This window comes from Nocardia sichangensis (assembly GCF_047200615.1).
Lineage (GTDB): Bacteria > Actinomycetota > Actinomycetes > Mycobacteriales > Mycobacteriaceae > Nocardia > Nocardia sichangensis.
This window is the reverse complement of sequence record NZ_JBJZOK010000025.1, coordinates 1-113015: the sequence shown is the minus strand read 5'-3', so window position 1 is coordinate 113015 and position 113015 is coordinate 1. Positions and strand designations below refer to the sequence as shown.

The following is a 113015-nucleotide window of genomic DNA, read 5'->3' as shown; positions in this document are numbered from 1 at the left end:
CCCCTCCTTACGCATCCGGCAGAAGTAGTAGGCGTAGGTGCCGCCATGCCCCTTAGCTTCGGTGTAGATGAGCCGAGTAATGCGCTCGTTGCGGGCGCAGCGGTCGCAGAACAGACCGCCTTTGAGGTAGTGGTAGTAGACGCGGTCTCGCTGTCCGCTGCCGCTGCGCGAGGCCATGACTTCTTGGACGCGGGTGAACAGTTCTGGCTCGATCAGCGGCTCATGCCGACCACGGTAGATCTCGCCCTTGTACGTGACACACCCGATGTAGTACGGGTCTTTGAGCATGCGGTGCAGCCATTTGAACGTGACGGGGCGTTCCGGCCACCGTCTGTTGGCTCTGGCGGTCAGGCCGAGGTCGGCCATGACGGCCTCCAGACGCTCCAGGGTGTACTCGCCGCTGGCGTACAGCTCGAACGCCTTGCGGACGAGCGGCGCGCGCTTCTCGTCGATGTCGACCGTGTTGATCTGCTTGCCTTCGTGCTCGACGCGGACATTGAGGTAGCCGAGCCGTGCCTGTCCGAGTGTGCCTCCGCTGATGGCCTTTTGGCGCATCTTGGTCGAGATGTCGAGGCCTTGCAGTGTGTTCTGTAGGCCGTTCATGATGTCGAGCATGCCCTCCATCGCTACGGCGTGCGGGCCCTCGCCGAAGTCCTCCTTGGCGGACACCAGACGAACGCCGATCTTCTGGAGCTGAATCTGCAGCACGGCGGCGTCGAAGTGGTTGCGGAAGGCACGCGAGCGCATGTAGACGATTAGATAGTCGATGTCCGGGTGATCCTGGAGGTACTCCATGATCTCCCGGATGACGGGACGCTTGTCGATGGTCTTGCCGGAATAGCCCGGCTCGATGAACTCCTCCACGATATCGGCGTCGAGGAGTTCGGCCTTGGCGATGTTGTGGTCGCGCTGGGTGGCGATGGACAGGCCGTCCTCGTCGATGTCGGTGGCGGTACCCATTTGGCGCGCAGTGGAGACACGCAGGAGCGAAATCGCCTTTCGGCGGCGGTTGGGGTCTGCGTCGTCGGTGTGCGGCGACAGGCCGCGCAGCAGGTCGGCAGTGGTGTGGTTGGTACTCATACGGCTACCTCCGTTTGGGTAAATGCTGATGATCGAAAGTCGCACGGTTGATGACTGCCTCGGCAGACGTAAGTGTGGTCTGAACCATTGTTGATTGGCAGACGCAAAATCCTTAGCCGGACTTTCATAGCGGCCAGGGAAACCCGAAATACAGCAGCCAGCACTTCAGGCTTCCGTAGGCCATCACCCCACAGTCGATATATGGATACTTTGCTCATCAGCAGACATCCGGCGAAGTGGTCACAGACTCGTTCGATTTCCCGCTGTGTCAGGTTTCGATAGGCCGATTGGTGTGGCCAGTCGAGTATGTGTTTGAGTTCGTGGCAGATGGTAAAGCGCTGGCGGGCTTCGGATTCGGAGGCGTCGAGCCAGATGATCCAGCGGCCGTTGTGGTAGCGACTGGCTCCAGAGTGGAGCGCTTCTCCACGTTTCGATCGGTTGCCGATATTCGCGCGAACTATGTCGAGGCGTGTCAGATTGAGGATGTCGCTTTCTTGGACAGGATGATTGTTCCAGGCCGCCGCCAAGCGATTGGCCTGTTGTTCGGCGACCGTGATCGCTTCGTCGTAGGTGATGTCACGCCGTGGCAGCAGACGCCTGAGCGATGCAAGGGTTGGTGGAACATGGGTACGGTTCATAATTACCTCCTTTCCGGTGGCGGCAGTGAGAAAATATGAGAATGTAAGAAAGAAGGTGTTCGGTGGGCTCGGGATAGCCTGCTACCGTGCGCTACTGGGATGTTCCACTGGTCCTGATCCGCTCCTCTTCGGTGCGTTGCACGAAGTCTTCGATCTTGGCAATGTCGCCATCGGTCAGGTATCGGTGTTTGGTGCGAAAGTACGTCGGTATACTCGGGAGTGGCTGGCCTGTTGTCTCCCAGTGGGCTTCGTAGAAATCTTCGACATCGACGTCGAGCGCATCCGCGAGTTTGTCCAGCGTAGCCGGTTTAACGTGCGCGAGGATGCCCGATTCGATCCGCCTGAGGTTGGAACGGTCGATGCCGGAGCGTTCTTGCAAAGCATAGTGGGTCAGCCCACGCTCTTCGCGTAGCATCTTGAGCAATTCTCCGAGCGGGGTCGATTCCGATCCCTGCTTGTCGTCTGAATTATTGCTCATCTGCTTCGTGCTCCTTTATTTCATTTTCTTACATCTGTCATTTCGAGGCAAGAGCTGCCCCGTGTGGAATAAACAACGATGAAATGTGCGTCACTCTCTTTCGCTGAAGAGCCAGACTCCGCCACCTTGTTCGGCCGATACCCGGTACACATAGATATCGCCACTGAGGTATAAGTCCCTGGCCATTGCCTGGGCGTCGACCTTGATGTAGTCGATGAGGTCGGCCAGGTCTGATCCGGTGAGCAGGCGGGTCAGTTTGGTGTCGGCTCCCCGCGCCTCCAGTCCTTGCTGCACGTAGGCGTCCAGCGACTCGTACCGTCCGATATAGGCTTTGGCAAAGTGGCCGAACAGTTCTGGGTTGCCCTCCTGCACATCTGCCCAGGCGGCGAATGCGTAACCGTGTTCGGCGATACCGCGCGCTATTTTGCTAACTAGTTCGATGCTGTCGTATTCGTGGATGCAGCAGTTGCCGAACTGCTCGAAATCGTGGATGGTGAACTCTTCAGGAGGGTTTTCGCCAGTAGCGTTCATCGGTGAGGCGGCCAGCATGGCATGAATGTCGTCGTAAATGTCGGCCGGGTCGCGGGCGGCATCGAGCCAGACGCCGTGCAGGTTTCCGTTGTTGTAGGCGGCAAGATCGGCCACGTAAATTTTCGGCTCGGGTTTGACGGGTTGCTCGTGGCCGATTTCTGTATCAGCTTCGGCTATGGCGTCCGATTGTTTCTCGGAATTGATTCTTTCGTTCATATTTCCTCCTTATCTTGTTTTCATTGGATTGGCGGATTAATTGTGCTAATTCTGTGCTACGGTTTTTTGCCCGAAAGGTCAGTTCGCCGTAATGGTGGGGTTGGTAGGGCCGGTCGGGTGCAGAGAGCGAATTTCGCTCGATCTGCACCCTTCCGGCTTTTAGTTGAGTGCAGTTGCGCTCAGCTTTCCGACGGTGCTTCCTTGCTCCGCTGGCGCGATCGAGTCGTACTGCTGTTCGTCTCGTCCGGCGTACCGCCAGGAGCGGCGAACAGAGTCGAGATGGCCTGCCGCCTGGCGGCAGCCTCGCGCTCGATCTCCGCCTGTACCTCTTCGGCGCGGGAGCGGAGTTCCGGGTCGTCCTTCGCGCGCTCGATGTGGGCGCGGATGGCGATCAGGATTTCGTCGGTGATCGTCCCCTCCCGAAGCTGAGCAATGAAACTCAATTGGGCATGGACGTCAGGTTCCAGCTTGACCCCCAGCGTTTTCACGCTGCGGCTCTGCTGATCCGGTGTGGACATAGTGGTCCTCCTCGGTGTTGGTGCGACTGGTGAACGGCGGGGTGCCGTTTCGATTCCCCAGCCGCACGGCACCGACGAGGCACCGAACCTTGTCTATGCGGCCGGGTCAGTGCCGCGCTCATCCCGGCGCTTGGCTCGCTCGTCGGCGATCCGGGCGTTGGCAAGTGCGGCGAACGACGGATTGAGTTCGATTCCCAGCCAGTCCCGAGACAAGTCCTCGGCGGCAACGGCGGTTGTACCGCTACCCATGAACGGGTCGACCACCAGGCCGGGCTCACTCGGCGCTCCGCATTCACAGATCGGCCCAAGAGCCGTGCGCGTTGCGAGGCCGCCAAGGGCTCGGATCACCTGTCGCCGCCACGGCTGCCGGCAGTGGGTGCAGCGTGCCTCTGGACATCCGGCTTGGACCGCCCGCGTCGCCAGGGACAGCGGGAACATGGCGTGGTGCTCGCCGCGGTGGTTGGCTGTGGCGAGCGGCCAGACGTCCCCAGGGTTCTTGCCGAGCGGATGTCCGGCCAGGCCCGCCGCCTTGAGGCTGTCGAGGCCAGTGCTGGTGTCGCTATTGGGGCCGCGCCAGCCCTCGTCCTTGGCCCGCCTCTTCGGTCGGGGTTTCGCGCGACGGGTCTTGTGCGTCTGTCGGATGGCGTCGAGGTCGAAGAAGTACGCGGGCTGTTTGGCCAGCACATAGACGACTTCGTAGGTGCAGCTCAGTCGATCGCGCACGCTGATCGGCATCGGGTTGGTCTTCGCCCAGACGATCTTGTTGCGTACGATCCAGCCGTCATGCTGTAACCGCAGCGCCAGGCGTTCCGGTGCCATGAGCAGGTTCTTGCGGGCGGCGCCGTCGGACGGATGCTGTGAGTAGGTGTCGCCCAGATTGAGCCAGTAAGTGCCGGTCGGGACAAGCGCGCGGTGGATTTCGGCGCTGACTGTAGCCAGCCGCTCCACCCATTGCTCGACGTGGCGTTCGAGTCCGATTTGGCCATCGGCGTTGTAGTTGCGCAATCGGAAGTACGGCGGGCTGGTCAGAATCTGGTCGATCGAGCCGTCTGGCAGACGGCGCAGCTGTTCCAGTGCGTCGCCGATCATGATCCGGTTGCGGGTCGTGTGGCCTCCGTGAATGAGGCGCAGGTGTGGTTTTGTCAAGCAGTCACTCCTTTCTGAATCAGTGGTAGTACGTGCTCTGGTGAGCAAATGCGGAATATGCCCTGGTCGAGCTGTCGGTCGCCCTCGATTGCCTCGTGCAGTGCGGTGCGTCGCCGTACGGCCTTGGCCGGGTCGGTGTGCGTCATGCTCCAGATGACCAGCGGGAACCCGCCGTCCTCCTGCTCGATCCCTTGGCGTCGGTAGCGCTCGTACTCGTGGCACTTCTTGAGCAGCGTCGGGATGCCCTCGTGGCCGAGGTCGATTTCGATGAACCAGGCGTCGACAAATTCGTTGCCAGGTGCTGACGCGGTTTCGAAGTAGGCGTCCGGTTTGACGGTGACCACCGCGCCGCCCATCCCCGCGTACCGTCGCCAGGCAGCCGGTTCGACTTCGCGCCGCACCAGTTCAAGGACTTGCCTGCGGTGTGCCTGTTCTAGCTCGATACGTAGGGCGGCAACTGCCATATGGTGCGCGGCGAACCGGGCAGACGGCTCGTGCCAGCGCTGCCGCACCCGATCACCAGACTCCAACCGAAGTAGCCGTTCACCGGCAGCGGCGACGTAGTGCACCAGTCCCTGGCTGCCCGCATGGGTTCCACCGACCCGCCGAGTGAGCGTGCCGAGAACCCCAACGCCGCGCAGTCTGCCGAGCACGCGCTGGGTTCGGCGGAGTCCGGATGACGGACTGAGATCGAAGAAATGCAACGCCGAAATCTGGCTGACCGTCAGGAAGCGGTGTTCGGCCACCGACCGGAGGATGGCCCAATCTCGCTCTCCAAGTTGTTCGGCCAGCCGCCACAGTTGCCGCTTGCCCACTCGGATAAACGGCGGCGGTGTGGTGGCCGAATGGCCACCATCATTAGCGGGCGTAGACGTGGAAGTTGGAGAGTTGACCTGCGGAAATAGTAAGATGGAGCGTGAGGGGAGACGGCTAGCGAGATGGCCGTCGTTGTCTGGCCGCACCCCCGGTAGCTCGCCAGTCATGCTCGCCGCGCTTTCCGGCCGACACTGCTTTGCGCTTGCTTGCCCGCCCCGTTCATCTCGTTCAGCAGTTCGGCGAATCCGGCCTCAATGTCGTTTAGCGGCTGGCCGTACTGTTCGCGGCTGAGGCGGCGGATCTCCTCGGGATCGCTGGTGACGGGTGGCGGCGGCAAGGTGACGCCGGATGTCCACGGTTCGGGAGTGTTGTCCCGGATCAGACGGGCATACACCGCGTGCGCGGGCAGTGCGCTGAAGTCTTCTGGGCTGAGCACGGATTGGCCGCTGGCCGCCGACTTGGCATCGTCGGCGGCGAGCTGGAAGCAGATCCGCGAGCGAGCATTGTTGCGGAAGGCTTCGAGCATGCGCTTCGGTAACTGGCCCTCGAACTGATGCGCCAAATGGAATCCCGCTCCGAGACTGCGGGCGGTTGCCAAAGCGTCGTCTAGATCCGTAGGCAGGCTAAGGAACTCTTGCACCTCATCGACGTAGACCATGAGAGGCTCCCGGCTGCTCTCCGGCATGCTGGCGCGCTCGCGGATGGCCTGCCACAGTTCCGCCAGCACCAGCGCCGCCAGTAGTTGCGCCGCTTCCGGGCCGAGAACGCCCTTTTGCAGCGGCACTAGCAGGATCTTGCGGTTGTGCAATACCTGTCGTACATCGAATCTCGGCCGCCGCTGCGCCAGGACGTTCCGCAGGTGGGGAGTCAGCAGCGGCCGGATTTTGTTACTGAGTGGTGCCACAACGTTGGCGGCGGCTTCCGGTGACAGACTGTCGAACCATCCCCAGAACGGGCCTGCGTCGAACGGGTCGTCCCGCATGGCGTGCTGGGTCAGCGACCGCCGGAAGCCGGGATTGCCCAGCAGCAGCGGCAGCATGACCAAGCTGGCGTCGTCACGCCGCGCGAGCACCGACAGACAGTGACGCAGGATGTCACTGGAACGGGGGCCGAGGCTGTCGCCATAGAGTGCGCGGAAAGTGCCGAACAGGCTGTCTGCCAATACATCCGGCGGGGTGTTGGACGATCGGCCTCGGTGCGACCGATTCAGCGGCGAGATGCCGACGGGCGCGCTGTCCAGGGGATCGAGGAGCACCACATCGGCGCGCCGCTTCTTCGGGATACGCGCCAGGATGTCCGTCACAAGGTCTTTGGGCTCGATGACGACGACCGGCCGACCCGCTTCCATGTCCTGAACGATCAGGTTGAGCAGCAGCGTCGACTTGCCCACTCCTGAAGGCCCCATAGTCCAGGTGTGTTTGAGGGCGTCAGTGACGTTGTAGCCGATCGTTCCCGACACTCCCGGCGCGTTGGCCGTGGCGATGACCCGCTCGCCCGACAGCAGCGCCGCCGCTGGGCGTACCGGCCTGGGATGCCGGGGTGGCTGGCCGGAGAACTCCTGCTCACGGTCGCTAACGGGCCAGCCGCTCAGTCGTGCCGTCTCGATGACCGTCAACTGTTGGGCGCGGGTGAAGAACGACCAGCCGCTCTTCGGCGAGTTCAGTCTGTCCGCCTGTTCCGGCCGTACCCGGATCTGTACACCTGGCGCGGCCACCGTGTTCATCGCTGCCACCAGGCCGAGCAGTAACGACCGCCGCCGTTCGGGCTTGCGGGCGTGGACACCGACGCGCAGCGTGGTCATGAACCCGTGTTGACCGAGCTTGTGGGCGATCGCTTGCCGCGCGTCGGATCGCTTCTCCTCCCGGATGCCATGCAGCACTCGGGAGGCGATGGACTGGTCGTACTGGGGCAGTTCAGCGGGCAGCGGGCGCGGATGCCAGCGCGGCCCGAGCACCTGCTGAAGCACGAGCCGTTCACCACGATGAACGGCCGTCAGCGCGTGGAGGATTGACCGCGTCGAAGCCACCGCGTCGGCAGGCTCGATCGGACGCACTGATGACAGCGCCAGCTTGCGCGCTACGGTCGTCGGCTCGCGGACTTCCAGGTAGCTCACGACGACGCTGCCCGTCACGAGCTGTTCGATCGCGCGTCGCACCTGTTGGGCATGCCGCAAGCGGCAGCCGATGAGGTAGGTCACGCCGCTGTCGTCGCCACGGGTTTCGAGGATCAGCTGTGGAGCGTGTACCTGTGCGCTCCAGTGTCGCAGGATGGCGAAGGCGGCAGCGTCGGGAAACGGCGACGGCCAGAACACCTCTTGCCACACCAGCGAATCCGCAGTCAGCGGCAGAGCGGGTTGGTCAGTCGTCATGACTGACCTCCGGACTGGCGGCTTCGTTCGACGCCGGCGACTGTTCGGCGACCGACAGTTCGGTCGCCTCCTCGTGGGCTCTCGCTTCGGCCATCGCCAGGGCGATAACCGCCCGGCTCAGCTTGCGCAGATCCGGCGGGGTGCGCTTGACGCTGCGCACGGTGATTTCACCGTGGCGGCGAGTCCTCCGCTGTTTGCCTTGGGCTTGGCGGCGGTAATTGGGTCGATTAGTCTTTGCCATACACGCTCCTCCTTCATGGGTGGTTTGCTATTTCCACCCCACCCCCGAGCCGTTTTTTTGGGCGCAGAAAACCACGCCCCGGTTCGGGCGGTGGGGGTTAGATTGGGACGAACCCGCTGGTCAGTGGGATGACTCAGCGTAGAGCGGGGTAATTGTTACCGCGTCGTCTGCATTTACTATGCGGGGCAACAATTGCCTCGTCAACGAACTTTTAGGCCGATCCGCTGTTTTTACAACAGCGAAGTGAACATCTCGCCTCGGGGTGGAGATGACGCATAATTACCAGCGGTCTCGCGTAGCGCGATATACAACAACGCCAAGCCATACCACCGCCACCAGGCAAACCGTGCCGACCACCCACGGCCAGATGGATTGCAGCACCGCCACCGCGATCGACAAAGCGATACTGCCGCCCATCAAGGCCAGACAGCAGGCCAAGAACTTGTCGGCCCATCCTTTAGGGTCGCTGCCGTTCGCTGCCACCCCTCTGCACCTCCTCTCGAATTAGCTTCTGCGCGTGTTGAAAAGCCGCCTGCATCCGCAACACGCTGTAGGCGGCCTCGCGGTCGATCCGCCCAAGCTCCTTGCGCATGGCCTTCTCAAGTTGAATGGCACGGCGGCGAGACTCTTTCCACCGCTTAAGCACATCCTGGACAAACAGCGCGGTGCGATAGATGACGTAAGCGAGCAGCGGCCATCCGCCGAAGACAAGCACCAAGAGGACTGCGTTGCCCGCAAACTCCACCACGCTCACCCGGCCCACGTCCTGAGCCACTTGAGCGTCAGATCGGCGGTTTGCTGCGTGTACTCCATGACCCGGTGTGCCGCGACGGGAGCCATGTCGTGGTGGATCTCCACCGTCTGACGGATGTCGCTGAGCGCGCCCGCGATGTACAGCACGACACCGTTGCCCAGGTGTTCTGCCACGATCGGATGATCGCCTGGCGGCGTGACTTTCAGCAGTTCGGCCAGTTCACGAGCCTGCCGCTCGAAGCCGTCTTGCGATTCCCCCGAGGGGTTCGCGTTGGAACTCGGCATGAAACCTCCTTGATTGCGATGGGATTGGGCAATTCAGCCGGTAGCCCCGACCTCGTGGGTCGGGGCTACCGCACTGCTCAGTACTGGAAGCGAGCCACTTCGTTGCCGACGTAGGCGGCGTACTGGTCGACGATGTGGTTCAGTCGGGCGGCCGTCGCCGGATCACCGTCCGCCTGAAACAGCGCCTCTCGGCTGAGCATGGCTGTCGTCTGGAGCCCGACGGCCGCCACCATGCCCGCTGCCTGCACGCGGGTACTGCTCACCAAGCCGCGGGCGATCTCCTTGTTCTGAAATCGGGACAGCTCCTTGCCTTCCGAGCGGCTGAAGCCATCCGGAACCGCCGCGATGGATGCGGAACGGCCTGCGGGACGAGGTACGGGAGGGGGCATTGAGGCTCCTTCAGGAGTGTTCGGATGCGACACCTTGAGCCTGGAGCAAGAAACTGGGCGTGACTGGGTGTTTCCCATATCCGGCCCACGCTTGTGGAGTCAGGGGACGGCTAGGGCATGATCTAGCCGTGGCCGACCCGCAGACGCTGCCTACAACCGCTGAGATCGACACCGACCTGATCAAGATCAGGAAGAAGGGCGTGGTCGCACTCGGCCAGCTGAACCTGCCAGCACTTCAGCGGTGCGCCGTGTCTGCCGGAACGACAAAGAGTGCAAAGGCGACAATTCGGGAGATTGAGGCACTCCTCAGATCGAGCCTCGATGAGGTCGAACTTGAAACTGATCAAGAGGCCCTTAAATGTATTCTGGGCATGACATCCCAGCTGCGCTCGGCTACTTTAACGGCTCGTCGTCAAGAGGCTGCCAATCTGCTTTTCGTCTCGTATGAGACCCTGCGAAAGCATAAGGAAAGGCCTCTACTTCAGAAGCTTGCTCAGGCTATCGAGGACTTTTGCGAAGCAGCCCTTGATCACGATCGTAGAACGCAGCATGCGGAGACATCAGCAGAGGGGTTGAAGTATCAAGACAAAGCATGCGACGAGCCCTCGCGCCCAAGCCAGCGAAAAAAAATTACAAGGACTTTAGAAGATGCGTCCTATCGACTGAATACCTCACAGCTGTGGAAAGCTTTTGTTGCGATATGTACGGTGGTAGTGGCAATTGCTGCGCTCGTAGTAGCCATAGTTAAGCGTCAAGATTCTCCCGAAAAGAGTTCACCACCGGTATCATCTCAGCTGGCTCCCAGTGGCCAAGCGACGCCCAGAACGCCATCTAAGACTAATGAGATAGTTATTAGCGGAGGGCGTTTCGTGAATAAAGAGTATGAGGATCAGGGATCGGCTTACTGTGGCCGCTCACCCGCTTCTAATCGCATTGATGCATACTTCTGCGTACTCCCGCCTGATTCGCAACGCGGAAGGATAAAGCTCGACCCTTGCTTCGCCGTGGACACTCAATCTGTCGTATGCTATGACCTTCTGTGGCCAAACAATTTTCGTAGATTTCGTTTTCGTTCGAGCAAACCAGCTGTTTCCAGTGCAGTACCGCCGGGTGTTCAAGCGCGACCCTACCAACTCGCACTAGACAGTGGAATTATTTGTCGGACGGTTACTGGGGTTGCAATCGTCCAAGGCAACATCATTGAGCTGGGGCTCCCGGACGATCCTCCGAACCTGGACGATTCAATGTCCTACTATTGCGGAAATTTCTACGGTCCAACATTCGCGACCGAATGGGACGGCAATCCGGACACTCATGTGTTGCGCACCGTGAAATGGATAGAAGATCACGAGGTTGTGGACTCCAAGGAGCCTAAAATTCGCAACCTATCATACGAAGGTGACTCCTGGTATGGCATGTTTTCGCCAGGAGAAGGAACTCCGTACGAGCGGGTTCATATTGCGACGGTAGCGTTCTGACGCGCACCTACATGCGGCGGTATCCTTTCGCTATTGACAATCGCGCGGTAATTCATACATTGGATCTCATCGGGGAGTTTATATCGTTTAACCCGAGGAAAGGTTCGGTATGGATAAATATGTAAAGAAGCCATTCACGCCGCCCAAAACTAAATAGTCCTGGGTGATCAAATCGGAGCCGAGTTGGCGCTCGGCTTCGTGTGCCATAGTCCATCTATTACCGCCGAGCACCTAAATTTTGCGCTTAGGAATTTCACTGTGCAACATTGACTAAATACATAAAATGTGTTATATATAAATAGCCGCTAGTTGCATAAGTACTCTTATGTAACCGGCGGTCGCCGACATTCTGTCGCGACTCCACCGATCTATGGTTTATAGGTCACTGTGTCGGAGGTTTCGATTATGGCGGCGATTAGCCCTTCCACCGAATTGCTCAGCATGAAGACGCTCTTTTTTCGAGCGCATCTCTGCGCAGCGTTTTTCATATTCTTTCTGATGACAGTTTTCAGTAATCTGCTCGGAGCGCTCTCAAGCAATCACTCAACCCTCGACTTCGTTGGATTGGCGTGTGGCCTTCTGGGACTGGCGCTGACGACATTCGGCTCGTACGCCAACATCGTCGCCTTTCGCGAAAAAGCGACGACGCTTGCCGAGTACATCAGCGATATCGAGAAGGCCTGGGACCAGGCGACGGATGAACTGGAACAGTTCGAACAGTCCTCCCGTCAATGAGTGACAAGTTCGGACGAAGGGCAATGGCCGTGCTGTACAGCACGGCCTCTTCGTTATCTCTGCGCAGTAGTGATTTGCAAACTTCATCGGTCAGCTGCGTCACTGCCCTCCGCCTGAATTAGGTCCCCCTTGAGCCTTGGCAGCTCCTCCGTATCATCCTCATCACTCCACCAACGCACCGGCTGTGGTGGCAATGGACGAATGTCTGTATCCGTCACGAACTCCTCGTTCGATGGATTCTGACTCGGCATCATTCCCGTCCGGTGTCGACCTGGCTGAGTGCCTGGACCCCAATATGCCCCGATCCGGTAACACAGCACTGCTGTGAAGATCACCGATCCTGGCCAGAGAATCCAGATGAGGAGTCCCATCACTCAGCAGTCGTCCTCGATCAGCAATAAGTACGCTGCCTCCAAGTGAACGATGCACTCATCCGGGTGATGAGCCCGATGGATGTGCCGCAGCTCCTCCGCCCGTTCCGGGGTCAGCTCTATCAGATGCACCTGACACATGAACTCCGCCAATTTGCCGTCAGCCTGAACGAACGTCCTGTCTGGCATTGCCTGCGACATAGTGAGATAGTCCGTTCTTTGTCGAGGATTGAACTTAATTGCGGCAGTGGTGCTTTGGCAGTCAGTCCCAGAGTTCCGCGCAGGGCAGCGGCGGGAGATCGGGGTGAACCTCGTCATCGACCGTCACTCGAAGCTCCAGGTCCGAAAACCGTCGTCCCAGTTCGTCGGCGACGTTCTGCGCCTGTTCTGCACTTGCCTGGTAATCGAGGCTCAAGACACCCGATTCGATGTGGATGTGACGGAGGGGCGACATCGTGATCACCGGGGACTACTCGAAGGCACCACGCGGCCGGCTGTGACCAGAGTCTGAAGCGCCGCAGCCTTCCTCGGGCAGCGTGTGGCCTGGCACGCCACGTGGTACTGCATGACCTTGTGGGCTTCGGCCACCGTGAACGGCGAGGTCGGCGCTCGGTGAGTTTCCGGCTTGGTCATCGCGACGAGCCGATGCATGGCCAACGTCGTGAGTGGCATCGGAGGCGACCTTCCCGCTACGTGAACAAATGCCCTAACGGCACTCGGCACCAAGGGCTTTCGCCACCCGCGCCGACTCATCGGAACAGGTGCGCCGTCCGAGAGGAGCGGCGTCGCCTTGGTGCCGGGTGCCGTAATCACCGTCGCCGATTACCGAGGTGTGCCGTTATGTCGAAATCTGCGCGGCCGGTATGCGTTCGGGGTGTTTCTGTGATGTCCAATGGGCGTTCTGCCGCCCAGAACACCCATGTGACCAGCGGTTTCGCGATATACGTTCGGCGTATGGTGATGGGCGTCCGCCGGTGGTAATGTCCCGCCGACCAGGGCAAACCGTGCGTGACCGACCGGATCAGGGGCATTGATGGCGCGGGCATCCAAAACGCAGCGGTACTGCACACGCTGCGGCAATCGCCTGAACAGCTACAACGGGCAACCGTTCTGCGCGTCCTGCGAGGCTGCTTTCCGCCATGAGATGGCGCAGCCGCCACAAGTGCCGCTCGGATTCTGGCAGACGGATCAGATGCGCGACGCGCTCGCTACCTGGCACATGGGCCTGGTCGTGAGTGCGTATCGGGCGCATCCGTACCACGGCCGGACGCTGCCGCAAGAACTCGTGGCCAACTGGCTCGGCCTGACCCAAGCCCAGCTCAGTCGCATGGAGAAGGGCTCCGCCCCGGAGTTCCTGTCGAAGCTCATTCGCTGGGCCCAGGTCCTCGGCATTCCCGCAGACTTGTTGTGGTTCAAGCTGCCCGGCGCTTCCGCCGCTACCCTCGATGACGTGAAGCGCCAAGACTTTCTCCGGGCCGCGCTCGGGGTGACGGCGACCAGCGCTGCCGCGCCGCTGATGGACCTCCTCAACACCATCCAGCCCACCCCTGTGCCTTCGCTAGTGGGTGTGACTGAGATCGAGCAGATCCGCCAAACTGCCCGCGAGTTCAGCACTTGGGACCACGCCTACGGCGGCGGCCTGGTTCGTGAAGCCGTCGGCGCGCAACTTCGCTATGCCGTCGGCTTGCTCAATGCCCGGTGTCTCGAACGACACCGCGCCGACCTGCACAGTTCAGTGGGTTTCCTCGGCCACACTGCCGGGTTCATGGCGTTCGACGCCTACGCCCACGCTGATGCCCGAAACATGTTCCAGTTGGCCTTGACCTGTGCAGAGGAGGCGGGGGACTGGCACCTCCGCAGCAAGGTGCTCTCCTCGATGGCCCGCCAGGCGATCTGGTGCGGCAACCCCGATGATGGCCTGACCTACATCGAACTGGCAATGGTGCGTTCGGATCGGCTGACAGCCACCGAGCGCGCAATGCTTCAGTCGGCCAGGGCGCGGGCGCTGGCCAAACTCCAGCGCGTCGAAGACGCGATGCGGGCAATCGGCGAGGCTGACGAGTCATTTTCTGATGCGTCGCCCGAGAACGATCCGCCGTGGATGTCCTACTACGATGCGGCGCAGCATTCCGGCGACACTGGCCACGCTCTGTTCGATCTCGCCGTGCAGGGGCGGTTCGTCACCGAAGCCAAGCAACGGCTTCGCACTGCCGTCGCCGGACACACCGACACTTACGTTCGGTCCCGCGCGATTTCGGGCATCAAACTGGCGTCGCTCACGATGGCCAGTGGCGATCCGCTCGAAGCGGCTGGACTCGGAACGGCCGCCTTGGTCGATGTCGGCCATGTCCGGTCGCGGCGGGCTGCCGACGATCTGCGCGAACTGGCAGGCTTCGCGAAGCGGCACCCGAGCGCCCCGGAGGTCGACGAACTTCGTACCCAGATCGACGCTGTCGTGGCGGGGGTATGAGCGAGACGCCCGAGGATGAAACGCCTGCGGTTCTTCGAGAAGCCTGCCAGGCAGCCGGGGTTGATTCGGCTGATGCTGAACTGCTGCGTCGGGGTGAAAATGCCATCTACCGGCTACCTGGTGGCATGGTGGTTCGGATCAGTCGACCAGGGCAACAGGCCGCCGCTGCGCGGGAGGTGGCAGTTGCCCGGTGGTTGGAAGCCGCGAGCGTCGATGCTGTCCAGGCCGCGCCAGATGTTGAACAGGCCATCGAGATTGACGGGCGAGCCGTGACCTTTTGGCGGGAGCTGCCGCCCCATCATCACGGCACACCCGCACAGGTGGCTGAAGCGCTGAAAAGGCTTCACGGCTCGGTACCGCCCACCGCGTTCGAGCTGGGCGCGGTGGCGCCGTTCGTTCGGCTGGAAGAACGGATCGACGGCGCGAGCTTCCTGGCAGACGACGATCGGCGATGGATGCGGGATCACTTAGCGGAGCTACGCGACCGCTGGGCCAAACTTCCGCCGGGCCTGCCGTGGTGCGTCATTCACGGGGACGCCTGGGTGGGGAACGTCGTGGCCACCGACGACGGCCGCGTGATCCTGCTCGATCTGGAACGAACGTCGATCGGGCCGCCCGAGTGGGACTTGGTGCATACGTCCATCAAGTGGTCGTCCTTCGGCTGGATCAGCGCGAAACAGTACGGCGAGTTCTGCGATGTCTATGGGTATGACGTCACAACCTGGGAGGGCTTCGAACTACTACGGGACGTCCGGGAGTTCCGGATGACGACAATGGCCGTGCAGATGGTGGCGGCTGACGTGAAGTGGCGAGAGCAAGCGACTCATCGGTTGGCGTGCATACGTCGGCAACTAGGCAATAGGCCATGGAAGGATTGGCGTGTACTGACTTAACTGCCGTCCTCGTTAGTAAATTTTTCGCCAACGTTTGAATGCGCGCACATCCGCTGGATTCAAATTGAACCACTCGCCATTAAGGCGCTTTTCGTTGAATCGCCGGTGCCAGTAATTCTCAATTCCACTGGGGTCATCCGTCTTGATGGAATGTACCAAGTCAATCCGCTCCGGCAGCTGTATCCGCAACTCGTTTCCTCGGCGCACCATGTTGTTGGTCATTCCAATCTTGAAATACTTGCCCGACTTGAAAAGATAAACCTCTCCAATCGCCGCGCTAATATCCCTGTCATCACGTATGGCATCGACCTCTACTTTTCGGGGGGTCGCCTCTAGTATCTCAACTACATCATCGTACCCTTTCTTGCCATCGCAGTATTGAGAAATTTGGGCAATAAAGTTATCTCTAGTTCCGAATCTCCGCGTGTAAGCGCTGTCGTTTGGAAAGCTGGGGTCGGCTCGTCTCTTGATACGCATCTCGGCTCGTGTCGGAAACCGTTTCAATTCTCGAATAAGAGCAATCGCACTTTCCATCAAAAAAGTTCTGTCATGCCCTTCAAGTATGAATCTATTTGGCTCAAACCCGGCTTCGCGTTGAGCCTCGGATATTCTAGGCCAAAATTTTTGCCAGTCGTATTCTTTGATACCCGTAACTCTTTCGAGTTGTTCTCTGCCAAGCGGCTTGCCTCCGTTGGCTTCAGCGGTGCGCCTGATCTCGGCTAGTATTTCCTCTCGCGTCATATTATGGAAGCAATAATAACATAATTAGAGACTTCTCCCCAGTGAAAATCCGGCGGCTATGCGTCTCTCGCGTTCAGTGAGCATCCGCCTTGAAGCTATTCATAGAAATCGTGCAGTGAACTGCGTGACAGGAACTTGCGCATTGAAGGTGGGCAAGATTACAATACTTAAATAAGATAAGCTGGAAAACGATAAGTGAGTGAAATTCGATTTAGACTATGGCATTGCAATGTCCCCGACGCTGGCACTGATCTCGCAAACAATCTCAGTGTGTTGGTGGAGAACCGACAGTGTCTCCCTTGGCCGCAGTGCGCGTGCAAGCCGGACGGGCGGAAGGGCGCGCGGGCCTGTCGGTCGTGTCCGCTAGCCTTCTCTTGCGACGGCGACGACGGAGCCTTGGTCGATGCTGTCAGTTGATCTGTTGTCCGACAACGAGTCCTGGGAGACTGTGGTGAAGGGTCAGCGTGTACAGCTGTCCGAGAGTTGGCTTGTAGGCGATTCGATTGGGAAGGGCGGTTTCGGCCACGTCTATCACGTAACGGGTGGCGGGCGGGAGGCCGTGGCGAAGTTCGTACCCAAGGAGCCCGGCGCTGACCGTGAGTTGCTCTTCGCCAACCCCAAGGGTGTGCGCAACGTGGTGCCGATCATCGACTCCGGCGAGCACGGCAATAACTGGGTGCTTGTGATGCCTCGGGCGAAGCGCTCATTGCGGGATCAGCTCGTAGAGGAACCGATCCTTTCCCTTGCCGACGCAATTGAGATTATCGGGGATGTTTGCGATGCGTTGAGCGACCTCGATGGCAAAGTTGTCCATCGAGACCTGAAGCCGGATAACGTTCTATTGCTTGACGGCAAGTGGTGCCTGAGTGACTTTGGGATTTCGCGCTACGCTGAGGCGTCGACAGCTTCGGATACACGAAAATATTCCATGACTGCGCATTACGCTGCACCAGAACAGTGGCGGCATGAGCGCGCGACCATCGCAGCTGACATCTATGCGTTGGGTGTCATGGCTTTCGAGATGCTCGCCGGACATAGACCCTTCCCCGGTCCCACAAACGAAGATTTTCGGCAGCAGCACCTCCACGGTGATGTCCCCGAACTCTCAGCGGCTCCGGCTGGCCTAGCGGCCCTTGTCGACGAATGCATGTACAAGGCTGCTGCGGCGCGGCCGACGCCAGCCAACTTCAGAGTGCGACTTGACCGCGTCAGGGATAAAGCCAACAGTGGCGGTGGCCTGGCGCAACTGGAGGAGGCGAACCAAGCAGAGGTTCGACGTCGTTCCGAAGAGTCTCGGAAAAGATCTGAAGCTATGACCGAGCAGGAACGTCGCGCAGAATTACTGGCTACCGCGCAGCGGAGTTTTAACAGGATGTCTGCAACGTTCCGCGACGCCATCGTAAGTGCAGCTCCGTCTGCCGTGCTTTCGTCTCGGGATGGCGGTTGGGCAGTGCGACTTGGTGATGCAAACCTGACGTTTTCAGGAATAAATCAGCGTCCAGATACCAGTTGGGGTGGCAGGCGTCCTGCTATTGATGTAATAGCCACTGCGACAATCAACCTCCGTATCCCGCCGAAGTGGGATTACGAGGGCCGCTCTCACTCGCTCTGGTTCGGCGACATTCAGGAGGCTGGGCGCTACGGCTGGTTTGAGTGTGCATTCATGGTTGCGCCCTACATCCCCATGCGTGGCCGACAAAATCCTTTCAGCCTTGACCTGGGCGAAGAATCTGGTGGGGCGGTCGGCGTAGGCATGGCAAAGTATCAAGTTGCGTGGCCGTTCACACTGCTCGATACAGGGGATCTCGATGAACTGATCGGCCGATGGGCGAACTGGCTCGCCCAGGCATCTAACGGTGGGTTGCAGATGCCTGGGATGATGCCTGAACGTCCAGTTGACGGGAGCTGGCGAACAAGATGATGCTAGAAGCGATGCGGCTCCCGCCTCTTGGCTGATTACCGCTCCCGCCCATGTGTATCCCGCATCCGCACGTCCCGGCCGACCAAGACCCGGTGAACCGTAGTGGAGTCGACGCCGAACCGCTCGCCGATCCGGGCCAGCGACAGCCCTGACTCGTATAGCCGGGCGGCCTCACCGACTTGTTCGTCGCTCAGCCCTTGGTTGCGCATCGCGGCTCCACCCTCGCGGAGGATCTTTAGGACCGTCCCCTTGCCGATGCCGTACTCACGCACGAGCTTGGTCGAAGGTACGCCTGCTTCGTACTTGGCGACGATCTCCTCTCGCATCGCCTCAGTCAGTCGACCGGCCAACCTGTGAGGCTTCGACGCGACCGGCTCGGGTTCACGCGGTGGGGTGGAGGCAAGCCGATCCTTCAGACCGGCGAGCCGGTCTCTGAGGTAGTCCTTCCTCGAATAGCCTCCGATGAAGTCCACTGAATGGCGAAGCCGCAGGTCATTGGCCTGTGGCTTCGCTGTTGTTCGGCATTGTGCGAACGCCCTGCGGCGGTTCAGTCATCGGCCGTCCTCCACACGGATCAGTGGTGGATCACCGCACCGAGCCGCGGCAGGACGAGTCGTTTCCAACTGCGCTCCACGGAATTCAGGTCGCTGGCCTGGCGGCGGGTATCACTGCGGGCCATCGAGACGGTCGCTCAGTCGCTTCCGACGCGCGTGGGAGATTGCGAGATTCTCAGTACTCGTTCAACGGAGCAGAGGGGGGAAAGGTGACCGGTAGAGCCGCCAAGGACCGGTGGAAGGGGCCAGGCCGCCAGGTCGGTGCGTCGGCCGGTATGGCCAGCTGGATCTCGGGCAGCGCATCGAGAAGCTGATCGATGGCGTTTTGAGCGAGCAGGTAGGCCACCGACTGCGCGGGGCAGGCATGTGGGCCGATGCCCCACGCCAGATGCGAGCGATTGCCTGTGTGAGTCTCGGTCCGGATCTTGGGGTCGTTGTTGCAGCCGGCCATGCTGATGAGGATCGGCTGGTGCGCGGGCAGCCAGACGTCGTCGATGAGGATCGGCTGACGGGGGTAGGTGGTGAGGAGGTTCGCCAGCGGCGGGTTCTTGAACAAGACTTCGTCCAAGGCGTCTCGGGTGGACAGGTTCCCGCCGACGACACTTCCGCCGAAGCGTTCGTCGGTAAGGATCAGCAGCAGGGTGTTGCCGATCAGGTTCTGTTGCAGTTCGATCCCGGCGCCGTAGACGCTGTTCAGTTGGTGGATCATCTCCAGTTCATCGAGTTCGGCCGGATGCCGCAGTAGTAGCGAGGTGATGTCGTTGCCAGGATGGGTCCGTTTGAGGGCCAGCAGTTCCAGCAGCGCCTCGATGATCATCTTGTTGCCGTCCTCGGCATCGATCCCCTCGAACATCGCGGCCATGCCTGCGGCGACCCGCTGTCCGATTTCCGGCGGGCAGCCCAGCAGAGCATCGGTGACCGCGAATGCGAGCGGCAACGCGTACTGACTGATCAGATCGGCTGTACCGGCCTGGCAAAAGGTGTTGATCAGCGGGAGGGCGATCTTCTCCACCGTGGCATCGAGAGCGTACAGATCCACCGCGTTGATACTCGTGGTGATTGCCTGCCGGTAGCGCTGTAGGGCCGCTCCGTCGCTTCGACTCCCGGTGGGGCGCCACTCCATAAGCGGCAGGACGGGGCAGTCGGCCGGGATGTTCTGCTGCCAGGTGCGCGGATCGACAGGGAAGTGCTCGGGATCGTTGAGGATCCGCAGCGCGGTGTCATACCCGACCACCAACGTGGCCGGCACGCCCGGCGCCAGCTCAACCGGAGCCAAAGAGCCGTATTGTGCTCGCATTTCGTCGTAAACACGGTGCGGATCCGCGGCGAATTCCGACGAGTACAGCGACACCCTCGGACCTTCGGTAGCCATCGGCGAGCCGTGGACGACTGGACAGGCCGGGGTTTCCAGTCGGGACCGTGGCGTACTCAAGAATGGTGCTCCAGATGTTCGTGTGTGCTGTTTTGGGGACGCGGTCTTCGGCGCATCCCTGTTTTCGGTCGCCGAACCATTGCTGCAACTTCGAGAAGCGTACTTTCCAAGGGGATTTCGTGCCACTCGTTCCGCGCCGCATCGGCAGCAGCCGATGCGAGGTATCGTGCGTCGAATGCGGTTGGTGAAGGTCTGATGGGTCGATGGCGTGCTTTCTTGCCGCCTACGACCTGGCCCGCGGCGCGCCCCTGGCACACGACCGCTCACATTCGCCGAGTACCTACCGGTGTGATTCGAATAGCCGGCCCTGCGACCGTCAGCAGGTTCGGGTTGTGCAGCATTAGGCCCACCAAAGGCGAGTGCTCGGGTAGAGCACTCGCCTTTTTGTTTCTGTGTGGCGTCTGGCCGGGCTCGTGTCCACCACCGAGCGGCAGCGGTGTTGTGCCGATCCCGGCGATGCTGCGCGAACCAGCAGGACCTACGCGGCGATGGTGGTGACGCGGAGGTGCGCCGCGATATCGGTGGGGGAGCCGGTGTAGTGGAGGGTGCGTAGGCCGAGGCTTGCGGCGGCTTGGCAGTTGTCGGCGCGGTCGTCGACGAACAGGACGCGACTGGGGTCGTGAACTCCGGTCGCGGCGAGGGCGTTTCGGTAGGTGTCGGGGTGGGGTTTGTTCATGCCGAGGCGGGCCGAGTAGAGGGCGTCGGTCATCAGGGTGCGCCAGTCGGAGGCGTCGAGGGCATCGCCGACCGGGTGGGGTGCGTTGGAGAGCAGCACCATCGGGAGATCTGCCCGGCGGGCATGGTGGAGGAGGGCTACGACGCGGTCGTCGGTCCGGGTCCACAGCGCGGTGTCGACGGCGCGCAACTGGGTGAGCAGTTCCGGGTCCGGGCGATGGCCGAGCACGGTGGTCCAGAAGTCCGCGTCGTCGAAGTCGCCGGAATCGTAGGGTTCGCGGGCGCTCCAGAAGACATTTTGGAAGAGCTCGAGCTGGTCTGCGTGCCATCCGGCGAGTTCGGCGAGCTCGCTCCACATGGGAACAGTGGGCTGCAGGCCGATGACGCCGTTGTAGTCGAAGATGACCGCGTCGAGTTCCACGGACTGGTGCGGTAGGGCAGTAATCACCGGTGCTCCAAGGCTTGATGGGACGGACGGCCACGCCTGCGGGGCAGGGTGGCAGGCATGACGGGATGCCGTGGGGATGACGATTCCCGCCTCCTTCCATGACGGAAGAGGCGTGCGAACTGTGGATCGAAGGAAGGTTCCGCGAGTCAAAGGCTGGAGGTGGTGCGCGACGCTGCGCGAACAAGCCGAAACCTACCAAGGGGTACGTCGGGGTACCACTCGAGACGGGCCTTGGTGATCCGCTCCACAAAGTGCCGTCCGCAGGTCTCACCGGCGTCGGAGTCGAGATCACTCACCGAGGTCGGCCGACAGTCTGCGCACGAATAACGTTCGGCGCTTGTCGTTCTCGGAGATGCGCAGTGCGTCGGGAGCCGCCGTCGGGCCCATGGGCGGCAGGTCGAAACGCGATCGAACCGGGGCGGCTCGCTGACCGTCGGTCGAACGATGGATACCGGAACAACGTTGTGAGCTGCGACGATTCGTGCCGGAGTCGCCCCGGAGCGGGTGCCGTGTCGATTCGGGATGGAGGTGCTCGGGATGGCCGACGGGCAGGGGGCTGGGGACCTGGTTCCGGCAGGGCGGCGGGCGGCGGCTTGGGGGGTGGATTTCGGTCTCGTGCTGGGGTTGGCGGTGTTGTTGGGGACGGTGACGCACTATCGGATCGCCGATTACCTTTCGGGCTGGGCGGATCTCGCTGGGACCGGCGTGTGGGATGTGATTCAGTCGAATGGGAACTGGGGTGGGGCGGGCAAGACGTTCGGTATGGACGTCGTGCATACGGTGCTCGTCTTCATCATCGAAGCATTCGGCGCGTTGATCGCGGCGACGTTCGCCTATCAGTTCGCTGGATTGGCTTGGCAAGGAAGGACTTTGGGCAAAGTCCTGCTCGATCTCCGAGTGGGGTCGGTGCGCGGCGGCGAGGACGGACTGGGGCGAGGGCAGGCGGCGCGGCGCGCTTTCGTGGGCACGATGACCGACGTCGGGCTGTACTCGTGCGCGTGCATCGCGCTATTGGCGGGCCAGTTCCTTCTGTCCTTCGTGCTGTGGCTGATCGCGATCGTCGTCTTGGTGATCAACGCGGTGTGCGTCTTCGGTTCGAGTCGCCGCTCCCTGGTCGATCGCGTCGCGGGAACTGTTGTCGTGCAGGCCGGACTGTTGCGGAAGTCATTGGAAACAGCCAGGGACCACGTGGTTGTGCAGCGCGGAATTCAGGGCGCGCAGGAGGGGATCGAGCACATCCAAACGGCGACACGGCAGATAGCGCAGCTTGCCACCCCCGAGCAGATGCGTCAGCTGCGCGATTCCGAACGGGCCGCGCAACTGCGCGAACTCGGGCAAGACGTCGGTCGTCGGACCGCGGAGTCGGCTCGGCGGGCGATCGCATCGGAACGAGGTCAGCAGGCGCAGCGTGTGGCCAAGCGGGCTGGTGCGGGGCTGCGGGGAGCATACGAGCGGCGTCGTGGCACGGGGAACCGTGAGGGATGACGATGGATTACTTGTCCGAGGACGATTACTCCGCCACGATCGGCGCCGACCGCCTCACCGTTATGTTGCGCAAGGCGGAAGGGGCCGCGAAAAGCTTGCGGGCGAGCAACTGCGCGCCGGAGATCTGGAAGCTGCGCGAGTGGAATCCGGTCAACCCGTCGGCCGTGTTCACCGGATGGAAGCTGCGGACCTATCGTGGCAACGATTGGGAGGACGGTGGCGGGCGGTATCGCCACATCGTCAGCGAGTTGATCGTCAGTTTGCTCGACGAATCCGGTGCGGTCTACCGGGGTGTAGTGGAGCAGCGCAAATACACCGCGGATCTACCTGCCGCTTCCGCACGCAGCTGGGAATTCACGGTGTGGAACGAAGGCATGCTGACCTCGTGCAACAGAGTCGAGTCCGTCGATCAGGTGGTGGCGATGGAACGGGGTCATCGCGGGTATGACCCGGTCGCGCCCGGCGGCTTCTGCGACTCGATCAGCGCCGACTTGGACCAGTTGGTGACCCGCCGCCCGCCGCGCGAACGACCTTCCGCCGTGAGTCGGCCGAGGGAAGCGCCCAAGAAGGCGCGCTCATGGTCGAGGTGGTTCTGATACCGGGCAGCCCGCTCGCGTAGGCGAAGGCGCCGAGGAATCCCGCGCCTGCCTGCCCTCTCAGGCGGTGGCGGTTCGCAGTGCGAACCAACCTGTGCCGGGGTCGGCGTAACCGTGGTACATCAGGCGCACTCGCTGATCGACTTCGAAGAGGCGATAGACCGCGAGCATGGCGCGGGCGGTCGCTTCCTGCTGGAAGTCGTCGATGCGGCGGTACCCGATCGGGTGCTCGGGCAGCAGCTCCAAGCGGGTGAGTTCGGTGGGATCGGTGACTTCCAGGCCCATCGGTGCGGCGTCGGTGATGTGGTGGTCGTGCAGGATGTCGTGGATCCGGTGCGGGTCGGGGCGGCCGGAGCGGAATCGGTGGACTTCGGCGCGCAGCGCTGGACCGGCGGGCTCGCTCTCGACCACGTCGATCAGTTCGGGATCGACGCTCGGTGTTCCGGTGTCCTCGGCGATCGGGGTTTGTTCGAGCAGGTGCAGCATGTTGCCGCCGGGAATCAGTGGCTCCGGGGCGAGGAACAGGGTGACCGTCGGGCAGACGCAGCCCTGGCCGAGCAGACAGACACGCATGTGGAACGAATCGGGCATGCGGCCCTCCTCCATCGGGACGGGCCGTGAGTAGACGGCCCTTTGCTGGATCGGGACTTCGTGGTGTGCCGATCGCGGAATCGCCCTGGCGCTTCTACGGTCGACCGTGCCGCAGTTCCCCAGTCTAGGAGCCGGGCACCGCCCGCGCATCGGCATCTTCCGCCTCGGTTCACGGAACATGGAGGCAGGAAAAGCAGGCGCAGGGTGATGATCAGCCGGGCAGACGGCAGAGTCCGAGGGTCTTGCTGCGCAGGGCTCCGAGGCTGATCTTGTCGCGATATCGGACGCGGCGGTGAAGCGGGGGCGTGGCGGGCGCAACCGCCGCTCAGCTGATCCGTATCTCGACCGGCGGAGCCGCTACATGCGGATAGTCGGTGGTCACGTCGACCCGCACTCGACCCGGGCCGGTGGGCAGGGCGGCGAACACGGTCGCGGCCGGCTGGTTCCGAGCGGTCTTGTCGCTGACGGGCACGGCCACCGTGCCTGCCGCGCCGGTGTCGAGGTTGCGCCAATTGGCGAACGCCGTGAAGGTGCACGGCATGCCCATCGGCGTGTCGCTGACGAAGCTGATGCCGAAACGGGCCGCCCCGGGCATTCCGGCGGGCGAGGAGACGCCCGCTCGGCCTTCGCCGTAGCAGGTGTCGCCGAAGGTGCGGATGACTCCGATGTTCACGAATGCGGGTTCGTCCGCGGTCGCGGGACCCGCCGACGCCGCGAACCCGCCGACGCACAGCGCCGCGATCAGGGCGCTTCGTCCGACCAACTGCCTGTTTCGCACTGCCGATCACGCTCCTTCTTCGTCGAATCGAGCACTCTCGGACGGTCATTGTGCCCCGTTAGTCGGCGTTCGCGGTTCGATCGCGCGCCACGTCGTCGCGTGTCGACCCGGCACGCGAGCCGTGCACGCACGCATAGCATCGGAGTGTGGAGCGAGGATCGTTGCTGAAGGCTCGGGCCGGCGGGAAACTGCACGGCGGCAATCACGGGATCGCGCCGGAAGAGGTGGTGGCCGCGCAGCGGGCCCGCATGCTGGTGGCGATGATCGAAGCGGCTGCGGACAAGGGCTACGCGGCGGCGACGGTGGCGGACGTGCTGAAGCGGGCCGAGGTGTCCAGGATGACCTTCTACCAGCACTTCGCGAACAAGGAGGCGTGCTTCCTCGCCGCCTACGACATGGCCGTGGAGATCGTGATGACCAGGATCACGGGCGCGCTCGCCGCTGACGGCACGCCGCTCGAGCGGATCGATCGGGCACTCGACGCCTACTTCTCCACCCTCGCGCAAGAACCACAGGTGGCGAAGGTCTTCTTGGTGGAGGTGTACGCGGCGGGAAGGCCGGTGCTGGAGCGGCGGTTGGCGACCCAGGCGGCTTTGGTGGACGGTTTCGCCGAGGCGCTCGGCGCGACGCGCCCGCATCAGCAGCTGGCGGGCGAGGCGGTGATCGGCGCGGTCGTCTCGCTGGCGACCAACCGCGTCGTCGCAGGGGACTTCGCCGCGCTGGCCGGGTTGCGCGAGCCGCTGATGTCGTCGCTGATCAGGAATCTGGTGTGAGGCCGGACAGTCGTCCGGCGACCGCGGGCAGCCGATCCAGCATCGCCACGGTGAAATCGGCCAGCAGCGTGATCAGCCCGTCGCGGTCGACGTCGAGCCCCCCGTCCAGCCAGACGAGAACCAGTTCCGCCGCGCCGCCGGTGATCAGCTGGGAAGTCGCGGCGATCGCGGTGTCCTGCCCTTCGGGCAGCTCGAGCACCAGGCGGGTCTGCTCGATGATGACGTCGGCGACCTGGCGCATGCCCGCGAACCGGCTGCGCATGAGCGCCTCGTCGCCGTAGGTCTGGGCGAACGCCACTTTCGCGCGTCGCGGATCGTCGGTGAGTTCGACGATGAGGGCCGCCACTCCGGCGCGGATCCGGTCGGCGGGCGTGCCCGTGGTCTCGGCGACGGCGGCCTTCGCCCGGTCCAGCGCCGCCTGCTGGATCTCCACCAGCACCCCGGAGGCCAGCGCATCGCGGTCGGGGAACGCCTCGTAGAAGAAGCGCGGGCCGACCTTGGCCTGTTCGCACACCCCGCGCACGGTCAACGCCGACAGTCCCTGTGTGCCGATGATGTCGAGGGCGGCGTCGAGCAACCGCCTGCGCCGGTCCTCGCGGCGCTCGGCCGTGGAGGCTCCGCGGTAGGTGCCGCTGACGGTACGGGTCACCCCGCCAGCTTGGCACAGCCAAAATTGGGAAACAACCGTTTACGGAAACGATGGTTTCCTCTATCGTCGGACTATCGCAGTGTCGCGAAGGGAAGACGGTCATGAGTCTGCTTGTGCCCCAGTCGTTCGATGAGATCTCCGGCACGATCCGCCAGGCGCGGACCACCTGGGCGTGGCACGCGCAGCGCGCGGCCGCGCGCGCGGTCGCGCATTACCCGGCGCAGGTGCGGCCGCTGGCCGATCCGCCGCCGGGCAGCGGACTGAAACCGGTGCTCGGTGACTTCGGGCTCCCCGGCATCGGATACACCTTGCACGCGTTGGCCGACCCGATCCAATTCGCGCGGAAGCGTTTCGACCGCTTCGGCCCGGTGCAGTGGTTCGGCATGCTCGGTCGGCGCATGGTCACCTTCGGCAGTCCGGAGGGCTACGAGGCGGTGATGCTGGACCGCGACAAGGTGTTGTCGGCGCAGCGCGGCTGGGAGTGGCTGATCGGCCCGTTCTTCCGCGGAGGTCTGCTACTGCGCGATTTCGACGACCACCTCTTCCATCGGCGCGTGATGCAGCAGGCCTTCACGCGGCCGCGGTTGATCGGGTACCTCGACCTGACCACGCCTCGGATCACCCGCGGCATCGCGCAGTGGGAGCCCGCCGACGATTTCCCGGTCTACCGGTCGATCAAGAAACTGCTGCTCCAGCAGGCCACCGAAGTCTTCGCGGGCGCCGAACCCGGCGCGGGCTCGGCACGATTGGAGCGCGCCTTCGAGGACGCGGTGCGCGGCGGGGCCGCCTTGATCCGGGCGAACGTGCCGGGCGGTGTGTGGGCCCGCGGCGTGCGCGGCCGCCGGGTGCTCGAGGAGCACTTCCGCCGCGAGTTGCCCGCGAAGCGCGCGGGCGGCGGCAGCGATCTGTTCAGCGTGCTGTGCCGGGCCCGCACCGCCGACGGCGAGACCTTCACCGACGCCGAGGTGATCGAGCACATGATCTTCGTGATGATGGCGGCCCACGACACCAGCACCATCGCCGCGTCCATGCTGGTCTACGAACTCGGCAGGCACCCCGAATGGCAGGAGCGGCTGCGCGCCGAATCCGTCGCGCTGGGCAAGCCGGCGCTGGACTACGACGATCTCGACCGCCTGCCCTCGCTCGATCTCGCGTTCAAGGAAGCGCTGCGGGTCTACTCGCCGGTGGCCCAGCAGGTCCGCGAAACCATCGCCGACGCCGACATCCTCGGCTACTACCTGCCGAAGGGGACGTTCATCCTCTGTGGCACGTACGGGCTGATGCGCAACGAGGAGTACTGGCACGATCCCGATACCTTCGACCCGGAACGTTTCGCCGAGCACCGTCGTGAGGACAGATCGCACCGCTTCGCCTGGGCGCCTTTCGGTGGCGGGGCGCACAAGTGCATAGGCCTCTACTTCGGCGGCATGACCGTGAAAGCCGTAGTGCATCAAATGCTGTTGCGGTATCGCTGGAGCGTGCCGGACGGCTACCAGCTGCCCCTGGTCGCCGGAACCGGACCGGTGCCCGCCGATGGTTTGCCCATCCGGCTGGAGCGGATCGTCCGATGAGGATCATCGCCGACCGAATCGTCTGCGCGGGGCACGGCATGTGCGAAGCGCTGGCGCCGGATCTGTTCCGGGTGGGCGCGGACGGGATCGTCGTGCCGCCCGACACCGTCACGAGCGATCGGGAGCTGCTCGAGCTCGTCGTCGACAGCTGCCCGGTCGCGGCGCTGCGGCTGAGCTGAGGTCTCCCGGCTCGTTTCGCGTCCTCGGCGCTGGGTACCGCGAACTGCGATATTCGAGCCCATCGACGCGAGAGGACCGCATCTCATGGCCACCTGCGATACGTGCGGAAACGAGTACGACAAGACGTTCACCATCACCCGCGACGGCCAGTCCGCCACCTTCGACAGCTTCGAATGCGCGATCACCGCCATGGCCCCGACCTGCACGCACTGTTCCTGCCGGATCGTCGGGCACGGTGTGGAGGCGCGTGGAGACTACTTCTGCTGCGCGCATTGCGCCCACGAAGCGGGTCATCCGGCCCTGGTCGATCACGTCTGAACCCGCTGCCGAGCGGCGATGCGCGACCGATCATCCGCGCGGCGCGTGGCTTCGCCGCACCTCGAGCCCCGCGACCCGCGCCGCTTCGGCCAGCACCGCTTCGAGCATCGCCGGAGTGAGTCGTCCGGTGAAGGTGTTCTGCTGGCTGACGTGGTAGCAGCCGAACAAGTGCAGCGGACCGCGGCCCGCCTCGGTGCGTGCCGTGGCCGAATCTCGGTCGCGGGCGCGGCACGGCCCAGCCCGCTTCGGCCAGCACCGGAAGCAGTGCCTGCCAGCCGAACGCGCCGAGCACCACCACCGAGCGGACGGTGGGCGTCAGCAGTCGCAGTTCGGTCGCCAGCCAGTGTCCGCAGCGATCTCGCTCCTCCGGCGTCGGCTTGTTGTCCGGCGGTGCGCAGTGCACGGGAGCGGTGACCCGCACGCCGTGCAGCCGCAGGCCGTCGTCGACGCTGACCGCGGTCGGCTGGTTGGCCAGACCGACCGCGTGCAGCGCCGCGAAGAGCACGTCGCCGCTGCGGTCGCCGGTGAACATGCGGCCGGTCCGGTTGCCGCCGTGCGCCGCGGGCGCGAGTCCGACGAGCAGCATCCGCGCGTCCGCCGGACCGAAGCCGGGCACGGGACGGCCCCAATACGTCTGGTCGCGGAAGGCGGCGCGTTTCTGTCGCGCGACGAGCTCGCGCCAGGCGACCAGACGCGGGCAGGCGAAGCAGTCGGCGACCGCCGCGTCGAGTTCGGCGATGGTCCGGCACACGTCAGCACCGGCCGTACGAGGCGGTGGCGTAGACCGCCCATACCGTGCGGCGCCCGAGGGCGTGGCAGCGTCGGTCGGAGATCGGTGTCTCGTGCATCAGAACTCCCTTCGGTGGTCCCAGGGGAGGGACGAACCGGGCGATCGTGCCCACGGTGCGCCGACGCGACCGGCCGGTGCCGTCGATCGTTGATCGGTCCCGTCCGGACGGTACCGCTTCGGACATCTGTCCAGTTCAGCGGGGTGATCGAGCGGCCGCCGGGCGCGATATGTGATCGGTACCACCCGGTCGGGGTTGGTAGCATGGCGGTTCCGACCGACCGGATGCGGTGGTTCACCTCCGGCTTCTTTCGAAAGAGTCTTTCCATGCAGTTTGAGATCGTCGAGCGGGACGAGACGTGGGTTGCCGGGCTGCCGGTACGCAGCCCCAAACGTGCGCTCGGGGAACTGCGTGACCGGGATCTGGAGGCCGCCTGGGCGGCGGTGTTGCACCAGGAACTCGGCGGCCCGTTGGCCAGCGCCTACACCGACTACACCGGTGAGCTGGGCACGTACAACACCCAGATCGTCGGCTATCAGTGCGCGTCCTTCGCCGACGTCACCCGCGGTCACCTGGTCGCCCGGCTGCCGCGCGGCGCCTACGCACGGTTCTCCTCGGTCGGTAACTTCCCGCAGGTGATGACCGACCTGTGGACGCAGATCGCCTACGCCGAGGAACACAACCAGATCAAGCGGACCTACACCGGCGATTTCGAGTGCTACCCGCACGCCTACAAGATCGATCTGTACCTGGCGGTCGACGCGCGATGAGTTATGCGATCGTGGTGCGTGCCGAGGCGGTCTACGGCGGGCTGGTCGTCCCGCGCGTGCGCCCGAGCTTCAAGGTCAGCAACAGCGACCTCATCGAGTTCCTCAAGGACCGCCTGCGGGACCGGGGGGACGGCGTGGACCGTCCGATGTACACGGTGTACGTGCCGGATCCGGCCGGGAACTACAACGCTGTGGTCTGTTTCGAGTACCCCGCGCCGGACGCGGTGCCGGTGGGTGACGTCTTGGTGCGTGTCCCGAAAGGCGTCTATGCCCGGTTCGCGCCGAACGGCGACTATCACGATCCGGTAGAGGACGTCTGGGCGCAGGTCGACGACGCGACGGCGTCCGCCGAGATCACCCGGGCCTACCGTGAAGAGATCGAGATCTGGCACGCCCCGGAATCGGTCGAGTTGTTCATTTCAATCCTCGTTTAAATTGCTAATCGGTAACTGACCTCGGACCGACTGGTCTCCATGTTATTTCCGATTTCGAATACGCCGGTTCTGACCTGCGAAAATATGGCGTGTACCACAGAGTTTTCGGAAGATTAACCGGACGGCTGGTCAATTCCTGTCCGATGACGGATACTGCCCTGGGCAACTTCGTCTCGGCTCGGGGCCGCGGAGGGCTGCATCGGGCTGGACTATCGCGCATGGCAGCGCGGCGATGGAGTAGGAACAACATGACTGTGGATCTGATTGCAGTCGTGCCGAGGAACTCCCGTGGGCGGGGAGTGCGACGGTATTACGACGCGCAATCCGAGTGTGCGTTCTTTGTCTCCGAACCGGGCGTGCAGCCGGAACTCTGGGACCGGTATCTGCACGGGGCGTGTGCCGTTTACCGGCATTTCGGAGTCGAACACGCGCTCGAATACGAAACGGTCGCCGACGGTGCGTCATCGGCGCTGTTCTTCGCCGCGCTCGACGCCGACGGCGACATGGTCGCCGGGGTGCGGATGCAAGGTCCGTACACCGACGCGCGGCAGGCGCACGCGCTGGTCGAATGGGCCGGTCAGCCGGGCGCGGACGACTTGCGGCAGATGATCGCCGACCGGATACCGCAGGGCGTGATCGAGGCCAAAGGCGCGTGGGTCGCTCGCGATGCCGCCAACCGGGGCGAACTCAGCGCGGCGATCTCGCGCACCGTGCTGCACGGCGCGCGCCTGCTCGGCGCCCGCTACGGCTTCGCGACGGTGGCCTCCTTCACCGTGGCCCGCCACGAGGCGTGCGGTGCGGTTGCGGCCGAGCGCATTCCCGCGGTGCCGTATCCGGACGAGCGCTACCGAACCGTTCCGCTGTGGTGGGATACCCGGAGCTATGCCGCCTCGGCCGAGGAAGCGCAGCGATCCCTGACCCAGCGCGAACAGGACGCGCTCGGCCTGTCGACCGCGCGTACGCCCGATGTGCGATGCGGGATCGGGCGGCCGACGGAGGGCCGGCGCGGACATGGGCGATGACCGGAGCCGAGCGGCGGACCACCGGCCGCTGATCATCGACCCCGCCGATCCGGAGGACGCGCGGATACTCGCCGCGCTGCGCGCCGACCCGCGCATCGAAATCCTCGATCTGCGTGCGTCGTTGCGCGCCGAATACAGCAGAATGGTTGCCGCGCCCGATATTCCGGAAGGGCCCGAAGCGGATCGCTGGATCTACTATCCGTGGCGCGCCGCGGTGGTCGGATTGCCGGGGCCGCGTACTTTCCGGATGATCCGGCTGGATCGTAATCGGAACAAACTGACCAGAGCCGAACAGGACCTTCTGGCCGAACGCACGATCGGGATCGTGGGACAAAGCGCCGGGCACGCGATCGCGCATCTGCTCGCCATGGAGGGCGTTTGCGGCGGATTGCGCTTGGCGGACCTGGACGATATCGAGTTGTCGAATCTCAACCGGGTGGCCGGGACGCTGTTCGACATCGGCGTCAACAAAGCGGTGGTAACCGCACGCCGTATCGCCGAGTTGGACCCTTATCTCCCGGTGCAGATCTTCGCGACCGGGGTCGACGAGAATTCGGTGGGCGAATTCCTGGACGGACTCGCGATCGTGGTCGAGGAATGCGATTCGCTCGATATGAAACTCGTGATTCGCGAGGCGGCGGCCCGGCATCGCATTCCCGTACTGATGGAAACCAGTGACCGTGGTTTGCTGGACGTCGAGCGTTTCGATCTCGAAGCCCGCCGTCCCGCGTTCCACGGATTACTCGGCGAGGTCAGCGCCCGGGATTTGCGGGGGCTGACCTCGCGGGAGAAGGCGCCGTACGTGGTGAAGCTGCTCGGCGCCTCCGGGCTGTCGCCGCGGCTGGGCGCGAGCCTGGTCGAAGTCGGCGAGACGGTGAACAGCTGGCCGCAGCTGGCCGGTGACGTCGGCCTCGGCGCCGCGAGCGTGGCCGCCGCCGTGCGGCGCATCGGACTGGGGCTGAAGCTGGATTCCGGTCGCGTCCGGATCGATGTGGAACGGCATCTCGACGAGCTGGCCGACCCGCCGCCGAACGACGAGCCGGTGTGGGCCGATGCGCCGCCCGAGCCCGTCACCGGGCCCATCGCAAGCGTCCTCGCCTGCGCGCAACGGGCTCCATCCGGGGGAAACATGCAGCCTTGGTCGTTGCGGGCCGGCACGGAGCACATCGCCATCGAGCTGGCGCCCGAGTGCAGCACGGCGATGGACATCGGCTATCGCGGCAGCGCCGTCGCACTCGGCGCGGCCGTCTACAACGCGCGGGTCGCCGCGGCCGCGCACGGAATCCTCGGCCCGCACGAGTTCGTCGAAGGAGCGCCGGGGTCCGGTCGTCTCGTCGCCAGCTTGCGGCTGGGGAACGATCGCAGTGCCGAGCTGGCGGCCGACTATCCCGCCGTCCTGCGACGCGAGACCAACCGCAGGGTCGGCACCGGGGCCCCGCTGGCAGACGGCGTACTCGACGCGCTCACGGCGGCCGCCGAATCGGCCGGTGCGCATGTGCGCGCCGTCGTGGAACGGGAGGACATTGAGGAAGCTGCGAGATTGCTGGGGGATTCCGATCGGGTCCGCTATCTCACGCCCCGCTTATACGAGGAAATGCTCGCCGAAGTCCGTTGGGCGGACGACACGCCGGAGACCGGAATCGATGCGCGCAGCCTGGAACTGACCGACGACGAATGGGCGGCATTCCAGATCACCACCCGCGCCGACGTCATGGCGCAGTTGCGGTCCTGGTCGGGTGGAGCGGCGCTGGGGAAATACACCGGTGACCGGGTGCGGTCCAGCTCCGCCATTCTGGCCGTGACATTCGACGCGGCCGACCCTCGATTGACCGACTACGCGGCGGCGGGCGCGGCGGTCGCGCGGGTTTGGGTGCGGGCCGAGCGCCTCGGATTGTGCGTGCAGCCGATTTCCCCGGTATACCTCTACGCCCGACGCCATGCGGAACTTGCAGCGATTTCCCCCGACTTCACGGATACACTAACGTCACTTCAGGGCCGTTTCCTGGACCTGCTGGAAGTGCCCGAGCATGAGACCATGGCGTTGGTGCTTCGCCTGAGCTACGCCTCCGCCGCCACCGTACGCAGCAGGCGGCGTCCGGTGCTCGGTGTGGACACCAGTAGTTAGCGCGATCGGAGACAATGTGCCACGGCGGACACTCGACTCGTTGGTGACCCAGGTCGCCTCTGAGCTCATGGGTGTGGACGCCACGACCATGGTCGCCGCCACCGAACGCGTGCTCGCGCAACTGGTCGAGTACTTCGACGTGGATTTCAGCTACGTGCGGCACACCGACCGCGAACGCCGGGCAACCGTGCTCATCGCCGAGTGGCCGCACCGGCAGAACATTCCGGATCCCGATCCGCTCGGCGTGATCTACTTCGACGGCGCCGACCCGGTGTTCCGCGCCCTGGAGAACGCGACCGAGCCGATGGTCGCGCGCCCGACGCCGGAATTCGCCGACTACCAGGAGACCGTGCGCCGTGGTTCCGGCATCGTCGGGGTGACCTCGGCGGCGGTACCGCTGATGTCGCGTGGCGAGCCGACCGGTGTGCTCGGGTTCGTCAAGTCGGGCGATCGGGAGTGGAGCAATCGCGAACTCAACGTGCTCAAAGCCATCGCGGCGCTGTTCGCGCAACTGCAAGCGCGGGTGGTCGCGGAGGAACGTCTCCGATACATCGCGCTGCACGACGACTTGACCGGCCTGGCCAACCGGCGCGCGCTGCTCGAGCACATGGAGGAGCGATTACGCGCGGGAAGCCCCGGCCCGGTGGCCGCTTTCTTCCTCGACCTGGACCGCTTGAAAGCACTCAACGATTTCCTCGGTCACACCGCAGGGGACAACTTCATCCGTACCTTGTCGACGCGCCTGCGGGAGAACCTGGACCCGAACGACATGATCGCCCGACTGGGCGGCGACGAATTCGTCATAGTTCCCGCCAAGCCGATGGACGCGGTGGCCGCCGAGTACGAGGCGAACCGCATCCAGCAGTTGATCGCGCGGCGCGTCACCGTCGGCGGCGAGTCGGTCAGCCGGGGCGCCAGCGTCGGCGTCGCGCTCGGCTTCCCCGGTGAGACGACGGTCGCCGACGTGCTGCGCCGCGCCGATCACGCGTTGTTGTCGGCGAAATCGGGCGGCGGCAACGGCGTCGCGGTGTTCACCGACACCATGCGCGCGCAATTCGAACTCCAAGACGACGTGGAGCTCAACCTGCGCGGCGCGGTGTCGGACGGCTCGCTGCTGCTGCACTACCAACCCGAGGTGGATCTGCGCACGGGCCGCATCGTCGCGTTGGAGGCGCTGGTTCGCTGGCTGCACCCGACCAGGGGATTGCTGCCGCCCGCCGCGTTCGTCACCGTCGCCGAGGCCACCAACCTGGCCGGCGAACTTGGCCGCTGGGTGATCCGGTCGGCGTGCGCGCAATTCGCCGAATGGCGCAGGCGCGGTCTGGCGGGCAACGTCGTGATGCGGATCAACGTGTCGCCGGTGCAGTTGGTCAGCCTCGATTTCGTCGAGCGCATCGAGGACATCCTGCGCCTGTTCGGCATCGACGGCAGCTCGGTGTGCCTGGAGATCACCGAGCACGTCGTGGTCCAGGACCTGGCCCGGACCCAGGTCACGCTGCGCGGACTCAAGCGGATGGGCGTGCAGATCGCCATCGACGATTTCGGCACCGGCTACAGCTCGCTGTCGCATCTGAAGGCGCTGCCGGTGGACGCGGTGAAGATCGATCGGGGTTTCGTGCAGCGCCTCGGCGCCAGCACCGACGATCTGGCCATCGTGAAATCCATCATCGGCCTGGCCGGCTCGTTCGGGCTGGGCGTCGTCGGGGAAGGCGTCGAGACGGCGGTCGCCGCGCGCACCTTGGTCGGCCTCGGCTGCTACCGCGCGCAAGGCTTTCTGATCGCGAAGCCGATGCCCGCCGAGCAGGTCGAGACGCACCTCACCGCGGGCCGGATCCCGCTTGATCTCGATCTTCCGCGGGCCGGGCGCGGGCTGCCCGCGCACTGAGATCACCGCGACAGCCGCCGGTTATCCGGTTCTTTCACGGCCGTTCACGCACCGTTGGGCGCGGGTAACCCGATCCGCTGCACGATCGGCCACGTGCGCATAGTTCAGCTTGCGAACTTCTACGGCCCGCGGTCGGGTGGGCTGCGCACGGCGCTGCACCATCTGGGCGAGGGTTACGTCGCCGCGGGACACGACGTGGTGCTGATCGTGCCGGGCCCGCGCCGGTCCGAGGAGATCCTGCCCACCGGCGTCGTACGGATCACACTGCCCGCGTTGGCCATTCCGTGGACCGGGGGTTACCGTGCCGCGGATCCACGCCGGGTGGCCGACGTCCTGGACGGATTGCGGCCCGACGTGCTCGAGGTCTCCGACCGGCTGACGCTGCGCGGATTCGGCCGCTGGGCGCGGCGGCGCGACGTGGCAGGCGTGATGATCTCGCACGAGCGGCTCGACCGGCTGCTGGGGCAGGTGCTGCCCGGCCCGGTGGCGCGGCGCTGCGCCGATGTGGCCAACCGGCACACCGCCACCGACTACGACATCGTCGTGTGCACCACCAGCTTCGCTCGCGAGGAGTTCCTGCGCATCGACGCGCGGAACGTGGAGCTGGTCCCGCTCGGCGTCGATCTCGATCTGTTCAACCCGCACCGGCGCGATCGCAGGCTGCGCGCCGATCTGGGGGTGCCGGGTCATCCGCTGCTGGTGCACTGCGGCCGGTTGTCGGTCGAGAAGCGGGTGGATCGCAGCATCGAGGCGGTCGGCGCGTTGCGGGCGGCGGGTATCGAGGCGCGCTTGGTCGTCGCCGGGGACGGCCCGCGCCGCGACGCGTTGCAGCGGCGGGCCCGCACGCTGGCCCCGCTGCCCGGCGGGGTGCCCGCCGTGCACTTCACCGGCTTCATCGCCGAGCGCGCGATGGTCGCCAAACTGCTCGCCACGGCGGATGTCTCGCTGGCGCCCGGTCCGCACGAGACTTTCGGCCTCGCGGCGCTGGAAGCGCTCGCGGCGGGCACGCCCGTGGTGGCGAGCCGATCCTCCGCGCTGGCCGACATCGTGACCGCCGACTGCGGCGCGGTGGCCGCCGACCATCCGTCCGCGTTCGCGCGGGCGGTCAGCGACGTGCTGGCCATGCCGCAGGCCCGCAGGCGCAGCGCCGCGCGCAGCCGGGCCGAGCAATTCACCTGGCCGCGAGCCGTCGCGGGCATGCTCGCGGTTCTGGGTCGTTAGCGGCGTCCCGGTCGGCGGCCGCCGACTGGACTACCCTGCGGGGAACCGATTCGGCGATTCGAGATGGGATGCGCAGTGCTGGGTAGAGGTCGCGGGCGAGCGGGTCGAACGACGGTGCGCGATGCGAAGGTTCTGGTCACGGGCGCGGCGAGCGGCATCGGCCGGTCCACCGCGCTGGCCGCCGCCGCGGACGGCGCCGAACTGGTGCTCACCGATGTCAATGCCGAGGGCCTGGACGCCACGGTGACGGACATCCGAGCCGCGGGCGGACGTGTGGCTCTGGCGCAAGCGCTGGACATCACCGACTACGACGCGGTGCGCGCCTTCGCCGACCGGGCGCACGCCGAACTCGGCAGCCTGGACGTCGTCATGAACATCGCGGGCACGTCGGTCTGGGGGACCGTGGAGAACCTGGAGCACCAGCACTGGCGGCGCATGGTGGAGGTCAACCTGATGGGGCCGATCCACGTCATCGAGACCTTCGTGCCGCCCATGGTGCGCGCGGGCAAGGGCGGTGCGCTGGTGAACGTGTCGTCGGCGGCGGGCCTGCTCGCGCTGCCCTGGCACGCGGCTTACAGCGCGGGCAAATTCGGCATCCGCGGCGTATCCGAGGTATTGCGGGTGGATCTGGCGCAACACGGCATCACGGTGCATCTGGTGGCGCCCGGCGCGGTGAACACGCCGCTGGTGCGCAGCGTCGAGCTGGTCGGAGTGAACAAAGAGGACCCGAAGATCAAGCGGCTCACCGCCGCGTTCACCGAGCACGCGGTGCCGCCGGAGCGGGTGGCGACGGCGATCCTGCGCGGGATCGAACGCAACCGGTTCCTGATCTACAGCTCGTTCGACATCCGCTTCGGTTACTGGTGGAAGCGCAAGTTCGCCTTTCCCTACGAGTTCGCGATGCGGCGCACCAGCGCCCGGTTCAGCAGGCTGCTGGCTTCGACGGGCAATTGAGCTGCACGTCGAGCACGCGCGCGCCGGGACCTTCGGCGCCGAGCCGGTCGTGCTCGTTGACCAAGCGGCAGGTGCCGAGGGACAGGCAGCCGCAGCCGATGCAGCCGGTGAGGCTGTCGCGCAATCGGATCAGCTGGGTGATCCGGTCGTCCAGGTCGGCGCGCCACGTGGTGGACAAGGTCTCCCAATCGCGCCGGGTGGGCGTGCGGCCTTCCGGTAGTTGATCGAGGGCCGCCCTGATCTCGCTCAGCGGTATGCCGACGCGCTGGGAGATGCGGATGAACGCGACGCGGCGCAAGGTCTCGCGGGCATATCTGCGCTGATTCCCGCTGGTGCGTCTGCTCGTGATGAGCCCTTCGCGTTCGTAGAAGTGCAACGCGGAGACCGCGACTCCACTACGCTCGGAGAGCTGCCCGGGGGTCAGCTCCTTCGCCCGCCAATCGGCTGCTGTCGACATGCACGCTCCTCCCAATCACCTCAACAATACTTGAGGTTAGGGTGTGCTGGGACCGGATTCGGCGATCGCGCACCGATCCGCACGCCGAAGCCGGGATTTCCGTGCTCTTCCGGCCGCGGCGCACTACGGTTCGATCATGGGAGCAGATGCTGTGTCCGCGCGGGAGGGTGCGCGTTTGGCCGTGACGTCCGAAGTCGGCACGCTGCGTACGGTGCTGCTGCACCGGCCGGGCAACGAGCTGCGCAGGCTGACCCCGCGCAACAACGATCAGCTGTTGTTCGACGGCATCCCGTGGGTGGAGCGCGCGCAGCAGGAGCACGACGCGTTCGCCGAAGTCCTGCGTGGTCGCGGCACCGAGGTGCTGCTGCTGTCGGACCTGCTCGCCGAGACCATCCAGGTCAGCGGCGCCGCCCGGATCCAGGGCATCTCGGCCGCCGTCGACGCGCGCAGGCTCGGACACACGCTGGCCGACGAACTGGCCGCCTTCCTGCGCGGCGTGCCCGCAGGGGAACTGGCCGACATCCTCATGGCGGGGATGACCTTCGACGAGTTGCCGTTCGGGCCCGACGCCACCTCGCTGGTGCGCCGCATGCACCACGGCGGCGACTTCGTCATCGATCCGCTGCCCAATCTGCTGTTCACCAGGGATTCCTCGTTCTGGGTCGGTCCGCGCGTGGCGATCACCTCCCTCGCGCTGCCCGCCCGCAGCCGGGAGACCTCGCTGACCGATCTCATCTACGCGTTCCATCCGCGTTTCCTCGGGGTGCGCCGGGCGTACGAATCGCACACCGCGCCGATCGAAGGGGGCGACGTGCTGCTGCTTTCGGAGGGCGTGGTCGCGGTGGGCGTCGGCGAGCGCACCTCGCCCGCCGGCGCGGAAGCCTTGGCGCGCAGCCTGTTCGACGATGACCTCGCGCACACCGTGCTCGTCGTGCCGATCGCGCAAACCCGCGCGACGATGCACCTGGACACGGTGTGCACCATGGTCGACGCGGACGCCGTCGTGATGTATCCGGCGGTGCGCGAATCGCTGTGCGCCTTCACCATCCGCAAGGCCGACGACTACGGCGGACGGCTCGGCAGCGGCCGGGTCGGCATCAGCGGTCCCGACCCGTTCCTGCCCGCGGCCGCCGAGGCGATGGGCATCGGCAAACTGCGGGTGATCGACACGGGACTGGACGGCGTCACCGCCGAACGGGAACAGTGGGACGACGGCAACAACACCCTCGCGCTCGCGCCCGGCGTGGTGGTCGCCTACGAGCGCAACGAGATGACCAACGCCAGGCTGGAGGACGAAGGCATCGAGGTGCTGCGCATCCCCGGCTCCGAACTCGGCTCCGGCCGGGGCGGCCCGCGTTGCCTGTCCTGCCCGCTGTCCCGCGACGAGTTGTGAGCGCGGGCATGTTCACCATCACCGTCTCGCACGACTCGACTGTGCCGCCCTACGAGCAGCTACGCCTCGGCATCATCGCCCAGGTGCGTTCCGGCGAACTGACCGCCGGAACCAAGATCCCGACCGTCCGCGCCCTTGCGGCTCAACTCGGCCTCGCCCCCAACACGGTGGCACGCGCCTACCGCGAGCTGGAGGCGGACGGCGTGGTCGAAACCCGGGGCAGGCAGGGCTCGTTCATCGCCTCCTCGGGAGACCCGACCCGCGACGTGGCAGGCCGCGCGGCCACCGCCTACGTCGCGACGGTGCGCAGATTGGGCTTGGACGACGCCACCGCCCTGCGCTATGTGCAGGCGGCACTCGAGGCCTGACCTCTTATCTCCAGCTGGGGAGCCAGAGGTGGTCGTGCCAGTTGCCCGGGGTGATCGGTAGCGCGGTGAGAATCGGCCACAGCCAGATGAAGTTGGCGATCACCAGGCCCAGGTAGAGGCAGACCGCGAGTAGTCCGAGGCTGCGCCGTTCGTTCGGCGGGGTGGGCAGGTAGATCCCGGCGGGGCTGCGCGGGATGGTGCTGGGGTGCGCGGGGCCCAGCACGTCGCCGAGCACCAGCGCCACGCCCATCACCAGGAACGGAGCCATCGGGACGGCGTAGAAGTAGTACATCTGCCGGTCGAGGGTGGCGAACCAGGGCAGCAGCGCGGCGCCGTAGCCCACCAGCACCGCGCCGTGGCGCCAGTCGCGACGGACCACCGCGCGCCACAGCATCCAGGCCAGCACCGGGAAAGCCACCCACCAAATGGCGGGCGTGCCGATCAGCATCACGGCCTTCACGCACTGGGTCTGCCCGCAACCGGTGACACCGCTGTCTGCGTAGTAGTACAGCATCGGGCGCAGGCCCATGGGCCAGGTCCACGGCTTGGATTCCCAAGGGTGATGGTTGCCCGCCGAATTGGTCAGTTCGGTGTGGAATTCCAGCGACCTGGCGTTGAAATACCAGAGCGAACGCAGCGCGCCCGGCACCACATGCGACCAGAATCCTCCGGTGCCGATCGGGTCCGTCGGCGCGGACGGATTGCCGGGCATGTACCGGTACACGCCGGTCTCGCTCGCGAACCAGGCCCAGTAGCTGGCCAGATAGATGCCGAGCGGCACGAGCACCAGCGCGTACAGCGCGGGCCCGATGTCCCGCAGCGCGACCCCGAGCCACGGACGGCGTACCCCGTAGAGCCGCCGCGCCGAGAGGTCGAAGTAGACGCTCATCAAGCCGAAGGCGGCGATGAAATAGATTCCGGACCATTTGGTTCCGCAGGCCAGCCCGAGCAGCAGGCCCGCGCCGAAGCGCCACCAGCGCACCCCGAGGCGCGGTCCCCAGTCGGTCACGCCGATCCGGCCCTCCGCGTCGGCGCGCGCGCACCGAGCACGCACCTCGTCGCGGTCGACGATCAGGCAGCCGAAGGCGGCGGTGACGAACAACGCCATGAAGATGTCGAGCATGCCGATGCGCGAGGAGACGAAGGTCAGCCCGTCGGCGATCAGCAGGATGCCCGCGATCGCGCCGATCAGGGTGGAGCGTGTCATCCGCCGGGTGATCCGGATCACCAGCAGCACCAGCACCGTTCCGGCGAGCGCGGCGGTGAAACGCCAGCCCCAGCCGTTGTAGCCGAACATCGCCTCGCCGATCGCGATGAACTGCTTGCCGACCGGGGGATGCACCACCAGCCCGTAGCCGGGGTTGTCCTCCACCCAGCCGCCGGTGAGCATCTGCCAAGCCTGCGGAGCGTAGTGCTTCTCGTCGAATACGGGGGTGCCCGCGTCGGTCGGGTAGTTGAGCATGGTGAAGCGCGTCACCGCCGCGATCGCGGTGAGGAACGCGGTCACCAGCCAGCCGCGCGCGCGGTCGGTCGGCCCGAAGTCGCGTGGCGGCCGCAGCGGCCCCGGGCTCGACCAGGATGGCACGGTTCCGAACCGTGCGGTCGCGCGCTGGTCGGTCACCTGGGTCACGCCCCGATCGTATGCTCCTCCGCCTCTCCGGGTCTTCAGGCCGTACTAGTTGGGTGGTTCGGGATTCGCGTTCAGGTCCTGCGTGAGTGCCGCTGTAGTTTTGGGCGTACCCGGTGAGTTACCCATGTGCTCACGAGATCGGTTGTACGTGTCGAGAACGAGCCCGGCGGATTCGCGGTCGGCTGCCGGCGTGAGTGAGATTCGTCTCGAATTCATGCGGGATTGCTTCCGCCGGTGCGGCCGAACCTCGTTGCCGCCGGTATCTGCTGGGGCCGGTGGCGTCGGTGGATAGGCTGCGGGTTGGCGGTTGTCGCCGGATACGTGATGCGGACAGGAGTGCGGTGGCTTACGAGACGGCGGGCGGGCTGGTGCTCGCGGCGACGCCGATGGGTGATGTCGGCGATGCCTCGCAGCGCCTGCGCGAAGCGCTGGCGACGGCCGATGTCGTCGCCGCCGAAGACACCCGCCGCACCAGGGCGCTGGCCAAGGCGCTCGGCGTCGAGATCTCCGGCCGGGTGGTCAGTTTCTACGATCACGTCGAGACCGCCCGGATTCCGATGCTGCTCGACGAGATCGCCGACGGCCGTACGGTGCTGCTGGTGACCGACGCGGGCATGCCGTCGGTGAGCGATCCCGGCTACCGCATGGTGGCGGCGTGCGTCGAGCGGGATCTGCCGGTGACCTGCCTGCCCGGACCCTCGGCGGTGACCACGGCGCTGGCACTGTCGGCCCTGCCGGTGGAGCGGTTCTGCTTCGACGGATTCCCGCCGCGCAAATCCGGCCAGCGCCGGGAATGGTTGCGTACCTTGGCCACCGAACCACGCGCCTGCGTCTTCTTCGAGGCGCCGCATCGGCTCGCCGACTGCCTGGCCGACGCGGTCGAGATCCTCGGCCCGGACCGCCGCGCCGCCGTCTGCCGGGAGCTGACCAAGACCTACGAGGAAGTGCTCCGGGGGACCCTGGCCGAACTGGCCGAGTGGGCCGTCGATGGCGCACGCGGCGAGATCACCGTGGTGCTCGCGGGCGCCCAGCCCGCCACCGCCGATCCAGCGGACCTGGTGGACGCCGTGGAATCCCGAACCGCGGCGGGCCTGCGCCTCAAAGACGCCTGCGCCGAGGTCGCCGCCGCCCACGCCGTGTCGCGTCGCGAGCTCTACGACGCGGTTCTCGCCGCGCGCCGCACTTCCTAGCCGACCGCGACTTCGGCTGTGCGGTTCGTTCCGCGCGGGTGGTCGCCCCGAAGCTGGGTGGCGGGCATGATCATCGGTATGACTTCTCTGGAGAGCAAGGCCACGACGTTTCTCGGGTTGCACGTGCCGGGTGATCCGGGCGTCTTCCCGACGGTGTGGGATGCCTGGTCCGCGAAAGTCGCCGTGGCGGCGGGCTTTCCGGCCTTGACGGTGGGCAGTCATCCGCTGGCCGATTCGATCGGCCGCTCGGACGGGGAAGGGATGACGTTCGACGAGTCGCTGACCCGGGTACGGCAGATCACGGCGGCGGTGGACGTCCCGGTGTCGGTCGACATCGAGTCCGGCTACGGACAGGAGCCCGCGCGGCTGGTCGAGGGCCTGCTCGAGGCAGGGGCGATCGGACTGAACATCGAGGACACCGTGCACAGCGAGGGCAAGCGCCTGCGCACGGGCCAGGAACACGCCGACCTCGTGCACGGACTGCGCAAGGCCGCCGACGCGACGGGTGTGCACCTGGTGATCAACGCGCGCACCGACCTGCTCCTGCGCCAGGACGGAGACGAGGCCGACCGGGTGGACCGCGCCATCGAGCGGCTGCGGCTGGCCGCCGAGGCGGGTGCGGACGTGCTGTTCCCGGTGGGCCGCCACGCCGACGCCGACATGCGCCGCCTGACCGGCGAGCTGCCGCTGCCGATCAGCGCGACCGTCCTCCCGGATCAGGCCGACAAGGCCGCCCTCGCCGACCAGGGCGTCGCGCGGATCACCTTCGGTCCGTTCCTGCAGGCCGCGCTGACCAAGGAGATCAATACCCTGCTCGACCCCTGGAAGTGACATCGCGGAACAGCTGTGTGAGCGGTATCCGGTCGCCGCGACGACGGCGCCCGAGCCCCACCGGGTGACCGGTGGGGCGGCGGTGCGTCGGGTAGCGCGAAGATGCCATCCCGGTGACGGTCGCCGTGCCTTCAGGAGGGAACGGGAAGCCCCAGCGCGCTCATGACGAACTGGACGAACAGCGGCGCCAGATCCGGCACGCGCGCGGGTCCGTCCGAGACGATGACCCGCCGCGTGCGCTCGCCGATCGCGTCCGGGATCAGGGCGATCAGCCCGTCGGACAGTTCGGGGAGCGTCGGGTCCGCCGCCCGCGCCTGGTCGTAGAACACCCGGTACAGCTGGGCGAACCGGTCGACGGCCAAGTCGCGGTAGCCGACGGCCTCCTGGTTCACCTTGAACGACTCCACGAGCACCAATCGGGCGAAATCGGGCTCGGTGGCGACGGTCTGGCAGAAGGTGACCACGATGGACTCGATCTTCGCGTAGGCGTCGGCGTCCGGCGGCAGCTGGGCGAGTTCGTCCACGATCCGGGTCGCCATGATGTCGACGCCGGTGTGCACCGCCTCGGCGAAGCACTCCTCTTTGTTCGCGAAGTGGTCGTAGAAGGTCGTCCGCGAAACCCTCGCCCTGGCAACGATGTCGGTGAGGGTGGTGGCCGGGTATCCCTTGTTGTCGACGGACTCCACCATCGCCTCGACCAGCCTGCCGCGCTGCGACGTGAGCACGGCTTCGCGTGCCGCCCGATGCCGCTCGGCGAAACCGGACCGGTGAACGGATGCCGTCGCGTGCTGCTGGCCCATGTGTGCCCTCTCTGTGCCGGAACCGATTCCGAACGGAACGTCGTCGTACCGATCGCACACGGTCCGGGGCGTCGCCAGGCCGCGAACCGGTGTTTCATTATCCGACAACACATTCCACGGCGGGAAGGCAGGTGGATCCACTCGTGGGCATGTCGCCGTGGAACACCGCAAAAGTGTTGTGCGCCTTACCGTTACGGCAGGCCGGAGGCGGTCAGTCCTTCGGTTCGACGTACTTCGGGAACACCGGTTCCGGCGCGGGCAACGCCAACCCGGGCTCGATCGGCGTCGCGATGTCCGCGAACGTCCGGCTCCGCTGCCCCAGCTGGTCGAGGATGCGGCCCGCCGACCCCGGCAGCACCGGCTGCACCAGGATCGCGACGATGCGCAGCACCTCCAGCGTCACGTACAGCACGGTGGCCTCGCGAGCGAGGTCCTCCGGGGTGCCCGACTTCGCCAGCGCCCACGGCGCCTGCGCGGAGAAGTACCGGTTCGTCTCGCCCAGGGTCAGCCAGATCGCCTCCAGCGCCAAATGCATCTGCTGGGCGTCGAATTCGGCCCGGCAGCGCTCCAGCAGACCGCCCGCCAGATCCAGCAGGGCGCGGTCGTCGTCGGTGAACTCGCCGGGTGTCGGCACCACGCCGCCGCAGTCGCGCGCGACCAGCTTGGTGCTGCGCTGCACCAGGTTGCCGAACTCGTTGGCCAGGTCGCTGTTGATCCGGCTCACGATGGCCTCGTGGCTGTAGCTGCCGTCTTGGCCGTAGGAGATCTCACGCAGCAGGAAGAACCGCACCGCGTCCAAGCCGTAGTCGTCGACCAGCTCCAGCGGGTCGACCACGTTGCCGACCGACTTGGACATCTTCTCGCCCTTGTTGTACAGGAATCCGTGCACGAATACGCGTTTCGGCAGCTCCACTCCGGCCGAGAGCAGGAACGCGGGCCAGTACACCGTGTGGAAGCGTGTGATGTCCTTGCCGATGATGTGCACGTCGGCGGGCCAATACTTGCCGAAGGCGGCGGAGGAGGTGTCCGGGAAGCCGACGCCGGTGAGGTAGTTGGTGAGCGCGTCTACCCACACGTACATGACGTGGTCGGGATGGTCGGGCACCGGCACGCCCCAGTCGAAGGTGGTGCGCGAGATGGACAGGTCCTTCAGACCCGCCTTGACGTAGCTGACGATCTCGTTGCGCCGGGTCGCCGGCGCGATGAATTCCGGATGCTCGTCGTAGAGCGCCAGCAACTTGTCCTGGTAGGCCGACAGCCGGAAGAAGTAGTTCGACTCCTCGGTCCAGGTGACCGGCGTCTTGGAGTCGGTGGAGATGCGGGTGCCGTCCTCCAGCACCGTGGTCTCCTCGTCGGTGTAGAACGCCTCGTCCCGCACCGAGTACCAACCGGAGTAGTTGCCGAGGTAGATGTCGCCGTTGGCCAGCATCCGCTCCCAGATGGCGACGCTTGCGGCCTGGTGGTCGGCGTCGGTGGTGCGGATGAACCGGTCGAAGGAGATGTCGAGCGTCTTGTCCAGCGCCTCGAACACGTCGGAGTTGCGGGCCGCGAGCTCTTCCACCGGGATGCCCTCGGCGGCCGCGGCCTGCTGCATCTTCTGGCCGTGCTCGTCGGTGCCGGTCATGAAGAAGACGTCGTAGCCGTCGAGGCGCTTGAAGCGGGCGATGGCGTCGGCCGAGATGTACTCGTACGCATGCCCGATATGCGGCGCACCGTTCGGATAGGCGATGGCCGTGGTGATGTAGAAGGCGGGGCGGTCGACTTCGCTCATGGTGTGTCTACTGTAATGCGCGTGCATTCTTCCGCTCGCGTGAATATGCCCCTCGCCGATTCGCGGGTCCCCGCGTCCGCGCCGCGGGCTGGCCGCCGATGAGCGCGAAGCGTTCCGCGCCGGAGCTGCCCGAGCCGCTGGCGCCGATCGTGGACGCGCACACCCACCTGGACGCCTGCGGCGCGACCGACGCGGCGTCGACCGTCGCGATCGTCGACCGGGCCGCCTCGGTCGGGGTCGGCCGGGTGGTCACCGTCGCCGACGATCTGGACGCCGCGCGGTGGGCGGTGCGGGCCGCGCACTGGGACGATCGGGTGTTCGCCGCCGTCGCGCTGCATCCGACCAGGGCGAACGCGCTCGACGACGAGGCGAAGGCCGAGCTGGAGCGCTTGGCCGACGACCCGAGGGTGGTCGCTGTCGGCGAGACCGGTCTGGACTACTACTGGCCGGGCAAGCTGGACGGCTGCGCCGACGTCGAGACCCAGATCGAGGGCTTCCGCTGGCACATCGACCTGGCCAAGCGGGTGCGCAAGCCGCTGATGATCCACAACCGCGAGGCCGACCACGACCTGCTGACCGTGCTGCTGGACGAGGGTCCGCCGGAGCGGGTGATCTTCCACTGCTTCTCCTCGGACACGAACATGGCCCTGTCGTGCGTGGCCGAGGGCTACATCCTGAGCTTCTCCGGGACGGTGAGCTTCAAGAACGCGCACGAACTGCGCGAGGCGGCCAAGGTGGTGCCCGACGACCAGATTTTGGTCGAGACGGACGCGCCGTATCTGACCCCGCATCCGTTCCGTGGAGCGCCGAACGAGCCGTATTGCCTGCCGTACACCGTGCGGGCACTGGCCGAGGTGCGCGAGGAGGATCCGCTGGAACTGGCCGAGATCACCACCGCCAACGCGCGTCGCGTCTACCGGATCTGAGCGGGGGCGCCCGCCAAGGGGCGCGTACTCGAGGGCGTCACGGATGCCCGGAATGCATCGCTGTATGCGAAATGTGTCCTATGTCACTTTCGGCGTTCCGTTTTGTGATTTACCTGCGGGGTCGATATTCGATCGTGATATTGAAAAGGCCCTGTTCCGGAGCTTGCTGTTGTCGGCGCCCTGCCCCCTCGTTATCGTGCTGTGACCATGTCCCCCTTCATGCGGATCAACCAGTCGCGTTCGCCGCTGCTGTACATCGCGGTCGGCGCACTGCTGCTGACGCTGATCGTCGGCGCCGGTCTCGCGATCGTGAATCGCAAGACGGTGACCGTCGTCGTGGACGGCGAGAAGCTCTTCCAGACCACGATGTCGCGTGACGTGCGCGGCGTGTTGAAGGCCGCGGGCTTCGCGGTGACCGACCGGGACAAGGTGGCGCCCGCACTGGCCGCGCACATCGCCGACGGCGCGACCATCACGCTCAACCGCGCGAAAGAGGTCGACCTGTCGGTCGACGGTATGACGCAGAAGGTCTGGACCACCGGGGTGACCGCGGGGGAGGCGCTCGAACAGCTGAAGATCCCGAAAGAGGTGTACGTCTCGCCCGCCCGCGACGAGCGGCTCCCGCTGCAGGGCGGGACGCTGACCATCGCGACTCCGCGCGTGGTCTCGCTGGTCGACGGCATCGGCAATCCGGTGGACGTGCGCGCCGCCGCGCCCACCGTCGGCAAATTCCTCGAGGTCACCGGCATCCCGCTGCTCGAGCAGGACTCCGTCGAACCGGCCGCGGCCACGCCCCTGACGAACGGCTTGCACGTCACCGTGACGCGCAAGCGGGTCGAACAGCAGACCGAGACGATGCCGCTGGACCCGCCGGAGAACGTCATCGAAGACCCGGAGATGAACATGAGCCGCACGGTGGTTGAGTCGCCCGGCGCTCCCGGCGTGCAGAACGTCACCTTCGCGGTCACCATGGTCAACGGCCAGGAAGTGGACCGTAAACCGGTCGCTTCGACCGTCACCGTGGCGGCGAAGCCGAAGACCGTCCGCAAGGGCGCCAAGCCTGGCACCGAGGTGCCCCCGGTGCGCGACGGCGCGATCTGGGACGCGCTGGCCCGCTGTGAGTCGACCGGCAACTGGTCGATCAACACCGGCAACGGCTACTTCGGCGGTGTGCAGTTCGACCAAGGCACTTGGGAGCGGCAGGGCGGGCTGCGGTACGCCCCCCGCGCGGACCTGGCCACCAGGGAAGAACAGATCGCCATCGCGGAGATCACCCGGCAGCGGCAGGGTTGGGGCGCCTGGCCCGCTTGCACCGGTCGCCTCGGCATCAGCTGACGCGGGGGAGACGTCGCGGCAGGCCGGGTATGCCGGTTGATAGATTCTCGAGGTGTCCGAACCTGATATTTCCGCCCGCGGGAGTGCGGCGCTGCTCGGGCCCGCCGAAGTGCGGGTGCTCGCCGAGCGGTTCGGGGTCCGGCCGACCAAGCAGCTCGGGCAGAACTTCGTGCACGACGCGAACACGGTGCGGCGGATCGTCGCGGCCGCCGGGGTGGGGCGCGGGGACGTGGTGCTCGAGGTCGGGCCCGGTCTCGGTTCGCTGACCCTCGCACTGCTGGACGTGGTGGACTCGGTGGTCGCCGTCGAAATCGATCCCGTGCTGGCGCGCCATCTTCCGGTGACCGTCGCGGACCGGGCTCCGGAACTCGCGGAGCGCCTGTCGGTGGTGGAGGCGGACGCGCTGCGCGTCACCGCGGCGGACCTGCCCGCCGCGCCGACCGCGCTGGTAGCCAATCTCCCGTACAACGTGGCCGTCCCGGTGCTGTTGCATCTGCTCGCCGAACTGCCCGGCATCGCGGTCGCTCTGGTGATGGTGCAGGCCGAGGTGGCCGATCGCTTGGCCGCCGAGCCCGGCGGCCGCATCTATGGCGTGCCCAGCGTGAAAGCGGGCTTCTTCGGGACCGTCCGGCGTGCGGGGGCGGTGGGCACGCAAGTGTTCTGGCCGGTGCCGCGGGTCGAGTCGGGCCTGGTCCGGATCGACCGCTTCGCCGAGCCGCCGTGGCCGATGGACGACGAGCACCGCCGCCGCGTCTTCGAAGTCGTCGACGCCGCATTCGCGCAGCGGCGCAAAACGCTGCGCGCCGCCCTCGCCGCCTGGGCCGGTTCGCCTGCCGAAGCCGAGCGCCGTCTGCTCGCCGCGGGCATCGCTCCCACCGCTCGCGGCGAAACCCTCGACACCGCCGCCTTCGTCCGGCTGGCGGCCCAGGCGTAGCGCGTCGCACAGAACAGTGGCTCCGCTACCGGCGTCGGCCGGTGCGCGGAACCACTGGTGGCGACCGGTCAGACGGCGACTTCGTAGCCTGCTTCGTCCACGGCGGCGACAATGTCGGCGTCGGCGATCTGCGCGGTGCTGTCGACGCGGACGGCGCCGCTGGCGAGATCCACATCGACGCCGGTCACGCCGTCGATCTTGCCGATCTCGGTCTTGACGGAGCTGACGCAGTGCCCGCAGGTCATCCCGGTGACGGTGTAGGTGGTGGTGGGCATGTCCGACTCCTTCGCATCCATATCATTCATACGGGCGGGGGGTACCCCGACATCAGAAAAATACCCCCTCTGGGTATATGTCCGCAAGAGGCGGCCGGGCCTCACACGCCTTCGGCCAGTTCCATCCAGCGCTCTTCGGCCGTTTCCTTCTCCGCGAGCACCTGCTTGAGCTCCGCGCCCAGGTTGACCAGCTTGTCCGGGTCGGTGGCGGCGTCGGCCAGCGCGACGTGCAAGCGCTGCTCGCGCTCGGACAGCTTGTCGATGGCGCGTTCCAACCGGGTCAGCTCCTTGCGGGCCGCGCGGTAGGCCGCGGAATCGGTGGCCGGGGCGTCGGCGGGCTTGGCATCGGGTGCGGCGGTGCGGGTCTGGTTCGCCGCGAGGGCCGCGCGCTTGGTCAGGTACTCCTCGATGCCGCCCGGAAGGTTGGTGAGCTTTCCGTCGCCGAACAACGCCCAGGTCGAGTCGCAGATCCGTTCGATGAGGTACCGGTCGTGGCTGATCACGACCAGCGTGCCGGCCCAGTTGTCGAGCAGGTCCTCCAGCTGTTGCAGGGTGTCGATGTCCAGGTCGTTGGTCGGCTCGTCGAGCAGCAGCACGTTCGGTTCGGACATGAGGATGCGGGTCAGCTGCAGGCGTCGCCGCTCGCCGCCGGACAGGTCGCCGACCGGCGTGCGCTGGCGGGCGGGGGTGAAACCGAGTCGCTCGGCCAGCTGTCCCGCCGAGATCTCCTTGTCGCCCAGCATGATTCGCTGCGCCACCTGCTGCACCGCCTCCAGCACGCGTAGGTCGGTGGGCAGGTCGTCGAGTTCCTGGCGCAGCCAGCCGATCTGGACGGTCTGGCCTTGGATGCGCTTGCCCGCGGCCAAGGTCGCGTCGGTGTCGCCCGCAAGGGCGCGCAGCAGCGTCGTCTTGCCCGAGCCGTTGACGCCGACCAGGCCGACGCGCTCGCCCGGCGCCAGCCGCCAGGTCAGGTCGCGCACCAATTCCCGGTCGTCCGGCGTGGTGAGCGTGACGTCCTCCAGCTCGACGACCACGCGGCCGAGGCGTTTGCGCGCGAAGGCGGCCAGCGAGACGCTGTCGCGCGGCGGCGGCACGTCGGCAATCAGGGCTTCGGCGGCCTCGACCCGGTAGCGCGGCTTGGACGTGCGCGCCTGCGGGCCGCGCCGCAGCCACGCCAGTTCCTTGCGGGCCAGATTGCGCCGCCGGGCCTCGGAGGCATCGGCCTGGCGGGCGCGCTCGGCGCGGGCGAAGATCCAGTCGCCGTAACCGCCCTCGTAGCTTTCGACCTTGCCGCCGACCACTTCCCAGGTGTTGGTGGCGACGGTGTCGAGGAACCAGCGATCGTGGGTCACCACGACCAGCGCGCTGCGGCGGCCGAGCAGGTGCGCGGCCAGCCACTGCACACCCTCGACATCCAGGTGGTTGGTCGGCTCGTCGAGCACGAGCAGGTCGAGTTCGCGCACCAGCGCTGCGGCGAGCGCGACCCGGCGGCGCTCGCCGCCGGAGAGGTTGTCCACCGGGGTGTCCATGCCGAGGCCGGCGATGCCGATGCCGTCCATCACCGAGCGGATGCGCGGGTCGGCGGCCCATTCGTGTTCGGCGACCTCGTCGGTCATGGCGTCGTCGGCCAGCCCGGCCAGCACCACCGATCCGACCGTCGCGCCCGCGGGCAGCACACCGCGCTGCGTCACCACAGCCATGCGCAGGCCGCCGAGTCTGCTGACCCGGCCGCTGTCGGGTTCCTCGATGCCGGTGAGCACCTCGAGCAGGGTGGTCTTGCCGCCGCCGTTGAGGCCGACGACTCCGATCCGTTCGCCCGCGTGCACGCCGAGCGAGACGTTGTCCAGCAGCGGCTTGATCCCGAAGCTCTTGTGGACCTGTTCGAGATTGATCAGGTTGGACATGGATCCTTCCGTGTCTTGCGGGGGCGGTCCGATGAGACCTACCTGTCGCGGCCCTGGGGCCCCGGGCCAGCGTACCGATGTGGGCGGACCGCCTGTCGTCCCGGCGAACGGCGGCGAGCTTGCGGTACGAACAATGTTCGTTTAGATTGATCGCGAACGAACGCTGTTCGTTCTCATGCAACCGAATCGGCGCTCCCCAGAAGTACAGCCGCAGAGTGGGACGCCCGCCTCCTATCCGAAGGCGTCGGCGGGCGGCACTATTCCCATTCCGCATGCTCTCTGGAGGATTCTCATGCACGTCGGCCTCGGCCTGCCCATCTCCGATCCCGCCGCGTTGCTCGACTGGGCTCGGCGCGCCGACGCGGGCCCGTTCCGCACGCTCGGCCTGCTCGACCGGCTGGTCTACGACAATCCCGAACCGCTGATCGCGCTGGCCGCGATCGCCGGCGCGACCAGCCGCGTCCGAGTGCAAACCGAAGTGCTGCTCGCGCCGTTGCGCGACCCGGTGCTGCTCGCCAAACAGGCCGCCACGCTGGACCGGATGTCCGGCGGGCGGCTGGTGCTCGGCCTCGGCGTCGGCGGCCGCGCTGACGACCACCTCGCCTCGGGCACCGACCTGCGCACCCGGGGCCGCCGCCTCGACGAGCAAGTCGCGCTCATGCGCCGCCTGTGGGCCGGTGAGCCCTACGGCGAGGAGTGCGGGCCGATCGGCCCCGCGCCACTGCGCCCGGAAGGGCCCGAGATCCTGTTCGGCGGTTTCCAGCCCGCCGCACTCGAGCGCGTCGGCCGTTGGGGCGGTGGCTTTCTCGCCGCCGCACCGCCGTCGTGGGCGGGCGGGCTGTTCGACACCGTGCGCCGCTCCTGGACCGACCACGGCCGACCGGGCGCGCCGCGGATCGTCGCCCAGGTCAACGTCGCCCTCGGTCCGGACGACGTCATCGAAGACGCACGCGCGTCGATGGGCGCCTACTACGCGTTCACCGGCCGCGCCGAAGGCATGCTCGAAGGCATGCTCACCACGCCCGCGCGGATCCGCACCGCCATGGCGCAATTCGGCGATCTCGGCGCGGACGAGGTGATGTTCTATTGCTACGGCCGCGACGCCGCTCAGGTCGATCGGCTCGCCGACCTGCTGCCCTGAGCGAGGCCGCGCATCGGTCGCACGGGATGCGGCGATGTCGAGCGTTCCCACTCGATCGGCTCGCCGACCTGCGTACCGCAACGGTCGCGCGCAGGGCCGTCATGCTGAGCGTTCCCGCACGTACGGCAGGCCACATAGGGTTTCGTGCTCGCCGCAGTGTCGTCGGCATCACCACCTCGCAGTGGACACCCCGCCGGAGCTACGGACGGTTCGGCAGGAACCGTGCCTGAAGTGCCCGCTCGGCGGCTTGCGGCGTCGGCCGCAAGCCGCCGCGCCCGTTCGCGGCCAATGGCGGTCAGTGCTTACCGGGTGCGTCGCCGCTGAGGACGCGCGCGCCCGGCACGGGTCCGCTGGCGGTCCGCACGCTGCGGCAGACGCCCGCGCCCGCGAGTTCGGCGGCCACCGAGATCGCCGACTCCTCGCTCTCGCAGAGGAACGCGCAGGTGGGCCCGGAACCGGAGACCAATCCGGCCAGTGCGCCCGCGGTGATGCCCGCGCGCAACGTGCGGCGCAGTTCCGGCTTCAGCGACACCGCCGCCGCCTGGAGATCGTTGCCGAGCAGGGGTGCGAGCTGCCGCGCATCGCCGGAGGCCAACGCCTGCATCAGTTGCTGCGGCTCGCCGAGCCGGGGCGGTTCGCCGTGCTCGCGCAACCGGTCGAGTTCGGCGAACACCGCGGGAGTGGACAAGCCGCCTTTGGCGAACGCGAGCACCCAGTGAAACGTGTTGCGGGACAGCACCGGCAACAGGCGCTCGCCGCGGCCGGTGCCCAGCGCGGTGCCGCCGTGCAGGGCGAACGGCACGTCGCTGCCGAGTTCGGCCGCCACCGCGGTGAGTTCCTCCCTGGACAGTCCCAGGTCCCACAGTTCGTTCAGCCCGACCAGCGCGGCGGCGGCGTCGGCGCTGCCGCCCGCCATGCCCCCTGCCACCGGAATGCCTTTGGTGATGGCGATTTCCACCAGGGGAGCGCGGCCGCCGAGGTGCGCCAGCCGGACGGCGGCTTTCCATACCAGATTCGTCCGGTCGGTCGGCACCTCCGCGGCGCCCTCACCCGTGACCCGGACGGCCAGCGAAGCCGACGGCGCGATCTCCAGATCGTCGCTCAGGGACAGTGCTTGGAACACCGTGGTCAGGTCGTGGTAGCCATCGGCCCGCAGGTCGCCCACTCCGAGATGGAGGTTCACCTTCGACGGCGCCCGCACGGTGACGGGACTCGGCACAACTGACAGCACGGTGCTAAAGCCTAATAGGTGCAGTCGGGCGGAGTCCGTCCTCAGTTCGCGCATGGCCGCAGCGAAGGCGAAGGTACGCCTAATAGCTGCAGCCGGACGGAGTCCGTCCTCAGCCTGCGCATGGCCGCAGCGAAGGCGGAGGTACGCCTGATAGGTGCAGTCGGGCGGAGTCCGTCCTCAGTTCGCGCATGGCCGCAGCGAAGGCGAAGGTACGCCTGATGGGAGCGGCCGGGCCATGCGGGTCCGCAGCTCGCGCGCGAGAAAGGCGCTTACAGCAGCGCGCCGCCGGTGGCATCGATCCACTGCCCGGTCACCCACCGGGCGTCGTCGGAGGCGAGGAACCCGACGACGTCGGCGACGTCGTCGGCCTGCGCCACGCGGTGGAGGGGGGACATCGTCGCCACCGACGCCTGGGCTTCGGCGTTGCGCAGCCAGTTCGCGTTCATGTCGGTGTCGATGATCCCCGGCCCGACCGCGTTCACGGTGATGCCGCGCGCGCCGACCTCCTTCGCGAGCACGCTGGTGAAACTGTCGAGCGCGGCCTTGGTCATGGTGTAGGCGATCAGTTGCGGCATGTACGCGCCGTGGGTCAGTCCGGTGGAGATGTTGACGATCCGCCCGCCTGTGCGCAACCGGTGCAAGCCGAGACGGGTGATGAAGAAGGGAGCCTTGGCGTTGATCGCGAAGACCCGGTCGAACGCCGCCTCGTCGGTTCCGGCGATCGGCTCCCTGATCCCGTCGGTGCCCGCGTTGTTCACCAGGATGTCCAGCCCGTCGGCGTGCGCGTCGAAGGCCGCCCACAGCGTCTCGGCGTCGCCTGGCACGCCCAGTTCGGCGCGGATCGCGAACGCCGCGCCGCCCGAAGCCTCGATCGCGGCCACGGTCGCCTTCGCCGCCTGTTCGTCGCGGTTGTAGTGGACCGCGACGCGTGCGCCGTCACGCGCCAGTCGTTCGGCGATCGCTCGCCCGATGCCCCGGCTGCTCCCGGTGACCAGTGCCGTCTTGCCCGTCAGTGCGCCCATGGCGCGCCCCTTTCTCTAGCGACCGCTACAGAAAGAAAGGTAGCACATTCTCTAGTGATCGCTATAAAATTGCGCCATGAGCACGACGACCCGAGGGCGGCCGCGATCCTTCGATCGGGACGCGGCGCTGGACAAGGCCATGCGGCTGTTCTGGGCCCGGGGGTACGAGGCCACCTCGATCGGGGACCTGACCGCGGCCATGGGCATCGGCGCACCCAGCCTGTACGCGGCGTTCGGGGACAAGAAGACGTTGTTCGGCGAGGTCGTCGCGAAATTCGGCGACCGCTACGGCGGATTCGTCGCGAGGGCGCTGGCCGAGGAGGACACCGCGGAGGCGGCGGTACGGCGGATTCTGCGCGAGGCGGCGACGGAATACACCCGGCCGGAATGCCCGCACGGCTGTCTGGTGATCAGCGCGGGCGTCAACACCACCAGCGCCGAGATCGCCGATCTCCTGCGCGATATGCGCAATCGGAACATCGACACGTTCGCCGCGCGCATCCAGGCCGACATCGACGCGGGCGTCCTGCCGAGCCACCTCGACGCGCGCACGCTGGCCCGCTACGTCGGCACGGTGATGCAGGGCATGTCCCAGGCGGCGCGCGACGGAGCAGGCCGGGCCGAATTGGAGCGGGTGGCCGAGATGGCGCTGCGCGGCTGGGGGCCCTAGTGGCCCGAGGCGCGTCCGTCCTGCACGACCACCGGCAGGCAGGTGCGCACGAAGTCCGCGCCGAAGTCGGTGAGCACCACGCTGCGGTAGATCACCTTGGTGCCGAAGCCGGAGCGCTTCAGCATCTCCCGCACCGGTGACTGCGCCTCCAGCAGCTGGTACCGGTTCGGATTGCCGACCGGCTCGCGCGCGTGCTCGATCAAACCGAGCCTGCGCAGGTTGGTCAGGTACTGCTGGATCCGGTTCGGAAAGCGCAGGCCCGCGTGTTCGCCGATCAGCGTGAGCATCGAGCCCAGGCGTTCGGAGCCGAGCGCGCGCGGGCGGCCGGTGCGGATGTCGATCGAGGGCTGTGGCCCGTCCAGATGCAGGAAGCGCAGGATGCGCGCTTCGTCCGGGGTCAACTCGGCGAGCATGCCCGCGAAGGCCGGATGGTTGTCGTCCTCGCCGTGCGGGCTGGCCGACAACCGCAACAGCGCGGCTCCCTGCTCACGCAGCGTCGGCACCGCTTCCTGCGTGGACGGTTCCGTGGCGGCGGGCATCCCGAGCGCCTTGCGCATCGCGTCACGGACCTCGGACTCCGCCTCGGCCAGCACTTCTCGCGGCGGCGCTCCCTCGATGCTGCGCCGTACGACGGTCGAGGTGACGCCGACCGCGGTGCCGACGCTCCAGGACGTCACCCCGGTGACCGCGGTCCACGCGACCCGCGCGACGCCTGTCGCCGCACGCACGGTGGCGAGGGGAACCGTTACCCGTCTGGGTAATTCGTCGGTGTGCGCGATGTCCGAAGCCGGCCGCCGGGCGATCTCCTGCGATGGCTCGGCATTCGCCGCCGTCGCGTCGAGGTGCTCGACGGCCTGGATATCGCCGTCGTCCGGACCCGCTACAGCCATGATGTCGCCACTCCCGTTCCGAAGATCAGGATATGAGCGTATCCGGCGAACAGCCCCAACACGCCGCCATGGACGAAAAGGAGCCATTCATCCTGCTTGATGGCCGCGCGCAGCATGTCCACGAAGTCCGGCGGCGACAACATCGCCATCTGCCTCGCGATGTATTCGTTGATCTGCCTGCCCTGGCGGACGTTGAATTCCGGGTCGGCGAACGCGATCGGCGCGATGGCCATGGCTTCGCTGGTGAACGTCGATTGCAGCGAGTCGTATTCGCGGCTGCCGAGCACGAACTTGACCGCGGGACGCGCGGGACCGAGCGCGCGGTCGGCGGCCGGGCGCAGCGTGTCCTCCAGCATCTGCATGGTGCGGTCCGAGCGGGGGCCGTTGAGCAACTCGTCGCCGATATTCGCCACCGTGATCACCTGGCTGGAAACCAATTCCGCGTATCCGTCGGTGATTTCGGACTTGCGTTTGATCAGCAGGCCCTGCCGCCACGGAACCCACCACTTCGGATACGCGGGCGCGAAGATCATATTGATGCCGATCCAGTTGACCACCCAGCCGATGATCACGCCGCCGATCGGCAGCACGACCAGGCTGGACCAGCCGGTCAGATGCAGGATGGCGACCAGCAGCACACCCATCGGCGCGCCGAAGTAGAAACCGAAGTTCTGCATGAAACGCAGTTCCTTCGCGCCGAGCACCTGGAACAGCGTGTTGAGCAGATGCGGCCGGGCCTGGAAGTAGCGGATCACCATCTGCTTCACATCGAGCAGCTGATCGATATTCGCGCCCAATTCCTCGGTCAGCTCGCGCAGAATCTCCGGCAGTTGCTGGCGCACCCTGGCGTGCACCATGTCGCGCACCTGGGCGGGCAGGTTGTACCAGAGCTGCGGATGCTCGCGGCGCAGGATGTCCTCGACGATGTCCTTGATCTGCGCGTCGGCGATGCTCGCGAGGTGCTCGGCCAGCTTGTCCGGCTCGAGTTCCCGATAGAAGTCCGCGACGCTGCCGAGTTTGGCCAGGCCCTTGTCGACCGCGATGCTGGCCATCTTGTCCGCGCGCGACGGGACGATGCCCTGCCAGCCGAACCGGCCGTCGTAGCTCAGTAGCGGGAGAACTTGAATTCGCTTGGGAAGGAACGGATACAGCGCGCGCAGGCCGGGAACTCGGATGCCGTGGAAGGCGACCGGCTTGAACAGCATGAGCACGCCGGTCCAGTTGGTGATGTAGCCGATCACGCCGGTGAAAAGCGGTATGGTCACGAGCTCGAGGAGGATCGTCGGGTGGATTCCGAAAACGCTCTCTAACACGACACCCTCCTGCCGATACACCGGTGATCGCCGCCTCACCGGCAACCAAAACTAGCACCCCCTCGGCGAAGAAACCTTATTGCGCGCCGCGCGCCGGTCGCACTGTCCGAGTCAGGCGGTGCGAATGCCCCGCGACACAAGGGGAAGTAATCTGTGGGACGGATTCGTTCCCCCCGGCGATATCGGAGAAAACGTGGCAGACGACAGGACCGGACAGGACGTGGTAAGGCCAGGTCCCCGCGCCGTCGAGCGCAGTTCGGATGTCGAACAGCGGCAGATCAGCAATGAGGCACGGCTGATCCGCGGTGTGTTCCGCGCGGCCGGAGTGGCCGCGGGCACCGTCGTGCGCGGAAGCCAATGGGCGGTCGGCACGACCTACGAGGTCACCAGGGAGATCACCCAGGCCGCGCTGGACGGGGAGTCCTCGGCCGAGATCGCCGAGCGGACCGGAAACGCGTTGCGCTCCATCGCTCGCAGCGCGCTCGGCGTCACCGAGGGGTCGGTCCGGGAGATCGTCAGCTATGTCCCGACCTCCAACGGACCCACCTCGCAGCAAGCGCTGGCCGTCGGGCCGTACCTGCGCTCGGCGAGCACGGAGGAGTTGCGCCGCCGCGGCGACGCGCTGCTGGCCAGGTCCGCCGACGTCTACTTCACCGAGGACGTGCACCCGGCCTACGACCGCATCCTCGACGAGCTCGCTCCCGACGAGGCGCGCATCCTGCGCTTCATGGCGCTCAACGGCCCGCAGCCGTCGGTCGACGTGCGCACCAACCGTCCGCTGGGGATCGGCTCGGAACTGGTGCAGGGCGACCTCACCTCGGTGCCCGAGCAGGCCGGGGTGCGCTACCCGGACCGGTCGCGGTCCTACCTGATCAACCTCAACCGCCTCGGGCTGACGCTGACCTCGGACGATCCGGTGGTCCTGAGCCGCTACATGGTGCTGGAGGTGCAGCCCGTGGTGGAGGCGGCGCTGAAGAAGGCGGGCCGGGCGCCGAAGATCGTCCGCAAGAGTCTCCGGCTGACCGAGTTCGGTGAGGACTTCTGCCGCACCTGCTTCACGATCGGAAGCTGACACCCCGAAGTTGATCTTCGTCGGAATGTTCTCTCTCGTCGCGATAGCAATCTGATACAACTCTCCCAATCCGGCACTCGGGATGGGATTGTTGAGGGTATGGATCAGCGAACCGGCGGGCAGGGGCGCGGCGACCCAGGTTTGGGCATCGCTGGGCAAACGCGTAACGACCGGGGCAAGGGTCCCGGTAATCAGCAGCGCGACGACCCGGGTTTTCCCCCGGGCCGGCAGGAGCGCGGCGGGGTGGACATAGATTCGAGCGGACCGGAGCCCGAGGAGCGAGATATCGGCACGGCCGGTCCCGCGCCGAGCCGTGGTCAGCGGGCGGCGAGCACCGGCGAACGAGATCCCGGCGACCTGCGCGCCGACGAGCGGCTGCCCTTCGACGCGGGGCCGATCGACTTCGGGCGGGTGCGCGACGACCCACGCCTGACTCGCGGCGAGGAGCGGGAGCCGGACGACGTGTCGGCGATCTCGCGGTTGAAATACCGGTACCTGCGTACTCTCGACACCAAGTCGTGGGATGATTTTGCCGACACCATGATCCCCGAGGCGACCGCGACCTACAGCGAATATCTCCAGTTCGAATCGCGCGAGGCTTTCATCGCGTTCATGCGCAACACGCTCGGGCCGCACGTGATCACCGAACACCGCTGTGACCACCCCGAGATCGATGTCGAAGGCGACACCGCCACCGGCACCTGGTACCTCGCCGACACGGTGCTCATTCCGGGCCACAACATGCTGCTGCGCGGCGCGGCCTTCTACACCGATCGCTACGTGCGCTGCGACGACGGGCGGTGGCGGATCTCGCACACCGGCTACGAACGCACCTACGAAGTGGTGCTCTCCCTCAGCGACCTGCCCAGCCTGCGCCTGACCTCCAGCCGCTGGGGCCTGATCGCCAAGGAGGACGGCATCTCATCGATCGAACGCGACCCCGGCGCCGCGCCGCTGCGGCCGGAGTCCGAGGCCGGCTGACTCAGTCGGCCGTAGCGACCAGGGGCTCCAGGGTGAGCGCCGGGTGCTCCTTCTCGATGTATTGCAGCCGCCACTTGTCGCTGAACAACGCGAGCAGCGCACCGTCTGAGCGGGTGAACACCTCCACCCCGCGCTGCCGCCCGAGTTCGTCCGCCGACGCGGCGTCGGTGCGCCGGGCCAGCGTGTATGCGAGGTGTTCCATCGTGGTCTCGACGTTGAACTCCGCGAGCATGCGCGCGGTCACCACTTCGAACTGCATCGGGCCGACCGCGGCCAGCACGGGAGACGCGTCGCCGCGGATGTCGTTGCGCAGCACCTGCACGACGCCCTCGGAATCGAGCTGGTCCACGGCCTTGCGGAACTGCTTGTATTTGCCCGCGCTGCGCGCCCGCAGCACCGCGAAATGTTCCGGTGCGAACGAGGGGATCGGCGGGAACTCCACCTTCTTGTCCACGAACAGCGTGTGCCCCGGTGCCAGCGCCGTCGCGTTGACCAGGCCGACGACGTCACCCGGGTACGCGGTGTCGACGGTGGCGCGCTCGCGGCCGAACACGGTCAGCGCGTACTTGGTGGCGAACGGCCGACCGGTCTGCGCGTGGGTGACCACCATGCCGCGTTCGAATTCGCCGGACACGATCCGCATGAACGCGAGGCGATCGCGGTGGGCGGCGTCCATGCCCGCCTGCACCTTGAACACCACCGCGCTGAACGGGTCGCCGGTCTCGCGCGGCTTGCCGTCGACGTCACGACGCGAACCGGGCGCAGGCGCGAGCGCGACCAAGGTCTCCAGCAGTTGCCGCACGCCGAAGTTCAACATCGCCGAGGCGTAGATGACCGGCGAGGTCTGCCCGGCGAGGAAGAGTTCCTGGTCGTGGTCCTGGCCGGTGGCCGAGAGCAGTTCGCTCTCCTCCGCGGCGGTGCTCCACGGCTCGCCTTCGCGCGCCTCCGCGGCCTCCGGGGTGATCGACTCCTCGGGCGCGATGGTCGCGCCGCCCGCCGTGCGCGTGAAGTGGATGTATTCGAGCGGGACGCCGTCCGGGCCGCGGCGCAGCAGGCCGCGGAAGTCCCCCGCGATGCCGACCGGAAGGAACAGCGGGGTGGGGGTGAGTCCGATCCGCTCGTTGATCTCGTCGAGCAGTTCCAGCGGCGCCCGCCCTGGCCGGTCCCACTTGTTGATCACGGTGATCACCGGGATGCCACGGTGGCGGCAGACCTGGAACAGTTTCAGCGTCTGCGGCTCCAAGCCCTTGGCCGCGTCGATCAGCATCACCGCGGCGTCGACGGCGGTGAGCACCCGGTAGGTGTCCTCGGAGAAATCGGAGTGGCCGGGGGTGTCGACCAGGTTGATGACGCTGTCCACATCGGAGCCCTTGGCCCGGTAGTTGAACTGCAGCGCGGTCGAGCTGACCGAGATGCCGCGCGCCTTCTCCATCTCCATCCAGTCCGAGACGGTCGACTTGCGCCCGGCCTTGCCGTGGATCGCGCCCGCCTCGGAGATCATCCTGGCGTGCAGGGCCAGCGCCTCGGTGAGCGTGGACTTGCCCGCGTCGGGATGGGAGATCACCGCGAACGTGCGCCGGCGGGCTACCTCGGCGGATAACCCACGGGGTGCGGGCGCGACAACACCCTCAGGGGAGGCGCTCAACGCAAGACAACCTTTCGCAGACGACCGATCGGCAACCCCGCCAGCGTACGCGACTCGCTCGAGCGCGGGCCGAACCGCCGGTGACCACCCGATTCAAAGAGCGCCTCTGCGCTGGGGTATGGTGTTCGGGTTGTCTCGGCGAGGGTGACCGCAGACCAGTTTTGCGACACCGTGATCGACGCGGCGCGGCTTCCGGCCGTCCCTGTTCGGTCTTCGCCCCGACGAATAGACCATCCGTCAGGTGTGCAGCACCCCTGACGTGTAACTGACAGCCCGGAAGAGCCGTAGGAGTAGATCCAGTCATGTCCGACGTCAACCTTCTCGAAGCATCCGTACGCACCGAGTTCGGTAAGGGCGCAGCGCGCCGTACCCGTCGTGCGGGCAACGTCCCGGCCGTGCTGTACGGCCACCAGGCCGACCCGCAGCATCTGTCGGTGAACGCCCAGGCCTTCGCCGCCATCCTGCGTGAGCACGGCACCAACGCGGTGCTGAACCTCGTCATCGACGGCAAGAAGCAGCTCGCGCTGACCAAGTCCGTCGTGGTGCACCCGATCCGCCGCTACATCGAGCACGCCGACCTGCTGATCATCAAGCGCGGCGAGAAGGTCACCGCCGACGTGAACGTCACCGTCACCGGCGACGCCGCCCCCGGCACCCTGGTCACCCAGGAAGCCACCACCGTCTCCGTCGAGGCCGACGCGCTGAAGCTGCCCGAGGCCATCGAGGTCTCCGTCGAGGGCGTCGAGGCCGGCACCCAGATCACCGCGGGCGAGCTGCAGCTGCCCGAGGGCGTCGACCTGGCCGCCGATGCCGAGACCCTGATCGTCAACGTCATCGCCGCCCCGGCCGCCGAGCCCGTCGAGGGCGAGGGTGCGGGCGAGGCCGAGGGCGAGAGCGCTGAGTAGTACCGAATCGTCCGCCGGGCCCGCGCTCGTCGTCGGACTGGGCAACCCAGGTCCCGAATACGAGCGCACCCGGCACAATGTCGGTTTCCTGGTCGCCGACGTGCTCGCCGAGCGCGTCGGCGGCCGTTTCGGTGTGCACAAGAAATCCGGCGCCGACCTGCTGCAGGCGCGGCTGGACGGGCGTCAGGTGCTGATCGCCAAGCCGCGTTCGTTCATGAACCTGTCCGGCAGGCCGGTGGCCGCGCTGGCGAAATTCTTCTCCGTGCCGCCGACCGAGGTGATCGTCGTGCACGACGAACTCGACCTGCCGTTCGGCTCCATCCGGCTCAAGCGCGGCGGCGGTGAGGGCGGGCACAACGGTCTTCGTTCCGTCTCCAGCGCCCTGACCACCAAGGACTACTTGCGCACCCGCATCGGCATCGGCCGTCCGCCGGGCCGCCAGGACCCGGCCGATTACGTGTTGAAGCCGTTCTCCACGCCGGAGCGCAAAGAGGTCCCGGTGATCATCGAGCAGGCCGCCGACGCGGTGGAACTGCTGCTGCGCGTCGGGCTGGAAACCGCGCAGAACCAATTGCACTGAGCGGCACTCGGCCGATCACCCGCGCGGCAGATGCATCGCGGTCGCGGCCCTGCGCAGTTTGCCGGAAGACGTCTTCGGTAGTGCGCCGGGACCGAGCACGGTGACGGTGCGTGGCCGCGCGCCGACCTCCGCGAACACCGAGTGCACGATCTCGCGCTCGATGCGCTTGACCTCGTCGGGATCCTGGTGGCTGCCGCTCTCCACCACCACGGCGAAACTTTCCCGCTTCTGGCCCGCGTCCAGGCGCACCGCCACCGCGTTGCCCGGCCGGACGCCTGCCACCCTGGCCGCCGCGCGCTCGATGTCGGTGGGGTAGATGTTGCGGCCGCCCATGATGATGACGTCTTTGATCCGGCCGCACACCACGATCAGTCCCTCATCGGTGAAGTAGCCGATGTCGCCGGTGTCCAGCCAGCCCTCGTCGTCCCGGGCCGATTGGAATCCGTCCACCGTCACATAGCCGGAAGTGACCGCGGGACCGCGCAATTCGATCACGCCCACCGAGCGGGCGGGCAACGGTTGACGTTCGCTGTCGACGATCCGGCCCTCCAGGTTGTCGACCAGATAGCCGAGGGTGGGCAATCGCCGGATGTTGGCCGGTTGGCCGTGCTCCACCGGCACGGGCACCGCCTTGCCGATCGCCTCGAGCAGGTCGGCGTCGATCACGTCGAGCACCTGTCCGTGCCCGGGGTCGGGGATCGACACGGCGAGCGTGGTCTCGGCCATGCCGTAGACCGGGGTGAGCGCCATCGGGTTGAGGCCGAAGCGTTTTCCGGCCGCGGCCAGCGCCTCCATGGTGTCCGGGTCCACCGGTTCGGCCCCGTTCCACATGTACCGCACGCTGCTGAGGTCGAACGCGCCTTCGTCGGCCTGCCGCAGCCGCCGGGCGAGCAGCGAATAGGCGAAATTCGGTGCGGCGGTGACAGTTCCACGGTACTTGCTGATCAGCTCGGCCCACAGCAGCGGCTTGGTGAGGAAGTCCAGCGGCGTCACGCACACCACTTCGGCGCCGAATTGCATGGGGACACTGAGGAATCCGACCATGCCCATGTCGTGGAACAGCGGCAGCCAGCTGACCATCACATCGTCGGCGAGCTGGAATTTCACCCGGTCGAACATGGCGTAGGCGTTGACGAAGAAATTCTCGTGCGTGATCCGCACCGCCTTGGGCGAGCCGGTCGAGCCGGAAGTCAACTGCTGCAACGCGATATCGCCCTCGGCGGTGGGCACCGGATCGATGTCGGGGCCGCCGGGCAGCTGGTCGATGCGCACGACGGTGATGCCGCGTTCGCGCAACAGCGGCTCGGCCGCCTCGAACGGCGCGCCGAGCACGACCGCGCGGGCCCGGATCATGGTCAGCACGGTTTCGGTGTCGCGCGCCCAGACCACCAGATCGGTGCGCGGAGTCGGCTGGTGCAGCATGGTGATCGACGCGCCGCGCATCCAGATGGCCTGGCAGGCCGGGGCGATGTCGACCGGCATGCCCGCGAGCACGCCGACCGCGTCACCCTGCCCGATACCGGCTTCGGCCAGCCCGCCCGCCATGCGCCGGGCGAGCCGGTGGATCTCCGACCACGTGCGCCGCAGCGGGGCGCCGGGCTCGCCGGTCACCAGGCCGCGCTCGGAGGTCTGTGCGGTCGCATACATCTCGTCGGTGAATCTGCTCAAAGTCCCAACTCCTCCATCACCAACCGTTGCCGGGAACCGGCCTCCCCCGACTATCACGCCATAGTGGCCCAGCGTTAACCCCATTTCCAGGGGCGCAGGTCAGGGGCGCGAAACAGCGGCCGGAAAGGTTGCGGCGTAACGATCGACGTAGCACCGGCCGGAGCGGGTGGCCAGTTCACGCATCAACTCGTCGGTCGCGGCCCGCACCGTCCGGCGCTGCTCGGCGGGCGGATAGCGGCGCGGGGCGCCGAACGCGATACGCACCTTGCCGAAACGCAGCAGACGGCTGCCGCGCGGGTTCACCCGATCGGTGCCGGAGAGGGTCACGGGAACGACCGGCGCGCCGGTGGCCATGGCGACCCGCAAGGTGCCGGTGCGTCCGCGATAGATCCGGCCGTCGGGGGAACGGGTGCCTTCGGGATGGATCGCCCAGACCCCGCCGTCCGTCAGGATGCGGGTGGCGGCGGCCAGCGCCGCGGCGGCCGCGTCACCGCCGGTCCGATCGACCGGCACCTGTCCGGAGACCGAGTAGAACCAGCGGTTGATCCGGCCGCGCACGCCTTTTCCGGTGAAGTACTCCTGCTTCGCCAGGAACGTCACGCGCCGTGGCACGACCAGTGCGAGGTAGAGGGAGTCGATCACCGCGAGATGATTGGCCGCGATGATCACCGGTCCGGTTCGCGGAATGTTGTCCAGTCCTTCGACCGTCGGCCTGCCCAGCAGCCGCAGCAGCGGACCGAGCAGGACGTACTTGAACAGCGGGTACCACACGTAGACCTCCAAGGGCATTGGGCGTAGACACTGTCTACCCGATCTCGTAGACAGTGTCTACACCCGGTGTGCGGTCACACAGCGACAGGCGTAGACAATGTCCGCATGGCCGAGAGCGAGTCGCTACGAGATCGACTGGTCGACGCCGGTGTCGACCTGCTCGAAGAGGTCGGCGCCGCGGGACTGGGATTGCGGGTCATCACCCGGGCCGCGGGCGTCTCGCACGGTGCGCCGCGGCGGTATTTCCCGACCCACCGCGCACTGCTCGCCGCCATCGCGGCGCGCGGTTTCGCCGATCTCGCGGACCGGTTCGCCGCGGTGGACGCCGGGGCCGCGCGCGATCGTCTCACCCGGATGAGCGCCGAGTACATCGCATTCGCCGCGCGGCGGCCGGAGATGTTCACCCTGATGTTCCGGCACGACCTACTCGAAGGCTCCGGCGAGAATCTGCGGTCGGTCAGCCTGCCGCTGTTCGCGCGGTTCGCCGAGCTGGTCGGCGCGGCGGCGGAATCGGGCGCGATCGACCCGCGCCACCGTGCGATCGCCCTGTGGACCAATGTGCACGGCATCGCCACCGCACAGGCCAATCGAAGCTTGCGCCTGGTCGACCCAGGAGTGGACGCGGCGGCTCTGGTGGCCAGGGCACTGGCCGTGCATCTGGCCTGACCGTTCCGTGGCGCTCGCGGCTCAGGCGCGCAGCTGCGCCACCGCGGCGACGAAGCGATCGAGCTCGTCGAAACCGACGAAGCAGTGCGGCGAAGCGCGCACGACGGAGGCCAGGCCGCGGCCGGTCATGTCCAGCAGGGTCGAGCCCGCGTGGCTGACCGTGACGGTGATGTCCCGCGCCAGCAGCCGGTCGCGCACCTCGACGGACTCGACGCCGTCAACGGTGAACGACACGATGCCGCTGTGCCGGATGCCGAGATCGCGCACGGTGACGCCGGGAATCTCCGGCAGCGCCTTGCGCAGGTGCTCGGCGCGGGCCGCGATCGCGGCGTAGACGTTCTCCGGGCCCAGTTCGAGCAGATATCGCACGGCGGCGCCCAGTCCGAGGCGGCCCGCGACGTCGCACTCCCAGAACTCGAAGCGGCCTGCGTCGGGCGCGAGCCGGTAGTCGTGCGGGCCGGTCCATTCCGCGCTGTGCAGGTCGAGCCGGCCTGGTTCCATGGAGCGCGCCAACTCCGGCCGCAGATACAGGAATCCGGTGCCGCGCGGGCCGCGCAGCCACTTGCGTCCGGTGGCAGACAAGGCGTCGACGCCGAGCTCGGCCACGTCCAAAGGCAGCTGCCCGGCGGACTGACAGGCGTCCAGCAGCACCAGCGCGCCGACCGAGTGCGCGATCCTGGTCGCCTCCGCGGCCGGGTTCACCAACCCGCCGTTGGTCGGCGCGTGCAGGATCGAAACCAGCTTGACCCGTTCGTCGACCAGCGCGGTGAGCGCGTCGAGGTCGATCTGCCCGCTGCCGTCGCTCGGAATCCGCTCCACCGTGGCGCCCGTGGCGCGGGCGCGCTGCAAGGCGGCGATGGCATTGCTGGCGTAGTCCGCCTCGGAGATCAGGATGCGGTCGCCCGCCGCGAGCGGGACCGAGTAGAAGAAGTCCGCCCAGGATCGGGTGGCGCTGTCGCTGAGCGCGATGCTCTCGGGTTCGGCGTTGATCAACGCCCCGATCGCGGTCTTGACGTCGGCGAGATCGTCGAGCCGCTCGTTCGCGGCGCGATAACCTCCGATCTCCGCTTCCCGCAGCAGATGCGCGACAACGGTGTCGGTGACGACTCGCGGCGGTAGCGACGAGCCGGCGCTGTCGAGGAAAACGGGTCCGGGTTCCGGCCCGGACACGCATCCGGGAGTGTCGGCTCGTACGCGAGCGTCATCCAGCATGGAGCCGACCTTATCGGGTCGATTGTTCGGCTTCATGTCGGTTTCTTGTCGGTCCGCATGGCTACGCTGGATGGATCGCCGCACGCGAATTTCGGCCCGTGAGTGGAATACCACCGGGCCGAATGGCGATAACCGAAGAACAGCGGACAACGTCCCGACGCCCACTGGAGGTTGGCATGGCGGTCACGCTCGAGAGTCCTGAGTCGGCCGGTTGTGCCACCGAGCAGGGAGAACTGTCCTCCCGCGCGGCGGCGGAGGCCTATATCGGCGGGGTGTGCTTCAAGCTCGGACCACCCACGCTGATCGGCGCCGAACTCGAATGGCTCACGGTGCAGGGTGAGTGTTCGGCGTCCGGACCTTCGGCCGCTCCGCGCCCCCAACTGTCCGCCTTGGCGGACGCTCTCGGACCGTACGCACCACGGTCCATCGCCCCTGATTCGCCGGCGCTCGCGCTGCCGGGGGGCAGCCGGGTCACTCTCGAACCCGGTGGTCAGATCGAACTCTCCAGCGCTCCCTACGAAGCTGCCGCGCAGCTGTGTGATCGACTGCGCGATGATGCCCGCCTGTTGCGGGAACTTCTCGAATCCCGGTCAATCCGCCCCGTTTCCGTCGCCGCCGACGCGGACCGCCGTCCCAAACGCTTGCTTCAGCTGCCGCGCTATCGCGCGATGGAGCGCTCCTTCGGCGGCATCGGGCCGTTCGGCAAGCTGATGATGTGCAACACCGCGGCCGCCCAGGTCAGCGTCGACGCGGGCGCCGACCGTGCGGACGTCACCGCGCGGTGGACCGCCCTGTATGCCGTCGGCCCGGCCCTGCTTGCCGCCTTCGCCTGTTCACCCGTCCTGCGTGGCGCGCCGCCCGGAGCGTGGGCCTCCCAGCGCATGCGGGCCTGGCTGCGGCTGGACAACACGCGCACCCGTCCGCCGGTGCTGGACTGGACAGACCCGGTGGCCGCCTACGGCAGATGGGCGCTGGACGTGCCGCTGCTGTGCGTGCGCCGACCCGACGGTGCGGCGGAATGCGGCGACGCCGACGGATGGTCCGCGCCGCCCGGGGCCACCTTCGCCGACTGGCTGTCCGGCGCGCTGGACGACGAGGTAGGCCGCCGCCCCGACACCGGCGATCTCGACTATCACCTCACCACGCTGTTCCCGCCGGTACGCGCGTCCGGCCACTTGGAGGTCCGCTACATCGACGCGCAGCCCGGTGACGCGTGGACCATTCCCGTGCACGTGTTCGACGCGCTCATGTCCAGCCCGTCGGTGGTCGCTGAGGCGAGCTCGATCGCGGCGCCGCTGGCGGGCCGCTGGGTCGATGCCGCCCGCTACGGATTGGCTGATCCGGACATCCGGGCGGGCGCGGTCGCCCTGCTGCGTCTCGCGGCCGAGCACACCGCGACCGACGAGGCGGCCCGCGCCGTCGAGTCCGCCGCCGAACGATGTCACCGCGGTCGCACCCCGACCGAGGACGACATCGAGCACGCCCCGAGCCCGCGGCTTCCGGGAGTCGCCACGTGAACCAGCCGCGCTGCCCTGGCGCCACGCAGGCCCACCGGGCCGCCGCCAGCCGAATCGCCGCCGCCGACCCCCATGAATCCCGGAGATGTTTTTCGTGACCACTTTCCAACCCGCCCCCACCGACAACTTCGGCACCGAACAGCTCAGGGATCGGATCGCCGACGTTCTCACGCGCGCCCGCCTGCGCACCCACACGCTCACCGACTGCGTCGACGAAGCCGAACTCGTGGCCCAGCATTCCCGGCTGATGAGCCCGCTGGTCTGGGATCTGGCGCACATCGGCAATCAGGAAGAACTCTGGCTCGTGCGCGACGTCGGCGGACGCGACCCGGTGCGCGCCGACATCGACGAACTCTACGACGCCTTCAAACACGCCCGCGCGAACCGGCCCACGCTGCCGCTGCTCGATCCCGCCCAGGCGCGCGACTATGTCGGCACTGTACGCGACAAGGTGTTGGACGTACTGGAGCGCAGCGATCTGCGCGGCCGTCCGCTGATCGACGACGGATTCGCCTTCGGTATGATCGCCCAGCACGAGCAGCAGCACGACGAGACCATGCTGGCCACCCACCAGTTGCGTACCGGCGCCGCCGTGCTCTCGGCGGCGGACGCCCCGGCCGCGACGGCGGCGGTCGGCGCGGAAGTCGTGATCCCCGCCGGGGAATTCCTCATGGGCACCTCCACCGACCCGTGGGCGCTGGACAACGAGCGCCCCGCCCATCCGGTGCGAGTGGCCGGTTTCGCGATCGACGCCGCGCCGGTCACCAATGAGCAGTACCTGGCCTTCGTCGACGACGGCGGCTACGAACGCCCCGAACTCTGGTCCGAGCGCGGCTGGGCGCATCGCGTCGAGGCGGGCCTGGTCGCGCCGCAGTTCTGGGAGCGTGATCCGTCCGGGCATTGGTGGCGGCGGGTGTTCGGCGTGATGACCCCGCTGCGGCCGCGACAGCCGGTCGTGCACGTGTGCTGGTTCGAGGCCGAGGCCTACGCGAACTGGGCGGGCAAGCGCCTGCCCACCGAAGCGGAATGGGAGAAGGCGGCCCGGTTCGATCCGGCCACCGGCGCGTCGCGCCGATTCCCCTGGGGCGACGCCGATCCCGACGTCGCCACCGCGAACCTCGGGCAGCGGCATCTGGAACCCGCCGAGGTGGGCGCGTATCCGGCCGGCGCGTCCCCCGCGGGCGTGCACCAGTTGATCGGGGACGTGTGGGAATGGACCGCTTCGGGTTTCGAGGCGTACCCGGGGTTCCGGGCGTTCCCGTACCGGGAGTACTCCGAGGTCTTCTTCGGCGGTGATTACCGTGTGCTGCGCGGCGGTTCCTTCGGCACCGATCCGGTGGCCTGCCGCGGCACCTTCCGCAACTGGGACCATCCCATCCGTCGCCAGATCTTCGCCGGGTTCCGCCTGGCGCGGGATCTGCGGCCCGGAGAAGGGGAGTGAGCGCCGCCCGTCGTGCCGGGCGATGGTGCGGCCGCGGTCCCGCGGCGAGCGGCCCGCGCCTCGCGACGTCGGCCCCGGCGGGTGCGGATGTGTAGACACTTGGGTTACGTCGGCCCGCCGGTGCGGGTGGGCGACATGTTGACCCTCGGCTCCCATTCGCTGCGCACCCAGGCGTGGGCGCCGCGCGACATGCGTCACGGCGGCACCATCAACGCCGACGGTTTCGGCGTCGCCTGGTGGAGCGTCACGCCGGACGACACGGTCACCGCCAGCCGCTACCGCAACGCCGAGCCGATCTGGACCGACCCGGCCGTGGACGAGGTGCTGCCGCAACTGGAGTCCGCCGCGGTGCTCGGGGCGGTGCGCTCGGCGACGGTCGGCATGCCGGTCGAACGGTCCGCGTGCGCGCCGTTCACCCGCGACCGCTGGGCGTTCAGCCACAACGGCGTGGTGCCGGACTGGCGCCGCACCCTGACCGGCGTGGCGGCCGAATTCGCGGTCGTCGCGGCCGGACTCGGCGCCGAGGACCTGTTCTCTCCGGCGCGGCTGCTGGAGGCCGAATCCGCCACCGACGCGGCGACGCTGTGGGTGCTGCTGTGCGATCTGCTGTCGACCGGCGCACCGGACGGCGAGTGGTCGGCGGCTCCGGCGGCACTGCGGCTGCTCGTCTCCGCGATCCTCGACCGGGCGCCGGAAGCACGCCTGAACCTCCTGCTCTCCGACGGTGCGCAACTGTGGGCGACCACCTGCCACCACTCGTTGTCGGTGCTGGTCACCGACGATTTCGCACTCGTGTCCTCCGAACCGTTCGACGACGACCCCCGCTGGCAGTCGGTCCCGGACCGCAGCCTGGTGAGCGCCAGGCCCGGCGCGCTGTCCGTCGACCCCCTCCTCTGACCCGAAAGGCCGGTGCCATGACCGCAGTCACGCTGGACATCCACCTGACCGAAGACGACCTGAACACCGCGCTCCGCTCGGACGCCAGGCTGGGCCTGACCGCGAACCCGAAATGGTTGCCGCCCAAATGGTTCTACGACGCCAAGGGCAGCGAGCTGTTCGAGCGGATCACCGAGCTGCCCGAGTACTACCCGACACGCACCGAGCGCGCGCTGCTCGAACGGGTGGTCGACGAGATCGCCGACGCCGCCCAAGCGGAGGTACTGGTCGAACTCGGCGCCGGATCGGCGGCGAAGACGCGCCTGTTGCTCACCGCTCTGAGCGCGCGCGGGCCGTTGAAGAAGTATGTACCGCAGGATGTTTCGTCGGCAGCGCTGCGGGCGGCCGCCGACGAGGTCGCGGTCGAGTTCCCTGGGCTCGCCGTGCACGGTGTGGTCAGCGACTTCACCGACACGCTGGCCAACCTCCCCCGCGGCGGACGCCGGATGATCGCATTCCTCGGCGGCACCATCGGCAACCTCGTCCCCGCGGAACGGGCGGAGTTCCTCGCCAGGATCCACGACTTGCTCGAGCCGGGGGAGCAACTGCTGCTCGGGGCCGGGCTGGTCACCGACCCGGCGGTACTCGTTCCCGCCTACGACGACGCGGCGGGCGTCACCGCCGAGTTCAACCGGAACGTCCTACACGTGCTGAACTCTCGCCTGCGCGCCGACTTCGCGCCGGAGAAATTCCGGCACGTCGCGGTCTGGGACGCCGAACGGGAGTGGATCGAGATGCGGCTGGAGGCGAGCGAGGACATGACCGTCGCGGTCGGCGATCTCGACCTCACCGTGCGCTTCGGCCGCGGCGAACAGATGCGCACCGAGATCTCCGCCAAGTTCCGCGTCGAGGGCCTCGAAGCCGAACTCGCCGCCGCGGGCTTCGCCACCGGACACGTGTGGACCGATCCGGACGATCGTTTCGCGCTGCTGCTCGCCGGGCGGCGCTGACCACGTATCGATCGGCGGCGCTCACCACGACGGTGCGCCGCCGACCACCGCCCCGAGCCACTCGACCAGCGGCCGCATCGTCTCCCAGGTGGCGCGGACTTCCTTCGCCGTGCGCGGCGTGTCCAGCCAGGCGGGCGCGCCGAATTCCCGGCCGCACGTGATCGACTTGTGCCGCAGCAGGTCGATGCGCGGGTGGTCGGCGTCGTAGCCCTTGGGTCGGGTCTTCAGCTTCTCGCCGCCGATGGTGAAGCCCGCGTCGGTGAGTTTCGCGAGGATCGCCACCAGTTCCGGTCCGCGCACCTCGTCATCGATGGTGGCCCGCAGCTGCGCGAGTTGCTCGGACGAGCCCTGGTAGAAACCGCCACCGACGAACAGACCCCCGGCGTTGATCTGGACGTACCAGCCGACCCCCGCCGCGGCGCGCACCACGGCGCCCTGCGCGGTCTTGTACGGCGACTTGTCCTTGGCGAACCGCACGTCGCGGTAGGGCCGGAAGATCTTGGCGGTCCCGAAATCCGGCTCCAGATCGGCCACCAGGGCCTTCATGGGCGCGAGCACCGACTCGTCGTAGATCTTCTTGTGCGCGGTCCAGAACGCCTTGGAGTTGTCGGCCTCCAGGTCTTCGTAGAAGTCGAGCCCGGCGAGCGGGAAACCCGCGAATCCGGTCATGCCCGCACACCCGCCGCGCTGATGTCACCCGATAGACGCATACCGAAAATCTACGTCGTGATGTCTCCGCCGAACACGACGAACCCCACGATCAGGCCGATCACCATCCCGACGGCCGCAGCGATCGCTGCCCATTTGCCGAGCGATTCGCCTTTGGTGCGCCCGATGATGCCCAGGATTATCCCGGCCGGGCCGAACAAGATCGGGCAGAACAGCACCGCGGTTATGGCGCAGACGAAGCCGATGATCGAGTACACCTGGCTGGTCGGCTGCTTCGGCGGGGTGGCGTAGGGCTCGTACCCCTGCTGCGGATAGGACGGGTAGCCGTACTGCGGCTGTTGCGGCCCGGACGTCGGGTAGCCGTACCCACCGCCTGGCGGGTACTGCGGTTGCCCGGTCGGCGGATACGGCTGCTGCGGGGGATACGGCTGCTGAAAGTCACCGGGCTGCCCGCTCGGCGGATAAGGCGGTTGCCCGCCCGAACCGTACTGCGTGTGCTCGTCCGGCGTGAACCGCTGCGTCGTTTCGTCGGGAGGCTGTGGCCCGGAACCCGGCGTGGGAGCCCCCGGCGCGGCGGGTTCGGCGCCCCAGGACTGCTGCTCGCCCCCGCCGTTGGCGCCCCAAGGCCGGGGTTCGGCGGGCTGGCCGCTGGGCTCGGCTCCCCACTGGCCGCCCAGCGCTCCCCCGGGCGGCGAGCCGCTCGACTGCCACCATTGGTCGGCCGGGCCCGGCTCGTGCTCCGGCGGTAGCGCGGCGGCGGGATCGTGCTCAGTGGGTCGTCCACCGGGCGTCTGCGCCGGGGCGGAGCCGGTCGACGGCTGGGCAGGCTCGTCACCGGAGGTCGCCCCGGTCGGCTTCGACGGTGACTCCGGCGGCCGCTGCTCGTCGTCGGTGTGGTCCGGATCCTTCGGCGTGCTCATCGCACCCTCCTCGTGTCGTCCCGGTCACGCAACCTATGCCTACCACGGTGAGCGCGTCGTCATAGCCGATTGCTACAGGCGCGTCGGGGACGGAGCAGGTTCAGAGATCCTCGTCGTCGATGATCTCGATCGCGGCCACCTCGGCGGACCGGTCGTCCGACTCGTCCGCGGCGAGGGTGTCGCGGGCCGTCCACTCCTGGTCCAGCTCGTCGTCGATGCCGAGCCTGCCGTCGTCCTCGTCCTCGTGGTAACGGATGCGCAGTTCGTCGGGCGGATCCTCGATGTTGCGCTGATACTCGCGGATCTCGTCCTCCTGGTCGTCGTCCCCCATCTCGGTCTCCAACGGATCACGGTCCATACCCTCAGTATCCCCATTGATCGCCGCGGCTAACGCGGACACGAGAACGGCGGCCCGGACCGTAGTCCGAGCCGCCGTTCTCGCGGTAAGAGCTCTATGCGTTTCCGTTGAAAAGACCGGTCACGGAGCCGTTTTCGAAGACCTCGCGGATCGTGCGGGCCAGCAGCGGCGCGATGGACAGCACGGTCAGCTGCGGGAACTTCTTCTCCTCGGACAGCGGCAGGGTGTTGGTCACCACGACCTCCTTGGCGCCGCAGTTGGCGAGGCGCTCGGCGGCGGGCTCGCTCAGCACGCCGTGGGTCGCGGCGATGACCACGTCACCGGCGCCCGCGTCCTTCAGCACCTTGACCGCGCCCGCGATGGTGCCGCCGGTGTCGATCATGTCGTCGATCAGGATGCAGGTGCGGCCCTCGACCTCGCCGACCACGCGGTTGGACTTGACCTGGTTGGGCACCAGCGGGTCGCGGGTCTTGTGGATGAACGCCAGCGGCGAGCCGCCCAGCGAGTCGGCCCACTTCTCGGCGACGCGCACGCGGCCGGAGTCGGGGGAGACGACCGTGATGTGCTCGAGGCTGTAGTTGGTGCGGACGTACTCCGCCAGCTGCACCTGCGCGTGCATGTGGTCGACCGGGCCGTCGAAGAAGCCCTGGATCTGGTCGGTGTGCAGGTCGACGGTGATGATCCGGTTCGCGCCCGCGGTCTTCAGCAGGTCGGCGACCAGACGGGCCGAGATGGGCTCACGGCCGCGGTGCTTCTTGTCCTGGCGGGCGTACGGGTAGAAGGGCAGCACCGCGGTGATCCGCTTGGCCGAGCCGCGCTTGAGCGCGTCGATCATGATGAGCTGCTCCATCAGCCACTGGTTCAGCGGCGCGGGGAAGCTCTGCAGGACGAAGGCGTCGGAGCCGCGCACCGACTCCTCGAACCGGACGAAGATCTCGCCGTTGGCGAAGTCCCGTGCCACCTGCGGCGTGACGTGGACGTCGAGCTCCTTGGCGACCTGCTCGGCCAGCTCAGGATGAGCGCGTCCCGAGAAGAGCATCAGGTTCTTCTGGTTGTCCATCCATGACGCGGTCACTGCTGTTTGCCATCCTTTTGCTCTATTGCCTGACCCGACATCTCCTTGGCCGCGATGGCTTCCGCCGCCGCGCGCGCCGCGTCCGTCCCTGGACGGTGTCGCTGCACCCAGCCCTCGATGTTCTTCTGCGGTCCACCGGACACCGCGAGAGCTCCGGGCGGAACGTTTCTGCGCAGTACAGTACCCGCCGCCGTATAGGCTCCGTCACCCACCGTCACCGGCGCGACGAACATGGTGTCGCTGCCGGTGCGTACGTGCGAGCCGACGACGGTGTGGTGCTTGGTCACGCCGTCGTAGTTGACGAAGACGCTCGACGCACCGATGTTGCTGTGCTCGCCGATGGTGGCGTCGCCGACGTAGGTCAGGTGCGGGACCTTCGAATGCGCGCCGATCGAGGCGTTCTTGGTCTCGACGAACGCGCCGAGCTTGCCCGTGTCGCCCACGATGGTGCCCGGCCGCAGGTAGGCGAACGGGCCGATGGTCGCCTTCGGGCCGATGGTGGCCCCCTCGCCGTGGGTGCGGATCACCTTCGCCCCGTCGCCGACGACCACGTCGGTGAGCGTGCTGTCCGGGCCGACCTCGGCGTCCTCGCCGACGACGGTGTTGCCGAGCAGTTGCACACCGGGCAGGATCACGGCGTCCCTGCTGATGCGCACGCTGGCGTCCACCCAGGTCGAGGCGGGATCCATGATCGTGACGCCCGCGCGCATGTGGCGTTCCAGGATGTAGCGGTTGAGCGTGCGCGCCGCCGAGGCCAGCTGCACGCGGTCGTTGACGCCGGTGACCTTGGCCGCGTCGACCAGGCGTGCGCCGTGCACCGGGTGTCCGGCCTCCCTGGCCAGGCGCAGCACGTCGGTCAGGTACAGCTCGTGCTGGGCGTTGGCGGTGGACAGGCGGCTGATCATGGTGCGCAGCACCGCGGCGTCGAACGCGTACACGCCGGAATTGACCTCGGTGATCGCGGCCTGTTCCGGGGTGGCGTCGGCGTGTTCGACGATCTCGGCGAGCTGGCCTTCGGCGTCGCGGACGATGCGGCCGTAACCATTCGGGTCCGGCGGCACGAAGGTCAGCACGGTGACCGCGGGGCGTTCGGCGTAGCTGCGGTGCTCATCGAGCAGCGCGGCCAGGGTGTGTCCGTCCAGCAACGGCACGTCGGCGGAGGTGACCAGCACGTCGCCGGTGAAGCCGACCGGCAGGGCGGCAAGCGCGCACTGCACCGCGTGGCCCGTGCCGAGTTGCTCTTCCTGGATCGCCGGGGTGATCTCCCGGCCGAGATCGTCGGCCACCGCGGCCACCGCGGCGCCGACTTGTTCGCGATCGTGCCCCACCACGGTGATGAGGTACGCGGGGTCGATCTCGTTCGCCGCATGCAGCGCGTGCGCGAGCATGCTCCGACCGGCCAGCGAATGCAGGACCTTGGGGGTCTTCGACCGCATTCGTGTCCCGGCACCGGCTGCGAGAACGACGACGGCGGTCTGCTGTGGCATGGATCTCCCTCGGCTGCCTGTCCTCGTGCTGGGCGTCGTCGTGCTTGGTCAGCGATGTGCGGGCCAACGATAAGTCATCGTGCTCTCGAGCTCCGCCGCCAGGACTCGAACCTGAACTCTCTGAACCAAAATCAGATGTGCTGCCATTACACCACGGCGGATTGCCACACCGGCGGTTGGCGAAACCCCCGCCGCTGTGCCATGGCACGGGATGAATCCTCGCATACTCGCCCGCCTCCCCGCGAATTGTTCCCCGCGCGGCATCTGGTATTCGGGCCGGACCAGCGCGGGAGCGCTCCTGTCCTCCGGCCGGGCAGCGCTCGGGCGGAGGACCGCTCGATCGCCGACTACAGCGGAGAGCCCCCGCGTCCCCTCGCCCCGGAGAAGCGGACTGCCGACCGGTCTGGGACAGTGGTATCCGAATGTCGATGTCGTGCGTCGGAGCCCCGATGTGACGGCTGACCAGGCACGCACGAGGGCGGATCGCCGGGCTCGCCCGCGGTCCCGTCCCGGCATGCGCTCGTCGGCTCGGCGGGAACCGTCGAGGCACTCACGACCGGCAACAACGCGGGAAGGGCGGAGGAGCAGGGGTGTCTTCGAGTGAGTCGCATCGAGTGTCCCGTCCACGGATGACCGGCACCCAGCGGCGTCAGCAGCTGATCGAGATCGGGCGCGCGCTGTTCGCCGAACGCGGTTACGACGCGACCTCCATCGAGGAGATCGCGCAACGCGCCCAGGTCTCCAAACCCGTGGTGTACGAACACTTCGGCGGCAAAGAGGGGTTGTACGCGGTCGTCGTGGACCGGGAGATGTCGATGCTGCTGGACATGATCACCTCCTCGCTCACCCAGAACCGGTCGCGCATCCGGCTCGAACAGGTCGCGCTGGCGCTGCTGACCTATATCGAAGAACGGACCGACGGGTTTCGAATTCTGGTGCGAGATCAGCCCGCCGCCGCCGCCGAGGGCAGGTACTCCAGTTTGCTCAACGAAGCGACCAATCAGGTGGCGCACATTCTGGCCGGAGATTTCGCGCGGCGCGGGTTCGACACCAGTCTGTCCACCCTCTACGCGCAGGCGCTCGTCGGTCAGGTCGCCACCGCCGCCACCTGGTGGCTGGACGAGCGCAAACCCTCGAAAGAGGTTGTGGCGGCCCACTTGGTGAACCTGTGCTGGAACGGGCTGAGTCATCTGGAAGCCGATCCACAACTGAGTTCGGAATGGCGCGCGGGCGCCGGTGAGTGACCCGGATTGTTAACCAGCAAATTGCGCGACGGCTCTCGCCGAATGCTCGAATTGGCTGCTGGACGCGCGCCTGGTGGTACGGTTCACCCATCCTTTGGGTGCTGTTCGGGCGGTAAGTCGGTCAACTTCGGGATGTCGGTCTACTTCAGGATGGCTGGTTTTTGGGATGACAGGCGGATCTGATGGCTAGGCAAGCGCGCGCGGAGATCACCCGCGACTCCGTCCTGGCAGGCGCTGCCGATGTCTTTCTGCGCTTGGGATATGCGAATGCGAGCCTGAGCGAGATCATCGCGCAGTCCAATGTGACCAAGGGCGCCTTGTATTTTCACTTCGGCTCCAAGGAGGAGCTGGCGCGCGCGGTGGTCGACCAGGGCAACGAGCGGTTGACGAGCTCGTGTCAGGGCTTCTTCGATCCGCGAGTGCCCGCGCTGGAGGCGTGCATCGGCATCACCTACGTCGTCGCCGATCTATCGATGAACGACCCGATGGTCGGCGCCATGCTGAAGCTGACCCACCAGATCGGCGACTACCGCGGCGCTCAAGGCGACAACATCGCCAAGAACTGGGGCGACACCTACCGGCTGCTCGCCGAACGGGCCATCGCCCAAGGCGACCTGATCGCTGACCTGGACGCCGAGGTCATCGGCCTGCTGTGGCAGGAGATGGCCGCGGGCGTGCACATCATCGCCGTCGGCACCGAATCCATCGACCAGATGGCGGTCCGGATGGAGCGCGCCTGGTACTTCCTGCTCCCGGCCATCGTCCCGGCCGAGAAGCTCTCGTACTTCAGGGAATTCGCGGCAAGACGTTTGCGGCGCTACGTGCCGTAACTTTGGCAGCGCCTGCGGCGCCGCGAACGGCGCATGCTCGGTCTCGCTTCGCTCGAAAGTCGTGGTTACGGTGCGCTGGGCGCGTTGGTGTCGAAGCTCGCTGCCCGGCGCACGCGTGTGCTGGCTGGCTGGCTGTCGGCTCGGGCTGTTCTTTCGTCGCGTGCGCTGCGGTCGTGGAAACGCGAGCCGGGCCGCGAACGGCGGATGCTCGGTCTTGCTTCGCTCGGAAGACGTGGCTGTGGGTGCGCTGGGCGCGACGGTGGTCGAGCTCGCTTCGGGGCGTGCGGTCGGTGTGGCTGGTTGGTGGTTGTCCCGTGTGGCCGGTGGTCGTGGGAATGTGAGCGGGGCCGAAGGAGGCTCGGTTCATTTCGCTTGAACGACGGCGTTCGGCCGGTGTGGTTGCGCTGGTGCCCGCGTCGGGCAACGTTCGCCCTGTCGAGTCATGGGTCGGGGGCATACGGGGATGGATAATCTCGCGGCATGCATACGCATCGGAGCTTCCACAATCCTCCTGCTCTGCCGCATGAGGTGGTAGTCGCGGTGTTGGAGCGGGCACTCGGAGACCGCGCGTACGAGTTCGAGGCGGCGGATGCTCTGGTTGGCAGCGCCTTGAACGACGACGATCGGGAGTTCGTCGAGCACTGGTGTGTGCAGGTCGGAACGCGGGCTGTGTCCGGCAGCCCGCTGCTCGGGCTGGCCGGGCTGTGCCTGGGACATACCGCTCGGCGATTCGGGCGGCTCAGCGATGAGTCCGTTGCGTCGGCGCGCTCCTTGTCGGCGCGTGCCGAGGCGGATCCGTCGGACGTGGACGGGCGGGCACTCGACGGTTTCGATGACGTCCGGAGTTTCCTGCACCTCTGGTGAAGGCCCGCAGTGTGCGTCGGGCGACATTCGCCCTGGCTATGGTAGGTGCTCGTCGGTGGTGTGCTTGTTCCGCCGGATGACGTAGCCGCGAATCGTGCTGACGACTCCGCCGGGACCTTCTCGCTGTGGCTCGCTTCTCGCCGGGAGGAGCCGGAGCGTGTTCGGGTGGGCGGCCGTGTCGGCGACGAAATAGATCGCGGATGGGCGCTCTGGTACCGGGCAGGGGCGGCAGTCGCCTCGCGGCGGCGCGGGCGCTGCAAAAACAAGATGCCCGCTTAACTAGACTCGGTTGGCCGCTCGAAACGTGTCGCCTGCGCTCAGGAGTTGTCGATGTCCACCCACCGCCCCCCGTTGGCGGGACTGGCCGCCGCGGCCGGTGCCGATTCCTCGCTACGGACCGTCGCGGAGCTGATCGGCACATCGTCGGTCGAGCTGGTCGCGCCGTCGGCGGTGCGGCCGTTCGTCGCGTCGCGGTTGGCCGCCGAGCGGCCGTTGGTGGTGGTCACGGCCACGGGGCGGGAGGCAGACGACCTGAGTGTCGAACTCGTGGAGATGCTCGGTCCCGCGGTCGCGCAGTTCCCGTCCTGGGAGACGCTGCCGCACGAGCGGCTCTCGCCGGGCGCCGACACGGTGGGGCGCAGGCTGGAGGTGCTGCGCCGGATCGCCCACCCCGGCGACCCGCATTTCCCCGCGCCGCTGCGCGTGGTGGTGACCACGGTGCGGTCGCTGATGCAGCCGATGGCGGGTGGGCTCGGCGAGATCGAGCCGATCGTGCTGCGCGTCGGCGCCGAGCTGGACTTCGACGAATTGCTCACGCGGCTGGTGGAATTCGCTTACACCCGGGTCGACATGGTGGGCAAGCGCGGTGAGTTCGCGGTGCGCGGCGGCATCCTGGACGTCTTCCCGCCCACCGCCGACCATCCGGTGCGCGTGGAATTCTGGGGTGACGAGGTCACCGAACTACGGCCGTTCTCCGTCGCCGACCAGCGCTCGCTGCCGGACGTCGCGGTGGACGTCGTGGTCGCGCCGCCGTGCCGGGAACTGCTGCTCACACCCGAGGTGCGCGAGCGGGCGGCCGAGGTCGCCGCCGCCAACGCGGCCGACGCGGCGCTGGTGGAGATGCTGGAGAAACTCGCGCAGGGCATCCCGGTCGAGGGCATGGAAGCGCTGTTGCCGGTGCTGCAACCGGGGCAGTTGTGCCTGCTCACCGAGGTGCTGCCGGAGGGAACCCACGTACTGCTGTGCGATCCGGAGAAGATCCGCACCCGCGCGGCCGACCTGGTGCGCACCGGCGAGGAATTCCTGGAGGCATCCTGGACCGCGGCCTCGTTCGGCGGCGCGGCGCCGCTCGGCGGACACGGACTCGACCTGGCCGCCTCCGCCTACCGCCCGCTGCCCGAGATCCAGGCCAGCGCCGAGCGACAGGGCCTGCCCTGGTGGACGCTGAGCCCGCTCGCTTCCGGGGATTCCTCCGAGGTCGTGCTGCCGGTGCTGCCCGGCCCGGCCGCGCGCGGGTCCGACGAACTGGTGGCGACCATGTTCGCCTCGTTGCGCGCCCACGTGCTCACCGGCGGCAGGGCCGTGGTGGTCGTCGCGGGCCACGGCACGGCGCAGCGCATCCTGGAACGGCTGGCCGACGCGGAGGTCCCCGCCGCGGCGCTGGCGGCGGGCGCGGAGCCGAACGAGGGCGTGGTGGGCGTGCTGTGCGGCTCGCTGCACGACGGCTTGGTCTTCGAGGGCGCCGGTCTGGTGGTCGTCGCCGAATCCGACCTCACCGGCAACCGGGTCACCGCGCCGACCGAGGGCAAGCGGATGCCCGCCAAACGGCGCAACCAGGTCGACCCGCTCGCGTTGAGCGCGGGCGACATGGTGGTGCACGACCAGCACGGCATCGGCAAGTTCGTCGAGATGATCGAGCGCACCGTCGGCGGCGCGCGCCGCGAGTATCTGGTGATCGAGTACGCGCCGAGCAAACGCGGCCAGCCCGGTGACCGGCTGTTCGTGCCGATGGAGTCGCTCGACCAGCTCTCCCGCTACGTCGGCGGCGAGATGCCCAGCCTGTCCAAGCTCGGCGGCTCGGACTGGGCCAACACCAAACGCAAGGCGCGCAAAGCGGTTCGCGAGATCGCCGGCGAGCTGGTGCAGCTGTACGCCGCCCGCCAGGCCGCGCCCGGTCACGCGTTCGGACCGGACACGCCGTGGCAGAAGGAGATGGAGGACGCGTTCGCGTTCACCGAGACCGTCGACCAGATGACCGCCATCGCCGAGGTGAAGTCGGACATGGAGAAGGCCGTCCCGATGGACCGCGTGGTCTGCGGCGACGTCGGCTACGGCAAGACCGAGATCGCGGTGCGCGCGGCGTTCAAGGCGGTGCAGGACGGCAAACAGGTCGTCGTGCTGGTGCCGACCACGCTGCTCGCGCAGCAGCACCTGCAGACCTTCACCGAGCGTGTCGCGGGTTTCCCGATCACCGTGAAAGGCTTGTCCCGCTTCACCGATCCGGCCGAGGCCCGCGCGGTGCTGGAGGGAATGGCCGACGGCGGCGTCGACATCGTGGTGGGCACGCACCGGCTGTTGCAGACCGGCGTGCGGTGGAAGGACCTCGGCCTCGTGGTGGTCGACGAGGAACAGCGATTCGGTGTCGAGCACAAAGAGCACATCAAGGCGCTGCGCACGCACGTCGACGTGCTCACCATGTCGGCCACCCCGATTCCGCGCACCCTGGAGATGAGTCTGGCGGGGATTCGCGAGATGTCGACCATCCTCACCCCGCCGGAGGAACGCCACCCGGTGCTCACCTACGTGGGCGCCTACAACGACAAGCAGGTCACCGCCGCGATCCGGCGCGAGTTGCTGCGCGACGGCCAGGTGTTCTACGTGCACAACCGGGTGTCGTCGATCGACAAGGCGGCCAAGCGGATTCGCGATCTGGTGCCCGAAGCGCGAGTGGCGGTCGCGCACGGCCAGATGAACGAGGACGCGCTGGAGTCCACCGTGCAGGGCTTCTGGCAGCGCGAATACGACGTGCTGGTGTGCACCACGATCATCGAGACCGGTCTGGACATCTCCAACGCCAACACCCTGATCGTGGAACGCGCCGACGCGCTGGGCCTTTCGCAGTTGCATCAGCTGCGCGGCCGGGTCGGGCGCAGCCGGGAACGCGGCTACGCCTACTTCCTCTACCCGCCGGAGAAGCCGCTCACCGAGACGGCCTACGACCGACTGGCCACCATCTCGCAGAACTCCGATCTCGGCGCGGGCATGGCGGTCGCGATGAAGGACCTGGAGATCCGCGGCGCGGGCAACGTGCTCGGCGCCGAGCAGTCCGGCCACGTCGCTGGCGTCGGCTTCGATCTCTACGTGCGGCTGGTCGGGGAGGCCGTCGAGGCGTATCGCGCCGCCGCGGACGGCAAGCCGATCACCACCGAGGAGGTCAAGGAGGTGCGCATCGACCTGCCCGTCGACGCGCACATACCGCCGGACTACATCGCCAGTGACCGGCTGCGCCTGGAGGCATACCGCAAACTCGCCGCCGCGCAGGATGATTCGGCGCTCGCGCAGGTCGTGGAGGAACTCGTCGACCGGTACGGCCCGTTGCCGGTGGAAGTCGGGCGTCTGGTGTCGGTGGCCAAACTGCGCCTGCTCGCCCGCGAGTACGAGGTCACCGAGATCGCGGTCACCGGGACGACCTTGAAGATCTCGCCGCTGCACCTGCCCGATTCCAAGCAGATGCGCCTCAAGCGGCTCTACCCGAGCGCGGGATACCGCGCCGCGTCCGGGGTGGTGCAGCTTCCGCTGCCGCGCGTGCAGGACAGTGTCGGGGCCGAGCGCGTCCGCGATGTCGTGCTGCTGCAATTCGCCGCCGATCTGTTGCTGGCGTTGGACGGGAAGGCGCAGGGAGCGGTCGACCTCACCGTCGCCGCCGAGATGGCGCCGCGATGAGCTCGACACGCGACGAGTCCGTTCTGCGGGCCGCCCGCCATCGCGCGGTTCACGGCGTGGAGCGCGACGGGGAGGCGACACCGCGCACGGACACCGCGGTGGTCGCGGCGGGGCTGGCCGGGGCGGTCGAGGTCATGGACCGGCTCTGGCATTTCGGTGGGTGGGAGGTCACCCAGACCCACGACTCGCTGCGCCCCTATCTGCTCGAGGAGACCTACGAACTGCTCGACGCCATCCAGCACGACGATGCCGAGACGATCAAGGAAGAACTCGGCGACCTGCTGCTGCAAGTGCTCTTCCACTCGCGGATCGCCGAGGCCGCAGGTGAATTCACCGTCGACGACGTCGCCGCCGCGCTGGTGGCCAAGCTGGTCAACCGCAGCCCGCACCTGGTGGATTCCGCGATCGATCCCAACGCCTCGGTGGCCGAGAAGATCGCCGCCCAGGAACGCGCTTGGGAAGAACGCAAATCCGCCGAGAAGTCCCGCCGTTCCTGCCTGGACGGCATAGCCATGGCCCAGCCCGCGCTGGCACTCGCCGAGAAGATCGTCTCCCGCGGCACCAAAGCGGGCCTGCCACCCGCCCTCGTTCCAGAAGCCCTGCGCGTCGTGCACCTCGGTGGCCCGGAAAGCGCCGAAGAACGCCTCCGCAAAGCGGCGCTCACCTTCGCCGCCGCCATCCGCGCGGCGGAGGACAGCGCGGAAAAGGAACGCGGCGAACGTCTTCCGCTCACCGCCGAGGATTGGCACGCCTTCTGGCCGGAGGGGACCGAGTAGGACTCCCGCGCGGCCGTCCGATTCAGGGAAACTGAAAGAATGCGGTACCCCGAACTGAACGCACGACCGCGATGGCGGTCGACCGGGAACGGCAGATTCCCCGTCGCCGCCCACGTCGACGGCCAGTGGTGGGTCCTACGGATGAACGGCTTCCCCGACCACCCGCTGTGGACACTGTTCGTCAATGGCGCACCCCGTTTCGACATCGACGACACGCCGCCCACTTGGGGACGACCGAGCGACCGGTCCGCACCGCCCCTCGACCCCGACACCGCCGAACGAATCCTGGCCCCGGTCCACCACTTGGTCGCCTACGGAAGCGAAGTCGGTGACCCCTGTGACGACCCGGTCTGCTGCGGGTGACTCCGCGATTCGTGTCGTTCCACTCGGCCGGCAGCCTGGGCTGAAATCGTCGGTCTTCATCAACCGACCACGGGGGTTTCCGCTCCGGAGACGGCCTCTCCGTGGAGGCGACCGCGCGCTCGGGTGCACCCGAGGTAGCCTGTCTCGGAGGGAGGGGCCAATGCTGATCGATTTCGTTCCTGACAAGAGTCTGTACCCCTTCGAGTCGCGCTGGTTCGACTCGTCGGCGGGCCGGGTTCACTACATCGACGAGGGGGCCGGGCCGCCGCTGCTGTTCTGTCATGGCGCTCCGGCTTGGAGCTTCCTCTACCGCCACATCGTGAAGGACCTGCGCGACCGGTACCGGTGTATCGCCGTCGACTATCCGGGTTTCGGATTGTCCGAACGTCCCGAGGGTTTCGGATACACGATCGCCGAGCACACCGCGGTCCTCGGCGAGCTGATCGATCACCTGCGGCTCGACGGCTTCGTTCTGATGGGACAGGACTGGGGCGGCCCCATCGGTCTGGGCGCGAGCGCCGCGCGCGCTGATCGGGTGCGGGGGATCGTGCTGGGCAATACCTCGTTCTGGCCGACCGAAGCGCTGGCGAATCGGGCGTTCAGCGTGATCATGGGCAGCCGTCCGATGCAGCGGCGGATACTCGAACAGAATTTCCTCGTCGAGCGCGTCCTGCTCGCGGAACTGGGGCGCAAGCTGAGCGCGGCCGAGGCCGACCACTATCGCGCGGTGCAGCCCACCGCGGAAGCCCGACGCGGACTCGCCGCGACGCCCAAGGAAATTCGTGCCGCACGCCCGCTGCTGGACCGACTCGCCCGAGATGTGCCCGTCCTGCTCGGCGACAAGCCGGCCCTGTTGGTGTGGGGAATGCGGGACATGGTGTTCCGTCCGAACGCCTGTATCCCGCGAATGCGGGCCGCCTTCACCGATCTCGACGTAGTCGAGCTGCCGCACGCGCGGCATTTCATTCAAGAGCACGCACCGGAAGCGATCGCCGCGGCGATCGCGAAGCGGTTCCCGTGAGTTCGACCGGAGGCGAAACGTGCCGCGCGGGTCCTCCGGCGCTCGATGCCGATGGAGCACGAGGCCGAAAGACCGGCGCGGCGAACCCGAATCGAACCGTCAGACGTTGACGCCGTAGTCCCGGGCGATGCCCGCGAGCCCGGAGGCGTAGCCCTGGCCGATGGCGCGGAACTTCCACTCGTTGTTGTGGCGGTAGAGCTCGCCGAAGATCATGGCCGTTTCGGTGGAGGCGTCTTCGGTGAGGTCGTAGCGGGCCAGTTCGACGCCGGTGGCGGCGTCGACGACGCGGATGAAGGCGTTGCGGATCTGGCCGAACGACTGGCCGCGTGCGTCGGCGTCGTGGATGGACACCGGGAAGAAGATGTTGGTGATGTTCGGCGGCGTGGCGGTGAGGTCGATGTTGATCACCTCGTCGTCGCCCTCGCCCGCGCCGGTGAGGTTGTCGCCGGTGTGCTCGATGGATCCATCGGGCGAGCGCAGGTTGTTGTAGAAGACGAAATGCTGATCGGACAGCACTTTCAGATTCGGTCCGCAGGCGAGCGCACTGGCGTCGAGGTCGTAGTCGGCGCCGGTGGTGGTGCGCACGTCCCAGCCGAGCCCCACCGACACCTTGGTGAGATTCGCGGCCTGCTTCGACAGCGAGACATTGCCGCCTTTGGCCAGAGTGACGCTCATGATCCCCTTCCGCGCGGCACGGCCGGTGCCGCCTCTTTCTCTGCTCCCGGGAACGCCGGGCCGATCTAGTTCTGGTGTTCTGCCCAGGATCTCAGGGTGTCGACCCGGCCCTTCAGCGCGCGCAACTCGCTCTCGTCGTCGAGCACCGTGCGCTGGATGCCTTGCACGACCGCGAAGGCCGACTGGCGATGGTCGTCGATCACGTCGACATCGATGCGGACGGCGACGTAGTCGGCGGCGTCGGGCATCTGCTCGGCGACCACGTGTGCGGTGCCCCTTGCGCACATCGCCACGTTGCCCCCACCGAGGATCAGCAGGGCCACCTCGGGATGTTCGCGCAACCGCGCCAGCGAACCGCGATCGTACTTGAGGCTGATCAGGATGCGCCGGTCACCGGCCCGCACCGGCCAGGACACCGGAATCGCATGCGGTGCAGGGTCGGTGGTCACCAGTACACCGATCGTCTCCAGTGGCCATTCCGGGAGCGCGTCCAGCTCGGGATGATCTGTCGAGTTGTGCTGACGTTGGGCGGGGCTCGCTCCGGCTGCCATCTTCGTCACCTCATGGATCGTCGAGCGCGGCGGGCTGTGCCGCGCTTGATAGCAGTCTAAGGCGCTGTGCGCCTTGCGCGCTGGCGCTGGGCGCTTTGTCCGGACCGCCCTTTGGTGACCAGCGGCGCGTGTCCGGCGCGGTCAGGCCGAGATCAGCGCGGGAATGTCGAGCGCGGCGGCCCACTCCCTGGCCATGTCGCGCACGCGGACCTCTGTCGACGCGTCGTGCCGGGCGTGTTCGCCCACCTGCACGGCGCCGCGCGCGGCGAGTTTCTCGGCGATGATCTCGCCGCCGCGGTTGAACGTGTCGCCGTACACGATGTCGCCGAGCCCGAAGACGGCGAAACGCAGCCCGTGCAGATCCGGCGTGTCGCGGTCGAGCGCGTCGGCGAAAGGTTCGGCGCCGGTCGGCAGCTCGCCGTCGCCGTAGGTCGAGCACACGACGACGTGGAAGTCGCGGACGTCCAGATCCGCGAGGTCGAAGTCCGTCATGTCGTGCACCGAGACGTCGTGCGCCCCGCGCAACTCCGCGGCGATGGTGTCCGCCGCGGACTCCGCGGTGCCCATCTCGGATCCGAACAGAATGACGACGCGCACCGGCACAACCCTATCTCTGATGATATGGTGAGCCTATCCTAATTATATTGCCCAGTGTGTGCCACGACCGTGGGCAGCCCACGGACAGGTGCGGTTCAGCCGCACCGATTGACGGAATGTCGAGCGCGTTGCATCATTCGTAGAGGTGCCCGGAGTTTCCTGGGCAGACCACTTTCCAGTCGGCCGATGACCGTCCGGCGTGCAGCTGCCACCCGTGCCATTCGATCGTTCCCGCACGAGTGCAGCGTTTCCATCCATGACGCCATGCGCGTCCGGCCGTGAGTGAGGTGAAACGAAATGGTCTACCAGTCGTCTACATACCGGGTGATCAATTCGTACCCGCGCTTCGGCACCCTTCCCCACTTCTGAATGTCACCGCGCCAGGCGCGCGGTCCTCGCACGTCGATGCCCCGGCATCGACGGATCGGCGCTCGGCGCGGTGCCCCGGACGCAATCTTCAGACCGGTGGTTCGACGGAAGTGGAGGCAGTCATGACGGACAGGGGAGCAGTGGACTCGGGGGCGGTGGAAATGGTCACGCGGGCCATGGCGAGCAATCTCGCCGTGTCCGCCGCGATGATCGAGGATCTCGGCTACCTGCGCGCGGAACTGGCCGCCGCGGAGGTGCCGTTCCTGCTGGTGCGCGACAGCGGGCACCGGCTCGTGCTCGCGGCCGACGCGGCGCAGCGCCTGATGGTGCGCCGGGTGACCGCCGCGGCGATGTCGGCGGGGTTCTCCTGTGTCGAATTGCGGCACAACGTCTTCCGGCTCGGGCGCGACCACGACCCGGCGCACCATGTCGAGCTGGAGCTGTGGGAATACCACGGCGACACGGTGACATGCCCGCGCCCGAACGCGCTGACCCGCCCGGTCTTCGACCTCGCCGACGTCCAGCGCACGCAGGTGCGGCTGTTCGACCGGACCTGGCCCACCCTGGCGGACATGTTCGCGCCGCAGACCGGTGACGTCGGGTTCGATATCGACCTGGTGTTCTCCTGGGTGGACGGCTCCGATCCGGAATTCCGCGCCCGCCGCGCCGGGATGCTCGCTCAGGTCGTGGTCGGCGAGGGCGACGACGCGGACGCCAGGATCCGCCAGATCGACGAGTTGAAGTACGCCCTGCGGTCGGTGCACAAGAACGCGCCGTGGATCCGCAGGATCTTCATCGCGACCGACTCCACGCCGCCGGAGTGGCTGACCGCCCATCCGAAGGTGACCGTGGTGCCCGCGGCGGACCACTTCCGGGACGTCAGCGGCTTGCCGGTGTTCAATTCGCACGCGGTGGAATGCCAGTTGCAGCACATCGACGGGCTCAGCGAGCACTTCCTGTACTCCAACGACGACATGTTCTTCGCACGTCCGGTGCGTCCGTCGATGTTCTTCACGCCGGGCGGCGTGAGCCGATTCATCGAAGCGGACACCAGGATCGGGCCCGGACGCAACAACGAGCGGCGCAGCGGTTTCGAGAACGCCGCCCGGGTGAACCGGGCGCTGCTGGCGGAGCGCTTCGGTTATGTCATCACGCGGCACCTGGAGCACACGCCCGCGCCATTGCGACGCAGCGTGCTCATGGAGATGGAGGAGGAGTTCGCCGCGGACTTCGCGCGCACGAGCGCGAGCCGGTTCCGCGCGGCCACCGACATCTCGGTCACCAATTCGCTGTATCACTACTACGCCATGCTGACCGGGCGCGCGGTGCCCCAGGAGTCGGCGAAGATGCGGTACGTCGACACGACCAGCTACCACGGTCTGGCATTGCTGGACGGGCTGGCGCGTCATCGCGACGTCGACTTCTTCTGCCTCAACGACGGCAGTTTCCCCGAGGTCGCCGAGTCCGACCGGGTGCGGATCGTCTCGGAGTTCCTGGCCCGCTACTACCCCGAGCCCGCGCCGTGGGAACGGCTCAGTACACCGCCTCGTCATCCGCTTCCGGAGTCGACGCAGGGCGCCGCATGACGTGCGGGATGCGCGCGGCGGGCGGGATCACGATGCCCTCCTCCGTCAGCCGTTGCCGCGCCTCCTCCGGCGTGGCGGGAGCGCCCACCGTGCGACCGCGCTCGATGGGCACCACCGAGTGCACCACGGTGTCCGGATAGATGTGCACGTAGTTGAAGGCCTGCGCGCCGTCCCGGCCGCGCAGGCCACCCTGCGCCACACCGAGATCCTGGCTGTAGCAGGTGGCCGACGCCACCGAGACGGGGATGCCCGCGAACGTGGCGCTGGTGGAGAAGTGCAGGTGCCCGGCGAGGACGGCGCGCACGTCGGTGCCGTCCAGCACGTCGGCCAGTCGGCGCTGATCCCGTAGTTCCACGGTGACGGCGAGGTCGATCACGCACGGCACCGGCGGGTGGTGCATGGCCAGGATGGTGCCGAAGGGCGCGGGCTCGGCCAGGACCGAGCGCAGCCACTCCAGCTGGTCGTCGGAGATCTCCCCGTAGTGGTGGCCGGGCACCGAGGTGTCCAAGGCGACGATGCGCAATCCGTCGATCAGATGCACCCGGTCCAGCGGGGAAGTGGTGGGGTACTCGTGGAGCAGGCGGGCGCGGAGGGCGGCGCGGTCGTCGTGGTTGCCGGTGACCCACACGATGGGCGCCTGCAGACTTCTGGCGAATGGTTCGACGATCGACTTCAGCTTGGCGTACGCGGCGGGCTCGCCCCGGTCGGTGAGGTCGCCGGTGAACACGATCGCGGTCGGCCGGATCCCGCTCGCCGCGGCCTGGTCCAGCAGTTGCCGTAACCGCAGGTCGGCGTCGACATCGCCGTACAGGGGGTCGTCGCCCGCGATGAGATGTGTATCGCTGAAGTGGAACAACACATGATCCGGACGCGGATACTCCGCGACTCTGGTGATGGACACCGGACCGAATCCCTCCTGGCGGTTTGCCCGCCATTGGCTTGGCTCCGTCGCCACGATAGCGCCGGTTACGGACAGGTTTCCCGGCGGTTGATGAAGACTCGCTTGCGGGAAGGTGAGGTTTCGGTGTCGGACGCTGGGTGAACGCGGGTGGATGTGGGATTGGTCACCGACCGAGGGCGTCGGCGGTGCGCAGGGCGTCCACAACCATCGCGGCATCCACCGTGAAGGGTTCGTTGTGGATCGTCTCGCCCGGAGCGGTCGCACGCTGTGCGATGGCCGCCAGTGTCTCGTCGTCGGCATCGGGCAGCCCGAGGGCGGCCAGCGTGGTCGGCAAACCCACCTCGGCGCAGAAATCCAGCACCGTGCCGATCTCGGACGCGGGCGCGCCCTCGAGCACCAATTGGGTGAGGGTGCCGAACGCGACCTTCTCGCCGTGCAGGAACGGGCGCGTTCGCGCGGCGGCGGTCAGACCGTTGTGCACGGCGTGCGCCGCGGCCAGCCCGGACGATTCGAAGCCGAGTCCGGACAGCAAGGTGTTGGCCTCGACGACGCGCTCCAGCGCCGGTGTGACGCCGCGGGTGCGGACGGCGGTCAGCGCCTGCGCGCCGTCGGCGAGCAGGGTGCGATAGCAGAGTTCGGCCAAGGCGGCGGCGCTGCGCGTGGAGGCGCCGCCGCGCATGTTGCGCACCTGGGCGGCGCTGCACGTGCGCGCCTCGAACCAGGTCGCCAGGGCATCGCCCATGCCCGCGGCGAGCAGCCGGGCCGGGGCCTGCGCGACGACCGAGGTGTCCACCAGCACCAGCGCCGGATTCCGCCGCACGAGCTGATACGCCTCGAACTCGCCCGCGTCGGTGTAGATCACCGACAGCGCGCTGCACGGTGCGTCGCTGGAGGCGGTGCTCGGGCAACTGATCATCGGCAGATCGAGGTCGTCGGCGACCGCGCGGGCCGCGTCGAGCACCTTGCCGCCGCCCGCCCCGAGGACGACCGTGCTGCCGGATTCCTCGACGGCGTGGGCGATCCGGGCGATCTCGGCCCGGCTGCATTCGCCACCGGACAGATGGATCGAATAGGCGATCTTCGCGTCTGTCAGCGAGCGCTCCCAGGTGCTTGCCAGCAGCCGGAAAGCGCTGGAGCCCGCCACGATGAGCACCGGCCCGCCGATGCCGAGGCGGGTCATCTCCGCCCCGAGCGCGGCGGTGGCGTCCCGGCCCTGCACGTAGTGCCCCGGCGAGGAGAACACGCTCAGCATCCGGCACCTCCCGATCCCGGGCCGCGCACGTCATCCCGGCCCGGCCGACGACGTTTTCAACGCTACGCGACACACCCTCCGCCACGGTCGTTGTCGAGAGAACCCGCACGCGTGGAGCGCCGACGGTGATGGCCGAACCGGGTCGGCGCGAGTCCAGTTGCCGTCGTCGGTGCCCACGATCTCGATCGCACGTTCCGGCACCGGCAGGCCCGGAGTCCGCCGGACCTTCGCGATCGCACGGTCCGAGCACGGGTCCCGAGCGTCGAAGCTCCGGTCGAAGCCGCTGCGGGCGCTGCCCGGCGACGGGCCGTCGGGCCGGTACACGGCGGGTTTCGAGGCATCCCCGTCCCGGGCTGGACTAGCTGCTCCGAGGCCGCCCTTCGGCACCGCGAGTGGCGTGCCGGGGCACCCCGGAGCGGGGTAGGCGTCCGTCGTGGACCACGTCGGACCGGTTCAGCCCAACTTGTCGTGCGGCCGGGGGCCCGGCCGATGCGGCTTCGGCGATCGCGAGAGCCGTCCGACGACCCGGAGGTGCCCGGAGCGCGATCGGGACCGATCAGCTCTGGGTCGTGAGGGTCTCCGGGAGCAGGTGCGGCCGGTCGCGGTCCTTCTCGTCCAGCAACGCGAAGTAGCGGCGCAGCATGAGGATCGCGGTGGTGGCCAGGCCCGCGGTGAGTCCCCACCAGACGCCCGCCGCGCCGAGCCCGGCCGGATAGGCCAGCAGCAGGGCTACGGGCAGGCCTACGCCCCAGTAGCCGATCAGGGAGAGCCGGAAGCCCGCGTTGGTCGCCTTCAGCCCGCGCAGCAGGCCGGTGCCGATGTTCTGAGCGGCGTCGAAGAATTGCAGCACGATGCCGATCAGCAGCAGGGTGTGCGCGACCTGGATGGTGTCGGCGTCCGAGGAGTCCAGGAAGGGGCGCAGCACCAGATCCGGGGCCATCACGTACACCGCGCCCGTCACCGCGGCGATCACCGCGGCGTGCCGCAGCGCCAGCCAGGCCAGTGCACGGGCGTGCGCATGCTCGTCGCGCGCGACCGCGTGGCTGACCAGGATCGACGCACCGTGCGAGAGACCGATCGCCACCTGGAACACGATGTAGATGATCTGGTAGACGACGTTGTGCGCGGCCAGCGCCGCCGGGCCGATGCTGCCCATGACCAGCGCGAGCACCGAGAACATGCCGGCCTCGGAGCCGTAGGTCAGCGCGATCGGCGTGCCCAGTCGCAGCTCGGCGCGCACGGTGGTGAGCCGCACCGGCAGCGGCGTGCCGGGCAGGGTGCGGCCGAGTTCCTCGTCGCGCCGCACCATCACCCAGAACACGCCGAAGGTGATCAGGAAGACCAGCGAGGTCGCGACACCGATACCGGTGAGCCCGAGTTCGGGCAGGCCGCCCTTGCCGTGGATGAAGCCCAGCGCCAACAGCAGATTCAGCACCACCGAGCCGAGCGTCACCAGCAGCAGCGCCTGCGGGCGCTGCATGCCGACCGTGTACTGGCGCAGCACCTGGAACCACAGGCACGGCAGCAGGCCCGGCGCGAGCGCCATCATCAGCGGGCGGGCGTCGGCGAGCACTCCCGGGTCCTGGCCGAGCCAGGGCAGCGCCCAGCCGAGCCCGATCAGCACCGCACCGCCGAGCAACCCGGCGATCGTGGCGATCGCGAAGCTCGAGCGCAGCAGGTCGCGGATCTCCGGATCCGGTGATTCGCCGCGTTTGCCCGCCGCGCTCACGGCGGTGGCGATCTGGTTGCCGCTGCCGGTGATCAAACCGACGCACATGGTGCGGATCTGGTTGAACAGCACGATCGCCAGGCCGCCCGCGGCCACCTGCCGCACGCCGAGCGTGCCCATCAGCGCGATGTTCGTGGTGGATACCGCGATCTGGGCGAGCTGGGTCAGCGCGATCGGCGTCGCCAGCGCGGTGAGCCGCCCGCCGTCGCCGCGGAAACTCGTCACGATCACCGGTTCTCCTTCACAGAGGGCGGGAGCGTCGTCCCGCGCGGGCGCAGCGTCGCACCGTACCAACGACCGGACCTCACCGCGCTTCCACCAACGTGTTCCTGGCGGCGGGCGTGAAGCGCCGCAGCAGCAGCGCGATCTCGCGTTCGGTGCCGGGGTCGAGCAGGTCGCGCTCGTTCATCCACTCGTCGTCGAACACCGTGTCCAAGTACTTCTCCCCGCCGTCGCACACGATGGTGACCACGGTGGAGCCCGGCGCGAACTCCTCCAGCCGGGTGAGCGCGGCGTACACCGAGCCGCCCGCCGACCCGCCGATCATCAGCCCCAGTTCGGCGGCGACCGCGCGGGCGGTCGCGAAGGCCGCCACGTCGGTGACCTTCACGCCCTCGTCCAGCAGCGAATAGTCCACGGCGGTGCCGATGGTGGCGCCCGGCGGGGTGCCGGTGCCCGATTGCCAGTACGGACCGCCCGGCCCGCCGAAGGCGATCGAGCCGACCGGTTCGACCCCGATGACGTGCGGCGTGCAGCCGAGCTGGCGCAGCCGGGTCGCGGTGCCGAACAGCGAACCTCCGGTTCCCACGGCGGACAGCAGGATGTCGACCCGGTCGACGTCCTCGAGCAATTCCTCGGCCACCGGGTAGTAGCCCACCGCGTTGGCGTCGTTGTTGTGCTGCTCGGTGAAGTACGCGTCGTCCCGTTCGGCCGCCATCGCCTCGGCGAGGTCCTCCCGTGCCGAGGTGGCCAGGTTGTCGTCGCCCTCGTCGGCGACGAACACCAGTTCCGCACCCATTGCCCGCATCGCGCGCAGTTTGTCCTTACATGCGTGATGGTCGACCACTGCGGTGAAGCGATACCCACGTTCCGCGGCAACTACCGCGAGGCCGAGCCCGGTGTTGCCGGATGTGGACTCGATGATATGTCCGCCACTGCGTAGCAAACCGCGACGCTCGGCGTCGAGCACCATTTCGCGCGCCATCCTGATCTTGGCCGCACCGGTCGGGTTGAACTGCTCCAGTTTGAGCAGCAGGCGGGTGCCGGTCGCGGTGGCCGCGAGCTCGAACAGCGGCGTGCGGCCGATCAGATCCGTCACGCGCGTGACGAGCGGCATCGAGGTCTCCTGGTTCTGGTCGGGAAGTCGGGTCAGCTGCCGTCGCGGGTCCAGCGGAAGCGATCGCCGGGTGCCTCGTGCAGTACGACTTTGGGTGGGATGGGCAGTTCGTGAAACGCGGACTCGTTCGAATCCATCTGATAACCGGCGGTATTCGGGTAGATCAGCAGATCGCCGACCTCGGCGGGGCGAGGCAGCGGCACCCGCCGCCAGCTCAGCATGTCGGAATCCAGACAGGTGGCCGCCCCGACGCTGGTCGGCGTCGCGGTGCCGGGCCGCGCGGGCCACAGCACCGGATCGGGCAGGTACTCGCTGTCGAACCATTGCTCCGAGAGACTGAGGCTGGTGCCGTCCACGGTGAGCAACCGGTAGGGCTGGCCGTGCGCGTGCCTGGTCTTGCTGCCTTGGACGCGAAAGACGGTGCAGCCCGCGTGCGCGAGCAGCGCGCGCCCCGGTTCGACGGCCAGCCGCACGGCGTTGTCGCGCAGTCGCCCGGCGAGATCCGCGTGGTCGAGGATCTGCGCGAGCATGGCCGCGCCGGGCACCGGAAAGTGGTACGGATAGTACGAATCGAAGGACTTGCCGGAGTGGAACCACTGCCTGCCCGCCCGCGCCGTGAACTCCATCGCCGCGTCCGCCGGAACGTAGTCGACGCCGAAGCCGCCGCCGATCGACACGGTGGTGGCCGGATGCCCCAGCGTGCGCGCGTGCAGACAGCGGGCGATCAGCTCGCCCGCCAGTTCCGCGCGCGCCACCGCGTCGTAGCCCGACAGATGGAAACTGAAGCCCTCCAAGCGAATCGAATCGCGCACGCCGCACAGCGCGAGGGCTTCCTCGATTTCGCCGGAGGTCATGCCGAACCGGCTGGCCGAGGCCGCGGGCAGCACGCGGATCAGCACTCGCGCGGGCCCGTCGGCGGGCGCCAGCGCGGCGAGCCGTTCGAGCTCGCCGAGATCGTCCACGGCGATCAGGGCACCGTGCCGGGCGGCCAGCCACAGCAGGTCGTCCGCTTTCGCCGGCCCGGTCACCATGAGCTCGGCACCGCGCACGCCCTGTGCCAGCGCGGCGGTCAGCTCGCCGACGCTGGCGACGTCGACGCCCGCACCGTTTTCCGCGCAGGCCCGCGCGACGCACGCGGCCTTGTTCGCTTTCTTGCCGTAGTAGATGGCACCTTGCACCCCGGCGCTCTCGAAAGCTCCGTGGAAGGCCCGGATGTTGTGGCCGACCCGCGCCGGGTACATCACGTGGAACGGCCCGCCCAGCGTGAAAGCGAGGTCACCGAGCAGGTCCGGATCGGCGAACAGGCGGCGCTCCCACGGATCGAGATGCGCGGGCATCGGTGACGCGCTGATCGAATCGCGCGTGGCCGCCTCGTCCGCGGGCGCCACGGTGACACTCGCGTGTTCTAGTCCCACCGTGCACCTCCCTGCGCTAGTCCCACAGCGGTACCTCCGTGCCACGGCCTTCCGCGATCGCCCGCTCCGCCAGCGCGTGGGCCACCGCGATGTCGGTCAGCACCAGCCCGCTGTTGTAGACGAAGACGCGCTCGTCGTCGGAGCGGCGCGCGACCGCACGACGATCGAGGATCTGCGGCAGCTCGGCGTCCACCGTGCGCAGCGTGCCGTCGGGCCCGGCCATGTCGGTGCCGGTCAGCGCCATCTGCTCGGCGCTGGTCGCGATCACGCGGTCGGCATCGGTCAGCGCGGACGGCGCGAGCCCGTAACCGACCAGCACCGCCACCGAACCGGGCGCCAGATCGTCGGATTCGAGCGCCACTTCGGTGGCCGGGCCCGCCGTGGCCAGCACGACGTCGGCCGTGGCCGCCGCGGCGCGTGGATCGGTGACGGTCTCGAGCAGCGCGTGCGGATGGTGCTCGGCGAGCACGCGGTGCACGGCTGCCAGGCCCTCGGGGTGCGTGCCGTAGACCATCAGCTTGCGCAGCTGCGGGTTCGCGGCGAGCAGATGCGGAAGGGCGTTGCGGCCCTGGGTTCCGGTGCCGATCAGCAGCACGCTCTCCGCGCCCCGCCGGATCGTCTCGCGCACCAGCAGAGCCGACACCGCGGGCGTGCGCAACGCGCCGACCCGGGCGCAGTCCATCATCGCGATCGGCGCGCCGGTGCTGTCGTCGTAGAGCGTGATGGTCGTGTAGTACCGCTTCGTGCTGCGATCGTGGCCGGGGTCGAACTTGTAGGAGGTCTTCATCGCCACCACGCGCCTGCGGCCGTCCCGGCCGAGCATGGCGTAGGCGACCGACCAGCCGTCGGGGTTGGCGACGCTGAGCTTGCGCGGATTGTCCGAATCGCCCGCCGCCAGGGCGAGATACGCCTCTTCCACGGCGCGTACCACCGCGGCCGGTGTGATCGGCACGTCGGCGAGGTCGCTTCGGCTCAACACCCGCAGGGGTGTGCTTCGGTCACGCGTGCTCAAGGGGTCCTCGATCATGTCGTACTGCATCCCGCTCATGAGTGCCGCTCTGAACCGGCGGGGTGGCCGCCGTCCGGAACGGGGCTACGGTTTGTTGCCCGTAGCCATTCTCGTCGGCTTCCTCGGCCCGCCGCCGCCGTTCCGGAAGCCGGATGTTCACTCGCTTGAGCCACCGGTCGGTGCCGTCGTACCGGGCGGTGAACGGCACTCGGCCGTGCACGGCGACGTCGTTGTCCACCAGCAACAGCTCGCCGGGGGCGAGCGACGCGGTGACGCAGACGCGTTCGAGCTCGGCGGCGAGTTGTTCATATGCCGCGCGGAATTCCGGGTCGGCGTCGTCGAGCGGTGTGTACGCCGGGTCGTAGCGCAGCGTCTGCCGGTCGGCGCCCGCGATGCTCCACAGCGTCGGAATCGGTGCGGCCGGGTAGGTTTCGTGACCGTCGCCGTAGGAGACATCCGGCAGGATCGGCAGTGCGGGAGTGCTGAGCAGTTCGCGTTGCGCGGTGGACAGTTCGATCCGGCGCACCGACGACACGGTGGTGCCGACCAGATCCGGGTTACGTAGGCAACCGAGCATCAGCAGGTGGGCGCGCTCCGGATGGAAGGCGTCCTCGGTGTGCGGGCTGAGCAGCGCTTTGCTGCTGGCGCCGGACTGTTCGTGTTCCTGACCGGCCGCGGGAACGATATTGTTGACCAATCGGCCGTCCTGCTGGCCCTGCCAGCCGAACGGCTCGCCCGCGCTCCGCGCCAGCAGCAGCATCACCAAGTCGAGTTCGAACGAACGCGCGCGCCGCTCCGGATCTCCGCTCCAGCGCGCCGCCTCCCGCCAGTTCGGCGGAGTCGGTCCGAATTCGTTGTCCACCAGCGGGAGGCGACCGACGACCGCGGCGCCCGCGGGGGTGGCGGGCGGGCGCATGGCGTGGCGCACTTCGGCAGGGAGCCGTGCCGCGCCCGCATCGATCCGTTCGATGAGCGCGGGGTCCGAGAGGGTGCGCGCCGCGGCCGCCGGATCGGCGAGTGCGAGATCGAGCGTGACCGATATCTCTCTGGCGAGAGCGCGCACCGCGCGGCCCGCTTCCGGGGAAAGCTCGCGTCGTTCGAGGTCTAGGGGGTGAAGCGGCTTACGTTCGGAGAGAACGCTTTTCACCGGGTATCCCTTCTTCGCAGCAGTGGGAAAAGCAGGGTTCACGATTAGTATTGGAAGGTAGCCCTTTGTAGGAAGTGAAGCAAGGCTTACCTAAGCGAGTCGGCCAAAAAATAGCCGAATCGCATAACTTCGGCTCGGGTGAAGTCGGTCCGGTGGGCGTGCCGGGGCTCGGTCGGGGGTTTGCGGGAGATGCGCCCTTGCACTGCCGTTTTGATGCCGGTATCGGCGAGTCGCGCCGCGCATTAGGCTAGCCTGTCCTGATCAAGGCACTGTGTGCGGTACCGCCGTGGGTTCGGTTCAGGAAGAGGGGCAGCACAATGGTTTTGAATCGAAGGGACTTGCTGCGGTCGAGTCTCGGCGTGGGGGCTGTGCTGCTGGTGGCCGCTTGTTCCGATGACGCCGACGTGTCCGGGCCCGCACGACCTGGCGGCACGCTGCGAGTCGGCGCGCTCGGCACCGCGGCGCGCATCGAACGCGATCCGCACGCCAACCTCAGCAACGACAGCGACTTCCTCGTCACCTCCCTGGTCTACGACGCCCTCACCGTGCCGGGCGGCAATCCGAATGTCGTTCCCCGCCTGGCGAATCGGTGGGAGCCGGACGCCGACCGGCGGCGCTGGAGCTTCACCCTGGCCGAGAACGCGACCTTTCACGACGGGACACCGGTGACGTCCGAAGATGTCGTGTGGTCGCTGCGCAGGCTGCGCACGGTCGGTGGCGCGTCGAAGATGCCGGTGGCCGTGGAGGACATCTCCGCCGACGGGCCGAACCGGGTGGTGCTGGCCGTGCCCGAACCGAATACCCAACTGCCGCTGCTGGTGCGGCTGATGACGTTCACGGTCAAAAAGGACACCACCGAGTTCACCAAGGCCGTGGGCAGCGGACCGTTCCGGTTGGAGTCCTATCAGGGCGGCAACGCCCGGCTGGTGCGCAACGAGCGGTGGCACGGCGGGCCGCCGCCGCTGGACGCCATCGAGGTAACCATGTTCGAAAGCGTGACCGCGCTGGGCAACGCGGTGCTCGGCGGGCAGATCGACCTGGCCTCCAACGTCGGCGCCATCGCGGGCCGCACCGCCGAGGGACGCGGCGATCTGGCCGTCGTGCGCCGACCGAACGATACGGTGGTCGGTGTCGCCATGCGCAGCTCCGACGGCCCGTTCGCCGACGCACGGGTGCGCACCGCCCTACGGCTCGGCGTCGACCGCAAAGCCTTGGTCAACCAGGTGCATTCCGGATACGGAACGGTGGCCAACGACATTCTCGGCACGGCCGATCCGCTCTACGACACCTCCCTCGCCCAGCGCACCCGCGACCTCGATCGCGCGAAAGCGCTGTTGCGCGAGGCGAAATTCGACACCGGGCGCAGCTACCCCTTCGTCACCAAGGCCGAGGCGCCCGGTGAGGTGGAATCGGCGAAGGTGATCGCCACCCAGCTCGCCGAGATCGGCGTCCGGCTGGACGTGGTCACCCAGGAGCCGAACGCCTTCTACGACCAGACCTGGTTGAAGGCGCCGCTGTACACGATCTCCTGGGGCACCAACGACTCCACCCTCTTCTTCGCGAGCAAATTGCTTTCGAGCGGATCGAACCGCAACGAAACCGGTTTCACGGACGCCGAATTCGACGCCGCGACCGCGAAAGCGCTCGCCGCGCGCACCGACGCGGAGTACCGGCAGGCGAATCAGGAGTTGCAGCGCATCCAGTACGAGCGCGGCGGCTACCTGGTCTGGGGCATGGCCGACGGCATCGACATCGCCGCCTCCCGGGTGCGCGACCTGCCCACGCTCGGCGGGTTCGCCAGGGTCCAGCTGGAGAAGGCCTGGCTGGCCGGGTGATGCTGTTCGCGCGACTGCTGCTCCGGCGCGTCATCCTGCTGGTGACGCTGCTGGCCTGCGTCTTCGTCGCCGTGGACCTGCTGCCGGGCGACACCGCCCGCGCCGTCCTCGGCCGGGAGGCCACGCCCGAGCAGATCGCCGCCAAAAAACACGAACTCGGACTGGACCGTCCCCTGGCGGTGCGGTTCTGGAACTGGATCGCGGGCGTCGTGACCGGCGATTTCGGACGTACCGCGCGCGGACGGCCGGTCGACGACCTGCTCGTCGACAAGTTCCCGCCGACGCTGCTGCTCGGCGGTATCGCCCTCGCGGTGACCGTGCTCGCGTCGCTCGCGCTCGGCGCGTGGTGGGCGACGCGTCCGGGCAGCGTGGCCGCGCGCGTCTTGCAGCCGACGACGACCACCGCGGTGGCCGTTCCCGAATTCGTGATCGCCACGGTGCTGATCCTGGTGTTCGCGCTGGCGCTGGGCTGGCTGCCCGCCGTGACCATCACCGGCCGGTCGGGGATGCCGGCCGGACCGGAGATGCTGGTGTTGCCGGTGCTCGCGCTCGCGTTGCCCCAGATCGGATGGAACACCAGGGTGGTGCGCGCCGCCTTGTCCGACGCCGCGCTGGCTCCGCACGTGGAAAGCGCTGTGCTGGATGGGCTTTCGGGCCGTGCGGTGCTGGCGCGGCACGTGCTGCCGTTCGCGTTGCCGACGATAGTCGCCGGCTTCGCCACCACGGTCGGGATGCTGCTCGGCGGTGCTCTGGTGGTGGAGACCGTGTTCAACTATCCCGGTCTAGGGGCGGTCCTGGCCGGTTCGGTGGCCGATCGGGACACTTCGGTGGTGGCCGCGGTGGTCGCGTTGTCCGGGGTGCTCATCATGGTCGTGCTCGCCGCCGCCGACGGCATCCGCGCCTGGTCGTTGCGGGGGCGGCGATGACGGCTCCCGCGAAGATCGCGCGCCCGGCGCGGTGGCGGCTCGGGTGGCTGGCCGTCGCGCCCGCTCCGCTGGTCACGCTGGCGGCGGCGCTGGGACCGACGCTGGCGCCGCACCCGGCGGAGGAAGCGATCGGCATCCCGTTCGGCGATCCCGCTGCCTGCGCGCCGTTGGGCGCCGACCGGCTCGGCCGCGACGTGCTCAGCCAGTTGCTCTATGGCGGTTGGGGATTGCTGCTGGTGGCCGCGGTGATCGCGGTGTCGGTGACCGGACTGTCGTGTGTCCTCGGCGCGGTCGCGGCGCTGCGCCCGCGGATCGGCCAGTGGATCGAACTCGGCACCGACTTGTTCATCCTGCTACCCGCGGTGCTGGGGATTCTGCTCGTGCTGACCTCGTGGCCCGACGCGGGAACCCTGGGACTGATCGTCCTGGCGCTGCTGTTCGGCGTTCCCTATTGCGCCCGGATCTTCACGGCCGCCGCCGCTGGGGTCGCGGCGTCCGGATATGTCGAGAGCGCGCGAGCCGCCGGTGAGTCGCTCGGGCACCTGGTATTCCGGGAAGTGATCCCGAACCTGCGCGCGGTGTCGACGACTCAGCTCGGGCTGCGTTTCGTGGCGGCGGTCTATCTGGTGAGCACGGCGTCCTTCCTCCAGTTGCCCACGACGCTCGGTGCGAGCAATTGGGCGGTCATGGTGCGCGAGAATGCCTCCGGCATGCTGCTCAACCCCTGGGCCGTGCTAGCTCCGAGCCTCGCGATCGCGATCGTCGCGGTGAGCGTGAACCTGGCGGTGTCGGCGTTCGGGCGAGGGGAGCGGGAATGAACGTGAACGTCACGACGAGCGCGCGTCGGACGGCCGAGGCGAATGGCGCCGGGCAGGTGCGGGCCGATCTCGTCGCGGTCGACGGCCTGACCGTGCTGGGTCCGGACGGTCGAGAATTGGCCGGACCCGCGACTTTCCGGATACCGGCGGGCACGGTCACGGCGCTCACCGGCCCGTCCGGGTCGGGCAAGACCACGGTGATGCGCGCACTGCTCGGGCAACTCCCGTCCGCGGCGGCGCGCACGACGGGCTCGGCATCGGTTGCCGGACACGATGTGCTGGCGCTCGATCGCATTGCGCTGCAACGCTTCCGACGCCAGCATATCGCTTACGTCGGGCAGGATCCCGGGTCGGCGCTGAACCCGCTGCTGCGCGTGCGCGCCCTGTTACGCGAGGTCGCGCCGCGCGCGCCCGAGTCCACCCTGATCGACACGCTCGCGCTGGTCGGTCTGTCGCCGGACTACCTTCGCCGCCGCCCCGGTGAATTGTCCGGCGGTCAGCAGCGTCGCGTCGCCCTCGCCAGGGCGCTGATCCGCCGGACCGGCGTGCTGGTGCTGGACGAGCCGCTGGCCGGGCTGCACGGCGCACTGCGCACCGATATCGCCGGACAGCTGGCGGCACTCGCCCGCGAGCGTTCGGCGGCGATCTTGCTGTCCGGGCACGACACCGCTCTCGTGCACTCGATCGCCGACGACATCGTCGAACTCGGCGCGGTCCGTCCGGCGTCCCCGCCTCCGTCTCCGTCGGGCGGTACACAGGTGCGTGCCGAACGGCGAAGTGCTCTCCCTCCGCCGGACGTCGCCTCGACCGGAGAGCGAGCGCGCAACTGTCACAAGCCTTCGGCCGTCTCGACGGACAACCGACCGCCCGACGTCGTGCTGCGCGCCGAGAACATCAGCGCCTCGATCGACGGACACCGGGTGCTCGCCGACATCGACCTCGCGCTGGAGGCGGGCTCGGCGCTCGCGGTGGTGGGCGCGTCGGGCGCGGGCAAGACCACCTTGGCTCGCGTGCTCGCGGGGCTGCACCATTCGGCGACCGGATCGCTCGAACTGCGTGGCGACCCGATCGCCGTTGGGGCGAACCGGCGAATTCACCATGGCGCGGGCGGCATTCAATTGGTCACTCAAAACCCCCGGTCCGCGCTCAACCCGCGCCGCACCGTGGCGCAAACGCTCGGCCGCCCTTTGCGGCGGATCGGGCGCGTCGCACGCCGGGATCTCGCGTGGCGGATCGAGGAAATTCTTGCCGCCGTCGAGCTTTCCGCCGACCTGGCCGCCCGCTATCCGCACGAACTGTCCGGCGGCCAGCGGCAACGAGTCGCGCTGGCCCGCGCCCTCGCCGCCGAACCCGCCGTGCTCCTGTGCGACGAGATCACTTCGGCGCTGGACCACACCACCGCGGCGGCGATCATGGCGCTGCTGGATCGGATCCGGTCCGAACGTGACACCGCCTTGCTGGTCATCACACACGACATGGCCTTGGTCGCCGGATACTGTCCCCGGCTGATCGTCCTCGACCAGGGATGCGTCGTCGAATCCGGGGACACCGGAACGGTGCTCACCGCGCCGACGCACAGCGCGACCAGCGAACTGCTGGTCTGACACGGCGACCGTGCGGGTCATACGCGCTTTCGACACGCAGTGCGCTCCGTCACCGGCTTGCCGCGGGCCCGCGCCGTCATCTGGATGATGGAAGGGTGTTGCGAAAGACCGGCGTCTCGGCCGCCATCGTGGTGCTCCTCGGGCTCGCCGGTTGCGGGACCGACCGCACCCCGATCCCAGAGGGCATCCCGCCCGGGCCGGGCACCCCGCTGCCCGTGATCGACCTGGACGCTCCCGGTCGCACGGCCGTCCAGTTGCGCGGCTGGGCCGATGAGCAGGCCGATGGGCTCGGCATACCGCCGATCGCGCTGGAGGCGTACGGCTACGCGGCGGCCGTGATGACCAGGGCCCGTCCCGACTGCGGCATCGCGTGGACGACGCTCGCGGGCATCGCGAGCGTGGAGAGCAAGCACGGCACCCATCGCGGGGCGCAGCTCGGCGCGGACGGCTCGGTCCGCCCGCCGATCATCGGAGTCCCGCTGGACGGCTCGCCGGGCGCCGCGTTGGTGCGGGACACCGACGGCGGCGTGCTCGACGGCGATCCGGAGCACGATCGCGCCGTCGGCCCGCTGCAGTTCATCCCGGAGACCTGGAAGCGCTGGGGCGTCGACGCCAACGGAGACGGCGTCGCGGATCCGCAGAACATCGATGACGCCGCGCTCACCGCAGCCAGGTATCTGTGCGCCAGCGGCGGCGACCTCACCTCCGAGCACGGCTGGCAGCGGGCCTTGCTCACCTACAACCAGTCGCACAGCTACCTGTTGACCGTGCGCGACCGGGCCGCGAGCTACAGCATCGGCCGCCGGGTGTGATCTCCCGGTCGCCGGAGTGCCGGTTACCCGCCTCGCCGCCGGGACGATAGGCTCGCAGCGCACGGCCCATCCCGTGAGACATACCGTGTCAGCAGCCGAAGGAGTGTCTTTTTCGTGGCCATCATCGAACAGGTCGGAGCTCGCGAGATCCTCGATTCGCGCGGTAACCCCACCGTCGAGGTCGAGATCGCTCTCGACGACGGCACCCTGACCCGGGCGGCCGTGCCCTCCGGCGCGTCCACCGGCGAGCACGAGGCCGTCGAACTGCGCGACGGCGGCGAGCGCTACGGCGGCAAGGGCGTGCGCAAGGCGGTCGAGGGCGTGCTCGACGAGATCGCGCCCGCCGTCATCGGCCTGGACGCCGTGGAGCAGCGCACCGTAGACCAGGTGCTGCTCGACCTCGACGGCACCCAGGACAAGTCCCGGCTCGGCGCCAACGCCCTGCTCGGTGTCTCGCTGGCGGTGGCCCGCGCCGCCGCCGAGTCCTCCGGCCTCGAACTGTTCCGCTACCTCGGCGGCCCGAACGCGCACGTGCTGCCCGTCCCGATGATGAACATCCTCAACGGCGGCGCGCACGCCGACACGGGCGTCGACGTGCAGGAATTCATGGTCGCCCCGATCGGCGCGCCCACCTTCAAGGAGTCGCTGCGCTGGGGCGCGGAGGTCTACCACGCGCTGAAGTCGGTGCTGAAGGCCAAGGGCCTGTCCACCGGCCTCGGTGACGAAGGCGGTTTCGCGCCCGACGTGGCGGGCACCAAGGCGGCGCTCGACCTGATCAGCGAGGCCATCGCCAAGACCGGCCTGAAGCTGGGCAGCGACGTGGCGCTGGCGCTGGACGTGGCCGCCACCGAGTTCTTCACCTCCGGCAGCGGCTACAAGTTCGAAGGTGTGGTGCGTTCGGCCGAGGAGATGGCGCAGTTCTACGCCGAGTTGATCGCGGCCTACCCGCTGGTGTCCATCGAGGACCCGCTGTCGGAGGACGACTGGAACGGCTGGGTGACCCTGACCGACCAGATCGGCGAGAAGATCCAGCTCGTCGGCGACGACCTGTTCGTCACCAACCCGGAGCGCCTGGAGGAGGGCATCGCCAAGGGCGCCGCCAACGCGCTGCTGGTCAAGGTGAACCAGATCGGCACCCTCACCGAGACCCTGGACGCGGTGGAGCTGGCGCATCGCAACGGCTACAAGACGATGATGTCGCACCGTTCCGGCGAGACCGAGGACACCACCATCGCCGACCTCGCCGTCGCGGTGGGCAGCGGCCAGATCAAGACCGGCGCCCCGGCGCGCAGCGAGCGGGTCGCCAAGTACAACCAGCTGCTGCGCATCGAGGACGCGCTCGGTGATTCGGCGCGCTACGCGGGTGACGTCGCGTTTCCCCGCTTCGCGTTCGAAGGCTGAGCTGGGGCACGAACCCCGGGAGTATCGCGAAGTAGAGACCGAGGCGTGAGATGACGGAGCGACGTGCGCGTGGGACCAGTCCGGCCGGACGCGGGGACCGCCGCACGTCGCGTGCCGCCGGATCGCGCCCGGCCGACTCCGCCGCCAAGCGCGGTCGCAGGCGATCGGAGCCCGCGGAGAAGCCGAAACCGCGCAAGACGGGTTCGGCCGGCGACAGGCACGACCACACGTTCCTCGGCCTCTCCACCGGCAAGGCGGTGATCCTCGCGATGGTGGTGTGCGGGCTCGCGCTCACCCTCGCCGTGCCGATGCGCACGTATTTCACCCAGCGCGCGGAGGCGGCGCAGCTGGCGCAGCAGCGCGAGGAACTCGAGACGGATCTGGCCCGGCTGCGGGATCGTCGTGCGCAGCAACAGGATCCGGCCTACATCCGCAGCGAGGCGCGGGACCGCCTGCGTCTGGTGATGCCAGGCGAGACGCCGTATATCGTGCAGGTGCCCGGCATCGAGGCGCCCGCGCCGCCGCCCGCGCCCACCAGAGCCAGGGACCCCCAGCCTTGGTACACCGATTTGTGGCGCAGCATCTCCGAGCCGCAGCCGACGCCCTAGGCCGCCGCGCCACCACCTCGAGCACCGGAAGGACATAGGTGACCGCACCCACCGACCAGGATCTCGCGATCATCGCCGAGCAGCTGGGCCGTGCGCCGCGCGGCGTGCTCGCCATCGCCTACCGCACCCCGGACGGGATCCCGGCCGTTGTGAAGACCGCGCCCCGGTTGCCGGACGGCACCCCCTTCCCGACCCTCTACTACCTCACCGATCCCCGGCTCACCGCGGAGGCGAGCAGGCAGGAATCGGCCGGCGTGATGCGGGAGATGACCGAGCGGCTCGCCGCGGACGAGGAGCTGGCCGCCGCCTACCGCGCCGCGCACGAGAGCTATCTGGCCGAACGCGACGAAATCGAATCGCTCGGCACGGATTTCACCGGCGGCGGGATGCCCGAGCGGGTCAAGTGCCTGCACGTGCTGATCGCCCACGCATTGGCCAAGGGGCCGGGCGTGAATCCGCTCGGCGACGAGTCGGTGGCGCTGGCCGCCGAACACGGCCTGCGCGGCACCGCGATTCCGGCCGACTGGCCCGCGTCCCGGCCGAGTAGCGCGCGAGAGACTGGAGCACAGTGATGAGTGACCGGGTAGCCGCCGTGGATTGCGGCACGAACTCCATCCGACTGCTGATCGCCGACGTGCTCGACGACGGGCGCTTGGCCGACGTGCACCGCGAGATGCGCATCGTCCGCCTCGGCCAAGGCGTCGACGCGACCGGCTCGCTGGCGCCGGAGGCGATCGAACGCACCCGCGCCGCCCTGGCCGACTACGTCGCGCTGATGCGCGAGGCGGGCGTCGGCCGGGTGCGGATGGTGGCGACGTCCGCCACCCGGGACGCCGCCAATCGGGAGGATTTCTTCGCCATGGCGCGTGCCGAACTCGGCGCGGTGGTCGCGGGCGCGGAAGCCGAGGTGATCACCGGCGACGAGGAGGCGCGCCTGTCGTTCGCCGGCGCCATCGGCGAATTGTCCAGCGCGGCGGGTCCATTCGTCGTCGTCGACCTGGGCGGCGGTTCCACCGAGCTGGTGTTCGGGGACAGCGCGGGGGTGCGCGCCGCGTTCTCCGCCGACATCGGCTGCGTCCGGATCACCGAACGGTGTCTGGCGGGCAACCCGCCGACCGCCGAGGAGATCGCCGCCGCCCGCGCCTTCGCCACCGAGCGGTTGACCGAAGCGTTCACGCACGTCCCGGTGGAAGGGGCGCACACCTGGGTCGGCGTGGCGGGCACGATGACCACGCTCGCCGCGGTCGCGCTCGATCTCCCCGAATACGACTCGGAGCGGGTGCATCTCACTCGTTTGACCTCGGAGCAGGTGCATCAGGTCTGCGACCGGCTGATCGCCATGGACCACGATGAGCGCGCAGCGCTGGGGCCGATGCACCCCGGCCGGGTCGACGTGATCGGCGGCGGCGCGGTCATCACCGAAGTACTGGCGGAGGAGTTGTCCCGGCGCGCGGGTATTTCCGAGCTGATCGTCAGTGAGCACGACATCCTCGACGGCATCGCACTGTCGATCGCCTGATCCGGCTCGGTCGCGTGGCCGCGGTCAGGTCTGCGGGACGTGTCCGTTCAGCTTCACCTCGGCGTGCGTCTCGGTTCCGGCGCGGACTCCGATTCCGGCGTGACCCGCACGGCGCGCCTTGCCGATGGCGATATCGGCGAGCCGGGAGAGCGATTCCATGTTCCGCGGCACCAGCAGGAGTTCTTGCAGCGCGTTGGGCATGAGCCGGCCCAACCCGCGTTCGGCGTGCTCGTACATCCGGATCTGGGTCTCGTCGGTCGCGGTCTCGACGAGTTCCAGCCGGATCCACGCGGCGCCGAACGGCGAGAGCTTGGCCTCTAGTTCGAGCATGTGCGGCGGATCCACCGACACGACCTCCGTGGTGTCGCTCACGGTGAACGGCCATACGCCCGCGCTGTAGTGCAGCGACGCGCCGACGCCGGGCCATTCGTCGTCGACGTCGCGAATGTGCGTGGCGCCGACGACCCAGGCGGCGAACAGCCATCCGTCGGCCAGGACGGAGAAAACCTGCTCCGGTGTAGTCGGCACGGTGATTTCCACGTGGACCATCAGCTCAACGCTTTCTGGGTGCGGGCCGGTTTGCCTGTCGATTGCGGGGTGCCCGATAGGTGCGGGGGGCAAACCACCGGCCGCGTCCAGGTTCCGCGGCCCGCCTGAACAGAACAAACGAATCCTCCCCGGCGCGCTTCGAGATGCGATCTTCGGAGCATGGTCGAAGCGAAAACATCGCGGGAACCAGTGGGGACACGAACCGTGTTCGGCCACCCGATCGGGCTGGCCAACTTGTTCGGCGTCGAACTCTGGGAGCGCTTCTCGTTCTACGGGATGGTCACCATCCTCGGGTACTACCTGCACTACTCGGCGACCGACGGCGGTCTGGGCCTGGGCAAGGACACGGCCGTGGGCATCGTCGGCGCCTACGGCGGCCTGGTCTCTCTGCCCACCGTCCTGGGCGGCTGGATCGCCGACCGTTTGCCCGGGATGGAACGCACCCTCTTCTACGGCGGCGTCGTGGTCATGGCCGGGCACATCGCGCTGGCCGTGCACTCGACTCGCCCCGGAGGCTTTCCGGGCTCAGACAATGGCATTGTATTTTTTTTCTCGGTTGGTCTCGGCACGTCGGTGTCGGGTAGTTTGGCTCGGTTCTATGACCCAGGTCACGAGTTCGCCTATTTCGGTATCACCGGGACGGTCATGGTGTGTGCGGGGCTGATCGTCGCCGCAATCGCACCATGGATCAGCAAATTCATGGCAGGCGTGCATTGACTCGCCGTCTGGGTACAGAACACAAGCAATTGGCACGAATTAAGGAGAACGCGTGACGAAACCCGGGCCACAAGCCGATTCGGCGGGTGATGTCTCGTCTCGGTGGGGCGGTCTGTTCCGCACCAAGTCCGTCGAACAGTCGATCCGCGACACCGACGAACCCGACTCGAAGCTACGCAAGGATTTGACCGCCTGGGACCTCACCGTCTTCGGCGTGGCCGTCGTGGTCGGCGCGGGCATCTTCACCCTCACCGCGCGCACCGCGGGCACCGTCGCGGGTCCGTCCGTCTCGCTGGCCTTCGTGTTCGCCGCGATCGCCTGCGGACTGACCGCGCTCTGCTACGCCGAGTTCGCCTCCACGGTGCCGGTGGCGGGCAGTGCCTACACCTACTCCTACGCCACCTTCGGCGAGCTCGTCGCCTGGATCATCGGCTGGGACCTGATCCTGGAGTTCGCGCTCGCCGTGGCGGTGGTGGCCAAGGGTTGGTCGCAATACCTCGGCGAGGTGCTCGGCACCACGTCTCCGATCGCGCACTTCGGCCCGGTGAACTTCGACTGGGGCGCGGTGCTGCTCATCACGGTGCTCGGCGTGCTGCTCGCGACCGGGACCAAGGTGTCCTCGCGGGTGTCGGCGGTCGCCGTCGCCATCAAGCTGGGCGTGATCGCGCTGGTGCTGGTCGTCGGCCTCACGTACTTCAAGTCCTCGAACCTCTCGCCCTACATCCCGCCGTCGCAGCCCGGTGAGCGGGGCGAGGGGCTGCGGCAGTCGCTGTTCTCCTTCCTGACCGGCGCCGGGCACAGCAACTTCGGCTGGTACGGCCTGCTCGCCGCGGCCAGCCTGGTGTTCTTCGCGTTCATCGGCTTCGACGTCGTCGCCACGACGGCGGAGGAGACCCGCAACCCGCAGAAGGCGGTGCCCCGCGGCATCCTGGGCTCGCTGCTCATCGTGACGATCCTGTACGTCGCGGTGTCGCTCGTGCTCACCGGCATGGTGCCCTACACCGAGTTGTCCCATGGCGACGCGACACTGGCCACGGCGTTCGGCATCCACGGGGTGACCTGGGCGAAGAACATCATCTCGATCGGCGCCCTCGCCGGGCTCACCACGGTGGTCATGGTGATGTATCTCGGGCAGACCCGGGTGCTGTTCGCGATGTCGCGTGACGGGCTGATGCCGCGCAAGCTCTCGCACACCGGTAAGAACGGCACGCCGGTGCGGGTCACCGTCATCGTCGGCGTGGCGTGTGCGCTGCTGGCCGGGTTCGTGGATTTCGGCACGCTGGAGGAGATGGTCAACATCGGGACGCTATTCGCGTTCGTGCTGGTGTCGGTCGGCGTGCTCATCCTGCGGCGCACGCGTCCGGACCTGCCGCGTGGATTCCGGGTTCCGCTGGTGCCGCTGATCCCCGTCCTGGCGGTGCTGGCGTGCGTGTGGCTGATGCTGAATCTCTCGGTGGAGACCTGGCTGCGGTTCCTGGTGTGGATGGTGATCGGGTTCGTCGTCTACTTCGCCTACTCGCGGCACAACTCCGTGCTCCGGAAGGCTTCCGTCACCTAGTACGCGGCCGGAGTTCGGGTGTGGGGTGGCGGCGGATAGCCTGACGCCGTGTCGCAGCGTGAGTTGGTTGTTCTCGGGACCGCTAGTCAGGTGCCGACGAAACAGCGAAACCACAACGGGTACCTGCTCCGGTGGGACGACGAGGCGATCCTGTTCGATCCCGGTGAGGGCACGCAACGGCAGATGACCTATGCCGGTGTGAGCGTCACCGGGCTCACCCGGATCGCCATCACCCATTTCCACGGCGACCACAGTCTCGGGCTGGCCGGAGTGGTGCAGCGGATCAACCTCGACCGCGTGCCGCATCCGGTCGACGTCTGCTTCCCGGCGTCCGGCGCGGCGTACTACGAGCGCCTGGTCAACGCGACGTCGTACTATCACCGCGCCGAGCTGCGGCCTCGCCCGATCCTCGCCCCAGGTCCCGTCGACCTGCCCGAGGCGGCGTTCACGGTGACGGCGGTGCGGCTCTCCCATCCGGTGGACACCTTCGGCTATCGGCTCAGCGAGCCGCCCGGCCGGCGGATTCTGCCGGACCGCTTGCGCGCCCTGGGATTGCGCGGCCCGATCATCTCCGAACTGCAACAGCGCGGCAGTGTCGAATTCGAGGGGCGCACGATCACTTTGGCGGAGATCAGCGAACCGCGCTCCGGTCAGAGCTTCGCCTTCGTGATGGACACCCGGCTGTGCCCCGGAATCGGGGAGCTGGCCGCCGACGTCGACATGCTCGTCATCGAAGCCACGTTCCTGGACGCCGACGAACACCTGGCCCTCGAATACGGCCATCTCACGGCGGGCCAAGCCGCCCGGGTGGCCGCCGACGCGGGCGTTCGCACCCTGGTGCTCACCCACTTCTCCCAGCGCTACCGCGACCTCGACGAGCACTTGGCCGAAGCGGCGAAGTACTTCTCCGGCGAGATCCACATAGCCACCGACCTCGCCAGGATCCCGCTGCCACCCCGGCGCTGACACTCCGCCGCGAACATCCGACACGCCGAGATGACGCGCGGACGCTAACACCAGCCCGCCGCCACCGATCTAGTTCTCTGGGACGCCTGCCAACCCGGGCTGCGAACAACCGCCACCGGCACCGGTCACCCGACCGCGCCGTCCGGCACCCGGCCACGGCCGACGCCCCGCCACCCCGACAAATTGTCGGAATTCCGGTACAGCCGTACGACTCGGTACGCTGTCCCGGACGCCCCTATAGCCCAATTGGCAGAGGCAGCGGACTTAAAATCCGCCAAGTGTCGGTTCGAGTCCGACTGGGGGCACTCACGACCGCAGGTAGATTCCCTCTCCCGCCATTCGCTTCGACCGCGTCCACGCCCTCGGTCCGCAGTGAGTCCGCAGTAGCTGCCGGAGCTCCCCGGTTCATCGCGTCCGCGACCGGGTGCCGACCCATGCCGTATGGCTCGAGGTGCCGTCAGGCGAACTCGTCCAGTAGGTCCATCAGCGCTTCCTCGCGGCCGATGGTGAAGTACTGATGATCTCGGAGGTTTCATATCCACGAGACCGCTACGACTCGTTCGTCTTCCGGATGGCGCTCGACACGCAGCCCTGGCTCAACGCAATGCGAGCGTGGCCCGATCGCACCATCGATCGGGCTACGCTTCGTTCCAACCCAGGTGTGTTGATCGGACAGAATGAGACGTTATGCGCCGAACCACCCCGACCGTCATATTGATGATGGCGGCAGTCCTGCTGACAGGATGTTCTATACCGACACAAGGACCCGACCAGGCCGAGCGTGACAGCTGGTCACGCGTGATCGAAACTGCCATCCGGGCTCTTCCCGGGGTCGTCGATGCGTCACATCGGTTCGATTACGAGGGCAAGTCGCGCACGTACCATTCCCGGCTCGAAGTGCAGCTCGAAGATGGCGCCACACCGGACGAGGCCGCGTCCGTGGTGCGTGCCATGGGCACCCAGCAGCTTCCGCCGCACTACCAAGGCGACCAGACCGAGGTCTACATCGACCGGAGGACGGACTCTTATTATGCGAATTGGCGGTTCGGTCGGGACGTGAGCGGGGAAGCCAACTCGGCACACACCTGGGTGAGAGTCTCGGCCCCCGGCACACAGGTGGGCTGGAGGTCAAGCGGCATCGACGTAGACAAGATGAGGAACGATATCGGCGTTGCAGCGGGCTCCGAGGCCGAACCCCACCGTGCCACCGCGGCGATGCGCCGAATCATCGAGGACTTCCCCGAACTGGCATCCAGCTACTGGACGGTGTCCACCGTTCATGAGGAGAGCGGGTTCAAGAATCACTCGAGCCTGGAACCCGGGTGGCTCAACACGGACCGACCACTCCGCTTCCCGCACAACCGGCCCCGCTTCCCGTCCAATGGTGAACTCGAGATGTGGGAGTGGTTCCTGACCGATCAACCCACCCCGTTCCTCGTCGAGATTTCCGTATACGACCCGCCCGGCAAAGCAGGCCGCACCCTGGATGTCGCGATATACCCTCCTGTTGGAAAGCAATTCACCGCTGCGCAGGCAACACAACTCGCCGAACGGCATCTTCCCTACTTGGCCCAGCCCGGTGCCGTGGTCGACTACACGATCGGCGACACCTACCACCCCGTTTTCGCGGTCTTCGTCGGCGGTTGCCAGCCATCCTCGCGCGACGTTCCACCGGAGTCGCAACCCTATGCGCGTCAGTATGAACGCTGCTAGGCCGTGCCACGTCAGCGAGTTTCTGCCAGGTCGCACTACTGTGTCGGCAATTGCCGACGCTACCGTGACCTGCAACGATCTGGGAAAGCAACCTCGAAATCGGCCAAGTGCCGGTTCGAATTCGTGAGCCG

106 protein-coding genes, 2 tRNA genes and 3 pseudogenes are annotated in these 113015 nt (G+C 67.5%); 58 read left to right on the top strand and 53 right to left on the bottom strand.

The window, feature by feature from the left end; genetic code table 11:
* Window positions 1-225: 225 nt before the first annotated feature.
* The 12 genes and pseudogenes from ACL03I_RS29120 to ACL03I_RS29065 all read right to left on the bottom strand — a co-directional run.
* Window positions 226-960: pseudogene (locus tag ACL03I_RS29120) on the bottom strand (recombinase family protein); the annotation flags it as partial.
* Window positions 961-1076: 116 nt separating this feature from the next.
* Window positions 1077-1718, bottom strand: a complete 642-nt coding sequence (locus ACL03I_RS29115) for an ImmA/IrrE family metallo-endopeptidase (RefSeq protein WP_412807450.1) — start codon at window positions 1716-1718, stop codon at window positions 1077-1079.
* 91 nt (window positions 1719-1809) lie between these two features.
* Window positions 1810-2196 carry a helix-turn-helix domain-containing protein gene (locus ACL03I_RS29110; protein WP_412807449.1) on the bottom strand — a complete coding sequence of 129 codons (387 nt, stop codon included), beginning with the start codon at window positions 2194-2196 and terminating at the stop codon, window positions 1810-1812.
* A gap of 90 nt (window positions 2197-2286) precedes the next feature.
* A complete protein-coding gene (locus tag ACL03I_RS29105; protein ID WP_412807448.1) occupies window positions 2287-2943 on the bottom strand; it encodes an antirestriction protein ArdA in 657 nt (218 codons plus the stop codon).
* A 179-nt stretch (window positions 2944-3122) separates the two neighbouring features.
* Entirely contained in the window at window positions 3123-3461 is a 339-nt protein-coding gene (locus ACL03I_RS29100; protein ID WP_412807447.1) for a hypothetical protein, read from the bottom strand.
* 93 nt (window positions 3462-3554) lie between these two features.
* Window positions 3555-4550 carry a DNA-methyltransferase gene (locus tag ACL03I_RS29095; protein WP_412807455.1) on the bottom strand — a complete coding sequence of 332 codons (996 nt, stop codon included), beginning with the start codon at window positions 4548-4550 and terminating at the stop codon, window positions 3555-3557.
* A gap of 53 nt (window positions 4551-4603) precedes the next feature.
* Window positions 4604-5353 (bottom strand): replication-relaxation family protein, encoded by a 750-nt coding sequence (locus ACL03I_RS29090; RefSeq protein ID WP_412807446.1) that lies wholly within the window; start codon window positions 5351-5353, stop codon window positions 4604-4606.
* Window positions 5354-5586: 233 nt separating this feature from the next.
* Window positions 5587-7791, bottom strand: coding sequence for a type IV secretory system conjugative DNA transfer family protein (locus ACL03I_RS29085; protein ID WP_412807445.1), 2205 nt, complete (start codon window positions 7789-7791; stop codon window positions 5587-5589).
* Window positions 7781-8032: a hypothetical protein gene (locus tag ACL03I_RS29080; RefSeq protein ID WP_412807444.1), complete on the bottom strand. Its 252-nt coding sequence runs from the start codon at window positions 8030-8032 to the stop codon at window positions 7781-7783. The genes ACL03I_RS29085 and ACL03I_RS29080 overlap by 11 nt, the downstream gene beginning before the upstream one ends.
* 457 nt (window positions 8033-8489) lie before the next feature.
* Window positions 8490-8786 (bottom strand): hypothetical protein, encoded by a 297-nt coding sequence (locus ACL03I_RS29075; RefSeq protein WP_412807443.1) that lies wholly within the window; start codon window positions 8784-8786, stop codon window positions 8490-8492.
* Window positions 8783-9070 carry a hypothetical protein gene (locus ACL03I_RS29070; RefSeq protein WP_412807442.1) on the bottom strand — a complete coding sequence of 96 codons (288 nt, stop codon included), beginning with the start codon at window positions 9068-9070 and terminating at the stop codon, window positions 8783-8785. Before ACL03I_RS29070 ends, ACL03I_RS29075 begins: the two co-directional genes overlap by 4 nt.
* A 77-nt stretch (window positions 9071-9147) precedes the next feature.
* Window positions 9148-9459, bottom strand: coding sequence for a hypothetical protein (locus tag ACL03I_RS29065; RefSeq protein ID WP_412807441.1), 312 nt, complete (start codon window positions 9457-9459; stop codon window positions 9148-9150).
* A gap of 128 nt (window positions 9460-9587) precedes the next feature.
* On the opposite strand from ACL03I_RS29065, the gene ACL03I_RS29060 reads away from it, so the two are divergent.
* Both ACL03I_RS29060 and ACL03I_RS29055 read left to right on the top strand, forming a co-directional pair.
* Entirely contained in the window at window positions 9588-10937 is a 1350-nt protein-coding gene (locus tag ACL03I_RS29060) for a hypothetical protein (protein ID WP_412807440.1), read from the top strand.
* 405 nt (window positions 10938-11342) lie between these two features.
* Window positions 11343-11672: a hypothetical protein gene (locus ACL03I_RS29055; protein WP_412807439.1), complete on the top strand. Its 330-nt coding sequence runs from the start codon at window positions 11343-11345 to the stop codon at window positions 11670-11672.
* Between the two features lie 374 nt (window positions 11673-12046).
* Here the strand turns inward: ACL03I_RS29055 and ACL03I_RS29050 are convergent, their stop codons facing one another.
* A complete protein-coding gene (locus ACL03I_RS29050; RefSeq protein ID WP_412807438.1) occupies window positions 12047-12244 on the bottom strand; it encodes a hypothetical protein in 198 nt (65 codons plus the stop codon).
* A gap of 61 nt (window positions 12245-12305) precedes the next feature.
* Window positions 12306-12506, bottom strand: coding sequence for a hypothetical protein (locus ACL03I_RS29045; RefSeq protein WP_412807437.1), 201 nt, complete (start codon window positions 12504-12506; stop codon window positions 12306-12308).
* Window positions 12507-13076: 570 nt separating this feature from the next.
* Here ACL03I_RS29045 and ACL03I_RS29040 point away from each other — a divergent pair.
* Both ACL03I_RS29040 and ACL03I_RS29035 read left to right on the top strand, forming a co-directional pair.
* Window positions 13077-14513, top strand: coding sequence for an XRE family transcriptional regulator (locus ACL03I_RS29040; protein ID WP_412807436.1), 1437 nt, complete (start codon window positions 13077-13079; stop codon window positions 14511-14513).
* Complete coding sequence (locus ACL03I_RS29035) at window positions 14510-15406, top strand: phosphotransferase family protein (protein ID WP_412807435.1); 897 nt, start codon at window positions 14510-14512, stop codon at window positions 15404-15406. The genes ACL03I_RS29040 and ACL03I_RS29035 overlap by 4 nt, the downstream gene beginning before the upstream one ends.
* A gap of 12 nt (window positions 15407-15418) precedes the next feature.
* Here the strand turns inward: ACL03I_RS29035 and ACL03I_RS29030 are convergent, their stop codons facing one another.
* Window positions 15419-16147 (bottom strand): GIY-YIG nuclease family protein, encoded by a 729-nt coding sequence (locus ACL03I_RS29030; RefSeq protein ID WP_412807434.1) that lies wholly within the window; start codon window positions 16145-16147, stop codon window positions 15419-15421.
* Between the two features lie 403 nt (window positions 16148-16550).
* Between ACL03I_RS29030 and ACL03I_RS29025 the strand changes: the two genes are divergently transcribed.
* Entirely contained in the window at window positions 16551-18068 is a 1518-nt protein-coding gene (locus ACL03I_RS29025) for a serine/threonine-protein kinase (protein WP_412807433.1), read from the top strand.
* Window positions 18069-18103: 35 nt separating this feature from the next.
* Here ACL03I_RS29025 and ACL03I_RS29020 read toward each other — a convergent pair whose 3' ends face one another.
* The 3 genes from ACL03I_RS29020 to ACL03I_RS29010 all read right to left on the bottom strand — a co-directional run bounded on the left by ACL03I_RS29020 (window position 18104) and on the right by ACL03I_RS29010 (window position 21177).
* Window positions 18104-18541, bottom strand: coding sequence for a helix-turn-helix domain-containing protein (locus ACL03I_RS29020; protein WP_412807432.1), 438 nt, complete (start codon window positions 18539-18541; stop codon window positions 18104-18106).
* 256 nt (window positions 18542-18797) lie between these two features.
* Window positions 18798-19994 (bottom strand): cytochrome P450 family protein, encoded by a 1197-nt coding sequence (locus tag ACL03I_RS29015; protein ID WP_364429111.1) that lies wholly within the window; start codon window positions 19992-19994, stop codon window positions 18798-18800.
* 538 nt (window positions 19995-20532) lie between these two features.
* Entirely contained in the window at window positions 20533-21177 is a 645-nt protein-coding gene (locus ACL03I_RS29010) for an HAD family hydrolase (RefSeq protein ID WP_379250773.1), read from the bottom strand.
* Between the two features lie 537 nt (window positions 21178-21714).
* Between ACL03I_RS29010 and ACL03I_RS29005 the strand changes: the two genes are divergently transcribed.
* Both ACL03I_RS29005 and ACL03I_RS29000 read left to right on the top strand, forming a co-directional pair.
* Complete coding sequence (locus tag ACL03I_RS29005; protein ID WP_412807431.1) at window positions 21715-22662, top strand: RDD family protein; 948 nt, start codon at window positions 21715-21717, stop codon at window positions 22660-22662.
* Window positions 22663-22664: 2 nt separating this feature from the next.
* Window positions 22665-23258: a hypothetical protein gene (locus ACL03I_RS29000; protein WP_412807430.1), complete on the top strand. Its 594-nt coding sequence runs from the start codon at window positions 22665-22667 to the stop codon at window positions 23256-23258.
* 60 nt (window positions 23259-23318) lie between these two features.
* Here the strand turns inward: ACL03I_RS29000 and ACL03I_RS28995 are convergent, their stop codons facing one another.
* Together ACL03I_RS28995 and ACL03I_RS28990 are read right to left on the bottom strand one after the other, a co-directional pair.
* Window positions 23319-23849 carry a hypothetical protein gene (locus ACL03I_RS28995; RefSeq protein WP_355074585.1) on the bottom strand — a complete coding sequence of 177 codons (531 nt, stop codon included), beginning with the start codon at window positions 23847-23849 and terminating at the stop codon, window positions 23319-23321.
* Between the two features lie 325 nt (window positions 23850-24174).
* Complete coding sequence (locus tag ACL03I_RS28990) at window positions 24175-24627, bottom strand: hypothetical protein (protein WP_355074583.1); 453 nt, start codon at window positions 24625-24627, stop codon at window positions 24175-24177.
* A 146-nt stretch (window positions 24628-24773) separates the two neighbouring features.
* Here ACL03I_RS28990 and ACL03I_RS28985 point away from each other — a divergent pair, with 146 nt between their 5' ends.
* On the top strand, window positions 24774-25400 hold the full coding sequence (locus ACL03I_RS28985; protein ID WP_379250783.1) for a TetR/AcrR family transcriptional regulator: 627 nt from the start codon (window positions 24774-24776) through the stop codon (window positions 25398-25400).
* On the opposite strand, the gene ACL03I_RS28980 is transcribed toward ACL03I_RS28985, so the two are convergent.
* A complete protein-coding gene (locus tag ACL03I_RS28980; protein WP_355074579.1) occupies window positions 25384-26049 on the bottom strand; it encodes a TetR/AcrR family transcriptional regulator in 666 nt (221 codons plus the stop codon). The two genes, ACL03I_RS28985 and ACL03I_RS28980, sit on opposite strands and share 17 nt — an antisense overlap.
* 101 nt (window positions 26050-26150) lie before the next feature.
* Here ACL03I_RS28980 and ACL03I_RS28975 point away from each other — a divergent pair, with 101 nt between their 5' ends.
* The 3 genes from ACL03I_RS28975 (at window position 26151) to ACL03I_RS28965 (ending at window position 28118) form a co-directional block, all read left to right on the top strand.
* On the top strand, window positions 26151-27620 hold the full coding sequence (locus ACL03I_RS28975; protein ID WP_412807429.1) for a cytochrome P450: 1470 nt from the start codon (window positions 26151-26153) through the stop codon (window positions 27618-27620).
* Entirely contained in the window at window positions 27617-27799 is a 183-nt protein-coding gene (locus tag ACL03I_RS28970; RefSeq protein WP_355074575.1) for a ferredoxin, read from the top strand. Before ACL03I_RS28975 ends, ACL03I_RS28970 begins: the two co-directional genes overlap by 4 nt.
* Window positions 27800-27884: 85 nt before the next feature.
* Window positions 27885-28118, top strand: a complete 234-nt coding sequence (locus ACL03I_RS28965) for a hypothetical protein (protein WP_039801014.1) — start codon at window positions 27885-27887, stop codon at window positions 28116-28118.
* A gap of 30 nt (window positions 28119-28148) precedes the next feature.
* Here ACL03I_RS28965 and ACL03I_RS28960 read toward each other — a convergent pair.
* Window positions 28149-28869: pseudogene (locus tag ACL03I_RS28960) on the bottom strand (uracil-DNA glycosylase).
* A 363-nt stretch (window positions 28870-29232) separates the two neighbouring features.
* Here ACL03I_RS28960 and ACL03I_RS28955 point away from each other — a divergent pair.
* The 7 genes from ACL03I_RS28955 (at window position 29233) to ACL03I_RS28925 (ending at window position 37317) form a co-directional block, all read left to right on the top strand.
* Entirely contained in the window at window positions 29233-29676 is a 444-nt protein-coding gene (locus tag ACL03I_RS28955) for a GyrI-like domain-containing protein (protein ID WP_355074571.1), read from the top strand.
* Window positions 29673-30110, top strand: coding sequence for an effector binding domain-containing protein (locus ACL03I_RS28950; RefSeq protein ID WP_355074570.1), 438 nt, complete (start codon window positions 29673-29675; stop codon window positions 30108-30110). Before ACL03I_RS28955 ends, ACL03I_RS28950 begins: the two co-directional genes overlap by 4 nt.
* Window positions 30111-30358: 248 nt before the next feature.
* On the top strand, window positions 30359-31132 hold the full coding sequence (locus tag ACL03I_RS28945) for a hypothetical protein (protein WP_355074568.1): 774 nt from the start codon (window positions 30359-30361) through the stop codon (window positions 31130-31132).
* On the top strand, window positions 31122-33257 hold the full coding sequence (locus tag ACL03I_RS28940) for an Rv1355c family protein (protein WP_412807428.1): 2136 nt from the start codon (window positions 31122-31124) through the stop codon (window positions 33255-33257). The genes ACL03I_RS28945 and ACL03I_RS28940 overlap by 11 nt, the downstream gene beginning before the upstream one ends.
* Window positions 33258-33324: 67 nt before the next feature.
* On the top strand, window positions 33325-35142 hold the full coding sequence (locus ACL03I_RS28935) for a putative bifunctional diguanylate cyclase/phosphodiesterase (protein ID WP_355075033.1): 1818 nt from the start codon (window positions 33325-33327) through the stop codon (window positions 35140-35142).
* A gap of 93 nt (window positions 35143-35235) precedes the next feature.
* On the top strand, window positions 35236-36363 hold the full coding sequence (locus ACL03I_RS28930; RefSeq protein WP_355074565.1) for a glycosyltransferase: 1128 nt from the start codon (window positions 35236-35238) through the stop codon (window positions 36361-36363).
* Between the two features lie 63 nt (window positions 36364-36426).
* Entirely contained in the window at window positions 36427-37317 is an 891-nt protein-coding gene (locus ACL03I_RS28925; RefSeq protein WP_356963855.1) for an SDR family oxidoreductase, read from the top strand.
* On the opposite strand, the gene soxR is transcribed toward ACL03I_RS28925, so the two are convergent.
* Complete coding sequence (soxR, locus tag ACL03I_RS28920) at window positions 37286-37774, bottom strand: redox-sensitive transcriptional activator SoxR (protein WP_067795363.1); 489 nt, start codon at window positions 37772-37774, stop codon at window positions 37286-37288. The genes ACL03I_RS28925 and soxR overlap by 32 nt on opposite strands.
* Before the next feature lie 136 nt (window positions 37775-37910).
* Between soxR and arcA the strand changes: the two genes are divergently transcribed.
* Both arcA and ACL03I_RS28910 read left to right on the top strand, forming a co-directional pair.
* Window positions 37911-39167, top strand: a complete 1257-nt coding sequence (gene arcA, locus ACL03I_RS28915) for an arginine deiminase (protein WP_355074561.1) — start codon at window positions 37911-37913, stop codon at window positions 39165-39167.
* 8 nt (window positions 39168-39175) lie between these two features.
* Window positions 39176-39535 (top strand): GntR family transcriptional regulator, encoded by a 360-nt coding sequence (locus tag ACL03I_RS28910; RefSeq protein WP_355074559.1) that lies wholly within the window; start codon window positions 39176-39178, stop codon window positions 39533-39535.
* Between the two features lie 4 nt (window positions 39536-39539).
* On the opposite strand, the gene ACL03I_RS28905 is transcribed toward ACL03I_RS28910, so the two are convergent.
* Window positions 39540-41165: a dolichyl-phosphate-mannose--protein mannosyltransferase gene (locus ACL03I_RS28905; RefSeq protein WP_397278524.1), complete on the bottom strand. Its 1626-nt coding sequence runs from the start codon at window positions 41163-41165 to the stop codon at window positions 39540-39542.
* 341 nt (window positions 41166-41506) lie between these two features.
* On the opposite strand from ACL03I_RS28905, the gene rsmI reads away from it, so the two are divergent.
* Window positions 41507-42355 (top strand): 16S rRNA (cytidine(1402)-2'-O)-methyltransferase, encoded by an 849-nt coding sequence (gene rsmI / locus ACL03I_RS28900; protein ID WP_412807427.1) that lies wholly within the window; start codon window positions 41507-41509, stop codon window positions 42353-42355.
* 78 nt (window positions 42356-42433) lie between these two features.
* The gene (locus tag ACL03I_RS28895; RefSeq protein ID WP_355074555.1) at window positions 42434-43186 is read left to right on the top strand and encodes an isocitrate lyase/PEP mutase family protein; all 753 of its coding nucleotides are present in this window, start codon (window positions 42434-42436) and stop codon (window positions 43184-43186) included.
* A 131-nt stretch (window positions 43187-43317) separates the two neighbouring features.
* Here ACL03I_RS28895 and ACL03I_RS28890 read toward each other — a convergent pair whose 3' ends face one another.
* Complete coding sequence (locus tag ACL03I_RS28890; RefSeq protein ID WP_355074553.1) at window positions 43318-43986, bottom strand: TetR/AcrR family transcriptional regulator; 669 nt, start codon at window positions 43984-43986, stop codon at window positions 43318-43320.
* Between the two features lie 211 nt (window positions 43987-44197).
* Window positions 44198-45784, bottom strand: a complete 1587-nt coding sequence (gene metG, locus ACL03I_RS28885; RefSeq protein WP_355074551.1) for a methionine--tRNA ligase — start codon at window positions 45782-45784, stop codon at window positions 44198-44200.
* 71 nt (window positions 45785-45855) lie between these two features.
* Between metG and ACL03I_RS28880 the strand changes: the two genes are divergently transcribed.
* The 3 genes from ACL03I_RS28880 (at window position 45856) to rsmA (ending at window position 48952) form a co-directional block, all read left to right on the top strand.
* On the top strand, window positions 45856-46683 hold the full coding sequence (locus tag ACL03I_RS28880) for a TatD family hydrolase (RefSeq protein ID WP_412807426.1): 828 nt from the start codon (window positions 45856-45858) through the stop codon (window positions 46681-46683).
* A 207-nt stretch (window positions 46684-46890) separates the two neighbouring features.
* Window positions 46891-48018: a transglycosylase family protein gene (locus ACL03I_RS28875; RefSeq protein WP_355074547.1), complete on the top strand. Its 1128-nt coding sequence runs from the start codon at window positions 46891-46893 to the stop codon at window positions 48016-48018.
* Between the two features lie 52 nt (window positions 48019-48070).
* Window positions 48071-48952, top strand: coding sequence for a 16S rRNA (adenine(1518)-N(6)/adenine(1519)-N(6))-dimethyltransferase RsmA (gene rsmA / locus ACL03I_RS28870; protein ID WP_364428889.1), 882 nt, complete (start codon window positions 48071-48073; stop codon window positions 48950-48952).
* 68 nt (window positions 48953-49020) lie between these two features.
* Here rsmA and ACL03I_RS28865 read toward each other — a convergent pair whose 3' ends face one another.
* Entirely contained in the window at window positions 49021-49227 is a 207-nt protein-coding gene (locus ACL03I_RS28865) for a heavy-metal-associated domain-containing protein (protein ID WP_364428892.1), read from the bottom strand.
* A gap of 101 nt (window positions 49228-49328) precedes the next feature.
* A complete protein-coding gene (locus tag ACL03I_RS28860) occupies window positions 49329-51131 on the bottom strand; it encodes an ABC-F family ATP-binding cassette domain-containing protein (protein WP_412807425.1) in 1803 nt (600 codons plus the stop codon).
* 292 nt (window positions 51132-51423) lie between these two features.
* On the opposite strand from ACL03I_RS28860, the gene ACL03I_RS28855 reads away from it, so the two are divergent.
* Complete coding sequence (locus ACL03I_RS28855) at window positions 51424-52272, top strand: LLM class flavin-dependent oxidoreductase (protein ID WP_412807424.1); 849 nt, start codon at window positions 51424-51426, stop codon at window positions 52270-52272.
* A 295-nt stretch (window positions 52273-52567) separates the two neighbouring features.
* Here ACL03I_RS28855 and ACL03I_RS28850 read toward each other — a convergent pair whose 3' ends face one another.
* Complete coding sequence (locus tag ACL03I_RS28850; RefSeq protein WP_355074538.1) at window positions 52568-53503, bottom strand: 4-(cytidine 5'-diphospho)-2-C-methyl-D-erythritol kinase; 936 nt, start codon at window positions 53501-53503, stop codon at window positions 52568-52570.
* 269 nt (window positions 53504-53772) lie between these two features.
* A complete protein-coding gene (locus tag ACL03I_RS28845; protein WP_355074536.1) occupies window positions 53773-54525 on the bottom strand; it encodes an SDR family oxidoreductase in 753 nt (250 codons plus the stop codon).
* A 76-nt stretch (window positions 54526-54601) separates the two neighbouring features.
* Between ACL03I_RS28845 and ACL03I_RS28840 the strand changes: the two genes are divergently transcribed.
* Window positions 54602-55195 carry a TetR/AcrR family transcriptional regulator gene (locus ACL03I_RS28840; RefSeq protein WP_355074534.1) on the top strand — a complete coding sequence of 198 codons (594 nt, stop codon included), beginning with the start codon at window positions 54602-54604 and terminating at the stop codon, window positions 55193-55195.
* On the opposite strand, the gene ACL03I_RS28835 is transcribed toward ACL03I_RS28840, so the two are convergent.
* Together ACL03I_RS28835 and ACL03I_RS28830 are read right to left on the bottom strand one after the other, a co-directional pair.
* Window positions 55192-56085, bottom strand: a complete 894-nt coding sequence (locus ACL03I_RS28835) for an Abi-alpha family protein (protein ID WP_355074533.1) — start codon at window positions 56083-56085, stop codon at window positions 55192-55194. The two genes, ACL03I_RS28840 and ACL03I_RS28835, sit on opposite strands and share 4 nt — an antisense overlap.
* Window positions 56076-57350: a DUF445 domain-containing protein gene (locus ACL03I_RS28830; protein ID WP_397278507.1), complete on the bottom strand. Its 1275-nt coding sequence runs from the start codon at window positions 57348-57350 to the stop codon at window positions 56076-56078. Before ACL03I_RS28830 ends, ACL03I_RS28835 begins: the two co-directional genes overlap by 10 nt.
* 241 nt (window positions 57351-57591) lie before the next feature.
* Between ACL03I_RS28830 and ACL03I_RS28825 the strand changes: the two genes are divergently transcribed.
* Together ACL03I_RS28825 and ACL03I_RS28820 are read left to right on the top strand one after the other, a co-directional pair.
* On the top strand, window positions 57592-58470 hold the full coding sequence (locus ACL03I_RS28825) for an Abi-alpha family protein (protein WP_355074531.1): 879 nt from the start codon (window positions 57592-57594) through the stop codon (window positions 58468-58470).
* A gap of 429 nt (window positions 58471-58899) precedes the next feature.
* Window positions 58900-59451, top strand: coding sequence for a nuclear transport factor 2 family protein (locus ACL03I_RS28820; RefSeq protein ID WP_355075029.1), 552 nt, complete (start codon window positions 58900-58902; stop codon window positions 59449-59451).
* A gap of 1 nt (window position 59452) precedes the next feature.
* On the opposite strand, the gene ACL03I_RS28815 is transcribed toward ACL03I_RS28820, so the two are convergent.
* Window positions 59453-61096 (bottom strand): peptide chain release factor 3, encoded by a 1644-nt coding sequence (locus ACL03I_RS28815; protein WP_355074529.1) that lies wholly within the window; start codon window positions 61094-61096, stop codon window positions 59453-59455.
* Window positions 61097-61398: 302 nt separating this feature from the next.
* Between ACL03I_RS28815 and ACL03I_RS28810 the strand changes: the two genes are divergently transcribed.
* On the top strand, window positions 61399-62001 hold the full coding sequence (locus tag ACL03I_RS28810) for a 50S ribosomal protein L25/general stress protein Ctc (protein ID WP_355074528.1): 603 nt from the start codon (window positions 61399-61401) through the stop codon (window positions 61999-62001).
* Entirely contained in the window at window positions 61967-62581 is a 615-nt protein-coding gene (pth, locus tag ACL03I_RS28805; protein ID WP_355074526.1) for an aminoacyl-tRNA hydrolase, read from the top strand. Before ACL03I_RS28810 ends, pth begins: the two co-directional genes overlap by 35 nt.
* A 15-nt stretch (window positions 62582-62596) precedes the next feature.
* Here the strand turns inward: pth and ACL03I_RS28800 are convergent, their stop codons facing one another.
* Together ACL03I_RS28800 and ACL03I_RS28795 are read right to left on the bottom strand one after the other, a co-directional pair.
* Window positions 62597-64249: a fatty acyl-AMP ligase gene (locus tag ACL03I_RS28800; RefSeq protein ID WP_412807423.1), complete on the bottom strand. Its 1653-nt coding sequence runs from the start codon at window positions 64247-64249 to the stop codon at window positions 62597-62599.
* A gap of 99 nt (window positions 64250-64348) precedes the next feature.
* Window positions 64349-65020 carry a lysophospholipid acyltransferase family protein gene (locus ACL03I_RS28795; RefSeq protein ID WP_412807454.1) on the bottom strand — a complete coding sequence of 224 codons (672 nt, stop codon included), beginning with the start codon at window positions 65018-65020 and terminating at the stop codon, window positions 64349-64351.
* Window positions 65021-65125: 105 nt separating this feature from the next.
* Here ACL03I_RS28795 and ACL03I_RS28790 point away from each other — a divergent pair, with 105 nt between their 5' ends.
* Window positions 65126-65686: a TetR/AcrR family transcriptional regulator gene (locus ACL03I_RS28790; RefSeq protein ID WP_355074523.1), complete on the top strand. Its 561-nt coding sequence runs from the start codon at window positions 65126-65128 to the stop codon at window positions 65684-65686.
* A 21-nt stretch (window positions 65687-65707) separates the two neighbouring features.
* On the opposite strand, the gene ACL03I_RS28785 is transcribed toward ACL03I_RS28790, so the two are convergent.
* The gene (locus tag ACL03I_RS28785; protein WP_355074521.1) at window positions 65708-66898 is read right to left on the bottom strand and encodes an aminotransferase class V-fold PLP-dependent enzyme; all 1191 of its coding nucleotides are present in this window, start codon (window positions 66896-66898) and stop codon (window positions 65708-65710) included.
* 176 nt (window positions 66899-67074) lie between these two features.
* Between ACL03I_RS28785 and egtA the strand changes: the two genes are divergently transcribed.
* The 4 genes from egtA (at window position 67075) to egtD (ending at window position 71742) form a co-directional block, all read left to right on the top strand.
* Window positions 67075-68415 (top strand): ergothioneine biosynthesis glutamate--cysteine ligase EgtA, encoded by a 1341-nt coding sequence (egtA, locus tag ACL03I_RS28780; protein WP_379255387.1) that lies wholly within the window; start codon window positions 67075-67077, stop codon window positions 68413-68415.
* 94 nt (window positions 68416-68509) lie between these two features.
* Window positions 68510-69856 carry an ergothioneine biosynthesis protein EgtB gene (gene egtB, locus ACL03I_RS28775; RefSeq protein WP_355074517.1) on the top strand — a complete coding sequence of 449 codons (1347 nt, stop codon included), beginning with the start codon at window positions 68510-68512 and terminating at the stop codon, window positions 69854-69856.
* 87 nt (window positions 69857-69943) lie between these two features.
* Window positions 69944-70753 (top strand): ergothioneine biosynthesis protein EgtC, encoded by an 810-nt coding sequence (gene egtC, locus ACL03I_RS28770; RefSeq protein WP_364428923.1) that lies wholly within the window; start codon window positions 69944-69946, stop codon window positions 70751-70753.
* Window positions 70754-70770: 17 nt separating this feature from the next.
* Window positions 70771-71742, top strand: coding sequence for an L-histidine N(alpha)-methyltransferase (gene egtD, locus ACL03I_RS28765; protein ID WP_412807422.1), 972 nt, complete (start codon window positions 70771-70773; stop codon window positions 71740-71742).
* A 21-nt stretch (window positions 71743-71763) separates the two neighbouring features.
* On the opposite strand, the gene ACL03I_RS28760 is transcribed toward egtD, so the two are convergent.
* The 6 genes from ACL03I_RS28760 to ACL03I_RS28735 all read right to left on the bottom strand — a co-directional run bounded on the left by ACL03I_RS28760 (window position 71764) and on the right by ACL03I_RS28735 (window position 76412).
* Window positions 71764-72411, bottom strand: coding sequence for a DUF2461 domain-containing protein (locus tag ACL03I_RS28760; RefSeq protein ID WP_412807421.1), 648 nt, complete (start codon window positions 72409-72411; stop codon window positions 71764-71766).
* Between the two features lie 50 nt (window positions 72412-72461).
* Window positions 72462-73331, bottom strand: coding sequence for a hypothetical protein (locus ACL03I_RS28755; RefSeq protein ID WP_412807420.1), 870 nt, complete (start codon window positions 73329-73331; stop codon window positions 72462-72464).
* Between the two features lie 100 nt (window positions 73332-73431).
* The gene (locus tag ACL03I_RS28750) at window positions 73432-73689 is read right to left on the bottom strand and encodes a hypothetical protein (protein ID WP_355074508.1); all 258 of its coding nucleotides are present in this window, start codon (window positions 73687-73689) and stop codon (window positions 73432-73434) included.
* Between the two features lie 94 nt (window positions 73690-73783).
* Window positions 73784-74749 carry a ribose-phosphate diphosphokinase gene (locus ACL03I_RS28745; protein ID WP_379255422.1) on the bottom strand — a complete coding sequence of 322 codons (966 nt, stop codon included), beginning with the start codon at window positions 74747-74749 and terminating at the stop codon, window positions 73784-73786.
* An 11-nt stretch (window positions 74750-74760) separates the two neighbouring features.
* Window positions 74761-76251, bottom strand: a complete 1491-nt coding sequence (gene glmU, locus ACL03I_RS28740) for a bifunctional UDP-N-acetylglucosamine diphosphorylase/glucosamine-1-phosphate N-acetyltransferase GlmU (RefSeq protein WP_355074505.1) — start codon at window positions 76249-76251, stop codon at window positions 74761-74763.
* 90 nt (window positions 76252-76341) lie between these two features.
* Window positions 76342-76412 (bottom strand) — tRNA-Gln (locus tag ACL03I_RS28735).
* A gap of 468 nt (window positions 76413-76880) precedes the next feature.
* Here ACL03I_RS28735 and ACL03I_RS28730 point away from each other — a divergent pair.
* The 7 genes from ACL03I_RS28730 (at window position 76881) to ACL03I_RS28700 (ending at window position 85291) form a co-directional block, all read left to right on the top strand.
* The gene (locus tag ACL03I_RS28730) at window positions 76881-77495 is read left to right on the top strand and encodes a TetR/AcrR family transcriptional regulator (protein WP_355074504.1); all 615 of its coding nucleotides are present in this window, start codon (window positions 76881-76883) and stop codon (window positions 77493-77495) included.
* A gap of 182 nt (window positions 77496-77677) precedes the next feature.
* Window positions 77678-78325, top strand: a complete 648-nt coding sequence (locus tag ACL03I_RS28725) for a TetR/AcrR family transcriptional regulator (RefSeq protein ID WP_159843027.1) — start codon at window positions 77678-77680, stop codon at window positions 78323-78325.
* A gap of 480 nt (window positions 78326-78805) precedes the next feature.
* Complete coding sequence (locus ACL03I_RS28720) at window positions 78806-79189, top strand: hypothetical protein (RefSeq protein WP_412807419.1); 384 nt, start codon at window positions 78806-78808, stop codon at window positions 79187-79189.
* Between the two features lie 330 nt (window positions 79190-79519).
* On the top strand, window positions 79520-83131 hold the full coding sequence (gene mfd, locus ACL03I_RS28715; protein WP_356966838.1) for a transcription-repair coupling factor: 3612 nt from the start codon (window positions 79520-79522) through the stop codon (window positions 83129-83131).
* Between the two features lie 134 nt (window positions 83132-83265).
* Window positions 83266-83907, top strand: a complete 642-nt coding sequence (locus ACL03I_RS28710) for a nucleoside triphosphate pyrophosphohydrolase (protein ID WP_355075026.1) — start codon at window positions 83266-83268, stop codon at window positions 83905-83907.
* Between the two features lie 39 nt (window positions 83908-83946).
* The gene (locus ACL03I_RS28705; protein ID WP_412807418.1) at window positions 83947-84270 is read left to right on the top strand and encodes a hypothetical protein; all 324 of its coding nucleotides are present in this window, start codon (window positions 83947-83949) and stop codon (window positions 84268-84270) included.
* A gap of 160 nt (window positions 84271-84430) precedes the next feature.
* Complete coding sequence (locus tag ACL03I_RS28700) at window positions 84431-85291, top strand: haloalkane dehalogenase (protein ID WP_412807417.1); 861 nt, start codon at window positions 84431-84433, stop codon at window positions 85289-85291.
* A 99-nt stretch (window positions 85292-85390) separates the two neighbouring features.
* On the opposite strand, the gene ACL03I_RS28695 is transcribed toward ACL03I_RS28700, so the two are convergent.
* The 3 genes from ACL03I_RS28695 to ACL03I_RS28685 form a co-directional block, all read right to left on the bottom strand.
* Window positions 85391-85966: a TerD family protein gene (locus ACL03I_RS28695; protein WP_355074495.1), complete on the bottom strand. Its 576-nt coding sequence runs from the start codon at window positions 85964-85966 to the stop codon at window positions 85391-85393.
* Between the two features lie 65 nt (window positions 85967-86031).
* The gene (locus ACL03I_RS28690) at window positions 86032-86517 is read right to left on the bottom strand and encodes a pyridoxamine 5'-phosphate oxidase family protein (protein WP_355074493.1); all 486 of its coding nucleotides are present in this window, start codon (window positions 86515-86517) and stop codon (window positions 86032-86034) included.
* Window positions 86518-86658: 141 nt separating this feature from the next.
* Window positions 86659-87114 (bottom strand): flavodoxin domain-containing protein, encoded by a 456-nt coding sequence (locus ACL03I_RS28685; protein WP_412807416.1) that lies wholly within the window; start codon window positions 87112-87114, stop codon window positions 86659-86661.
* Window positions 87115-87605: 491 nt separating this feature from the next.
* Here ACL03I_RS28685 and ACL03I_RS28680 point away from each other — a divergent pair, with 491 nt between their 5' ends.
* Window positions 87606-89069 carry a stealth family protein gene (locus ACL03I_RS28680; protein WP_379255366.1) on the top strand — a complete coding sequence of 488 codons (1464 nt, stop codon included), beginning with the start codon at window positions 87606-87608 and terminating at the stop codon, window positions 89067-89069.
* Here ACL03I_RS28680 and ACL03I_RS28675 read toward each other — a convergent pair.
* From ACL03I_RS28675 to ACL03I_RS28645, 7 genes are all read right to left on the bottom strand, one after another.
* Entirely contained in the window at window positions 89017-89970 is a 954-nt protein-coding gene (locus ACL03I_RS28675) for a phosphodiesterase (RefSeq protein ID WP_355074489.1), read from the bottom strand. The genes ACL03I_RS28680 and ACL03I_RS28675 overlap by 53 nt on opposite strands.
* 163 nt (window positions 89971-90133) lie before the next feature.
* Window positions 90134-91222, bottom strand: coding sequence for a glycerol dehydrogenase (locus ACL03I_RS28670; RefSeq protein ID WP_355074487.1), 1089 nt, complete (start codon window positions 91220-91222; stop codon window positions 90134-90136).
* 556 nt (window positions 91223-91778) lie between these two features.
* Entirely contained in the window at window positions 91779-93182 is a 1404-nt protein-coding gene (locus ACL03I_RS28665) for an MATE family efflux transporter (protein ID WP_412807415.1), read from the bottom strand.
* 73 nt (window positions 93183-93255) lie between these two features.
* A complete protein-coding gene (locus ACL03I_RS28660) occupies window positions 93256-94287 on the bottom strand; it encodes a PLP-dependent cysteine synthase family protein (RefSeq protein WP_355074484.1) in 1032 nt (343 codons plus the stop codon).
* A 32-nt stretch (window positions 94288-94319) separates the two neighbouring features.
* Window positions 94320-95624 carry an alanine racemase gene (locus ACL03I_RS28655; RefSeq protein WP_412807453.1) on the bottom strand — a complete coding sequence of 435 codons (1305 nt, stop codon included), beginning with the start codon at window positions 95622-95624 and terminating at the stop codon, window positions 94320-94322.
* Window positions 95625-95718: 94 nt separating this feature from the next.
* Window positions 95719-96729 (bottom strand): ornithine cyclodeaminase family protein, encoded by a 1011-nt coding sequence (locus ACL03I_RS28650; protein WP_355075022.1) that lies wholly within the window; start codon window positions 96727-96729, stop codon window positions 95719-95721.
* The gene (locus ACL03I_RS28645; protein ID WP_412807414.1) at window positions 96701-97858 is read right to left on the bottom strand and encodes a TauD/TfdA family dioxygenase; all 1158 of its coding nucleotides are present in this window, start codon (window positions 97856-97858) and stop codon (window positions 96701-96703) included. Before ACL03I_RS28645 ends, ACL03I_RS28650 begins: the two co-directional genes overlap by 29 nt.
* Before the next feature lie 317 nt (window positions 97859-98175).
* On the opposite strand from ACL03I_RS28645, the gene ACL03I_RS28640 reads away from it, so the two are divergent.
* From ACL03I_RS28640 to ACL03I_RS28600, 9 genes are all read left to right on the top strand, one after another.
* On the top strand, window positions 98176-99693 hold the full coding sequence (locus tag ACL03I_RS28640; protein WP_412807413.1) for an ABC transporter substrate-binding protein: 1518 nt from the start codon (window positions 98176-98178) through the stop codon (window positions 99691-99693).
* Entirely contained in the window at window positions 99693-100619 is a 927-nt protein-coding gene (locus ACL03I_RS28635; protein ID WP_412807412.1) for an ABC transporter permease, read from the top strand. Before ACL03I_RS28640 ends, ACL03I_RS28635 begins: the two co-directional genes overlap by 1 nt.
* Window positions 100616-101437 carry an ABC transporter permease gene (locus ACL03I_RS28630; RefSeq protein ID WP_412807411.1) on the top strand — a complete coding sequence of 274 codons (822 nt, stop codon included), beginning with the start codon at window positions 100616-100618 and terminating at the stop codon, window positions 101435-101437. Before ACL03I_RS28635 ends, ACL03I_RS28630 begins: the two co-directional genes overlap by 4 nt.
* Complete coding sequence (locus tag ACL03I_RS28625) at window positions 101434-103041, top strand: ABC transporter ATP-binding protein (RefSeq protein WP_412807410.1); 1608 nt, start codon at window positions 101434-101436, stop codon at window positions 103039-103041. The genes ACL03I_RS28630 and ACL03I_RS28625 overlap by 4 nt, the downstream gene beginning before the upstream one ends.
* Window positions 103042-103136: 95 nt before the next feature.
* Window positions 103137-103853 carry a lytic transglycosylase domain-containing protein gene (locus ACL03I_RS28620; protein WP_412807409.1) on the top strand — a complete coding sequence of 239 codons (717 nt, stop codon included), beginning with the start codon at window positions 103137-103139 and terminating at the stop codon, window positions 103851-103853.
* A gap of 114 nt (window positions 103854-103967) precedes the next feature.
* Complete coding sequence (gene eno, locus ACL03I_RS28615) at window positions 103968-105254, top strand: phosphopyruvate hydratase (protein ID WP_355074472.1); 1287 nt, start codon at window positions 103968-103970, stop codon at window positions 105252-105254.
* A 50-nt stretch (window positions 105255-105304) separates the two neighbouring features.
* The gene (locus ACL03I_RS28610) at window positions 105305-105862 is read left to right on the top strand and encodes an FtsB family cell division protein (protein ID WP_355074470.1); all 558 of its coding nucleotides are present in this window, start codon (window positions 105305-105307) and stop codon (window positions 105860-105862) included.
* Between the two features lie 38 nt (window positions 105863-105900).
* Window positions 105901-106434, top strand: a complete 534-nt coding sequence (locus ACL03I_RS28605) for a DUF501 domain-containing protein (protein ID WP_355074468.1) — start codon at window positions 105901-105903, stop codon at window positions 106432-106434.
* Window positions 106434-107381 (top strand): Ppx/GppA phosphatase family protein, encoded by a 948-nt coding sequence (locus ACL03I_RS28600; protein ID WP_355074467.1) that lies wholly within the window; start codon window positions 106434-106436, stop codon window positions 107379-107381. The genes ACL03I_RS28605 and ACL03I_RS28600 overlap by 1 nt, the downstream gene beginning before the upstream one ends.
* Before the next feature lie 24 nt (window positions 107382-107405).
* On the opposite strand, the gene ACL03I_RS28595 is transcribed toward ACL03I_RS28600, so the two are convergent.
* Window positions 107406-107930, bottom strand: a complete 525-nt coding sequence (locus ACL03I_RS28595; protein ID WP_355074465.1) for an SRPBCC family protein — start codon at window positions 107928-107930, stop codon at window positions 107406-107408.
* 159 nt (window positions 107931-108089) lie between these two features.
* Here ACL03I_RS28595 and ACL03I_RS28590 point away from each other — a divergent pair.
* The 5 genes and pseudogenes from ACL03I_RS28590 to ACL03I_RS28570 all read left to right on the top strand — a co-directional run.
* A pseudogene (locus ACL03I_RS28590) lies at window positions 108090-108426 on the top strand (MFS transporter); the annotation flags it as partial.
* Window positions 108427-108699: 273 nt separating this feature from the next.
* Window positions 108700-110205, top strand: a complete 1506-nt coding sequence (locus ACL03I_RS28585) for an amino acid permease (RefSeq protein WP_356966811.1) — start codon at window positions 108700-108702, stop codon at window positions 110203-110205.
* Between the two features lie 48 nt (window positions 110206-110253).
* The gene (locus ACL03I_RS28580; RefSeq protein ID WP_379255348.1) at window positions 110254-111171 is read left to right on the top strand and encodes a ribonuclease Z; all 918 of its coding nucleotides are present in this window, start codon (window positions 110254-110256) and stop codon (window positions 111169-111171) included.
* 231 nt (window positions 111172-111402) lie between these two features.
* Window positions 111403-111476: transfer RNA gene (locus ACL03I_RS28575), tRNA-Leu, on the top strand.
* Between the two features lie 382 nt (window positions 111477-111858).
* On the top strand, window positions 111859-112884 hold the full coding sequence (locus ACL03I_RS28570; RefSeq protein ID WP_412807408.1) for a hypothetical protein: 1026 nt from the start codon (window positions 111859-111861) through the stop codon (window positions 112882-112884).
* Window positions 112885-113015: the final 131 nt, after the last annotated feature.

What these genes read in the sequence shown, in the direction of transcription:
- ACL03I_RS29115 (WP_412807450.1), bottom strand. Translation starts at nt 1,718, where the DNA reads ATGAACCGTACCCATGTTCCACCAACCCTTGCATCGCTCAGGCGTCTG.
- ACL03I_RS29110 (WP_412807449.1), bottom strand. Translation starts at nt 2,196, where the DNA reads ATGAGCAATAATTCAGACGACAAGCAGGGATCGGAATCGACCCCGCTC.
- ACL03I_RS29105 (WP_412807448.1), bottom strand. Translation starts at nt 2,943, where the DNA reads ATGAACGAAAGAATCAATTCCGAGAAACAATCGGACGCCATAGCCGAA.
- ACL03I_RS29100 (WP_412807447.1), bottom strand. Translation starts at nt 3,461, where the DNA reads ATGTCCACACCGGATCAGCAGAGCCGCAGCGTGAAAACGCTGGGGGTC.
- ACL03I_RS29095 (WP_412807455.1), bottom strand. Translation starts at nt 4,550, where the DNA reads ATGATCGGCGACGCACTGGAACAGCTGCGCCGTCTGCCAGACGGCTCG.
- ACL03I_RS29085 (WP_412807445.1), bottom strand. Translation starts at nt 7,791, where the DNA reads ATGACGACTGACCAACCCGCTCTGCCGCTGACTGCGGATTCGCTGGTG.
- ACL03I_RS29080 (WP_412807444.1), bottom strand. Translation starts at nt 8,032, where the DNA reads ATGGCAAAGACTAATCGACCCAATTACCGCCGCCAAGCCCAAGGCAAA.
- ACL03I_RS29070 (WP_412807442.1), bottom strand. Translation starts at nt 9,070, where the DNA reads ATGCCGAGTTCCAACGCGAACCCCTCGGGGGAATCGCAAGACGGCTTC.
- ACL03I_RS29065 (WP_412807441.1), bottom strand. Translation starts at nt 9,459, where the DNA reads ATGCCCCCTCCCGTACCTCGTCCCGCAGGCCGTTCCGCATCCATCGCG.
- ACL03I_RS29055 (WP_412807439.1), top strand. Translation starts at nt 11,343, where the DNA reads ATGGCGGCGATTAGCCCTTCCACCGAATTGCTCAGCATGAAGACGCTC.
- ACL03I_RS29050 (WP_412807438.1), bottom strand. Translation starts at nt 12,244, where the DNA reads ATGTCGCAGGCAATGCCAGACAGGACGTTCGTTCAGGCTGACGGCAAA.
- ACL03I_RS29040 (WP_412807436.1), top strand. Translation starts at nt 13,077, where the DNA reads ATGGCGCGGGCATCCAAAACGCAGCGGTACTGCACACGCTGCGGCAAT.
- ACL03I_RS29035 (WP_412807435.1), top strand. Translation starts at nt 14,510, where the DNA reads ATGAGCGAGACGCCCGAGGATGAAACGCCTGCGGTTCTTCGAGAAGCC.
- ACL03I_RS29030 (WP_412807434.1), bottom strand. Translation starts at nt 16,147, where the DNA reads ATGACGCGAGAGGAAATACTAGCCGAGATCAGGCGCACCGCTGAAGCC.
- ACL03I_RS29025 (WP_412807433.1), top strand. Translation starts at nt 16,551, where the DNA reads ATGCTGTCAGTTGATCTGTTGTCCGACAACGAGTCCTGGGAGACTGTG.
- ACL03I_RS29015 (WP_364429111.1), bottom strand. Translation starts at nt 19,994, where the DNA reads ATGGCTACCGAAGGTCCGAGGGTGTCGCTGTACTCGTCGGAATTCGCC.
- ACL03I_RS29005 (WP_412807431.1), top strand. Translation starts at nt 21,715, where the DNA reads ATGGCCGACGGGCAGGGGGCTGGGGACCTGGTTCCGGCAGGGCGGCGG.
- ACL03I_RS29000 (WP_412807430.1), top strand. Translation starts at nt 22,665, where the DNA reads ATGGATTACTTGTCCGAGGACGATTACTCCGCCACGATCGGCGCCGAC.
- ACL03I_RS28995 (WP_355074585.1), bottom strand. Translation starts at nt 23,849, where the DNA reads ATGCCCGATTCGTTCCACATGCGTGTCTGTCTGCTCGGCCAGGGCTGC.
- ACL03I_RS28975 (WP_412807429.1), top strand. Translation starts at nt 26,151, where the DNA reads ATGAGTCTGCTTGTGCCCCAGTCGTTCGATGAGATCTCCGGCACGATC.
- ACL03I_RS28970 (WP_355074575.1), top strand. Translation starts at nt 27,617, where the DNA reads ATGAGGATCATCGCCGACCGAATCGTCTGCGCGGGGCACGGCATGTGC.
- ACL03I_RS28965 (WP_039801014.1), top strand. Translation starts at nt 27,885, where the DNA reads ATGGCCACCTGCGATACGTGCGGAAACGAGTACGACAAGACGTTCACC.
- ACL03I_RS28955 (WP_355074571.1), top strand. Translation starts at nt 29,233, where the DNA reads ATGCAGTTTGAGATCGTCGAGCGGGACGAGACGTGGGTTGCCGGGCTG.
- ACL03I_RS28950 (WP_355074570.1), top strand. Translation starts at nt 29,673, where the DNA reads ATGAGTTATGCGATCGTGGTGCGTGCCGAGGCGGTCTACGGCGGGCTG.
- ACL03I_RS28945 (WP_355074568.1), top strand. Translation starts at nt 30,359, where the DNA reads ATGACTGTGGATCTGATTGCAGTCGTGCCGAGGAACTCCCGTGGGCGG.
- ACL03I_RS28940 (WP_412807428.1), top strand. Translation starts at nt 31,122, where the DNA reads ATGGGCGATGACCGGAGCCGAGCGGCGGACCACCGGCCGCTGATCATC.
- ACL03I_RS28935 (WP_355075033.1), top strand. Translation starts at nt 33,325, where the DNA reads ATGGGTGTGGACGCCACGACCATGGTCGCCGCCACCGAACGCGTGCTC.
- ACL03I_RS28925 (WP_356963855.1), top strand. Translation starts at nt 36,427, where the DNA reads ATGGGATGCGCAGTGCTGGGTAGAGGTCGCGGGCGAGCGGGTCGAACG.
- soxR (WP_067795363.1), bottom strand. Translation starts at nt 37,774, where the DNA reads ATGTCGACAGCAGCCGATTGGCGGGCGAAGGAGCTGACCCCCGGGCAG.
- arcA (WP_355074561.1), top strand. Translation starts at nt 37,911, where the DNA reads ATGGGAGCAGATGCTGTGTCCGCGCGGGAGGGTGCGCGTTTGGCCGTG.
- ACL03I_RS28910 (WP_355074559.1), top strand. Translation starts at nt 39,176, where the DNA reads ATGTTCACCATCACCGTCTCGCACGACTCGACTGTGCCGCCCTACGAG.
- ACL03I_RS28895 (WP_355074555.1), top strand. Translation starts at nt 42,434, where the DNA reads ATGACTTCTCTGGAGAGCAAGGCCACGACGTTTCTCGGGTTGCACGTG.
- ACL03I_RS28890 (WP_355074553.1), bottom strand. Translation starts at nt 43,986, where the DNA reads ATGGGCCAGCAGCACGCGACGGCATCCGTTCACCGGTCCGGTTTCGCC.
- metG (WP_355074551.1), bottom strand. Translation starts at nt 45,784, where the DNA reads ATGCACGCGCATTACAGTAGACACACCATGAGCGAAGTCGACCGCCCC.
- ACL03I_RS28880 (WP_412807426.1), top strand. Translation starts at nt 45,856, where the DNA reads ATGAGCGCGAAGCGTTCCGCGCCGGAGCTGCCCGAGCCGCTGGCGCCG.
- ACL03I_RS28875 (WP_355074547.1), top strand. Translation starts at nt 46,891, where the DNA reads ATGTCCCCCTTCATGCGGATCAACCAGTCGCGTTCGCCGCTGCTGTAC.
- ACL03I_RS28865 (WP_364428892.1), bottom strand. Translation starts at nt 49,227, where the DNA reads ATGCCCACCACCACCTACACCGTCACCGGGATGACCTGCGGGCACTGC.
- ACL03I_RS28860 (WP_412807425.1), bottom strand. Translation starts at nt 51,131, where the DNA reads ATGTCCAACCTGATCAATCTCGAACAGGTCCACAAGAGCTTCGGGATC.
- ACL03I_RS28855 (WP_412807424.1), top strand. Translation starts at nt 51,424, where the DNA reads ATGCACGTCGGCCTCGGCCTGCCCATCTCCGATCCCGCCGCGTTGCTC.
- ACL03I_RS28845 (WP_355074536.1), bottom strand. Translation starts at nt 54,525, where the DNA reads ATGGGCGCACTGACGGGCAAGACGGCACTGGTCACCGGGAGCAGCCGG.
- ACL03I_RS28840 (WP_355074534.1), top strand. Translation starts at nt 54,602, where the DNA reads ATGAGCACGACGACCCGAGGGCGGCCGCGATCCTTCGATCGGGACGCG.
- ACL03I_RS28835 (WP_355074533.1), bottom strand. Translation starts at nt 56,085, where the DNA reads ATGGCTGTAGCGGGTCCGGACGACGGCGATATCCAGGCCGTCGAGCAC.
- ACL03I_RS28810 (WP_355074528.1), top strand. Translation starts at nt 61,399, where the DNA reads ATGTCCGACGTCAACCTTCTCGAAGCATCCGTACGCACCGAGTTCGGT.
- ACL03I_RS28790 (WP_355074523.1), top strand. Translation starts at nt 65,126, where the DNA reads ATGGCCGAGAGCGAGTCGCTACGAGATCGACTGGTCGACGCCGGTGTC.
- ACL03I_RS28785 (WP_355074521.1), bottom strand. Translation starts at nt 66,898, where the DNA reads ATGCTGGATGACGCTCGCGTACGAGCCGACACTCCCGGATGCGTGTCC.
- egtA (WP_379255387.1), top strand. Translation starts at nt 67,075, where the DNA reads ATGGCGGTCACGCTCGAGAGTCCTGAGTCGGCCGGTTGTGCCACCGAG.
- egtC (WP_364428923.1), top strand. Translation starts at nt 69,944, where the DNA reads ATGTGTAGACACTTGGGTTACGTCGGCCCGCCGGTGCGGGTGGGCGAC.
- egtD (WP_412807422.1), top strand. Translation starts at nt 70,771, where the DNA reads ATGACCGCAGTCACGCTGGACATCCACCTGACCGAAGACGACCTGAAC.
- ACL03I_RS28760 (WP_412807421.1), bottom strand. Translation starts at nt 72,411, where the DNA reads ATGACCGGATTCGCGGGTTTCCCGCTCGCCGGGCTCGACTTCTACGAA.
- ACL03I_RS28755 (WP_412807420.1), bottom strand. Translation starts at nt 73,331, where the DNA reads ATGAGCACGCCGAAGGATCCGGACCACACCGACGACGAGCAGCGGCCG.
- ACL03I_RS28750 (WP_355074508.1), bottom strand. Translation starts at nt 73,689, where the DNA reads ATGGACCGTGATCCGTTGGAGACCGAGATGGGGGACGACGACCAGGAG.
- ACL03I_RS28745 (WP_379255422.1), bottom strand. Translation starts at nt 74,749, where the DNA reads ATGGACAACCAGAAGAACCTGATGCTCTTCTCGGGACGCGCTCATCCT.
- glmU (WP_355074505.1), bottom strand. Translation starts at nt 76,251, where the DNA reads ATGCCACAGCAGACCGCCGTCGTCGTTCTCGCAGCCGGTGCCGGGACA.
- ACL03I_RS28730 (WP_355074504.1), top strand. Translation starts at nt 76,881, where the DNA reads ATGACCGGCACCCAGCGGCGTCAGCAGCTGATCGAGATCGGGCGCGCG.
- ACL03I_RS28725 (WP_159843027.1), top strand. Translation starts at nt 77,678, where the DNA reads ATGGCTAGGCAAGCGCGCGCGGAGATCACCCGCGACTCCGTCCTGGCA.
- ACL03I_RS28720 (WP_412807419.1), top strand. Translation starts at nt 78,806, where the DNA reads ATGCATACGCATCGGAGCTTCCACAATCCTCCTGCTCTGCCGCATGAG.
- mfd (WP_356966838.1), top strand. Translation starts at nt 79,520, where the DNA reads ATGTCCACCCACCGCCCCCCGTTGGCGGGACTGGCCGCCGCGGCCGGT.
- ACL03I_RS28710 (WP_355075026.1), top strand. Translation starts at nt 83,266, where the DNA reads ATGGACCGGCTCTGGCATTTCGGTGGGTGGGAGGTCACCCAGACCCAC.
- ACL03I_RS28705 (WP_412807418.1), top strand. Translation starts at nt 83,947, where the DNA reads ATGCGGTACCCCGAACTGAACGCACGACCGCGATGGCGGTCGACCGGG.
- ACL03I_RS28700 (WP_412807417.1), top strand. Translation starts at nt 84,431, where the DNA reads ATGCTGATCGATTTCGTTCCTGACAAGAGTCTGTACCCCTTCGAGTCG.
- ACL03I_RS28695 (WP_355074495.1), bottom strand. Translation starts at nt 85,966, where the DNA reads ATGAGCGTCACTCTGGCCAAAGGCGGCAATGTCTCGCTGTCGAAGCAG.
- ACL03I_RS28690 (WP_355074493.1), bottom strand. Translation starts at nt 86,517, where the DNA reads ATGGCAGCCGGAGCGAGCCCCGCCCAACGTCAGCACAACTCGACAGAT.
- ACL03I_RS28680 (WP_379255366.1), top strand. Translation starts at nt 87,606, where the DNA reads ATGACGGACAGGGGAGCAGTGGACTCGGGGGCGGTGGAAATGGTCACG.
- ACL03I_RS28670 (WP_355074487.1), bottom strand. Translation starts at nt 91,222, where the DNA reads ATGCTGAGCGTGTTCTCCTCGCCGGGGCACTACGTGCAGGGCCGGGAC.
- ACL03I_RS28660 (WP_355074484.1), bottom strand. Translation starts at nt 94,287, where the DNA reads ATGCCGCTCGTCACGCGCGTGACGGATCTGATCGGCCGCACGCCGCTG.
- ACL03I_RS28655 (WP_412807453.1), bottom strand. Translation starts at nt 95,624, where the DNA reads ATGCCCGCGCATCTCGATCCGTGGGAGCGCCGCCTGTTCGCCGATCCG.
- ACL03I_RS28650 (WP_355075022.1), bottom strand. Translation starts at nt 96,729, where the DNA reads ATGATCGAGGACCCCTTGAGCACGCGTGACCGAAGCACACCCCTGCGG.
- ACL03I_RS28640 (WP_412807413.1), top strand. Translation starts at nt 98,176, where the DNA reads ATGGTTTTGAATCGAAGGGACTTGCTGCGGTCGAGTCTCGGCGTGGGG.
- ACL03I_RS28635 (WP_412807412.1), top strand. Translation starts at nt 99,693, where the DNA reads ATGCTGTTCGCGCGACTGCTGCTCCGGCGCGTCATCCTGCTGGTGACG.
- ACL03I_RS28630 (WP_412807411.1), top strand. Translation starts at nt 100,616, where the DNA reads ATGACGGCTCCCGCGAAGATCGCGCGCCCGGCGCGGTGGCGGCTCGGG.
- ACL03I_RS28625 (WP_412807410.1), top strand. Translation starts at nt 101,434, where the DNA reads ATGAACGTGAACGTCACGACGAGCGCGCGTCGGACGGCCGAGGCGAAT.
- ACL03I_RS28610 (WP_355074470.1), top strand. Translation starts at nt 105,305, where the DNA reads ATGACGGAGCGACGTGCGCGTGGGACCAGTCCGGCCGGACGCGGGGAC.
- ACL03I_RS28600 (WP_355074467.1), top strand. Translation starts at nt 106,434, where the DNA reads ATGAGTGACCGGGTAGCCGCCGTGGATTGCGGCACGAACTCCATCCGA.
- ACL03I_RS28595 (WP_355074465.1), bottom strand. Translation starts at nt 107,930, where the DNA reads ATGGTCCACGTGGAAATCACCGTGCCGACTACACCGGAGCAGGTTTTC.
- ACL03I_RS28570 (WP_412807408.1), top strand. Translation starts at nt 111,859, where the DNA reads ATGCGCCGAACCACCCCGACCGTCATATTGATGATGGCGGCAGTCCTG.